The organism is Rhodospirillaceae bacterium, from assembly GCA_028819475.1.
GTDB lineage: Bacteria > Pseudomonadota > Alphaproteobacteria > Bin65 > Bin65 > Bin65.
Map to the genome: position 1 here is coordinate 113944 of JAPPLJ010000050.1, position 114896 is coordinate 228839.

Annotated in this window: 101 protein-coding genes, 1 tRNA gene and 1 pseudogene (1 of these 103 running past the window's edge); 56 read left to right on the forward strand and 47 right to left on the reverse strand. The window is 66.4% G+C overall.

Annotation, left to right across the window (positions count from 1 at the left end; all coding sequences use genetic code 11):
• Window positions 1–128: 128 nt before the first annotated feature.
• Together OXM58_14990 and OXM58_14995 are read left to right on the forward strand one after the other, a co-directional pair.
• A complete protein-coding gene (locus tag OXM58_14990) occupies window positions 129–368 on the forward strand; it encodes a DUF2283 domain-containing protein (GenBank protein ID MDE0149676.1) in 240 nt (79 codons plus the stop codon).
• 88 nt (window positions 369–456) lie between these two features.
• Window positions 457–606: a BrnA antitoxin family protein gene (locus tag OXM58_14995; GenBank protein ID MDE0149677.1), complete on the forward strand. Its 150-nt coding sequence runs from the start codon at window positions 457–459 to the stop codon at window positions 604–606.
• A 29-nt stretch (window positions 607–635) separates the two neighbouring features.
• Here OXM58_14995 and OXM58_15000 read toward each other — a convergent pair whose 3' ends face one another.
• Window positions 636–1724, reverse strand: a complete 1089-nt coding sequence (locus OXM58_15000) for an aromatic ring-hydroxylating dioxygenase subunit alpha (protein MDE0149678.1) — start codon at window positions 1722–1724, stop codon at window positions 636–638.
• Window positions 1725–1968: 244 nt separating this feature from the next.
• Between OXM58_15000 and OXM58_15005 the strand changes: the two genes are divergently transcribed.
• The 5 genes from OXM58_15005 to OXM58_15025 are packed head-to-tail and all read left to right on the forward strand — an operon-like array spanning window position 1969 to window position 11465.
• Complete coding sequence (locus OXM58_15005; protein MDE0149679.1) at window positions 1969–3576, forward strand: trimethylamine methyltransferase family protein; 1608 nt, start codon at window positions 1969–1971, stop codon at window positions 3574–3576.
• Between the two features lie 39 nt (window positions 3577–3615).
• Entirely contained in the window at window positions 3616–4920 is a 1305-nt protein-coding gene (locus tag OXM58_15010; GenBank protein ID MDE0149680.1) for an FAD-dependent oxidoreductase, read from the forward strand.
• A gap of 18 nt (window positions 4921–4938) precedes the next feature.
• A complete protein-coding gene (locus OXM58_15015) occupies window positions 4939–7386 on the forward strand; it encodes an FAD-dependent oxidoreductase (GenBank protein ID MDE0149681.1) in 2448 nt (815 codons plus the stop codon).
• A gap of 3 nt (window positions 7387–7389) precedes the next feature.
• Window positions 7390–9852, forward strand: a complete 2463-nt coding sequence (locus OXM58_15020) for an FAD-dependent oxidoreductase (protein ID MDE0149682.1) — start codon at window positions 7390–7392, stop codon at window positions 9850–9852.
• A gap of 35 nt (window positions 9853–9887) precedes the next feature.
• Window positions 9888–11465 (forward strand): trimethylamine methyltransferase family protein, encoded by a 1578-nt coding sequence (locus OXM58_15025; protein ID MDE0149683.1) that lies wholly within the window; start codon window positions 9888–9890, stop codon window positions 11463–11465.
• Window positions 11466–11476: 11 nt separating this feature from the next.
• Here the strand turns inward: OXM58_15025 and OXM58_15030 are convergent, their stop codons facing one another.
• Entirely contained in the window at window positions 11477–11812 is a 336-nt protein-coding gene (locus OXM58_15030) for a hypothetical protein (protein MDE0149684.1), read from the reverse strand.
• A 122-nt stretch (window positions 11813–11934) separates the two neighbouring features.
• On the opposite strand from OXM58_15030, the gene selA reads away from it, so the two are divergent.
• The 4 genes from selA (at window position 11935) to selD (ending at window position 17749) form a co-directional block, all read left to right on the forward strand.
• Window positions 11935–13380 (forward strand): L-seryl-tRNA(Sec) selenium transferase, encoded by a 1446-nt coding sequence (selA, locus tag OXM58_15035; GenBank protein MDE0149685.1) that lies wholly within the window; start codon window positions 11935–11937, stop codon window positions 13378–13380.
• On the forward strand, window positions 13362–15323 hold the full coding sequence (selB, locus tag OXM58_15040) for a selenocysteine-specific translation elongation factor (protein MDE0149686.1): 1962 nt from the start codon (window positions 13362–13364) through the stop codon (window positions 15321–15323). The genes selA and selB overlap by 19 nt, the downstream gene beginning before the upstream one ends.
• A gap of 80 nt (window positions 15324–15403) precedes the next feature.
• Window positions 15404–15500 (forward strand) — tRNA-Sec (locus tag OXM58_15045).
• A gap of 32 nt (window positions 15501–15532) precedes the next feature.
• The gene (gene selD / locus OXM58_15050) at window positions 15533–17749 is read left to right on the forward strand and encodes a selenide, water dikinase SelD (protein ID MDE0149687.1); all 2217 of its coding nucleotides are present in this window, start codon (window positions 15533–15535) and stop codon (window positions 17747–17749) included.
• A gap of 52 nt (window positions 17750–17801) precedes the next feature.
• On the opposite strand, the gene OXM58_15055 is transcribed toward selD, so the two are convergent.
• The gene (locus tag OXM58_15055) at window positions 17802–18932 is read right to left on the reverse strand and encodes an alkylhydroperoxidase-related (seleno)protein (GenBank protein MDE0149688.1); all 1131 of its coding nucleotides are present in this window, start codon (window positions 18930–18932) and stop codon (window positions 17802–17804) included.
• Window positions 18933–19124: 192 nt separating this feature from the next.
• On the opposite strand from OXM58_15055, the gene OXM58_15060 reads away from it, so the two are divergent.
• The 10 genes from OXM58_15060 to OXM58_15105 all read left to right on the forward strand — a co-directional run bounded on the left by OXM58_15060 (window position 19125) and on the right by OXM58_15105 (window position 30456).
• The gene (locus tag OXM58_15060; GenBank protein MDE0149689.1) at window positions 19125–20675 is read left to right on the forward strand and encodes a trimethylamine methyltransferase family protein; all 1551 of its coding nucleotides are present in this window, start codon (window positions 19125–19127) and stop codon (window positions 20673–20675) included.
• Window positions 20676–20722: 47 nt separating this feature from the next.
• The gene (locus OXM58_15065) at window positions 20723–23152 is read left to right on the forward strand and encodes an FAD-dependent oxidoreductase (protein ID MDE0149690.1); all 2430 of its coding nucleotides are present in this window, start codon (window positions 20723–20725) and stop codon (window positions 23150–23152) included.
• 133 nt (window positions 23153–23285) lie between these two features.
• On the forward strand, window positions 23286–23516 hold the full coding sequence (gene ccmD, locus OXM58_15070) for a heme exporter protein CcmD (protein MDE0149691.1): 231 nt from the start codon (window positions 23286–23288) through the stop codon (window positions 23514–23516).
• Window positions 23517–23526: 10 nt separating this feature from the next.
• Window positions 23527–23976, forward strand: a complete 450-nt coding sequence (gene ccmE / locus OXM58_15075; GenBank protein ID MDE0149692.1) for a cytochrome c maturation protein CcmE — start codon at window positions 23527–23529, stop codon at window positions 23974–23976.
• 16 nt (window positions 23977–23992) lie between these two features.
• Entirely contained in the window at window positions 23993–25978 is a 1986-nt protein-coding gene (locus OXM58_15080; GenBank protein ID MDE0149693.1) for a heme lyase CcmF/NrfE family subunit, read from the forward strand.
• 6 nt (window positions 25979–25984) lie between these two features.
• Window positions 25985–26539: a DsbE family thiol:disulfide interchange protein gene (locus tag OXM58_15085; protein MDE0149694.1), complete on the forward strand. Its 555-nt coding sequence runs from the start codon at window positions 25985–25987 to the stop codon at window positions 26537–26539.
• A complete protein-coding gene (locus OXM58_15090) occupies window positions 26536–27021 on the forward strand; it encodes a cytochrome c-type biogenesis protein CcmH (GenBank protein MDE0149695.1) in 486 nt (161 codons plus the stop codon). The genes OXM58_15085 and OXM58_15090 overlap by 4 nt, the downstream gene beginning before the upstream one ends.
• Window positions 27018–27908, forward strand: coding sequence for a c-type cytochrome biogenesis protein CcmI (ccmI, locus tag OXM58_15095; GenBank protein ID MDE0149696.1), 891 nt, complete (start codon window positions 27018–27020; stop codon window positions 27906–27908). The genes OXM58_15090 and ccmI overlap by 4 nt, the downstream gene beginning before the upstream one ends.
• A 91-nt stretch (window positions 27909–27999) precedes the next feature.
• Window positions 28000–29514 carry an AMP-binding protein gene (locus OXM58_15100; GenBank protein MDE0149697.1) on the forward strand — a complete coding sequence of 505 codons (1515 nt, stop codon included), beginning with the start codon at window positions 28000–28002 and terminating at the stop codon, window positions 29512–29514.
• A 78-nt stretch (window positions 29515–29592) separates the two neighbouring features.
• Window positions 29593–30456: a 6-chlorohydroxyquinol-1,2-dioxygenase gene (locus OXM58_15105; protein MDE0149698.1), complete on the forward strand. Its 864-nt coding sequence runs from the start codon at window positions 29593–29595 to the stop codon at window positions 30454–30456.
• A gap of 25 nt (window positions 30457–30481) precedes the next feature.
• Here OXM58_15105 and OXM58_15110 read toward each other — a convergent pair whose 3' ends face one another.
• The 9 genes from OXM58_15110 to OXM58_15150 form a co-directional block, all read right to left on the reverse strand.
• Complete coding sequence (locus tag OXM58_15110) at window positions 30482–32119, reverse strand: molybdopterin-binding/glycosyltransferase family 2 protein (protein MDE0149699.1); 1638 nt, start codon at window positions 32117–32119, stop codon at window positions 30482–30484.
• A gap of 8 nt (window positions 32120–32127) precedes the next feature.
• Window positions 32128–32838 carry an XdhC family protein gene (locus OXM58_15115; GenBank protein MDE0149700.1) on the reverse strand — a complete coding sequence of 237 codons (711 nt, stop codon included), beginning with the start codon at window positions 32836–32838 and terminating at the stop codon, window positions 32128–32130.
• Window positions 32839–33183 carry an XdhC family protein gene (locus OXM58_15120; GenBank protein ID MDE0149701.1) on the reverse strand — a complete coding sequence of 115 codons (345 nt, stop codon included), beginning with the start codon at window positions 33181–33183 and terminating at the stop codon, window positions 32839–32841.
• Window positions 33159–34418: a VWA domain-containing protein gene (locus tag OXM58_15125; protein MDE0149702.1), complete on the reverse strand. Its 1260-nt coding sequence runs from the start codon at window positions 34416–34418 to the stop codon at window positions 33159–33161. Before OXM58_15125 ends, OXM58_15120 begins: the two co-directional genes overlap by 25 nt.
• A gap of 27 nt (window positions 34419–34445) precedes the next feature.
• Window positions 34446–35393, reverse strand: coding sequence for a MoxR family ATPase (locus OXM58_15130; protein MDE0149703.1), 948 nt, complete (start codon window positions 35391–35393; stop codon window positions 34446–34448).
• A 288-nt stretch (window positions 35394–35681) separates the two neighbouring features.
• Complete coding sequence (locus tag OXM58_15135; protein ID MDE0149704.1) at window positions 35682–36476, reverse strand: xanthine dehydrogenase family protein subunit M; 795 nt, start codon at window positions 36474–36476, stop codon at window positions 35682–35684.
• Window positions 36477–36563: 87 nt separating this feature from the next.
• Window positions 36564–38921, reverse strand: a complete 2358-nt coding sequence (locus OXM58_15140; GenBank protein MDE0149705.1) for a xanthine dehydrogenase family protein molybdopterin-binding subunit — start codon at window positions 38919–38921, stop codon at window positions 36564–36566.
• 87 nt (window positions 38922–39008) lie between these two features.
• Window positions 39009–39479 carry a (2Fe-2S)-binding protein gene (locus OXM58_15145; GenBank protein MDE0149706.1) on the reverse strand — a complete coding sequence of 157 codons (471 nt, stop codon included), beginning with the start codon at window positions 39477–39479 and terminating at the stop codon, window positions 39009–39011.
• Window positions 39480–39649: 170 nt separating this feature from the next.
• A complete protein-coding gene (locus tag OXM58_15150; GenBank protein MDE0149707.1) occupies window positions 39650–39808 on the reverse strand; it encodes a hypothetical protein in 159 nt (52 codons plus the stop codon).
• A gap of 187 nt (window positions 39809–39995) precedes the next feature.
• On the opposite strand from OXM58_15150, the gene OXM58_15155 reads away from it, so the two are divergent.
• The 3 genes from OXM58_15155 to OXM58_15165 all read left to right on the forward strand — a co-directional run bounded on the left by OXM58_15155 (window position 39996) and on the right by OXM58_15165 (window position 45169).
• Entirely contained in the window at window positions 39996–41567 is a 1572-nt protein-coding gene (locus OXM58_15155; protein ID MDE0149708.1) for an NAD(P)H-hydrate dehydratase, read from the forward strand.
• A 386-nt stretch (window positions 41568–41953) separates the two neighbouring features.
• Window positions 41954–44431: a transketolase gene (locus OXM58_15160; GenBank protein MDE0149709.1), complete on the forward strand. Its 2478-nt coding sequence runs from the start codon at window positions 41954–41956 to the stop codon at window positions 44429–44431.
• A gap of 63 nt (window positions 44432–44494) precedes the next feature.
• Window positions 44495–45169, forward strand: a complete 675-nt coding sequence (locus OXM58_15165; GenBank protein ID MDE0149710.1) for an HAD-IA family hydrolase — start codon at window positions 44495–44497, stop codon at window positions 45167–45169.
• Between the two features lie 294 nt (window positions 45170–45463).
• Here OXM58_15165 and OXM58_15170 read toward each other — a convergent pair whose 3' ends face one another.
• Window positions 45464–46678, reverse strand: a complete 1215-nt coding sequence (locus tag OXM58_15170) for a terminase small subunit (protein ID MDE0149711.1) — start codon at window positions 46676–46678, stop codon at window positions 45464–45466.
• 843 nt (window positions 46679–47521) lie between these two features.
• Here OXM58_15170 and OXM58_15175 point away from each other — a divergent pair.
• Entirely contained in the window at window positions 47522–48565 is a 1044-nt protein-coding gene (locus OXM58_15175; GenBank protein ID MDE0149712.1) for an outer membrane beta-barrel protein, read from the forward strand.
• A gap of 44 nt (window positions 48566–48609) precedes the next feature.
• Here OXM58_15175 and OXM58_15180 read toward each other — a convergent pair whose 3' ends face one another.
• The 3 genes from OXM58_15180 to OXM58_15190 are packed head-to-tail and all read right to left on the reverse strand — an operon-like array spanning window position 48610 to window position 51853.
• A complete protein-coding gene (locus OXM58_15180; protein ID MDE0149713.1) occupies window positions 48610–50064 on the reverse strand; it encodes a DNA methyltransferase in 1455 nt (484 codons plus the stop codon).
• Entirely contained in the window at window positions 50061–50966 is a 906-nt protein-coding gene (locus tag OXM58_15185; protein MDE0149714.1) for a P63C domain-containing protein, read from the reverse strand. Before OXM58_15185 ends, OXM58_15180 begins: the two co-directional genes overlap by 4 nt.
• Window positions 50963–51853, reverse strand: a complete 891-nt coding sequence (locus tag OXM58_15190; GenBank protein ID MDE0149715.1) for an IS1595 family transposase — start codon at window positions 51851–51853, stop codon at window positions 50963–50965. Before OXM58_15190 ends, OXM58_15185 begins: the two co-directional genes overlap by 4 nt.
• A gap of 139 nt (window positions 51854–51992) precedes the next feature.
• Between OXM58_15190 and OXM58_15195 the strand changes: the two genes are divergently transcribed.
• Entirely contained in the window at window positions 51993–52139 is a 147-nt protein-coding gene (locus OXM58_15195) for a hypothetical protein (protein MDE0149716.1), read from the forward strand.
• A gap of 234 nt (window positions 52140–52373) precedes the next feature.
• On the opposite strand, the gene OXM58_15200 is transcribed toward OXM58_15195, so the two are convergent.
• The 3 genes from OXM58_15200 to metC all read right to left on the reverse strand — a co-directional run bounded on the left by OXM58_15200 (window position 52374) and on the right by metC (window position 55292).
• The gene (locus OXM58_15200; protein ID MDE0149717.1) at window positions 52374–53597 is read right to left on the reverse strand and encodes an acyl-CoA dehydrogenase; all 1224 of its coding nucleotides are present in this window, start codon (window positions 53595–53597) and stop codon (window positions 52374–52376) included.
• A gap of 176 nt (window positions 53598–53773) precedes the next feature.
• Window positions 53774–54064 carry a hypothetical protein gene (locus tag OXM58_15205; GenBank protein ID MDE0149718.1) on the reverse strand — a complete coding sequence of 97 codons (291 nt, stop codon included), beginning with the start codon at window positions 54062–54064 and terminating at the stop codon, window positions 53774–53776.
• Window positions 54065–54125: 61 nt separating this feature from the next.
• Window positions 54126–55292, reverse strand: a complete 1167-nt coding sequence (metC, locus tag OXM58_15210) for a cystathionine beta-lyase (GenBank protein ID MDE0149719.1) — start codon at window positions 55290–55292, stop codon at window positions 54126–54128.
• 257 nt (window positions 55293–55549) lie between these two features.
• Between metC and OXM58_15215 the strand changes: the two genes are divergently transcribed.
• The 4 genes from OXM58_15215 (at window position 55550) to OXM58_15230 (ending at window position 59783) form a co-directional block, all read left to right on the forward strand.
• The gene (locus tag OXM58_15215) at window positions 55550–56572 is read left to right on the forward strand and encodes an amino acid ABC transporter substrate-binding protein (GenBank protein ID MDE0149720.1); all 1023 of its coding nucleotides are present in this window, start codon (window positions 55550–55552) and stop codon (window positions 56570–56572) included.
• A gap of 101 nt (window positions 56573–56673) precedes the next feature.
• Window positions 56674–57864, forward strand: coding sequence for an amino acid ABC transporter permease (locus tag OXM58_15220; protein ID MDE0149721.1), 1191 nt, complete (start codon window positions 56674–56676; stop codon window positions 57862–57864).
• Window positions 57861–58973 carry an amino acid ABC transporter permease gene (locus OXM58_15225; protein MDE0149722.1) on the forward strand — a complete coding sequence of 371 codons (1113 nt, stop codon included), beginning with the start codon at window positions 57861–57863 and terminating at the stop codon, window positions 58971–58973. The genes OXM58_15220 and OXM58_15225 overlap by 4 nt, the downstream gene beginning before the upstream one ends.
• An 81-nt stretch (window positions 58974–59054) precedes the next feature.
• Window positions 59055–59783 carry an amino acid ABC transporter ATP-binding protein gene (locus OXM58_15230; protein MDE0149723.1) on the forward strand — a complete coding sequence of 243 codons (729 nt, stop codon included), beginning with the start codon at window positions 59055–59057 and terminating at the stop codon, window positions 59781–59783.
• Between the two features lie 33 nt (window positions 59784–59816).
• Here OXM58_15230 and OXM58_15235 read toward each other — a convergent pair whose 3' ends face one another.
• The 3 genes from OXM58_15235 to OXM58_15245 are packed head-to-tail and all read right to left on the reverse strand — an operon-like array spanning window position 59817 to window position 63980.
• Window positions 59817–62063, reverse strand: coding sequence for an alpha-ketoglutarate-dependent dioxygenase AlkB (locus OXM58_15235; GenBank protein MDE0149724.1), 2247 nt, complete (start codon window positions 62061–62063; stop codon window positions 59817–59819).
• Entirely contained in the window at window positions 62060–63163 is a 1104-nt protein-coding gene (locus OXM58_15240; protein MDE0149725.1) for an AAA family ATPase, read from the reverse strand. The genes OXM58_15235 and OXM58_15240 overlap by 4 nt, the downstream gene beginning before the upstream one ends.
• Entirely contained in the window at window positions 63156–63980 is an 825-nt protein-coding gene (locus OXM58_15245; GenBank protein ID MDE0149726.1) for a hypothetical protein, read from the reverse strand. Before OXM58_15245 ends, OXM58_15240 begins: the two co-directional genes overlap by 8 nt.
• Before the next feature lie 149 nt (window positions 63981–64129).
• Between OXM58_15245 and OXM58_15250 the strand changes: the two are divergent.
• Window positions 64130–64375 (forward strand): annotated as a pseudogene (locus tag OXM58_15250) (amino acid ABC transporter ATP-binding protein).
• Window positions 64376–64396: 21 nt separating this feature from the next.
• On the opposite strand, the gene OXM58_15255 reads toward OXM58_15250, so the two are convergent.
• The 5 genes from OXM58_15255 to OXM58_15275 form a co-directional block, all read right to left on the reverse strand.
• Window positions 64397–65149, reverse strand: coding sequence for a hypothetical protein (locus OXM58_15255; GenBank protein MDE0149727.1), 753 nt, complete (start codon window positions 65147–65149; stop codon window positions 64397–64399).
• Between the two features lie 7 nt (window positions 65150–65156).
• Window positions 65157–66464: a TRAP transporter large permease subunit gene (locus tag OXM58_15260; GenBank protein ID MDE0149728.1), complete on the reverse strand. Its 1308-nt coding sequence runs from the start codon at window positions 66462–66464 to the stop codon at window positions 65157–65159.
• 3 nt (window positions 66465–66467) lie between these two features.
• Window positions 66468–66992, reverse strand: coding sequence for a TRAP transporter small permease subunit (locus OXM58_15265; protein MDE0149729.1), 525 nt, complete (start codon window positions 66990–66992; stop codon window positions 66468–66470).
• A 65-nt stretch (window positions 66993–67057) separates the two neighbouring features.
• Entirely contained in the window at window positions 67058–68050 is a 993-nt protein-coding gene (locus OXM58_15270; GenBank protein MDE0149730.1) for a TRAP transporter substrate-binding protein, read from the reverse strand.
• Between the two features lie 28 nt (window positions 68051–68078).
• Window positions 68079–69266: a Xaa-Pro peptidase family protein gene (locus OXM58_15275; GenBank protein ID MDE0149731.1), complete on the reverse strand. Its 1188-nt coding sequence runs from the start codon at window positions 69264–69266 to the stop codon at window positions 68079–68081.
• A gap of 127 nt (window positions 69267–69393) precedes the next feature.
• On the opposite strand from OXM58_15275, the gene OXM58_15280 reads away from it, so the two are divergent.
• Both OXM58_15280 and OXM58_15285 read left to right on the forward strand, forming a co-directional pair.
• Complete coding sequence (locus OXM58_15280; protein MDE0149732.1) at window positions 69394–70317, forward strand: LysR substrate-binding domain-containing protein; 924 nt, start codon at window positions 69394–69396, stop codon at window positions 70315–70317.
• Between the two features lie 421 nt (window positions 70318–70738).
• A complete protein-coding gene (locus tag OXM58_15285) occupies window positions 70739–71473 on the forward strand; it encodes a hypothetical protein (GenBank protein ID MDE0149733.1) in 735 nt (244 codons plus the stop codon).
• A 55-nt stretch (window positions 71474–71528) separates the two neighbouring features.
• Here the strand turns inward: OXM58_15285 and OXM58_15290 are convergent, their stop codons facing one another.
• The 5 genes from OXM58_15290 to OXM58_15310 form a co-directional block, all read right to left on the reverse strand.
• Window positions 71529–72692, reverse strand: a complete 1164-nt coding sequence (locus OXM58_15290; GenBank protein ID MDE0149734.1) for a LuxR C-terminal-related transcriptional regulator — start codon at window positions 72690–72692, stop codon at window positions 71529–71531.
• Between the two features lie 263 nt (window positions 72693–72955).
• Window positions 72956–74002 (reverse strand): GNAT family acetyltransferase, encoded by a 1047-nt coding sequence (locus tag OXM58_15295; GenBank protein MDE0149735.1) that lies wholly within the window; start codon window positions 74000–74002, stop codon window positions 72956–72958.
• A gap of 32 nt (window positions 74003–74034) precedes the next feature.
• The gene (gene sseA, locus OXM58_15300) at window positions 74035–74916 is read right to left on the reverse strand and encodes a 3-mercaptopyruvate sulfurtransferase (protein MDE0149736.1); all 882 of its coding nucleotides are present in this window, start codon (window positions 74914–74916) and stop codon (window positions 74035–74037) included.
• A complete protein-coding gene (locus OXM58_15305; GenBank protein ID MDE0149737.1) occupies window positions 74901–75905 on the reverse strand; it encodes a cysteine synthase A in 1005 nt (334 codons plus the stop codon). The genes sseA and OXM58_15305 overlap by 16 nt, the downstream gene beginning before the upstream one ends.
• A gap of 239 nt (window positions 75906–76144) precedes the next feature.
• Window positions 76145–76777, reverse strand: a complete 633-nt coding sequence (locus tag OXM58_15310; GenBank protein MDE0149738.1) for an NUDIX domain-containing protein — start codon at window positions 76775–76777, stop codon at window positions 76145–76147.
• Between the two features lie 93 nt (window positions 76778–76870).
• Between OXM58_15310 and OXM58_15315 the strand changes: the two genes are divergently transcribed.
• Window positions 76871–78139, forward strand: coding sequence for an alpha/beta fold hydrolase (locus OXM58_15315; GenBank protein ID MDE0149739.1), 1269 nt, complete (start codon window positions 76871–76873; stop codon window positions 78137–78139).
• A gap of 215 nt (window positions 78140–78354) precedes the next feature.
• On the opposite strand, the gene OXM58_15320 is transcribed toward OXM58_15315, so the two are convergent.
• Together OXM58_15320 and pncA are read right to left on the reverse strand one after the other, a co-directional pair.
• Window positions 78355–79584 (reverse strand): acyl-CoA dehydrogenase family protein, encoded by a 1230-nt coding sequence (locus OXM58_15320; GenBank protein ID MDE0149740.1) that lies wholly within the window; start codon window positions 79582–79584, stop codon window positions 78355–78357.
• 8 nt (window positions 79585–79592) lie between these two features.
• Window positions 79593–80231, reverse strand: a complete 639-nt coding sequence (pncA, locus tag OXM58_15325) for a bifunctional nicotinamidase/pyrazinamidase (GenBank protein ID MDE0149741.1) — start codon at window positions 80229–80231, stop codon at window positions 79593–79595.
• A gap of 53 nt (window positions 80232–80284) precedes the next feature.
• Here pncA and OXM58_15330 point away from each other — a divergent pair, with 53 nt between their 5' ends.
• The 8 genes from OXM58_15330 (at window position 80285) to OXM58_15365 (ending at window position 89165) form a co-directional block, all read left to right on the forward strand.
• Window positions 80285–80467: a hypothetical protein gene (locus OXM58_15330; protein MDE0149742.1), complete on the forward strand. Its 183-nt coding sequence runs from the start codon at window positions 80285–80287 to the stop codon at window positions 80465–80467.
• Between the two features lie 111 nt (window positions 80468–80578).
• Window positions 80579–84619, forward strand: a complete 4041-nt coding sequence (locus tag OXM58_15335; protein ID MDE0149743.1) for an ATP-binding protein — start codon at window positions 80579–80581, stop codon at window positions 84617–84619.
• Between the two features lie 140 nt (window positions 84620–84759).
• Window positions 84760–85584 (forward strand): 3-oxoadipate enol-lactonase, encoded by an 825-nt coding sequence (pcaD, locus tag OXM58_15340; protein ID MDE0149744.1) that lies wholly within the window; start codon window positions 84760–84762, stop codon window positions 85582–85584.
• Window positions 85577–85978 carry a 4-carboxymuconolactone decarboxylase gene (pcaC, locus tag OXM58_15345; GenBank protein MDE0149745.1) on the forward strand — a complete coding sequence of 134 codons (402 nt, stop codon included), beginning with the start codon at window positions 85577–85579 and terminating at the stop codon, window positions 85976–85978. Before pcaD ends, pcaC begins: the two co-directional genes overlap by 8 nt.
• Complete coding sequence (gene pcaH / locus OXM58_15350; protein MDE0149746.1) at window positions 85978–86688, forward strand: protocatechuate 3,4-dioxygenase subunit beta; 711 nt, start codon at window positions 85978–85980, stop codon at window positions 86686–86688. Before pcaC ends, pcaH begins: the two co-directional genes overlap by 1 nt.
• An 11-nt stretch (window positions 86689–86699) precedes the next feature.
• On the forward strand, window positions 86700–87305 hold the full coding sequence (gene pcaG, locus OXM58_15355) for a protocatechuate 3,4-dioxygenase subunit alpha (protein MDE0149747.1): 606 nt from the start codon (window positions 86700–86702) through the stop codon (window positions 87303–87305).
• A gap of 24 nt (window positions 87306–87329) precedes the next feature.
• Window positions 87330–88649 carry a 3-carboxy-cis,cis-muconate cycloisomerase gene (gene pcaB, locus OXM58_15360; GenBank protein ID MDE0149748.1) on the forward strand — a complete coding sequence of 440 codons (1320 nt, stop codon included), beginning with the start codon at window positions 87330–87332 and terminating at the stop codon, window positions 88647–88649.
• A 312-nt stretch (window positions 88650–88961) separates the two neighbouring features.
• Window positions 88962–89165, forward strand: a complete 204-nt coding sequence (locus OXM58_15365; protein MDE0149749.1) for a cold-shock protein — start codon at window positions 88962–88964, stop codon at window positions 89163–89165.
• Window positions 89166–89257: 92 nt separating this feature from the next.
• Here OXM58_15365 and OXM58_15370 read toward each other — a convergent pair whose 3' ends face one another.
• The 4 genes from OXM58_15370 to OXM58_15385 all read right to left on the reverse strand — a co-directional run bounded on the left by OXM58_15370 (window position 89258) and on the right by OXM58_15385 (window position 92407).
• Window positions 89258–89791: a DUF4189 domain-containing protein gene (locus OXM58_15370; protein MDE0149750.1), complete on the reverse strand. Its 534-nt coding sequence runs from the start codon at window positions 89789–89791 to the stop codon at window positions 89258–89260.
• A gap of 1 nt (window position 89792) precedes the next feature.
• Window positions 89793–90434: a class I SAM-dependent methyltransferase gene (locus tag OXM58_15375; GenBank protein ID MDE0149751.1), complete on the reverse strand. Its 642-nt coding sequence runs from the start codon at window positions 90432–90434 to the stop codon at window positions 89793–89795.
• 9 nt (window positions 90435–90443) lie between these two features.
• On the reverse strand, window positions 90444–91286 hold the full coding sequence (locus tag OXM58_15380; GenBank protein MDE0149752.1) for a hypothetical protein: 843 nt from the start codon (window positions 91284–91286) through the stop codon (window positions 90444–90446).
• 236 nt (window positions 91287–91522) lie between these two features.
• Window positions 91523–92407 (reverse strand): RNA polymerase factor sigma-32, encoded by an 885-nt coding sequence (locus OXM58_15385; protein ID MDE0149753.1) that lies wholly within the window; start codon window positions 92405–92407, stop codon window positions 91523–91525.
• Window positions 92408–92539: 132 nt separating this feature from the next.
• Here OXM58_15385 and OXM58_15390 point away from each other — a divergent pair, with 132 nt between their 5' ends.
• On the forward strand, window positions 92540–93214 hold the full coding sequence (locus OXM58_15390; GenBank protein ID MDE0149754.1) for a MarR family winged helix-turn-helix transcriptional regulator: 675 nt from the start codon (window positions 92540–92542) through the stop codon (window positions 93212–93214).
• 31 nt (window positions 93215–93245) lie between these two features.
• Here OXM58_15390 and OXM58_15395 read toward each other — a convergent pair whose 3' ends face one another.
• Window positions 93246–94397: a PQQ-dependent sugar dehydrogenase gene (locus OXM58_15395; GenBank protein ID MDE0149755.1), complete on the reverse strand. Its 1152-nt coding sequence runs from the start codon at window positions 94395–94397 to the stop codon at window positions 93246–93248.
• Window positions 94398–95005: 608 nt separating this feature from the next.
• Here OXM58_15395 and OXM58_15400 point away from each other — a divergent pair.
• From OXM58_15400 to mltG, 3 genes are all read left to right on the forward strand, one after another.
• Complete coding sequence (locus tag OXM58_15400; protein MDE0149756.1) at window positions 95006–95242, forward strand: acyl carrier protein; 237 nt, start codon at window positions 95006–95008, stop codon at window positions 95240–95242.
• Window positions 95243–95403: 161 nt separating this feature from the next.
• Entirely contained in the window at window positions 95404–96693 is a 1290-nt protein-coding gene (gene fabF / locus OXM58_15405) for a beta-ketoacyl-ACP synthase II (GenBank protein MDE0149757.1), read from the forward strand.
• A 42-nt stretch (window positions 96694–96735) separates the two neighbouring features.
• Window positions 96736–97731 (forward strand): endolytic transglycosylase MltG, encoded by a 996-nt coding sequence (gene mltG, locus OXM58_15410; protein MDE0149758.1) that lies wholly within the window; start codon window positions 96736–96738, stop codon window positions 97729–97731.
• Between the two features lie 126 nt (window positions 97732–97857).
• Here the strand turns inward: mltG and OXM58_15415 are convergent, their stop codons facing one another.
• Window positions 97858–99102, reverse strand: coding sequence for an FAD-binding oxidoreductase (locus OXM58_15415; protein ID MDE0149759.1), 1245 nt, complete (start codon window positions 99100–99102; stop codon window positions 97858–97860).
• Window positions 99103–99388: 286 nt separating this feature from the next.
• Here OXM58_15415 and OXM58_15420 point away from each other — a divergent pair, with 286 nt between their 5' ends.
• Window positions 99389–100582, forward strand: a complete 1194-nt coding sequence (locus OXM58_15420) for a diaminopropionate ammonia-lyase (GenBank protein ID MDE0149760.1) — start codon at window positions 99389–99391, stop codon at window positions 100580–100582.
• On the forward strand, window positions 100572–101741 hold the full coding sequence (locus OXM58_15425; GenBank protein ID MDE0149761.1) for a Xaa-Pro peptidase family protein: 1170 nt from the start codon (window positions 100572–100574) through the stop codon (window positions 101739–101741). Before OXM58_15420 ends, OXM58_15425 begins: the two co-directional genes overlap by 11 nt.
• 50 nt (window positions 101742–101791) lie before the next feature.
• Here the strand turns inward: OXM58_15425 and OXM58_15430 are convergent, their stop codons facing one another.
• The 4 genes from OXM58_15430 to OXM58_15445 form a co-directional block, all read right to left on the reverse strand.
• Window positions 101792–103156 (reverse strand): hypothetical protein, encoded by a 1365-nt coding sequence (locus tag OXM58_15430; protein ID MDE0149762.1) that lies wholly within the window; start codon window positions 103154–103156, stop codon window positions 101792–101794.
• Between the two features lie 94 nt (window positions 103157–103250).
• The gene (locus OXM58_15435; GenBank protein MDE0149763.1) at window positions 103251–103862 is read right to left on the reverse strand and encodes a DsbA family protein; all 612 of its coding nucleotides are present in this window, start codon (window positions 103860–103862) and stop codon (window positions 103251–103253) included.
• A 34-nt stretch (window positions 103863–103896) separates the two neighbouring features.
• Entirely contained in the window at window positions 103897–104766 is an 870-nt protein-coding gene (locus OXM58_15440) for an amidohydrolase family protein (protein ID MDE0149764.1), read from the reverse strand.
• A gap of 42 nt (window positions 104767–104808) precedes the next feature.
• Window positions 104809–105096, reverse strand: coding sequence for a HigA family addiction module antitoxin (locus OXM58_15445; protein ID MDE0149765.1), 288 nt, complete (start codon window positions 105094–105096; stop codon window positions 104809–104811).
• A 531-nt stretch (window positions 105097–105627) separates the two neighbouring features.
• Here OXM58_15445 and OXM58_15450 point away from each other — a divergent pair.
• The 3 genes from OXM58_15450 (at window position 105628) to ndk (ending at window position 108187) form a co-directional block, all read left to right on the forward strand.
• Window positions 105628–107118, forward strand: a complete 1491-nt coding sequence (locus OXM58_15450) for a leucyl aminopeptidase (protein MDE0149766.1) — start codon at window positions 105628–105630, stop codon at window positions 107116–107118.
• A 75-nt stretch (window positions 107119–107193) separates the two neighbouring features.
• The gene (locus tag OXM58_15455; protein ID MDE0149767.1) at window positions 107194–107652 is read left to right on the forward strand and encodes a DNA polymerase III subunit chi; all 459 of its coding nucleotides are present in this window, start codon (window positions 107194–107196) and stop codon (window positions 107650–107652) included.
• Window positions 107653–107764: 112 nt separating this feature from the next.
• Window positions 107765–108187, forward strand: a complete 423-nt coding sequence (ndk, locus tag OXM58_15460) for a nucleoside-diphosphate kinase (GenBank protein MDE0149768.1) — start codon at window positions 107765–107767, stop codon at window positions 108185–108187.
• Window positions 108188–108388: 201 nt separating this feature from the next.
• Here the strand turns inward: ndk and OXM58_15465 are convergent, their stop codons facing one another.
• From OXM58_15465 to purM, 3 genes are all read right to left on the reverse strand, one after another.
• A complete protein-coding gene (locus OXM58_15465) occupies window positions 108389–108526 on the reverse strand; it encodes a hypothetical protein (GenBank protein ID MDE0149769.1) in 138 nt (45 codons plus the stop codon).
• Between the two features lie 123 nt (window positions 108527–108649).
• A complete protein-coding gene (gene purN / locus OXM58_15470) occupies window positions 108650–109303 on the reverse strand; it encodes a phosphoribosylglycinamide formyltransferase (protein ID MDE0149770.1) in 654 nt (217 codons plus the stop codon).
• A complete protein-coding gene (purM, locus tag OXM58_15475) occupies window positions 109300–110397 on the reverse strand; it encodes a phosphoribosylformylglycinamidine cyclo-ligase (protein MDE0149771.1) in 1098 nt (365 codons plus the stop codon). The genes purN and purM overlap by 4 nt, the downstream gene beginning before the upstream one ends.
• A 116-nt stretch (window positions 110398–110513) precedes the next feature.
• On the opposite strand from purM, the gene OXM58_15480 reads away from it, so the two are divergent.
• From OXM58_15480 to OXM58_15500, 5 genes are all read left to right on the forward strand, one after another.
• Complete coding sequence (locus OXM58_15480) at window positions 110514–111812, forward strand: DUF2066 domain-containing protein (protein ID MDE0149772.1); 1299 nt, start codon at window positions 110514–110516, stop codon at window positions 111810–111812.
• Window positions 111809–112600 carry a DNA replication protein gene (locus OXM58_15485; GenBank protein ID MDE0149773.1) on the forward strand — a complete coding sequence of 264 codons (792 nt, stop codon included), beginning with the start codon at window positions 111809–111811 and terminating at the stop codon, window positions 112598–112600. The genes OXM58_15480 and OXM58_15485 overlap by 4 nt, the downstream gene beginning before the upstream one ends.
• Window positions 112584–113363: an SDR family oxidoreductase gene (locus OXM58_15490; GenBank protein ID MDE0149774.1), complete on the forward strand. Its 780-nt coding sequence runs from the start codon at window positions 112584–112586 to the stop codon at window positions 113361–113363. Before OXM58_15485 ends, OXM58_15490 begins: the two co-directional genes overlap by 17 nt.
• 339 nt (window positions 113364–113702) lie before the next feature.
• Entirely contained in the window at window positions 113703–114341 is a 639-nt protein-coding gene (locus OXM58_15495) for a hypothetical protein (GenBank protein MDE0149775.1), read from the forward strand.
• Window positions 114342–114405: 64 nt separating this feature from the next.
• On the forward strand, window positions 114406–114896 hold the 5' portion of the coding sequence (locus tag OXM58_15500) for a hypothetical protein (GenBank protein MDE0149776.1). 31 nt of this gene lie beyond the right edge of the window; the window shows 491 of its 522 coding nt (coding positions 1–491); its start codon is at window positions 114406–114408; its stop codon lies beyond the right edge, outside the window.

Here is a 114896-nt window from a genome sequence, read left to right on the forward strand (position 1 = left end):
CCCCGGATGAATCCGGGGCTCCGGTCGAAATGACGGACAGGGGATCGATTCCGGCCGATACGAAAAGTCAAACTGAGACACTATCTAAAATACTATTAGATGAACCGAATCGACCGGCTATCGCCGCCATGAAGCTCAGCTACGATGCCCGGCGCAATATCGCCTATATCCGTCTGCGGCCCGAGACTGCCGGCGTGGAGACGGTTCGCGTGAGCGACGAGTTAGCCGTCGATATGACGCCGGACGGCAGCGTGTACGGAATCGAGCTGCTGAACGCCAACGAACAGTTGCGCGCCACCGAAGATGGGCGGTTTGTTCTGGAACTGGCAGGCAAAGCAGCAGGCACGCTGGACTTGAGCGCTGCCTGACTTTGTCGGCGGCCGGGACTGCCGGTCGTCCCGTAAGGCAGACGACCCGAAACTGGACGACAACATTTCGGCCAAGGCTCGTGTCGTCATGCCCGAGCAGCGCAACAAAACCCGGATCACCGCCAAATTCGACGCCGATATGGTGGCGTGGTTCAAGGCGCAGGGCCGGGGCTACCAGGCGCGCATGAACGCCGTGCTGCGGTCCTATTACGAAGCGGCGCGGCGGACCGGCACTTAAATTCGCACCTGCGGGAGGCTCTCGGACGGCTATTCGGCGGCGATTGCAGGCGCCGAACGCTTTCTCTCTGTCCGTCTTACAAACGCCGCCAGCGCCCGGTGGGCGCCGGAGACGCCGGCGTCGTGCTCGCGCAGGGCCAGAGGCCGGTCCGGATCGCGCAGGATCGACTGCTGCTGCGCCTCCAGGACCACCTTGTCCTCCAGGAAGGTCGGGTAGATGTCGTCGTAGAGATCCTGCGCCGCCTGCGGATCGTGCTGGCGGTAGCCGTTCGCCACCGACCAGAAATAGTGGCAGCGCGTCTCGGTTGCCGGCGTCGCGTGATGGAACAGGCGGAAGCGGAAGGTCCCCGGCTGGTCCGGGTTCTCGACCGCGCCGCGGCCGACGTCCATCGCGGTCGTGAACTGGCGGACGGAGGCCGGCGCGACATAGTCGAACTCGGCGATCCGGTCGATGTTGCCCGTGAACGCCATACCCTTGGTGAAGGTCGGCGGCGGCGGATGATCCAGGACATGGCGGACGATCTTGACGCCGTTATCCGTGCGGGTCGTGATCTGGCCGGCGGCGTTGTGGAACTCCGGCGTGCCGCCGATCGTCTTCGCGTGGACATAGCCGAGATGGGTCTGGTCCATCAGGGCGTCCATGACGAGCATGAAGTTGCAGTCCAGCTCGAACCGCTCGTAGCGGAACGGCCATTCGTCCGCCAGATCGTGCCACGGATAGTCGACGATCTCCGACGGATCGGCGCGCGCCGGATCGCCCGGCCAGATCCACACCATCTGCTGCCGCTCCACCACCGTAAAACTCCTGACCGCGTGGCCGGCCGGGTCTTCGCCCGGATTGACGGTGCATGCGCCGTCCGCGCCGAAGGTCATGCCGTGGTAGCCGCATTGCAGGCCCTCGTTCACGACCTGCCCGAGCCGCAGCGGTGCGGCCCGGTGGCAGCACCGGTCCTCCAGGGCCGCGGCACCGCCGCCGGCATCACGGAACAGCACGAGCGGCTGGTTCAGGATCGTGCGGGCGATCGGCTGGCGGCCGGGCTCGAAATCCGGCAATTCCACCGACCAGGCCGCGAGATACCAGGCATTCGCCACCAGGGGTTCTATTGCCGGATTTGCCATGCCGCGCCTTCTCTGCATCGCCTGCTCGCAGGCAATCTGCCGCCCCGGTTTCGCAACGGCCGGATTTCTATAGCCAATAATTCCGGAAACGGCGATTCCCGAAGCTGCGGGGCGCATGCAGCCGCCTCTGCCCTGCCGCGCGGCATCTGCCGAAATCCGCCTTGCGTTGCCGCCGCCATAGGGTTAGGGACGCCCGGCAAATTCGACCGCGGAATTTTCAAGGTGAGGCGACCCGGCGGGCGGCATGGCGGACCTGACTTCTTCAACAGACCGGTCGCCGCGGACCGAATTGAGTGCCGGAACGCGCGAACGCCGCCGCCGGGGCCGTGCCAGAGACCGTTCCATGGCGGAAGCGGCTCGTCCCGAACGCAAGGTCGATTACCGCCGGCTGGTCAATCCGTTCGAGCCGGTCCGGGTCTATTCCGACGACCGGATTGCCGCGATCCACGATACGGCGCTCAAGGTGCTGGAAGAGCTGGGCATGCGCCTGCTGCTGCCGGCGGCGCTCGACCTGCTGCGCGCCAAAGGGCGAGACGGCGTCTCGATAGACGACGGGGCGCGTCACTGCCGGTTCGATCGCGGACTGGTGGCCGAAGCGATCGCGACAGCGCCGTCTGAATGGACCCTGCATGGCGGCGCGCCGGAAACCTCGTCCGTTTGGGGCGGGCGGCATGTGGTCTGGTGCGCGGTCGGCGGCGCGCCGCATATCTCGGACCTTGACGGCGGAAAACGGCCCGGGACGATGGAAGACAGCCGCAACATCATGCGGCTGTGCGAGCACTACGATGTCATGCACGTCCAGGGCCCGAACGTCGAAGCGCAGGATATCGACACCGCGTTCCGCCATCTTGAGGTCACCCGCGCGCAACTCGTCCTCTCGGCCAAGGCGCCGTTCGTCTACTGCCGCGGCAAGGGACAGGTCGCCGACGGCATGAAAATGGTGCAAATCGCCCGCGGCCTGTCGGAAGAGGCGTTTCGGGCGGCGCCCTACGTTTACACCGTCATCAACACCAACTCGCCGCTGGTGCTCGACCGGCCGATGCTGCAGGGCATCATGGATTACGCCGAGCATGGCCAACCGATCCTCCTGACGCCGTTCACGCTTTCCGGCGCGATGGCGCCGGTCACCATCCCCGGCGCGCTTGTCCAGCAGCATGCCGAATTTCTCGCCGGCCTCGTCATCAGCCAGCTGACCCGCCCCGGGGCGCCGGTCTGCTACGGCGGCTTCACCTCCAACGTCGCCATGCGCAGCGGGGCGCCGGCTTTCGGGACGCCGGAGAATGTCCGGGCGGCGTTCGCCAGCGGCCAGCTCGCGCGGCTGGTCGGCGTGCCGTGGCGCTCCTCGGGGTCGTGCACGGCCAACTGCGTCGACGCCCAGGCGGTCTATGAGACCCAGATGGCATTGTGGGGTGCGACGCTCGGCGGCGCGAATTTCGTCGCCCACGCCGCAGGCTGGATGGAGGGCGGCCTGACCGGCTCGATGGAAAAATTCATCGTCGATATCGAGATGCTGCAGCAGATGGCGGAACTGATGCAGCCCGTTGCTTTCGACGAAGACGATCTTGCCTTCGAGGCGATGCGCGATGTCGGCAGCGGCGGCCATTTCTTCGGCACGCCGCACACGATGGAACGTTACGAAACGGCGTTCTACGAACCTTTCCTTTCCGACTGGAGCAACTTCAACCAGTGGACGGAGAATGGTGCGGTCCAGACGCCGGAACGTGCGAACGCGATCTGGAAGAAAGTGCTAAACGAATTCGAACCACCGGAAATGGACGTGGCGGTCCGGGAGGCCCTCGACGACTTCGTTGCACGCCGCACGGCGGAGGGCGGCGCGCCGCCGCTGACCTGACCCGCTGTCAAACGATAGATTCGAAGGAGCAAGAGCAACGTGGCAGAGACAGCTGACGCAATCGTCATAGGCGCTGGAATCATCGGCGCTGCGACTACGTTCGAACTCGCCAAGGCCAGGTACAACGTGCAGTCGGTCGACGCCAACGGCGACGCCGGTATGGGCTCGACCGCCGGCTCCTGCGCCATTATCCGGGTGCATTATTCGACGCTGGACGGGACCGCCTTTGCCTATGAGGGCTATTTCTACTGGCGCGACTGGGCGGACTATCTCGAAGTCCCCGATGAAGCCGGCCTGGCGCGTTTCGTCCAGTGCGGCGCCCTGGTCATGGCCGTTGAAGCGAACGATTTTCTTCATAAACACAAAAAATACTGCGACGAACTTCATATTCCGTATGAAGATTGGGACGCCGAGGCAATTCTTCGCCGGCTGCCGCAATTCGACCTCTCCTGCCATGCACCGGCCAAGCGCATGGACGATGACGGCTTCGGCGAACCGACCGGCGGCGCGGTCAAGGCGGCGGTGTTCTGGCCGACCGCCGGCTACATCACCGATCCGCAGCTCGCGTCGCATAACCTGCGCCGCGCGGCGGAAGCGAAAGGCGCACGCTTCCGGTTCAACGCCCGCGTGGCGGAAATCCTGCAACAGGCCGGCCGGGTTGCCGGCGTCCGGCTGGCGGATGGCACGGAAATCCATGCGCCGGTGGTGGTCAATGTCGGCGGGCCGGCGTCATACAAGCTGAACGAAATGGCCGGCGTGACCGGCGACATGACGATCAGGACCCGGGCGCTGAAACAGGAAGTCGTGCACGTCCCGGCCCCGGAGGGGATGGATTTCGAGACCGACGGTTTCGTCATGTCGGACAGCGACATCAGCGTCTATTCGCGGCCCGAGCACGGCAACCACATCCTGATCGGCAGCGAGGATCCGGAATGCGATCCGCGCGACTGGGTCGATCCCGACGACTACGACACGAACTTCACCGACCAGTGGACGCATCAGGCCTACCGCTACGCCCAACGATTGCCGACCCTGGGCATTCCCAGCCGGATGAGGGGCGTCGTGGACCTGTACGACGTGTCGGACGACTGGATTCCGATCTACGACAAGTCCGCGCTGCCCGGCTTCTACATGGCGTGCGGATCGAGCGGGAACCAGTTCAAGAACGCGGCGATCGCCGGCAAGATGATGGCTGCGCTGATCGACTATTGCGAAGCCGGTAACGATCACGATACCAGCCCGCTGCAATTCACCCTGCCCTATATCGGGCGGGCGTTGGATGTGGGATTCTTCTCCCGCAGGCGCGAGATCAACCCCGAGAGCAGCTTCTCCGTGCTCGGCTAGGAAACAGGAGCGCACTTCATGGCCGATCTGCCAGCGACAGCCCGGGTCGTCGTTATCGGCGGCGGCGCCGTCGGCGCTTCCAGCCTGTACCATCTGGCGCGCAAGGGCTGGACCGATTGCGTCCTGCTGGAGAAGAACGAGCTGACCTCGGGCTCGACCTGGCACGCCGCCGGCAACGTGCCGACCTTCTCGGCAAGCTGGTCGGTGATGAACATGCAGCGCTATTCGACCGAGCTGTATCGCGACCTGGGCGCGCGCGTCGACTATCCGATGAACTACCACGTCACCGGCTCGCTGCGCCTGGCCCATTCACGCAACCGCATGATGGAGTTCGAACGGGTCGTCGGGATGGGCCGCTACCAGGGCATGGACGTTTCCATGGTCTCGGTCAGCGATCTGAAAGACCGTTATCCGTTTCTGGAAACCCACGACCTGGCCGGCGGCCTGTACGATCCCTACGACGGCGATATCGATCCGGCCCAGCTGACCCAGGCGCTGGCCAAGGGCGCGCGCGATCTCGGCGCAAGGATCGTCCGTTTCTGCCCGGCCACCGGCGTGCGCCGCGACGGCGGCGAGTGGATCGTCGGGACGCCCCAGGGCGAAATCCGCTGCGAATTCGTCGTCAACGCCGCCGGCTATCGGGCGCAGGAGATCGGCGCGATGTTCGGCCGCTTTGTGCCGATGGTCAGCATGTCCCACCAGTACATGCTGACCGACCCGATCCCGGAGCTCGAGGAGTGGAGCGCCGAACGGGGCCGCAAGCTGCCGCTGCTGCGCGATGTCGACAGTTCCTATTACCTGCGCCAGGAGAAGTTCGGCCTCAATCTCGGCCCCTACGAGCGTAACTGCCGGGCGCACTGGACGACGCCGGACGATCCGATGCCGGAGGATTTCTCCTTCCAGCTCTACCCGGACGATCTCGACCGGCTCGAATGGTATATCGAGGACGCCATGGAACGGGTGCCGATCCTGGGTTCGGCCGGCGTCAACAAGGTGATCAACGGGCCGATTCCCTACACGCCGGACGGCAATCCGCTGATCGGGCCGATGCCCGGCGTGCCCAACGCGTTCGAGGCCTGCGTCTTCACATTCGGAATCGCGCAGGCCGGCGGCGCCGGGAAGGTGCTGGCTGAATGGGTCGCCGAAGGCGGTACGGAATGGGACATGTGGAGCTGCGACCCGCGCCGCTTCACGAGCTTTGCCGACCAGGACCACACCAACAAGAAAGGCATGGAGGTCTACGGCCACGAATACGCCATGCACTTCCCGCAGCACGAGTGGCCGGCCGGCCGCGACAAGCGGCTGTCGCCGATCCACGACCGGCTCAAGGCGTTCGGCGCCCGGTTCGGCGCCTACGGCGGCTGGGAGCGCGCCAACTGGTTCGCGCAGCCGGGCGACGACATTTCGGAAGCGGCGACCCAGACCTGGGAACGGGAAGGGCCCTGGTTCCCGCGCATCCGCGAGGAATGCGAAGCGGTGCGGGATGCGGCCGGCATCCTCAACCTGTGCGGCTTCTCCCGCTATCTCGTAACCGGTGCGGGCGCCGCGGAATGGCTCGACGGCCTGATCGCCGGAAGGATTCCGTCGGTTGGGCGCATCGGCCTCGGCTACTTCCCGGACGAACGGGGCCGCATCGTCACCGAGATGTCGCTGATTCGCCTCGCCGAAGACAGGGTGCTGCTTATCACAGCGGCCGCCGCCGAATGGCACGATCTGGAGTGGCTGAGGAAGCATTTGCCCGACGGATCGGACATCGCGATCGAGAACCGGACCGAGGAATTCGATTGCCAGATTCTGACGGGTCCGAAGACGAGAGACATCCTGGCCGGCTTGTGCGATGCGGACCTGAGCCTGCCTTGGCTGAGCTGGCAGAGGACGAATGTTGCCGGCAAGCCGGTTCTTTTGCTGCGGGTGTCATATGCCGGCGAACTGGGATGGGAAGTCCATACGCATACCGAAGACACCGGCACCGTGTTCGACGCGGTCTGGCAGGCCGGACAGACCTTCGGACTGAAACCGTTCGGCATGTACGCCCTGAACAGCCTCCGGCTGGAAAAGGGCTACCGGGCCTGGAAGGGCGACCTGTCGACCGATTACACCGTTCTTGAGGGCGGGCTCGACCGCTTCGTGCGCTGGAGCAAGGAAAGCTTCGTCGGCAAGACGGCGATGGAGATCGAGCGCCAGGCCGGCCCGGCCAAACGCTTCGTCACTCTTGTCGTCGACGCCGGCGCCTGCGACGCTCCCTATATGTCGACCCTGTGGCACGGCGACGAGAAGGTCGGTGAGACCACCTCCGGCGGCTGGGGTCACAGGATCGGCAAATCGATCGCGCTCGGCATGGCGCGCGCCGATCTGGCGGTCGAGGGCACGGAACTGGATGTCGAGATTTTCGGCGAACGTCGCCGCGCCGAAGTCCAGGCCGACCGGCCGCTCTACGATCCTGACAACGCCCGGATGAGGGCCTAGGCGATGGCGGCGCTGCCGCGGCACGCCCGGGCCGTCATTATCGGCGGCGGCGTTTCCGGCTGTTCGGTCGCCTACCATCTTGCGAAGCTGGGCTGGAAGGACGTGGTCCTGCTGGAGCGCAGGCAGCTGACCTGCGGCACGACCTGGCACGCCGCCGGCCTGATCGGCCAGCTTCGGGCCAGCCTGAACCTGACGCGGCTGGCGAAATATTCCGCCGATCTCTATGTCCGGCTCGAAGAAGAAACCGGAATCGCGACCGGGATGCGCCAGAACGGCTCGATCACCGTGGCGCTGACCGACGAACGCAAGGAGGAAATCTATCGCCAGGCCTCCCTGGCCCGCGCCTTCGACGTCGACGTGATGGAAATCACGCCTTCGGAAACCAGGGCGCTCTATCCCCATCTGAACGTGTCGGACATGACCGGCGCCGTTCACCTGCCGCTCGACGGCCAGTGCGATCCGGCGAACATCGCGCTCGCGCTCGCCAGGGGCGCCCGCCAGAACGGTGCCCTGCTGGCCGAGGGCGTAAAGGTCACCGGCGTTTCGCAGGCGAACGGCCGCGTCTCCGGCGTGTCGTGGGAACGCGACGGCGAAGACGGAAAGGAACGGGGCGAGATTGCCAGCGACATCGTGATCAACTGCGCCGGCATGTGGGCGCGCGAACTGGGCGCGATGAGCGGGGTGACGATCCCGCTGCACGCCTGCGAGCATTTCTACATCGTGACCGAGCCGATCCCGGACCTCGGCGCCCTGCCGGTGCTGCGCGTGCCGGACGAATGCGCCTACTACAAGGAGGATGCCGGAAAGATGCTGCTCGGCGCCTTCGAGCCGGTCGCCAAGCCCTGGGGCATGGAGGGCATTCCCGAAGATTTCTGTTTCGACCAGTTGCCCGAGGATTTCGATCATTTCGAACCGATCCTCGAACAGGCGGTCGCGCGCATGCCGCTGCTCGGCGAGGCCGGCATCCACACCTTCTTCAACGGTCCGGAGAGCTTCACGCCCGACGACCGCTACTATCTGGGCGAAGCACCGGAACTGCGCGGCTACTGGGTTGCGGCGGGCTACAACTCCATCGGCATCGTTTCGTCGGGCGGTGCCGGGATGGCGCTGGCCCAGTGGATTGATGACGGGGAAGCGCCGTTCGACCTGTGGGAGGTCGATATCCGGCGGGTCCAGCCGTTCCAGAAAAACCGTCACTATCTAAGGCACCGGGTGAGCGAGACCCTCGGCCTGCTCTATGCCGACCATTTTCCCTACCGCCAGCCGGCCAGCGCCCGCGGTGTCCGTCGCTCGCCGATTCACGAACATCTGAAGGCGCGCGGCGCCTGTTTCGGCGAAACGGCAGGATGGGAGCGCGCCAACTGGTTCGCGCCGGAGGGCGTTACGCCGGAATACCGCTACAGCTGGCGGCGCCAGAACTGGTTCGAGCATTCGCGCGCCGAGCATATGGCGGCCCGCGAAGGCGTCGGCCTGTTCGACATGACTTCCTTCGGCAAGCTCCGGGTCGAGGGCCGGGACGCCGAGGCGGCGCTCAACCGGATTTGCAGCAACGATGTTGCGGTCGAACCGGGCCGGCTGGTCTACACCCAGTGGCTCAACGACCGCGGCGGCATCGAGGCGGATCTGACGGTCGCGCGCCTGTCCGAAACCGCCTTCCTGGTCGTTACGCCGGGGGCGACCGTGCAGCGCGATCTCGCTTGGCTGCGCCGCCACACGCCGGACGGTGCCCATGTCGTCGTCACCGACGTGACGGCGGGTGAGGCGGTATTGTGCGTGATGGGGCCGAAATCCCGCGACGTTCTGGACGCCTGCTCGCCGGCCGACCTGTCGAACGGGGCTTTTCCTTTCGGATCGGTGCGGGAGATCGAGATCGGCATGGGTCTCGCCCGGGCGCACCGGGTCTCCTATGTCGGCGAACTGGGCTGGGAGCTCTACGTTTCGGCCGATATGGCCGCCCATGTCTTCGAAACGCTGGAAGAGGCAGGGGCGCCTCATGGCCTCAAACTGTGCGGCCTGCACATGATGGACAGCTGCCGGATCGAGAAGGCCTTCCGCCATTTCGGCCACGACATCACCGACGAGGATCATGTGCTGGAGGCCGGCCTCGGCTTCGCTGTGCGCACCCGCAAGCCGGACTTTCTCGGCCGGGACGCGGTCCTGCGCAAACGCGACGAGGGCCTGTCGCGGCGCCTGCTCCAATTCCGCCTGCGCGATCCGGAGCCCCTGCTGTTCCATAACGAGCCGATCGTGCGCGACGGCGAGATGGTCGGCTACCTGACGTCCGGCAACTACGGCCACGCGCTGGGCGGCGCGGTCGGCCTGGGCTATGTGCCGTGCCCGGACGGCGAAAGCGCCGAGGCACAGCTTGCGTCCGGTTATGAAATCGAGATTGCCGGCGCGCGCGTTGCCGCCGATGTTTCACTCAGGCCGATGTACGATCCAAAAGCCGAGCGGGTGCGCATGTGAGCGGCGCCGGCCGCCAAGCTGCGGGGAGGCAAACCATGTCTCGCGATCGGAACGCGAAAGAGCGGGCAGGGCGCCGGGCCGGCGGCCGGGAAGCCCGGCGGGCCCTGCGGGCCGCCCCGCTGGCGGAAGATATCCGGCCGGTCCGGGCGGGTCTCGAGGGCGGGCGCTACAAGGCGCTGACCGAAGCCGAGGTCGAACGGATCCACCGGGCGGCGCTGCACATCCTCGAGGAGATCGGCCTCGCCGATGCGCCGGAGAGCGGCGTCGAAATGATGACGTCGGCCGGCGCCGTTCAGGGCGACGACGGGCGGCTGCGTTTCCCGCCGGCGCTGGTCGAGGACATGCTGGCGAAGGCGGCGCGGGACATCACCTTGCACGGCCAGGACCCGAAGCACGATATCCGGCCCGGCGGCAGCCGCGTCCACTACGGCACCGCGGGCGCGGCGGTCCATGTCTACGACGTCGAGAACCGGGTGAACCGCGATCCGACGGTGCAGGATCTTTTCGACGCCGCCCGCATGGTCGAGGTGCTGGACAACATCCACTTCTTCCAGCGGCCGCTGACGACCCGGGACACCGAGGACCCGACCGATCTGGACGTCAACACGCTCTACGCCTCGGTCGCCGGGACGACCAAGCATATCGGCACGTCCTTCACCTCGCCGGAACGGACGCAGATGGGGCTGGACATGCTCCACATGGTCGCCGGGTCGGAAGCGGCCTGGCGGGCGCGGCCCTTCGTTTCCAACAGCAACTGCTTCGTCGTCCCGCCGCTGAAATTCGCCACGGAATCCTGCCGGGTCATGGAGACCGTGATCGGGGGCGGGATGCCGGTCCTGTTGCTCTCCGCAGGACAGGCCGGGGCGACGGCGCCGGCGGCGCTCGCCGGTGCGGTGACCCAGGCGGTCGCCGAATGCCTGGCAGGTCTGATCTACGTCAACGCGATGAAGCCGGGCCACACGGCGATTTTCGGGACCTGGCCCTTCGTCTCGGATCTGCGCACCGGCGCCATGTCCGGCGGCTCGGGCGAACAGGCGCTGCTCACCGCCGCCTGCGGGCAGATGGCGCGATTCTACGACCTGCCCGGCGGATCGGCCTGCGCCATGTCCGACAGCAAGGCGCCGGACATGCAGGCCGGCTACGAGCGCGGCGTCGCCAACGTGATGGCAGGGCTGTCCGGCCTCAACCTGGTCTACGAGAGCGTCGGCATGCACGCCTCGCTGCTGAGCTTTTGTCACGAGAGCCTGCTGATCGACAACGACATGATCGGCCAGTGCCTGCGCTGCGTGCGCGGCATCGAGGTCACCGACGAGACACTGTCGCTCGATGCGATCGCCAGCGTCTGCCTGGAGGGGCCGGGCCACTATCTCGGCCATCCGCAGACCCTGTCGCTGATGCAGTCCGAATATGTCTATCCCGAGGTCGGCGATCGCAGCAGCCCGAAGGAATGGATCGAACAAGGCAAGCCGGACCTGGTCGAAAAGGCGCTCGCCGAAAAGCGGCGCATCCTCGCCACCGTGTTCCCGGACCACATCCCGGAGCCGATCGACGCGGCGATCCGCGAGCGGTTCAATATCGTCCTGCCGCGCCGCAGCATGAAAGCGGCGGCCTGAAGCAGACTCGCCTACGCCATCGGTTTCGCGCAGCGTTTCCAGACCTGCTCGACGGCTTTCGCGGAGTCGGGGCCGGTGCGCAGGATCACGGTATACTCGTCGATCAGCTGCATGGTGATGCGCTTGCCGGCGCCCGGCTCGCCCGGCGGGATGACATAGACGAAACCGTGCCGGTCGTAGTCGCCGGTCATCGCCGTGCCGCCGGGCGTCACGATGGCCGGCCCGTCGATGGTCATCCGGCGCCCGTCCTCGTGGCACCAGTGCCCGTCGATGGCGTCGGCGAGCGCCGTTGCCGGAAGCAGCAGCGCGAGCATTGCGCAGGAAATGGCCAGCACGGAACGCGGCACGGTTCGCTCACCGCAGAAAAAGACAGAACCACCTTAGCATGCCGGAAATACCGCCGGTAGCGCGCACTGGTTGTCCCGATCCATCTGCCTATCGCCGGAAAACCGTGCTAAAGCCGCCGCTCATGACGCAGACCGACTCCAGAGCCGATCCGATTACCGTGCCCGCCGGCCTGCCGGGCGTGGACCGGCTGCTGCAGGACGTGCGGCTCGCGGACCTGCCCGACCGGGTCGGCCGCAGTTGCGTGGTCGAAGCGGCGCGCACGGTGCTCGAGGAGGCGCGAAGCCGCCTGCTCGCCGGTGGCCGCATCGATGCGGACGGGCTGGCGGACCGTGTTGTTGCCCATGTCGCTGCCGCAACGGCCCCGTCGCTCAGGCCGGTGCTGAACCTGACCGGCACGGTCGTCCACACCAATCTCGGCCGTTCGGCGCTGCCGGAATCGGCGGTCGAGGCGATGACCCGGGCGGCGCGGCGGCCGGTCGATCTGGAATACGATCTGGCGGCCGGGAAGCGCGGCGACCGCGGCGGCCGCCTCGAAGCGCGCATCCGCTCCCTGACCGGCGCCGAGGCGGCGACGGCGGTCAACAACAACGCCGCCGCCGTCATGCTGGTGCTGAATACGCTGGCGAACCGCCGCGCGGTGCCGGTCTCGCGCGGTGAACTGGTCGAGATCGGCGGGTCCTTCCGCCTGCCGGACGTCATGCGCCGCGCCGGCGCCCGGCTGGTCGAGGTCGGCGCGACCAACCGGACCCATCTGAAGGACTACGAAGAGGCGATGGCGGCCCGTCCGGCGCTCGTCCTGAAGGCGCATACCAGCAATTACACCGTGATCGGCTTCACGAAGGCGGTGCCGGAAAGGGAACTGGCCGCCCTGTGCCGGCGCCGCGGCATACCCTTCTGCATCGATCTGGGCAGCGGCACGCTGGTCGATCTCGAACGTTTCGGGTTGCCCCACGAACCCACGGTGCAGGAGGCGCTCGCCAGCTGCGCCGATCTGGTGACCTTCAGCGGCGACAAGCTGCTCGGCGGGCCCCAGGCCGGGGTGATCGCCGGCCGCGCGGACCTGGTCGCCAGGATCAAGAAAAACCCGATGCACCGGGCATTCCGGCTCGACAAGCTGAGGATTGCAGCGCTCGACGCGACTCTCGCCCTTTACCACCAGCCCGAAAGCCTTGCGGAGACCGTGCCGACGTTGCGCTGGCTCGCCCGGCCGCTGCCGGACATCCGCGCCGTCGCCGAACGGGTCGCGGCCGGCCTGGAACCGTCGGCCCCGGAAGGCTGGCGGGTCGAGGCCGCCGACTGTTTCAGCCAGATCGGCAGCGGCGCCCTGCCGGCTGAGGCGTTGCCCAGCGTCGCCGTGCGCCTGACACCCTTGGCCCGGAGCGGGACAACGGGCCGCCGCGTCGCCAGCCGGATGCTCCGCGACCTCGCAGCCGCGTTCCGCGCGCTGCCGGTGCCGGCGATAGGCCGGGTCGGGGAGGGCGCCTTCTGGCTCGACATGCGCTGCCTGGAGAGGCCGGAGACGCTGCTGGGGCAGATCGACAGCCTCGCATGGCCGTGCCCGCCATGATTATCGCGACCGCCGGCCATGTGGATCATGGCAAGACCAGCCTGCTGAAACGCCTCACCGGAATCGATACCGACCGCCTGCCGGAGGAGAAACGGCGCGGTCTGACCATCGATCTCGGTTTTGCCTACACCGATGCGCTGCGGCCCGGCGAGACGACCGGCTTCGTCGATGTGCCCGGCCACGAGAAGTTCATCCGCAACATGCTGGCCGGTGTGACCGCGATCGACGCGGCCCTGCTGGTCGTCGCCGCCGACGACGGGCCGATGCCCCAGACCCGGGAACATCTGGCTATTCTCGATCTGGTCGGCGTGCGCACCGGCATCGTTGCGATCACGAAGACGGACCTTGTTGAAGCCGATTGGCTGGTCGAGGTGATTGCCGAGACGCGCGCCCTGTTGGAGCCGACCGGCCTGGCCGAAGCGCCGGTCGTGGCTGTGTCCTCGACGACCGGAGCGGGATTCGACCGCCTTGCAGAGGCGATCGGGACTCTCCGGGCTGTCGAGAAACCGGCATGCGGCGGCTTCCGCATGGCTATCGACCGCAGCTTCATCGTCGGCGGAGCCGGTCTGGTCGTGACCGGCCTGGTGCAGTCGGGGATCCTCAAGGCAGGCGACCGGCTGGCGGTCAGTCCGGCCGGCCCGAAGGGAATCGGAGTGCGGGTGCGCGGCCTCAAGGTGCAGGATGCGCCGGCCGCCGAGGCCCGGGCCGGCGACCGCTGCGCGGTCAACCTGGCCGGTGCGGACGTCGACCGGGCTGCGATCGGCCGCGGACAATGGCTGGTGGCGCCCGTCCTGCGATCGGTCAGCCGCCGGCTCGACATCGACCTGCGGCTGCTCGCTTCGGAAGCCCGGCCTCTGCGCCACTGGACGTCGGTTCATGTCCATGCCGGCACGGCCGACATTCCAGGCCGGGTCGCGCTGCTCGAAGCGGGTAAACTGGCGCCGGGCGAGCGGGCGCTGGCGCAGCTCGTGCTCGACCGCGGGATCTGCGTCTGCCGCGGAGACGCCGTCATCCTGCGCGACCAGTCGGCGAAACGCACGATAGGCGGCGGGATGGTGCTGGACTGCGACGGCCCACAGCGTGGCCGGGGCACGCCGCAGCGCCTCGCTCTCGTCAGGGCGCAGCGTCGACCGAAGCATGCTGAGGCCCTCGCCGCGCAACTGGAGGTTGCCAATGGCGGCGTCGACCTGCGGGCCTTCGCCCGCAACCGGAACCTGATCGAAACGGAACTGGCCGGCCTCGAGGCGCCCGGACTAGTGCCGGGGCTGGTGCGGGCCGGCGGCGGCGGCGGGCAGGCCGCTATCCTCGACCGCCATCTCGCCGGACTCGCCGAAGCGATCCGGTCGTCGCTGGCCGGACGTACGGAGGGGCGGAACAGCGTCTCCGGCCTGCCCGCGGCGGCGCTGCCGCGCATGCTCCCCGGCCGGCCGCTCGCCGCGTGCGTCGATGCGGCGCTCGACCGGCTTATGCGCGACGGCACTGTGGAGCGGCGCGGCGAGCGGATCGTCCTCGCCGGACGGCGGGTCGAACTCGAACCGCGCGACGCAAGCCTCTGGGCCCGGATCGAACCGGCGCTCACGGCGTCGGGCCGGCCGCGCACGGTGTGGGAGGTCTCGGAAGCGCTCGGTATCGTCCAAAGCGAGGCGGCACGCTTCTTCAAGCGGGCCCAGGCTGCCGGGCTGGTCATGCAGGTCTCGAAAAACCGCTTTCTGACTCCGGAAACGCTGGAATCTCTGGCAAATGCGGCCGAAACGGGGCTCGCCTCGTCGGGCGGTGACCGGTTCACCGTGGCCGATTTCCGCGACTGGTCCGGGCTGGGCCGCAACCTGAGCGTCGAGATGCTGGAATATTTCGACCGGGCGGGCTTCACCCGGCGGGCGGGCAACGAGCGCGTGATCCGCCGGCCGGCCGCCGAGACTTTCGGGACCGCGGCGCGTGGCTGAGCGGCAGAAGGGATCGGCGGAGGGCGTTTCCGGCGGCAACCGATCCGTGCTAGCACTGTCCGACCCATTGGCGGACCGGCGGAGGAGGATCGGCGCCCGGTGGGCCGCGCGGGCTTCAAACCCGTTGAGACGCGCCAGCGCGTGTCTGGTGGGTTCGACTCCCACCCTCTTCCGCCACTCTTTCCCACCCGAAACCGCAGTCTGAAGCGGTGCTTCCGTCGTCCCCGATCGAAACCGACATCGTGCTGGTCGGCGGCGGCCACGCCCATGTCGAGGTCGTGCGCCGGTTCGGCATGAAACCGGAGCCCGGCGTGCGCCTGACCCTGGTCTCGACGCCGGTCGATACGCCCTATTCGGGAATGCTGCCGGGCTATCTGGCCGGGCATTACGGCTTCGACGACTGCATGATCGATCTGCGCCGCCTGTGCCGCTTCGCCGGCGCCCGGCTGGTCGTCGGCCGGGCAAGCGGCATCGACCGCACGGCGCGGCAGGTATCGCTCGCGGGCCGGCCGCCGCTGCCCTACGACCTGCTGAGCATCGACATCGGCTCGGTTCCCGAAACCGGCGGGATTGCGGGCGCGGAACACGCCGTTCCGCTGAAGCCCATACCCGCGTTCCTGGAGCGGTGGGCGAAAGTCGAAGCACTGGCGGAGGCGCGGAACGGGGCGGTCCGGATCGTCGTCATCGGCGCCGGCACCGGCGGCGTCGAAGCGGCGATGGCATTGCACAGCCGAATGAACGCACGGTTTCAACAGTCTGAAAGAAAAGAACAAAGCACTACCGGACGACCGCGATTCACGATCCTGTCGATGACGCCGGAAATCATGCCGGGGCACGCCGCAGGGGTCCGCCGCCGCGTGCTGTCGGCGCTGCGCCGCAATGGCTTCGCGGTCGAAACCGGTGAGACGGCTGCGGCGATCGAACCCGGCCGGGTCTTGTGCAAGTCCGGACGCGCTTTCGAACACGATGCGGCAATCCTCGTTACCCAGGGTGGCGCCGCACCGTGGCTGCGTGAGACCGGCCTTGACGTCGATCCCCGCGGCTTCGTGAAGGTCGGCCCAACGCTGCAATCCGTGTCCGACGGTACGGTCTTCGCCGCCGGCGACTGCGCCGCATTCAATTCGACCGCGCTGCCGAAATCCGGCGTCTACGCCGTCCGCCAGGGCCCCGTGCTGGCCGAAAATCTGCGCCGCGCCGTCCGGGGCGGGGCGTTGCAGCCCTTCCGGCCGCAGCGCCGCGTGCTCTCGCTGATCTCGCTGGGGGGAAAACGCGCCGTCGCCTCGAAGGCCGTCTTTGCGGCCGAAGGCGATTGGGTCTGGCGCTGGAAGGACCGGATCGACCGGCGCTGGATGGCGCGCTACGGCGCGGACCTGCCTGTCATGACCCGAGTACCGACGGCAAACGCGGCGGAAGACGCCATGCGCTGCGGCGGCTGCGGCGCCAAGGTGCCCCAGGCGATCCTCAATGCGGTGCTCGGCCGCCTGCGCGCCGACCCGGCGACCGCACCGGCGCTGGCGCTCGACAGCCCGGACGATGCCGCGCCGCTCGCCCCGCCGGCGGACGGAACCCTGTACCAGACCGTCGACCAGTTCCGTGCCTTTATCGACGACCCGTATCTGTTCGGCCGCATCGCCGCGAACCATTGCATGGGCGATATCCATGCCATGGGCGGCGCGCCGGTCTCCGCGCTGGTCTCGGTCACGCTGCCCTTCGCCGCGCCGGGCATCGTCGAACGCGAACTGGAGCAACTCCTGCGCGGCGTGCTGCGCGGTCTGAACGACGCCGGTGCGGTCCTGATCGGCGGCCATACCGCCGAAGGCGCGGAAATGGCGGCAGGGTTGACGATCAACGGGACGGTCGGCGCCGGCGAACCGTGGCGCAAGGGCGGCGCGAGGCCGGGCGACCGCCTGATCCTCACAAAGGCGCTGGGGACCGGCGTTTTGTTGGCGGCTGAAATGGCGCGCGCCGCCAGAGGGCGAGATGTCCAAACGGCGCTCAGGAGCATGTTGGCAAGTAATGGTGCCGCGGTCGCCGTCTTGCGGCAGCACGGCGCGAGGGCTTGCACCGACGTAACCGGGTTCGGCCTGGGCGGACACCTGTTGGAAATGCTCGAAGCGTCGGATTGCGGCGCCGTGCTTCACGAGGCTGCGCTGCCCCTGCTGCCCGGCGCCTCGGGTCTGCTGTCCGCAGGGCATGCGAGCACGCTTCATCCGGCCAACCGGGCGGTCCTGATTGCGGCATGCGAAGGCGTTGTGCCGGAAATTCTCGCCGATCCGCAGACAGCCGGTGGTCTGCTCGCAGCCGTGCCGGCGGACGGTGCGGGAGCCTGTGTCGAGGCGCTGCGGCAGGCCGGATATCCGGATGCCGCGGTTATCGGTGAGATAACCGGTGCATCGCCCGGCGAGGGCCGAATCCGGTTCGGGTAGAACCGTCCTGCACGACGCCGCGGTTTTATCGGAACGGCGGAGTCGGAGCGACTTACTCCGCCGCTGCCGGCAGGCTCGCCCGCCCGAAATCGTCGATCCCGAGTTCAGCGCGGAAACCGGCCGAAATCGCAGCCTTCTCTTCCTCGAGCGGAATGCCGATCGCGTCGGCGACCCGGTCGATGGCGTTGAAGTTGGCCGCGATGGCCGCGGCATCGACCAGGGCGGCTTCGCCCATCCGTTCGATCACGGCCTCGCGGGCCGCTGCCGTCGCTTCGTCGTCAAATTCGATTGCCGTTTCGGCCAGTTGGATCAGGACGTCAGCGTGCGGAATGCCGGTGTCCTCGACCGAATCGCCCAGAACCGCGCTGAGATCGTAGTCGTCGCCGGTGAATTCGCCGCTCGCACGGAGCAGGGCCACATGGCTGGTGGTTCAGTAGACGCACTGGTTGATGGCCGAAACCCGGCCGGCAACCAGCTCGATCTGGGCGTGGGTGATGGCGCGGTACTCGGTCGAGAAATCGCGCATCTGCAACCCGTTCATGTAGAGCACGTTGGCGATGCGCCAGAAATCCCGCTGGGTATCGGGCACGGAGGAAAGGGCCCGCCGGATATGCGCGGCGGTCGGCGGGCCGGCCGGGAAGAACTCCTTCTGGAGCGGACCGTCGACGAACGGGTCCAGGGTCGGTGCAAAGGCGAGTCCGCGGTTGAGGTGTTCCTCGCCCACCGTTTCGTGCGAGGGCGCGCCATCCTGCGGTTCCGGCAAGGGCGGCGGCGCCATGCCGATTCCGCGGCAGAAGGTGTCGATGGCGACGGTGCAGGCGATCACGCCGACGATCTCGACATATTCGGTCTCGGGCAGGCCGCCATCCTTCAGCGCCTCGAACCAGTGAGCGGCGATGCGCGCCGGATCGGTCATCATCCGGTGGACAAGTTCGACCTTGTCGTCGGGCAGTTCGCCGAGAGAATCGTGTTCGCCTTGCACGGCATAGGGCGAAAGCGCGTCCTTCCGCTCGGCGCACAGCCGGCAATACCGTGCGTTGCGGCTTTCCGCAGCCACGGCGACCCGTTCCCGCGCGGTCAGCCAGGTCCCCGGTTGGGCGATCCGGGCCCAAACCTGCGGCAGAGCCTCCGCAATATCGTCCCGGACGGGCAGGGGCGCGGCGTCGAAATTCAGGCTGCTCATCGGCAACCCTCCCCGTTGTGGCTGCGTTTGCGGCCAAGGTAACGGGACGCCGAACCGCCGGCAAGCGACAAGCCGCCGGTCAAACATCGGCGCGCACCGGCACTTTCGGCATGACCGCAACGCCGTTTTGGTCTAATCCGGCGCGCCACCGGTCGTTCGGCCGGTCGGGCGACGGAAAACGAAAGGAAACCGATGCCTCCCGAGAGACGCGGCCGCAGCGGCCGGCGCCGCCGCGGCGTACCGGACGCCGCAGCGAAAAGTCCGGAAGCTGCGATCCGGCCGCAACCGCGCCGGCTGTTCGATCCGGTGCCTGCGGTCTCGGACGACGAACTCGAGGCGATCCACCGGACTGCGCTGACTGTGCTCCAGGAAATCGGCATCGACCTCCTGCACGACGAGGCGAAGGCGATCCTCAAGGACGCAGGCGCGGATGTGGCGCCGGACGGCAACCGCGTCCGCTTCCCGTCCGATCTTGTCGAGGCGCAGATCGGCAAACCGCCGGAGACATTCAAATTTTATTGCCGCAACCCGGAGCGCACCCTCACCTTCGGCGGCGACCGGCTGGTTTTCGGCGCAGTGAGCAGCACACCCAACGCGGCCGACTTCGAGGGTGGGCGCCGGGTCGGCAATTTCGAGGATTACAAGCAGTTCCTGCGCCTGGGGCAGGTGCTGCCGGCTATCCACATGTGGGGCGGCTATCCGGTCGAGCCGACGGACATCCACCCCAGCGTGCGCCATCTCGATGCACTGCACGCCGCACTCACCATGACCGACAAGCCGATCCACGCCTACAGCCTGGGCCGGGAGCGGGTGCTGGACGGCATCGAGCTGTCGCGCATTGCGCGCGGCGTCGACCACACGACGCTGGAGCGCGAGCCGTCGGTCATCACGGTGATCAATTCCAGTTCGCCGCTGCGCCTCGACCTGCCGATGGTCGAAGGCATCCTGCGCATGGGCGACCGCGGCCAGCCGGTCGTGATGACGCCCTTCACCCTGGCCGGCGCCATGGCGCCGGTGACTCTGGCCGGCGCCGTGGCCCAGCAGAATGCCGAATTCCTCGCCGGCCTGACGATCCACCAGCTGAACAGTCCCGGCGCGCCGTTCCTGTATGGCGGCTTCACCTCGAACGTCGACATGCGCAGCGGCGCGCCTGCCTTCGGCACGCCGGAATATATGAAATCCGCGCTGGTCGGCGGCCAGTTCGCCCGGCGCTACCGGGTGCCGTACCGCTCGTCCAACGTCAACGCGGCCAACGCGGTCGACGCCCAGGCGGCCTATGAGAGTGTGTTTTCGCTCTGGGGCGCGGTCATGGGCGGCGCCCATCTGTTCAAGCACGCCGCCGGCTGGATGGAAGGCGGCCTCCAGGCCTCGTTCGAGAAGATGGTGCTGGATGCCGACCTGCTGGACATGGTGGCGGCCTTCCTCGAGCCGTTCCGGGTCGACGAGGCCGAACTGGCATTGGACGCGATGCGCGAAGTCGGGCCCGGCGGCCACTATTTCGGCGCCGAGCACACCCAATCGCGCTACAAGACCGCCTTCTTCGCACCGATGGTCTCCGACTGGCGCAACTACGAGGCCTGGTCCGGCGCCGGCTCGCCGACCGCGGCTGACCATCTGCACCGGCTCTACAAGGAAAAGCTGGCGCTGTACGAAGCGCCGCCGATGGACCCGGCGGTCCGCGAGGAACTCGATGCCTTCGTCGCCCGGCGCAAGGACGAAGGCGGCGTGCCGACCGACTTTTAGCAGAAACCGCCGCCCGGCCGGCGCCGGCGGCAAACCGGAGCGAACGGATGAAATCGCATGTGCAGGCGGCAGTAATCGGCGGCGGCGTGGTCGGCGCCAGCGTGCTTTACCATCTGACCAAAGCCGGCTGGAAAGACGTCGCCCTGTTCGAACGTTCCGAGCTGACCAGCGGCTCGACCTGGCACGCCGCCGGCGGCATGCACACGCTGAACGGCGATCCGGACGTCTCCGCGCTCCAGCGCTACACGATCGACCTGTACCGGGAGATCGAGGAAATCTCCGGCCAGTCCTGCGGCGTCCACCTGACCGGCGGCGTCATACTGGCCGACACGCCCGATCGCATGGACTGGCTAAAAACCGCCCGCGCGATCGGCCGCTACATGAAGCTCGATACTGAACTGGTGACGCCGCAGGAAGCCCGTGAGCTGTTTCCGCTGATCGATCCCGCCTGCTTCGTCGGCGGCCTGTACGATCCCGTGGAAGGCCATGTCGATCCGTCGGGCGTGACTCAGGCCTACGCGAAATCGGCGCGGATCGGCGGGGCGGAGATCTATCTTCAAACCAAGGTCGAGGATTTGCAGCCGAGACCGGACGGCAGCTGGGACGTCGTGACCGAGAAGGGCACGGTCCATGCCGAGCACGTCGTCAATGCCGGCGGCCTGTGGGCGCGCGAGGTCGGCCGCATGGTGGGCCTGGAACTGCCGGTGCTCGCCATGGAGCACATGTATCTGCTGACCGACGAAATTCCGGAAGTCACGGAATTCAACGCGTCGACGGGACGGCAGATGATGCACGCCCTCGACTTCGGCGGTGAGATCTACACGCGCCAGGAAGGCAAGGGCATGCTAATCGGCACCTACGAGCGCGCCGGCAAGCCCTGGTCGCCGAAGACGACGCCCTGGGACTTCGGCCACGAACTGCTGGCGCCCGACCTCGACCGGATCACGCCGTCGCTGGAAATCGGCTTCAAGCATTTTCCGCCCTACGGCCGCGCGGGAATCAAGCAGATCGTCAACGGCCCTTTCACCTTCGCGCCGGACGGCAACCCGCTGGTCGGGCCGGTTCGCGGCCTGAAGAATTACTGGTGCGCCTGCGCCGTGATGGCCGGATTCAGCCAGGGCGGCGGGGTCGGGCTGACCCTCGCCAACTGGATGACGGAGGGCGATCCTGGCTTCGACGTGTTCGGCATGGACGTCGCGCGCTTCGGCGACTGGGCGACGCTCGCCTATACCAACGCCAAGGTGCGGGAAAACTACAGCCGCCGCTTTAACGTGCCGTTTCCGAACGAGGAACTGCCGGCCGGCCGGCCCCTGCGCACCACGCCGCTCTACGACCGCTTCAAGGCGCGGGGCGCCGTTTTCGGCGCCGCCTACGGCCTGGAATACCCGCTCTGGTTCGCCGATGAGGGCGAACTGGCGGAAGATATCGTCAGCTTCCGGCGTTCCAACGATTTCGCCAATGTCGGGCGCGAGGCGGCGGCGGTTCGCAACGGAGTCGGCGTCTACGAGTCGTCCGGCTTCGCAAAATATTCGGTGACAGGGCCAGGCGCGGAAATCTGGCTATCCCGGATTCTTGCCAACCGGACGCCGCGGCCGGGGCGGGTCGTCCTGAGCCCGATGCTGAATCCGAATGGCAAGCTGATCGGCGACTTCACCGTAGCCAAGACGGGCGACGAGAAGTTCTACGTCGTCGGCTCCGGCCCGGCGGAAAAGTACCATATGCGCTGGTTCGAAGCGCATCTGCCGGACGACGGTTCGGTCGCCGTGCGCGCGCTCGGCCTTGATCTTGTCGGCCTGATGATTGCGGGGCCGGCGGCGCGTGACCTGCTGCAGGCCGTGACGGATGCCGACGTATCGGCCGAGGCCTTCCGCTTTCTCGATATCCGAGCCATGGATATCGGACCGGCGCCTGCGCTGGTCGGCCGGATCTCCTATACCGGCGACCTGGGCTACGAAATCTGGATGGCGCCGGAATACCAGGTTGCGGTGTACGACCTGCTGATGGAAGCGGGCGCGCCGCTCGGCCTCAAGCCCTTCGGTCTCCGCGCGCTGGACAGCCTGAGGCTGGAAAAGAGTTTCGGCGCCTGGGCGTTCGAATACCGACCGATCTACGGTCCTTACGAAGCCGGCCTCGGCCGCTTCGTCGATCTGGCGAAGAACGATTTCATCGGCCGCGACGCGGCGCTCAGGGAAAAGGAAGAGGGCGGCGAACGGCGGCTCGTCGCCATGGCGGTCGACGTTTCGGACGCCGATTCGTTCCGCGACGAACCGATCTGGCACGACGGCGCCGTTGTCGGCCGGGTGACGTCAGGCGGCTATGCCCATGTGGCGCAGCAATCGGTAGCGCTCGGCTATCTGCCGCGGGGTGTGGCGGAAAATCCCGGCCGCCTGGAAGTCGAAATCCTCGGCGAGCGGTGCGCCGCCCGGATTCTCGAAGAACCGCTGTTCGACCCGGCCGGCGCACGCATGCGCGGTTAGCTGTGTGCGCGACCGCCCGTTATGCGGTGATTGGCGCGCTGCCGCGAAATCGTCCTGTTGTTATCTCCATCGTCAGCCCAATAAGGGGGCGCCGGTGCTGCGCAGTGCCGGATAGCGATGCCGGAGGCAATGGGTGGACAAGATCGCCGAATTCTTCGCCATGGGTGGCTATGCAGCCTATGTCTGGCCGGCGCTCATCCTGACTGCGGCGGTCATGGTCGGGTTGGCCTGGCATGCCTCGCGGAGCTTGCGGCGCGAGGAAGCCGCGGCGGCGGCGCTTGAGCAGCGTTCGGCTTCACCCGAAGGCGTAGTGGAGGACGGCGAACCGGAGGAAGGCGAACCGGAGGCCGGGATTGCGACCTAAGCGGCGGCGCATGGCTTTTCTTTCTGTCGGCCTCGCCCTGCTCGGTGTCGCGGTCGCGCTGGTTCTGGTCGCCCTCGACGACGGCGTTACCTTTTTCTACACACCGTCCCGGGTCGAAGCGAAAAATGTGCCGGCAGGACAGCAGTTTCGCCTGGGCGGGCTCGTCGAGGCAGGCAGCCGCAAGACGCTGGAAGACGGTGTGAGCGTCACTTTCCGGGTCACCGACTGCCTCCACAGCCTCCCGGTCGTCTACAAGGGCGTACTGCCCGACCTGTTCCGGGAAGGGCAGGGGGTCGTGGCGATCGGCCGGCTCGAAAAAAGCGGAGTTTTCCGGGCCGATACGATCCTCGCCAAGCATGACGAAAACTACATGCCGAAAGACCTTGCCGATCAACTGAAGGAACAGGGGCAATGGCACGCCGACGGCGGCGGCAAACCGTGCGCCGAAGCCAAATCCTGACCGGGAGGCCGGCATCATGAGCGCGGAGATCGGCCATTTCGCCCTGATCGTCGCCGCAATCCTGGCGCTCGGCCAGTCCGTCTTGCCGATGGCCGGCGCGAGCCGACGCCACAGCCCGCTGATGGCGCTCGGCGGCACGCTGGCGACCGGCCAGTTCGTTTTCGTCCTGATCGCCTTCTGCGCGTTGACCTGGGCCTTCGTGACGTCCGATTTCTCGGTCGCCAACGTGATGCAGAACTCCCACAGCGCCAAGCCGCTGCTCTACAAAATCACCGGCGTCTGGGGGAATCACGAAGGCTCGATGGTGCTCTGGTGCCTGATCCTCAGCCTGTTCGGCGCCTGTGTCGCCTGGTTCGGAAGCAATATCGCACCCGGCCTGCGCGCCCGGGTGATCGCCGTCCAGGGCATGATCGGCCTGGCCTTTCTCGCCTTCGTCCTGCTGACCTCGAACCCGTTCGACAGGGTGAATCCGATGCCGCCGGACGGGCGGGGCCTGAATCCGATCCTGCAGGATCCGGGCCTCGCCTTCCATCCGCCGCTGCTCTACCTGGGCTATGTCGGTTTCTCCGTCACCTTCGCCTTTGCCGTGGCCGCCTTGCTGGAGGGCAGGGTGGATGCCGCCTGGGGCCGGTGGGTGCGGCCGTGGGCGCTCGCCGCCTGGAGCTTTCTCACACTCGGCATCGCGCTCGGCAGCTGGTGGGCCTATTACGAACTGGGCTGGGGCGGGTTCTGGTTCTGGGACCCGGTGGAGAACGCGTCCTTCATGCCCTGGCTGGTCGGCACCGCCCTGCTGCACAGCGCCGTCGTCGCCGAAAAGCGGGATGCCTTAAAAAGCTGGTCTATCCTGCTGGCGATCCTCACCTTTTCACTCAGCCTGCTGGGGACTTTCCTGGTCCGCTCCGGCGTGCTCACCTCGGTCCACACCTTCGCGACCGACCCCGAACGCGGCCTGTTCATTCTCGCCATCCTGGCCGTCACCATCGGCGGCGCGCTCCTGCTCTACGCCTGGCGCGCGCCGGCGCTCAGGGCCGGCGGCCTGTTCCGGCCGATCTCCCGCGAGGGCGCGCTGATCGTCAACAATCTGCTGATGACTGTGGCGGCGCTGACGGTCCTGTTCGGCACGCTTTATCCGCTGATCGTCGATGCGCTCGGCCTCGGCAAGATCAGCGTCGGGCCGCCCTATTTCAACGCCACCTTCGTCCCCTTGATGGCGCCCTTGATCCTGGCGATGGGAATCGCGCCGTTCCTGCCATGGAAACGGGCCGATCTGGCCGGTGCGCTGGACCGGCTGAAACTGATCGTCGCCGTCACGATCGGTGCGGCGGCCGTCGTCGTTTTCCTGGAAGACCGGCACAGCTTTGCGGCGGCGCTGGGCATCGGCCTGGCTGTCTGGGCGATCGGCGCATCCGTCCTCGAGCTTGCCGGCCGGGTTCGCCTGTTCCGCGCGCCGTTCGGCGAAAGCCTGCGCCGCGCCGCAGCCATGCCGCGCTCGGCCTGGGGCATGACGCTCGCCCACGCCGCCGCCGGCGTGGTCGTCGCCGGAATCACGGCATCGAGCGTCTGGCAGACCGAGATCGTCCGGGTCATGAAACCGGGCGACAGCGCTGAGGTGGCCGGCTACGCCATCGCATTCGCAGGCGTCCGCGAGGTCAGGGTCGGCAACTATCTGGCCCGCCGGGGGCAGTTCACCGTATCCGAGGGCGGTGTCGCTATCGCAACGCTATCGCCCGAAAAGCGGGTCTACCTGCCGCAGCGCACGCCGACCACCGAAGCCGCCATCCGCACGACCTGGTTCGCCGACCTCTACATCGTCCTCGGCGATCCCGACGAAAAGGGCGGGCATGCCGTGCGGCTCTATCACAATCCGTTGGTGCCCTGGATATGGATCGGCGCCGTGCTGATGTTCCTCGGCGGCATGGTTTCGCTGACCGACCGGCGCCACCGGGTCGGCGCACCGCGGCGCTCGGCCCGGCCGCCTGCAGCGCGTCCGGCGGAAGCCTGAACCGCCATGCGATCCCGCCGGCTGCTGTATCTGGCGCCGCTTGCGGTGTTCGCCGCCATTGCCGCCGCCGCCGCCTTCTATCTGCAGAGCGGGCGCGACCCGAGCCTCCTGCCGTCGGCGCTGATCGACAAACCGGCGCCGGCATTCTCCGCGCGCAGCCTCGAACATGACGGCAGGATCATCCGGCAGGGCGTTGAAAGCGCGTCGTTCAAGGGGCGCATCACTGTCCTGAACTTCTTTGCCAGCTGGTGCGCGCCCTGCCTGATCGAGCACCCCCAGATTACCGCCTTGTCGAAAGTGCCCGGCGTGATCCTTGCCGGCATCAACTACAAGGACAAACCGGCGGACGCCGCGCGCTGGCTGGACCGGCACGGCAATCCCTACGCGCGCATCGGCGTCGATCGCGACGGGGAGATCGCGCCGGAATTCGGCCTTTACGGCGTGCCGGAAACCTATCTGATCGATCGTGCAGGCCGAATCCGGTTCAAGCAGGTCGGTCCGATAACGAAGCAGGTGCTGGAAGAGAGTATCCTGCCGGCGATCGAGGCATTGAGGAAATGAGGCGGTACGCTGCCCCGATTCTGCTCGCGCTGTTCGTTGCGATCGCCGCTCCGATAGCGCCCGCGCCGGCCATCGGGCCGGGCGAGGCGCTGGAGGATGCGAAGCTGGAAGGCCGCGCCCGGGACATCGGCCGCGAGCTGCGCTGCCTGGTCTGCCAGAACCAGTCGATCGACGATTCGGATGCGCCGCTGGCCCGCGACCTGCGCCGGCTGGTGCGCAAGCGGTTGACGGCGGGAGACAGCGACCGCGAAGTCATCGCCTATGTCCATGCACGCTACGGCGATTTCGTCCTGCTGCGCCCGCCGGTCGACGAGCGGACCTGGCTGCTTTGGTTCGGGCCGGCGGTGGCGCTTCTGGCCGCGCTCCTGTTCCTGCTCTGGCGATTGCGCCGGCCGCGACCGGCGACGGAAGCCGCGGGCCTCCCGGCGGAAGAGGCCGCCCGCGCAGATGCGCTGCTCCAGGACCGCGGAGATGAGAAATGATCTGGCTGGTCGCTGCGATTCTGGGCATCGCGGCCGGCGCTGCCATCCTGTGGCGCCTCTATCCGCGCGGCGGGTCTGAAGCTGCGCCGGTCGCCGGCGCGGCGGAATACGACCTTGAGGTCTATCGCGATCAGCTTCGCGAACTCGACCGGGACCTGGCGCGCGGCACGATCGAGGCGGCGGAGGCCGAGGCGGCGCGCAATGAAATCCGCCGGCGCGCGCTGGCCGCCGAGGGCCGGGGGGAAGCGGAAGGTTCCGGTACGACGCAAACCCTGTCGCGCCCGACCGTCCTGCTGCTGGCGGCGGCGGTGCCGGCGCTGAGCCTGGCGCTCTACGCCGTGCTCGGCCGTCCCGAGCTCGCCGACCGCAGCATGCTGACGGTGCAGGAGAGGCCGCGCGGCCCGAGCGCCGAAGACGTGCGCGCCGCCGAGCGGATGACCCCGGAGGAGCGGCAGGAGATGATCCGCGGCATGGTTGCCGGGCTGGCCGCACGACTCGAAGAGAATCCCGGCGATCTTGCCGGCTGGCTGCGCCTCGGCCGGGCCCTCAGTGTGCTCGGCGAGCTGGACAAGTCCGCCGATGCCTACGGCAGGGCCGTCGCGCTGGCGCCGGACAATGTCCGCGTCCTGACGCTCTACACGATGGCTGTGCTCCGCCTGCGCAGTCCGGACGATCCGGTCGATCCGCAATTGCTTCAACTCTTCGAACGCCTGCATGCCCTGGAGCCGCGCCACCCGCTTGCGCTGTACTATCTTGGCCGCCACGCCTTCGATCTGGGACGCGAAGCTGAGGGTAAGGATTACTGGCGCAAACTGCTGCCGCTGGTTGCCGACCGGCCCGATTTTGCGGCCCGTATCCGGCAGCGTCTGGAAGGGAAGGGGGAATGACGGCGGCGGGCGGGACGGGCGATTTGCCCGCTTGAGCGGACCGCTGCGGCAGGACTGTATGCGTGAAATGCCAGGCCGCCTTCGGAAAGACATGTCCGACAATCTCTACGCGCTGATCGCGGCGCAGTTTCCGGCAGATCCTGCCGCCGTGTTTCTGGACGTCGAGGGCGGGGCGCCGGTCCTGTATCGCGAAATCGACGGGCGGGCGGCCCGGATTGCCACGGCGCTCGCCGCACATGGCGCGATGGCGGGCGACCGCGTCGTTGCCCAGGTCGACAAGTCGCCGGACGCCGTGATGCTCTACCTGGCCTGCCTGCGCGCCGGGCTGGTCTTCGTGCCGCTGAACACGGCCTATACCGCGCCGGAAATCGCCTTTTTCCTTTCGGATGCCGAACCCGCCGTCTTCGTGTGCCGGGAATCGGATCGCGGGACGGCCGAAGCGCTGGCGCGCAAGGCCGGTGTAGGCGCCGTCCTGACTCTGGGCGACGGTTCGGGCACCCTTCACGAAGCCGCCGAAAGGGCGCGGCCCGCCGGACCGGCGGCGGTGCGCCGTGCCGACGATCTCGCGGCGATCCTCTACACCTCCGGCACGACCGGCCGGCCCAAGGGCGCGATGCTGACCCACGGCAACCTGGCGTCCAATGCCCTGGTTCTGCGGGACTATTGGGGCTTCACGGGCGGCGATGTGCTGCTGCACGCCCTGCCGATCTATCACGTACACGGCCTTTTCGTGGCGCTGCACTGCGCGTTGCTGAGCGGAGCACGGGTCATTTTCCAGAACGGATTCGCTGCGGAAAGTGCGATTGCCCGGTTGCCCGATGCAACGGTCATGATGGGCGTGCCGACCTACTATACCCGCCTGCTCGATACGCCCGAATTCACCGCAGAGGCCGCCCGCAACGTCCGCCTGTTCATTTCCGGCTCGGCGCCCCTGCTGGAGGAGACTTTCGCCGGCTTCGAGAGCCGGACCGGCAAGCGGATTCTGGAGCGCTACGGCATGACGGAAGTCGGCATGGCGTGCAGCAATCCGCTCGACGGAGAGCGCGTCGCCGGCACGGTCGGCTTTGCGCTTCCGGGCGTGTCCGTCCGCATCGCCGACGAGGCCGGCCGCGAAGTGCCGCGGGGCGGCGTCGGCGTGCTGGAGATGACCGGCCCGAACGTGTTTTCCGGTTACTGGCGCCTGCCGGACAGGACCGCGGAGGAGTTCCGGCCCGACGGATTTTTCGTTTCCGGCGACATGGCGACGATGGACGAAACCGGCCGGGTCGCCATCGTCGGCCGGGCGAAGGACCTGATAATTTCCGGCGGTTTGAACGTCTATCCCAAAGAGGTCGAGCAATGCCTTGATGCGCTTCCGGGCGTTCGCGAGTCCGCGGTGTTCGGCATCGCCCATCCGGATTTCGGCGAGGGCGTGACCGGAGCGGTGGTGCCCGACGGGTCGGCCGACCTGGATCCGGAAGCGCTCCTTGCCGGCCTGGCGGACACGCTGGCCAGGTTCAAGCAGCCGAAGCGGCTTTTCATCGTCGACGAACTGCCGCGCAACGCCATGGGCAAGGTCCAGAAGAATGCCCTGCGCGACCGGTATACGAACATCTACACCGGATAACCGGACCGGGCATTGACGGCCCGCGGTCGTCGCGTCTCTATAGGCCGAACGAGGAAACGCAAGGGCAGGGAAAGACCGATGCGCAATCTGCAGGAAGACAACATCACCGAAGCCGTGCTCCAGACCATGGAGGGGACCGAGGACCCGCGGCTCAAGGAGATCATGACCAGCCTGGTCAAGCATATGCACGCCTTTGCCCGGGAAGTGGGCTTGCAGCAGGACGAGTGGATGCGGGGCATCCAGTATCTTTACGATGCCGGCAAGATTTCGACGCCGGAGCGCAACGAGTTCATTCTGACTTCCGATATTCTCGGCCTGTCGTCGCTGGTCGACATGATCAAGGGCCGCGGCGTGACCAGCGGGACGGAATACAGCGCGCTCGGCCCGTTCTTCGTCGGCGGCGCGCCGGAAGTCCCGCTCAAAGGCAATCTCGCCGGCGACGACCCCGGCACGGAGGTTGTGCTGACCGGCCGCGTGCTCAACGAACAGTCCGAACCGGTCGAAGGCGCGCGCCTCGATTTCTGGCAGACCCAGTCGAACGGCCTGTACGACGTGCAGGAGAGCCATGAGGGGGCGGTGCCCAACCTGCGCTGCCACCAGTTCACCGGAGCGGACGGCCGATACGGCGTGCGCACGGTGAAACCGGTGTCCTACACCGTGCCGGACGACGGACCGGCCGGCGAGATCCTGCGCGCGACCTCGCGCACCGCCTGGCGGCCGGCGCACTATCATATCTGGATCAACGCCGACGGCTATCTCCCGCTGGTGACGGAACTGTTCCCCGGCGAAGACGACTGGATCGACCGCGACGCCGTGTTCGCCGTGCGCGATTCCCTGCGGGTGGATTTCGACGAGACCGCCGATGCGGAGGAGGCGAGCGCCTACGGCGTGACCGCGCCTTACCAGAAGGTCGAATACGACTTCGTGCTGGTTGCCAATTGAGTTTCGGTATTGCGGCCCGAGCGGCTCAGCCGGCCGGATCGCCGCCCGTTCTGTCCCGGTAGGCGTCGAACGCTTCCGGCGTGTCGAGGTCGCGTAGCACGGCGTCGTCGTCCATTTCCACGGTCACGACCTGGCCGGCATGCTCCTGCAGGATGTCCCGCCCGCCGGTGTCGCCGCCCAGGCTCGCCAGGTCGTCGGCGAAGCGCCGGTCCCACAGCACCGGATTCCCGCGTTGCCCGCCGCTGGCGGCGGCAACGATGGTGCGGCCGGCCTGCGGATCGTAGTTGGCGATAAGGGCATCCAGCATGGCCGGCGCGATGTCCGGCATGTCGCCAAGACAAACGATGGCGGCGTCCGGCGGGTCCGGCGTTTCGAATACCGCCCGCGCGCCTGCGGCGACCGACGAGCCCATGCCTGACGGATAGTCCGGATTGTCGGCGAAGGCGCAATCCAGGCCCGAGAGCGCATCGCGCACCCGGCCGGCTTCGTGGCCGGTCACGACGATCAGGCGGCGGGTTGCGGCGCTGCGGACCGCTGCCGCCACCCGCCGGATCATCGGCTCGCCGCCGACCGGCTCCAGCAGCTTGTTGCGTGCGCCCATCCGCGTCGATTGCCCGGCCGCCAGCAGGATGGCGTCGACGACCGGTTCGGGTTTCTGCGCGCCCGGCGGCTCGCGGTCGCGCAGCATGGGCCGGGAGCGGATTTCCTTGAGCAGGCCGCCGACGCCGAAACCGGCGATGGTCTCCGCATCGACCCGAAGGCCGGCGGCGAGCCGTTCGAGCAGCCAGTCGGAGCCCTGTTCCCGGGGCGAGCGCGCCGAGCCCGGCATGGCTACGACGGTCGCTTCGCCAATCCGCGCCAGCAGGGTGAGATTGCCGGGATCGACCGGCAGACCGAAATGCTCGACGGTTCCGCCGGCTGCGACGATGGCTGCGGGGACGACGTCGCGCCGGTCCGCGATGGCCGATGCGCCGATCACGGCAATCAGGTCGGCAGCCGCGGCCACCTGTGCCAGAGCATCGGCAAGAGCGTCTTCGCGGTGTTCCGTCGTTCGGACATGGGTCACGGCCGCGCCGACCCGGGCGAGGCGTTCGCGGGTCGAACGCTCGGTCTTTGCCAGCAGCCCGGCGGTCGTGTGGGGCAATCGTGTCTGGATCAGCGCTGCGGTCTGCGGGCGGTATGCGGCAACCGATACCGTACCCGCGGCGGCGCCGGCGACCCGTTCGACGCTTGCGGCCGGCGCGCCGAAGGTGATGATCTTGACGGTCGCGATGAGCTGGTCGCGAACCACCGGCGATAATGCCGGCAGAGTCGCCAGGGTGAGCGATTCCGCGATCCGGTTGGCTGCACTGACGCCGGCGGCATCGATCAGGGCCAGGCCGGCATGCCGGGCATAGAGGTTGCAGCGGCCGTTCGCGGCCGGCCCGGCGCGCAAACTGTCGGACGCGAGAGCGGCGGCGATGCGCGCGGCGGCATCGTTTTCGTCCAGATCGTCCGGGTCCAGGCGGGCAACCGCAATTCTGTCGAAGCCGGCGCCTGCAATGGCGGCGAGGTCGTCTTTCGTCAGCCTCCGACCCTTGGCGAGGCGGCCGGCAGCCGTCCTGACGGCGTGGGCGAGAATGGCGCCTTCGGCCTCCTGTATCGGAACGGAACCGAATTCCATCGTTCCGGTCAGGCGGCTTTCGCCTGCGGTCTGCGGAGCGTTGCCGTGATTTCGCCCATGATCGCGAGCGCAATTTCGGCCGGCGACGTTGCGCCGATGTCGAGGCCGATCGGCCCGCGAATGCGGGCGATCTCATCGCTGCCGAAACCCGCCTGCTGCAGCCGCTGGACCCGCGAGGCATGGGTCCGGCGCGAACCCAGGGAGCCGATATAGAAACAATGGGAACGCAAGGCGCTGTGCAGGGCCGGATCGTCGAGTTTCGGGTCGTGGGTGAGGGTAACAATCGCGGTGCGCGCGTCGGGCTTCAGCGCCGCCAGGGCCTCGTCGGGCCAGTCGTCGGTCAGGACGACACCCGGAAACCGGTCTGCGGTGGCGAATGAACCCCGGGGATCGATGACCGTCACGGCATAGCCGGCAAGCGCGGCAATCGGCGCCAGCGACTGCGCGATATGGACGGCGCCGACGATCAGGAGCCGCAGCGGCGGGTTGAAGACATGCAGAAACAGGCGGCGGCCGTCGTTTGTCTCGATCGTCCGGCTCCTGTCGTCGCGCTGCGCGGTGTCGGCGGCGGCGAGCAGGGTTTCGTCGACGCGCACCGGCCCGGCGGCGGATCCGCCCTCGATCCAGGTCTTTTCGCCGGACGCCAGATCCGTCGCAACGACAACCGGGCGGTGCCCGGCCTTCGCGGCCGCGAGCCTGTCGATCAGGTTCCGGTCCATCTAGTCGAGCCGTTCGACAAACACTTCGACCCGGCCGCCGCAGGCTAGGCCGACCGCCCAGGCGTCCTCGTCCGCAACGCCGAATTCGAGCAGCCGGGGCGCGCCGCTGCGGATGACGTCCTGAGCCTCGGCGACCACCGCGCCTTCGATGCAGCCGCCCGAAACGGAGCCGATCATTTCCTGCGCGCCGCTGACCGCGAGCTGGCTGCCGACCGGACGGGGCGACGATCCCCAGGTGTTGACGACCGTGGCTATGGCCACGTCCTTGCCGGCATCCCGCCACGCCGCCGCCCGGCGCAACACCTCGTCGCTCGACAGCGTCAGGGTCTCAGCATCGGCAGCCATCGGGTCACGCTCCTGTCCTGCCGGGCTCCGGGCTGGGCAAACGCCGCGCTCAACTGCTCCAGGCTCTCCAGATTGTGCACGGTACGGAAGTCGTCAACATGGGGCAACATGGCCCGGATGCCGGCCGACTTGGGCTCGAACCCCTCGTAACGCAGCAGGGGATTGAGCCAGATCAGCCGGCGGCAACTGCGGTGCAGCCGGTCCATTTCCCGCTCCAGCCCGGCGCCGCCATCCCGGTCCAGCCCGTCCGTAATCAGGAGCGCCATGGCGCCCTGACCGAGGGTCCGGCGCGACCACAGTCGATTGAATTCGCCGAGTGTCTGGCCGATGCGCGTGCCGCCGTCCCAGTCCTCGGCGACCTGGCCGATCTTGTCGAGCGCTTCGTCGACATCCTTGTAGCGCAGATACCGCGTGACGTTTGTCAACCTCGTGCCGAACAGGAATGTGTGCACGCGGTCCCGGTCGTTGGTGACGGCGTGCAGGAAGTGCAACAGCATGCGCGAATAGCGGCTCATCGAACCGGAGATATCGCACAGGACCACGAGCGGCGGCCGCCGTGTCTTGCGCCGCCTGCGCGCGAGCAGGATTGTGTCTCCGCCGCTGCGCACGCTGCGCCGCAATATCCGGCGCATGTCGATACGCGGACCGGCCGGGTCGGACCGGTAGCGCCGCGTCGCCACCCGCTCCACCGGCAGGCGCATCCGGGCCAGCGCCCGTTTCGCGGCATCGATTTCGGCTTGCGACATCTTCTCGAAATCGCGGCTCTTCAGGACCTCGCGGTCGGTCCAGGTCATCACGGCGTCCAGTTCGACCCGCTCCTGCTCCGGCGCTTGTCCCGCCGCTTCCGCGAGACCCTTCAGCGCTTCCGCGAGCCGCCGCGACATCTCCTCCCGTTCCTCGTCCGCCGGCGCTTCCGTTGTCGGCAGGATGACGGACATCAACCGCTCCAGCAGCCGCGGATTGCGCCAGAAGACGTGGAAGGCCTGGTCGAACAGGTCGCGCTGGTCGCGGCGGTTCACGAAGACCGCGTGGAGCGTCCAGTAGAAGTCGTCGCGGGTGCCGATACCGACCGCCTCGGCCGCCTCGACCGCCCGGATCACCTGGCCGGGGCCGACCGGCAGGCCGGCGGCGCGCAGCACCCGGGCGAAGTGCATGATATTTTCCGGCAGGCGGCCGCCGCCCGGGTCGCCGCCGCGGCGGGACCGTTCCGGGTCGGGCGGGGTATCGAACGGCATGGCGGCGTCCGGTCCGGTCTCGCTGCCCTAGGACCCGCGCACCCGGTTGAGGGAGGCCTCGGTGCGAATCTCGTCGAGGATTCGCATGGCTTCGCTGCCGCGGATGCGTTCGATATCGTCCTGGTACTTGAGCAGCGTGCCGAGCGTGGCGTTGAGCGTATCCGGCTCCAGGGCGACGACGTCGAGCTGGGCCAAGGCCTGGGCCCAGTCGATGGATTCGGCGACGCCGGGCAGCTTGAAAAGGTCGACATCGCGCAATTTCTGAATGAAGGCGACGACATCGCGGCGCAGCGCCTCGCCGGCTTCCGGGGCCTTCTTGCCGAGGATTTCCAGTTCGCGCTCGGCGTTGGGGTAGTCGACCCAATAGTAGAAGCAGCGTCGCTTCAGGGCGTCGTGGATTTCCCGCGTCCGGTTCGAGGTAATGACGACGACGGGCGGCGTATCGGCGCCGAAGACGCCGATTTCCGGCACGGTGATCTGGAAGTCCGACAGCACCTCCAGCAGGAAGGCCTCGAAGGGTTCGTCGGTCCGGTCCAGCTCGTCGATCAGCAGCACTGGCGGACCGCTCTCTCGCGGCTCCAACGCCTGGAGCAGGGGGCGCTTGATCAGGAATTCCTCGGAAAACACGTCCCGGGTGAGGGCCGCCCGCCCGGTCCGGCCGCCGGCATCGCCGGTTGCTTCGGCCAGCCGGATCTCGATCATCTGCCGGGCATAGTTCCACTCGTAGACCGCGCTCGAAACGTCCAGCCCCTCGTAACATTGCAACCGGATCAGGTCGCGGCCGAGGCACCCTGCCAGCACCTTGGCGATTTCCGTCTTGCCGACGCCGGCCTCGCCCTCCAGGAACAGCGGCCGGCCGAGCTTCAGCGCCAGATAGAGGGCCGTCGCCAGCGACCGGTCGGCGACATAGGCGCCGGCGGCGAGCAATTTCTCGGTTGCGTCGACGGAATCGGGCAGGGCGGTTATTTTTGACATGCTCATTCCAGAACGGAACACGGTCGGCAGCCCGTCTTGCTGCCACGAAATTTGAGCATTCGTTCGGGAGAGACGGGAGATGTTCGGGTGGCGCACACTTCGGCGCGGAGGTTTCGACTCCCGCCTCCCCCGGTAACGAGCCTGTCTCCGGCACTTGAGCCGCCGATCAAGGTCCGTACCGTTCGGTCAACGCATGCCCGATACGGTGTTTTCTCCCGAAAAACAAGAAGTAAGAGCAGCCGTTTCACCCTCCCCGTGAATGGGGAGGGTGCTGCGGGCAAAGGCAGGCTACCCCGCCTTCGCCACGGCGCGCTTGGCCATCACCGTGACGAGATGGGCGCGGTATTCGGCGCTGGCGTGGATGTCCTCGTTGAGGCCGTCGGCGGAGATGCCGATGCCCGCCACCGCGTCGGCCGACCAGTTCGCGGCGAGGGCGGCTTCCATCTCCGCAACCCGGAACACGCACGGGCCGGCGCCGGTCACCGCAACCCGGACGCCGTCTGCCGCCTGGGCGACAAACACGCCGACGATGGCGTAGCGCGAGGCCGGGTTCGGGAATTTCATGTAGGCGGCCTTGCCGGCCCTCGGGAACGATACCGACGTGACGATCTCGTCCTGCCCCAGCGCCGTCTCGAACAGGCTGGTGAAGAAGTCGTCCGCCGCGATGTTCCGCTTGTTGGTCTGCACGGTGGCACCGAGGCCGACAAGAGCGGCCGGATAATCCGCGGCCGGATCGTTGTTGGCGATCGAGCCGCCGATCGTCCCGCGGTTGCGCACCTGCGGGTCGCCGATGTGGCTCGCCAGGTCGGCCAGGGCCGGGATGGCCGCCGCGACGTCCGCGGATGCGGCGACCGCGGCGTGCCGGGCCAGGGCGCCGACGGTCACGCCGTTACCGTCGACCGCAATGCCGTCCAGGCCGCCGACGCCGTTCAGGTCGACGACGGTCGTCGGTGCGGCGAGCCTCTGCTTGAGCGTCGGGATATACGTCATCCCGCCGGCGAGCAGCTTTGCCTCGTCGTCTGCGCCGACAATGCCGGCGGCTTCATCGACGCTGCCGGCCTTCTTGTACTCGAAATTGTACATGGATTGGTTCCTTCCTGCCCGGGTGAGGGCCCGATGCGTTCCGAATTTTCCGTTCCGATTCGATGAATTCAGCCTGTCCCGCCGCGTCTATGCCGCTGCGTCCTGAATCGCCTGCCAGACGCGCAACGGGGTTGCCGGCATTTCGATATGGCCGACGCCGACATCGCGCAGCGCGTCGTGTACCGCGTTCATGACCGCCGCCGGCGCCGCGATGGCCCCGGCCTCGCCGCAGCCCTTCACGCCAAGGGGGTTGAGCGGGGACGGTACGCCGTTGAAGCCGACGTCGTAGTTCGGCACGTCGTCGGCGCGGGGCATGGTGTAGTCCATGTAGGAACCGCTGATCAGCTGGCCGGCACTGTCGTAGACCGCATGCTCCAGCACGGCCTGGCCGATTCCCTGGCCGATCCCGCCATGGACCTGGCCCTCGACGATCAGCGGGTTGATCACCACGCCGAAATCGTCGACGGCAGCGTATTTGTCGATCGCGACCGAGCCGGTTTCCGGATCGATCTCGACTTCGCAGATATGCGTGCCGGCCGGGAAGGAGAAGTTGAGGGGATCGTAGAACGCCGATTCTTCCAGCCCCGGCTCGAGGCCCTCCGGATAGTTGTGCGGCACATAGGCGGTGAAGGCGACCTCAGCGATGTTCATCGCCTTGTCGGTGCCCTTGACCGTGAAGTTGCCGCCGGCGAACTCGATATCGTCCTCCGACGCCTCTAGGGCGTGGGCGGCGATCTTCCGTCCTTTCTCGATGATCTTGTCCGCGGCCTTCACAATGGCCGAACCGCCGACGGCGGCCGAACGGGAACCGTAGGTGCCCATGCCGAACGGTGTTTTGGCGGTATCGCCGTGAATGACGTCAACCTGGTCGTAGGGCACGCCGAGCTTGTCGGCGACGATCTGGGCATAGGCCGTTTCATGGCCCTGACCGTGGGTGTGGCAGCCTGTGAGCAACTGGACGTTACCCGTTGGATTAAAACGGATACTTGCCGATTCCCAGAGACCCACACCGGCGCCCAGAGAGCCGACCGCCGCCGATGGCGCAACGCCGCACGCCTCGATGTAGGAGGAGAAGCCGACGCCGCGCAGCTTGCCGTTGGCCTTCGATTCCGCCTTGCGGGCCTGGAAACCGCCGTAGCCGGCAAGATCCAGCGCCTGGTCCATTGAACCGGCGAAATCGCCGCAATCGTACTGCATGATGACCGGCGTCTCGTAGGGGAAGGCGTCGCCGGGCACGAAGTTGATCCGGCGCAGTTCGGCCGGATCCCGGCCGGTCTCGTTCGCCGCCGTCTCGACCAGACGCTCGACGACATAGGCGGCTTCCGGCCGCCCGGCGCCGCGATAGGCATCGACCGGCGCGGTGTTGGTAAAGACCGTCTTGACGTTGCAGTAGATGCCGCCGGTCGTGTACTGGCCGGCCAGCAGCGTGCCGTAGAGATAGCTCGGCACCGCCGAGGAGAAGGTCGAGAGATAGGCCCCCATATTGGCGATGGTTTCGACCCGCATGGCGAGGAACTTGCCGCCGGAGTCGAGCGCCAGCTCCGCCTTCGTGACATGGTCGCGGCCATGGGCGTCCGCGATGAAGCTTTCGCTGCGTTCCGCCGTCCACTTGATCGGCCTGCCGATCCGGGCGGAAGCCCAGGTTGCCACGACTTCTTCGGCGTAGATGAAGATCTTGGAGCCGAAGCCGCCGCCGACGTCGGGCGCCACCACGCGCAGCTTGTGCTCCGGGGCGAGGCCGTGGAACGCCGACATCACCAGCCGGTGGACATGCGGGTTCTGGGACGCGATGAAGAGGGTGTATTCGCCGGTGCCGTCGTCGTATTCGGCCACGCAGGCCCGCGGCTCCATGGCGTTGGGCACAAGGCGGTTGTTGGCGAATTCCAGCGACGTCACATGGGCCGCACCGTCGAACGCGGCATCGATGGCCGCCTTGTCGCCGAGCGCCCATTCGTAGCAGAGGTTGTCCGGCGCCTCATCATGGATCTGCGGCTGGCCGGCGGCCATGGACCGGGCCGGATCGGCCACGGCGTCCAGGATGCCATAGTCGACTTCGACGGCCGCGCCGGCATCCTTGGCCTGCTCCAGGGTATCGGCGATCACGACGGCGACGGCGTCGCCGACATAGTTCACCTTGCCGACGGCCAGCGCCGGGTGGGGCGGCGCCTTGTGCGGCTCGCCGTTCACATCGGTGATGGCCCAGCCGCAGATCAGCGGCCCGACATCGGCCATGTCTTCGCCGACGAAGATGCCGCGCACGCCGGGCATCGCCCGGGCGGCATCGGTGTTGACGCCGTTGAGCGTCGCATGGGCATGGGGCGAACGCACGAAATAGGCGTGGGTCTGCCCCCTGCGGTTGATATCGTCGGTATAGTGACCCTGACCGGTCACGAAACGGCGATCTTCGCGGCGCGCGACTGCAGCGCCGATGCCTTGCTCGGTCATGAATTCCTCACTGCGCTCGAATTGGTCCTGTCCATTCTGGGACGATCCGGATTGCGTCGGTTCGCGTCTGGAACGATCCGGCGGGCGCTAGCCGCGCATCGCCCGGGCGCCGGCGTCGATGGACTTGACGATATTGTGGTAGCCGGTACAGCGGCACAGATTGCCTTCCAGCCACTCGCGGATATCCCGTTCGCTGGGATCCGGGTTGTTCTTCACCAGGTCGAGCGCGCTCATGATCATGCCCGGCGTGCAGAAACCGCACTGCAAGCCGTGATTTTCGTGGAACGCCTGCTGCATCGGGTGCAGCGTGTCGCCGTCGGCAACGCCCTCGATCGTCTTGACCTCCGCGCCTTCGGCCTGGACCGCCAGCAACGTGCAGGCCTTGACCGATTCGCCGTCGACATGGACGACGCAAGCGCCGCACTGGCTGGTGTCGCAGCCGACATGGGTGCCGGTGAGACCCAGCTGTTCGCGCAGCATCTGCACCAGCAGGGTGCGCGGCTCGACGTCGGCGGAAACGGCCTCGCCGTTAACCGTCAACGAGACAGATACAGTCATGAAGCGCTTCTCCCAGAAACACGTTTCACAGATTTCACCGCGGGGTGCGGACAGGCGCTTTCCGGCGCCTGCCCCGTCGGCCGCCGTGGACCACTGGCATTAGTCTATTGCGGGGGCGGGTAGCGTCAAGCCGCGAATGGCGGGAAACGCCGCGGCAAAGCTTGCCCCTTTCAAAAAGAGACCGGCGCCCGGTCGACGGCCAGAAGGAGGAGCACGAGGGCGGCGCCGAGCAGGGGAATCCAGATCCGGCCGGACAGGCCGGGCCGGGCCGGGAAATCGGGGTCGGGAGGTTCGGCGCCACCGGATGCGGGCGGAGGTTCGTCGGGCATGGTTGCGGCTGCTGTATTCCGGGCGGGTCCCCGGCCCCGACGATGTGTGGGGCGAATTGCGGGGCGATTTGCGGATTGTGCCGGGCCACCGTAGGCGCTTTTCTGCCGGTCGGGAACGGGCGGAGGCGCGCGACTCCGGCAACCCCGGAATCGTGCGATTCACGCCCCTGTCGCGAAGATGCGGACGATGACAGCAAACGCCAAGGCAGCTAACGCCAGGCACGCCCATTGCCTGCTCACGACGGTGGAGATGGCCGCTGCCGACCGCGCGGCGATTGCAGCCGGCACGCCGGGCATCGACCTGATGGAGGCGGCCGGGGCGGCAGTGGCGCGCGAAATCCGCCTGCGCTGGCGGCCCCGGCCGGCCGCAATCCTGTGCGGGCCGGGCAACAACGGCGGTGACGGCTTTGTAATTGCACGCCTTTTGCTCGAAGCGGGATGGCCCGTCTCGGTGTTTCACGCGCCACGCCCGGAACGGCTGGGCGGCGACGCCCGGACCGCTTTCGAGCGATGGATAGAGGCGGCCGGGGCCGGCGGGACATCTGCCGAAACCTCCGAATGGGCGGCGGAAGGCCTCGAAGGCCTCGACCGGGCCGGGCTGATCGTCGATGCCCTGTTCGGCGCCGGCCTGACCCGGCCGGTATCCGGGACGCCGGCCGACTTGCTCGTCCGGACGGCAGAACGGCGCCGGAGCGGTGGCGTGCCGGTCGTTGCCGTCGATGTGCCGAGCGGCGTGGACGGCGACAGCGGCGCCTGCCGCGGGCCGGTCGCGCCGGCCGACCTGACGGTCACCTTCTTCCGCGCCAAACCGGGCCATTTTCTGCTGCCGGGCCGGGAGATGTGCGGCGCCCTGGCTGTCCGCGACATCGGCATTGCAGAGAGCGTGCTGGACGCGATCGCGCCGAATACCGTCGTCAATGCGCCAGCCCTGTGGCGAAACGCTGTGCGGCCGCCGTCGCCCGGGGACCACAAATACACCCGCGGCCATGTCCTGGTCGTCGCCGGGGACATGCCCGGAGCGTCGGCGCTGGCGGCGCGCGCCGCCGCGCGGTCCGGCGCCGGCATCGTGACGGTCGGCTGGTTTTCCGACGACGATGCGGCGGTCCGGCCATTCTTCGACGCGCAGCTTCCGGCAGCCTTTCTGCGGCGGAAACTGGGGGGAATCGACGATCTGGAGCAATTCTGCCGCGATCGGAAGGTGCAAGTAATACTTGCCGGTCAGGGGTTCGGCCGCACTGCCGGACGGCAGCGAAAACTGGTCGAGATCGCCCGGTTGCCGGTGGATTGTATACTGGATGCCGATGCAATATCCGCCGTTGTATCCACTATGGGCGGCGAATCCGGACCGGCAGGCACCGGAACGGTCCTGACGCCCCATAGCGGCGAATTTGCCCGGATCGCCGGGCCGGACGATGCCGGCGCCGGCAAGGTGGAGCGGACGCGCCGCGTCGCCGAAAGAGCCGGTGCGACGGTCGTCCACAAGGGCTACGACACGGTGATCGCCGCACCGGACGGACGGGTTGCGATCAACGCCAACGCCTTGCCGAGCCTCGCAACGGCGGGGACCGGCGACGTCCTGGCCGGCGTCGTCGCGGGCCTGCGCGCCCAGGCGATGCCGCCGTTCGAGGCGGCCTGCGCCGCGGTGTGGTGCCATGCCGAGGCCGCCCGGCTGTGCGGGACGGGTCTTCTGGCCGACGATCTTCCGGACCGGCTGTCGGAAGCCGCGTCCGCCGCATTCGGCCGGGAACGGTCCCGATAGGGCGCAGCGCCGCAAGCCGCCGCGCCGGTCCGCGGGTCCAACAGCCTTGTCGGCGGTATATTGTATGCAAAACAGCGAAATACAGGTTTAAGTCCTTCCACGGACTTGACTTCTCCAGGTTTCGGAATCGGTACCCGCGCTCCATTTAATTTTTCCAAACGGGGTACTTCGTTTTTCAGCATTCTTGGCACCGTCTTCAGCATTATTTGGCTCTTGCTTGAATTTGAATGTTCATTTCAAGGAGCAGGACTTGCACGAGCAGGCGTATCGGCACGGCGTTGGCGCCGGCGGGCGCGCCAACGCGATTTCTTTCCGCAGTCCGGCCCAAATCGGCATAAACTGGCCGCCGTCCGGAATCCGTACCGTTCGGGGAACGGAGCATTGCGATGGTGTCTGCACCCGATCCGATGCCGGCGGAAACGGCCGCGCCCGACCGGCTGCGCCTGCTGCGCGCGCTCGAGCGCAAGGTGTTGTGGCTGTCGAGCTGGACGATCCACCACGCGAACCACATCCGCCCGAACCGGGACGGGTTGAAGGTCGGCGGCCACCAGGCCTCCAGCGCGTCGGTCGCGACCATCCTGACCGCGCTCTATTTCGACATTCTCCGGCCGGAGGACCGGGTCGCGGTCAAGCCGCACGCCAGCCCGGTCTTTCACGCCATCCAGTATCTGCTGGGCCGCCAGAGTCTCGAAAACCTCAAGAATTTCAGGGCATTGGGCGGCGCGCAATCCTATCCTTCGCGGACCAAGGACGCCGACGACGTCGACTTTTCGACCGGTTCGGTCGGTCTCGGCGCGGCGATGACGAGCTTCGCCGCCCTGGTCCAGGACTATCTGCACGTCAAGAACCGCCTGCCCGACGGGCAGCCGCGCGGGCGCATGGTCTCGGTCGTCGGCGACGCCGAACTGGACGAGGGCAATGTCTACGAGGCGCTGCTGGAGGGCTGGAAACACGATATCCGCAACGTCTGGTGGGTGATCGATTACAACCGCCAGAGCCTCGATTCGACCATTACCGACCAGCTCTACAGCCGGTTCGACCAGCTGTTCGAAGCGATGGGCTGGCGCGTCGTAACGGCGAAATACGGTTCGCTGCTGGAAGCGGCATTCCGGCGGCCCGGCGGCGGCGCGCTGCGCGCGTGGATCGACAGCTGCCCCAACTCGCTCTACGCGGCGCTGTGCTACAAGGGCGGCGCGCTGGCCCGCGGCGCGCCGGACGACGGGCGCACGAAGGGCTGGCGCGAGCATCTGCTGGCCGACCTGGGCGACGAGCGCGGCATCCGGGCGTTGCTCGGCGAACTGGACGACGCCGGCCTGCAACGGCTGATGACCAACCTGGCCGGCCACGACATGGCGACTGTGCGGTCGATGTTCCGCGCCATCGATGACGACCGGCCGACCTGCTTCATCGCCTACACCATCAAGGGCTTCGGCCTGCCGTTCGAAGGCCACAAGGACAACCATGCCGGGTTGATGAACGAGGCGCAAATCTTTGGATTCAGGGAAGAATCCGGTATCGCACCGGGCGAGGAATGGGACCGGGTCGCCGGGCTCGACGTCGATCCCGAAGACCTGCGCGCCTTTCTCGATTCGGTTCCGTTCGCCGTCCGCTACCCGCGGCGCACGTCGGCGCCGCCGGTCCCCGTCCCGGCGATCGCGACGCCGGGGCCGGCCGGGCAGGGCGGGGCGCTCTCGACCCAGGCGGCGTTCGGCCGGATCCTCGACGGCCTGGCGCGGGGCGACGAACCGCTCGCCGACTGCATCGTCACGACCTCGCCGGACGTGACGGTCTCGACCAATCTCGGCGCCTGGGTGAACCGGCGCGGCATCTTCGACCGGCGCGACCGGGGCGACACGTTCCGGGACGAGAAGGTCGTCAGCGCCCAGCAATGGCGCCAGTCGACCGAAGGCCAGCATATCGAGCTTGGCATTGCCGAAAACAACCTGTTCATCCTGCTCGCCGCGCTCGGCCTGTCCCACGAGACCTTCGGGGCGCGCCTGCTGCCGATCGGGACGCTCTACGATCCCTTCATCCAGCGCGGCCTCGATGCGCTGAACTACGCCTGCTACCAGGGCGCCCGTTTCCTGCTGGTCGCGACGCCGTCCGGGGTGACGCTGGCGCCCGAAGGCGGGGCTCATCAATCCGTCGGCACGCCGCTGATCGGCATGGCCCAGGACGGTCTGGCGGCCTTCGAGCCGGCATTCGCCGACGAACTGGCGGTTTTGATGGCCTGGTCCTTCGATTATCTGCAACGGGACGGTTCGGTCGACCGCGGCCGGCGCTGGCTGCGCGACGCCCAGGGCGGCAGCGTCTACCTGCGGCTTTCGACCCGGGACCTGGCCCAGCCGGACCGGGCGGTCGGCGACGCGCTGCGGCGGAATATCGTCGACGGCGCCTATTGGCTGAAAGCGCCGGCCGCCGGGGCGGAGCTGGCGCTCGTCTACACCGGCGCGGTCGCCCCGGAGGCCATGGCCGCCTGGGAGGCGCTCGCCGAGGACATCCCCGGCGCCGGCCTGCTGGCGGTCACGTCGGCCGACCGGCTGAACGCCGGCTGGGCCGCGGCCCAGCGCGCGCGCCAGTCCGCCGCGCCGATCGCCGGAAGTTCGCCGCCTAACGCCCTGTCCCATATCGAGAATCTGCTCGCGCCTCTGGCCCCGGACGCCGGGCTGGTCACGGTGATCGACGGCCATCCGGCGACCCTGAGCTGGCTCGGCGCGGTCTACGGCCACCGCACCCACAGCCTGGGCGTCGAGCATTTCGGGCAATCGGCGGACATCCCCGATCTCTACCGCGCCCACCGCATCGATACCGACGCCATCCTCGACGCCTGCGCCAAAATCGGTCTGGAACGGCTGGCCGGCTGACGCTACGCCTCCCTGCGTTCCGGCGATTGGGCTTGCAACGGGCCGGCGGCAGGGAAGGGGTCCATGGCCATTCAGGCGGTGATCTGGGATTTCGGCGGGGTGCTGACCGACAGCCCGTTCACCGCCTTCAACCGCTTCGAGGCGGAACGCGGCCTGCCGCGGGATTTTTTGCGAACGGTCAACGCACAAAACCATCTGGACAACGCCTGGGCCCGGTTCGAGCGCAGCGCCATCGGCCTGGACGAATTCGACGCCGCCTTTCGCGCCGAAAGCGCCGCGCTCGGCCATCCGGTCGGCGGGCGGGAGGTCATTGCCCTGCTGGCCAGGCGGTTGCGCCCCGAAATGGTGGCCGCGCTCAAGGCCTGCAAGGCGCGGCTCAGGGTCGGCTGCATCACCAACAACGTCGCCGCCGGCGAAGGCCCGACCATGGTGCTCGGCGACGGGGATGACGGGGACGGCGGGGGCGGCGCCGCGCTCGCCGCCGAGGTCGCCAGGGTCTTCGCCCTGTTCGATCATGTGATCGAGAGCAGCAAGGCCGGCCTGCGCAAGCCCGATCCGCGCATCTACCGGATGGCCTGCGACGCGCTTGGGGTCGTGCCGAGAAACGCAGTTTATCTCGATGATTTGGGCGTCAATCTTAAACCTGCGCGCGAGCTGGGCATGACCACGATCAAGGTCGCCGATCCCGATACCGCACTGGCCGAACTGGAAGCCGCGGTGGGCTTCCCGCTGCGCTGAGGCTCGGGGCGCCCGCTTCATCATTCTTGTACGACCGTTCAACCCGGAAACTCCGGATGCCGGTCTTTTCGTTGCCGCCCCAATACCCCGATAACCCCCCGATAACCCCCCGATAACCAATGATGCCGCCCCGGACCCCGATCCGGGGCCCAGAGTCGCCCGGCACGGCCTCGACTGGTGGCCCCTTCGACATGCTCAGGGCAGGCCCTGGGCCCCGGATCGTCGCTGCGCTCCGTCCGGGGCGGCAATCGAGGGTTGGGCAACAAGACGGCCATCAGGAATTGTCAGGATTCGTCATGGTCCGTCATGGTCCGGTTCCTCTCCGCGGCAGGGGCGCACCCAGTCGAATTCGGCGAGATACATTCCGGCGGTCCGGTTTTCCAGCGGCGGACGGGTGCGGGCGAGCTCTTTGAGATAGTCCTGCTCCTCTTCGGCGGCGCGGCGCTCGATCGGGCAGGGCTCGCCGGCAGGCGGCAGGATGCCAACGGCGCCCGGCATGTCCCTGGTCCAGCGTTCTTCGGGATCCGCGTCCCGGTCCTGCCGCTCGGCCGCCGCGGCCGCCCTGGCCTCCTCGGCGCTGTCGCCGCCGTCGTCCCTGTCCGCGTCAGTGAAGAACGGGAAGAACGGCCTGTCCGGCGCGATGGGTACGCCGGCCGGTCCGCGGGCGCGGTCCTCCGCCTCCGTCGGCAGCAAGCCGGCCCGGTGTAAGGATATGTCAGGATTTGTCGGGGCCGGGGCGCCCGGCGCGCTGTCCGGCATCGGCGCGTCCGCGGCGGGATGTGCGGACCCCTGTAAGGCCCCGTGTAAGGAAATGTCAGGATTCGTCATGGCGGGCGCGGGCCTGCGGTCCATCCGAACCGGACGGCGGGGCCGGCGCTCCTCGACGGTGGCGTGCAGGCGCTGGGCCGTCGCCAGCCAGGCCGCCTCGTCGAAATCCTTGCGCCGCTCCAGGGCCCTGCGGCTCGCCCGGTGGGCGGCGAGCGCCCGCTCGGTCCGGTGCCGGCCCCGGCGCACCGCCTCGGCCAACGGGCCGGCGGCACCGGATTCTCCTGCGTCGGGTCGTGCGTCCTCTCCCGGCACGTCTATGGGCAGGGGCCACAGGCCGGCGCGCCGGTGGGCGCTGCGCCGGTCGAGGCCGGACAGGTCGGCCTGCAACCTGATGACCCGGAGCATGAGCGACGCCGAGCCCTTCTCGACCGCGGCGTCCCAGGCCTGCTCGAGCCGGCCGAGCAGGATCTGCGCCTCCTCGCGCTCGACCGTCCGCCACGCCGCCCGGATCGCCCGCACCCGCGCGGCGACCGCCGGCCGCTCCAGCAGCTCGTGCCCGGTCTGGCGCGCCGAGCCTGCGGCATAGCCGGCGTCCCGCGCCGCCCCGGCGGCGTTGCCCGTGGCGGCGTAATGGCGGCAGAACTCCTCCTGCCGCTGGGTGAGGGGCGGGGCCGGCAGGGGCGCAGCGGGCGAAGCCTCCGAGGCGGTTTCGGCCGGGTTGTCGGACAAGGGCCGGGACATGACGGGTTTCCTCATGTTTGATAAATGTTCCTTTTGAAGATATAGGAAAAAAACATGATAATCAACAATTTTTCCTCTGCCCCGACAAACCCCATCCGTCATTCCGACCGGAGCGGACGCCAGTCCGCGAAGTAGCCTGCCCTGAGCGAAGTCGAAGGGGAAGAATCCCGTCGCCGGACTCCGGGATCCGTTCGTCGGGTTCGAGCCGGGATCCCTCCGCTCGCTCCGCTCGGTCGGGATGACGGTGAGGGGACGGCCGGTCCGAACGACGGGCGGGCAGTACGGTTCTGCGGGCGCTTCCCCTTGCCGCCCCGGACGCCCCGCAGGGGCGATCCGGGGACCAGAGCCGACCCGAAAGTCCTCTGCCTGTGGCCCTGGGCCCCGGATCGTCGCTCCGCTCCGTCCGGGGAAGCAATAGGGGGCGGTTGGCGGGCCAGCGTCCCTTCCGCAAAGGAATCCCGAGGGGAGGGGGACCGCCCGGCATTCCTGCAGCTCTCCGCAGCGGAAATTGCAGGGGAAGGCGCTCCGGGCGGACAGGCACCAAACCGCCGTCGCCGGCTCGCACCGTTCCGTCACCGCGTACGAAATGGCAGGCCGCTGCCGCGAAAAAATATACAAACGATATGAATACTGTTCCGAACAATACGCAAATTTTATGGAAGATTTGCTAGCTAATGGCCTTTGCATCCTGCAGCCGTTGAGGTCGGCACAATCGAAGCAGTGCATCGTCCCGGCGATTTCGACGCCGAACAACTGACGCCGGCGGCCGTCTTCGTGACGTCCGGCCGCCGCGCGGGTCGGCGTCAACCCGTTCTTTCGATCTCCCGTTCAGGAGGGGTCATAGTGAGTTTCCGGCTCTCCCTCGGCGTTCTGCTCGCCCTGCTGCTGTTCTGCGCGCCGGCCCAGGCCCAATACTGGTATCTGGGCGGCGGCATCAATTCGCTGCATTCGGAACGGGAAGATAATGGTCGCCTCTCCACGCGGTTGGGTTTTTTCGGCCCGCGCATCTATGGCGGCTACCGGTTCAACGACTGGTTCGCCCTCGAGGCCGAGGTCGGGAAATCCGGGTTTCGGGGCCAGTTGTGGACCGATCTCTTCGACGCCAAGCTGGACATGTGGAACGTCGCGCTTTCCGGGCTGGTCTATCTGCCGCTCGACGGCCCGATCCAGCCGTTCGTCTATGCGGGCGCCGGCCGGAGCTACTGGACCATCGACGCGGAATTCCTGCGCAATAACCCGAATTACAGACGTTCCAGGAAATCGTCTTCCGACTTTTACTGGCATATCGGATTTGGGGCGGAAGCCAGGGTCGGCGAAAATCTGAAGATCCGGATCGGCTACCGCTCCTGGACGGCCAGGATAGAACCGCCCGAGAACTGGCCCCATATCCCGAACGAATACCGCTGGCGCCGCCAGTCCCTGGATGTTGCGGTTCACTGGGCCTTCGGGGCGGCCGGCAAGCGGCCGTCGTCGGCCGGGCAGAGCGGCGGCCGCCCTGCCGCAGATTCCGGGCGATGGTATCTGGGCGGCGGCATCAACACACTGCATTCGGAACGGGAGGACAACAACATCCTCTCGGCCGAACTGGATTTTTCCGGCCCGCGCATCTATGGCGGCTACCGGTTCAACGAGTGGTTCGCCCTCGAGGCCGAGGTCGGGAAAATCTCGTCTCGAGGCTTTGTGTGGAACGCTATCTTCAACGTCGAGCTGGACATGTGGAACGTCGCGCTTTCCGGGCTGTTCTACCTGCCGCTCGACGGCCCGGTGCAGCCGTTCGCCTATGCGGGCGCCGGCCGGAGCTACTGGACGATCGACGCGGAATATAATCGCGGTTACCAGGGCCACAGGTTTGTCAGGGATTCGTCTTCCGACTTCGGAATTTCCTAGTTTAAGGTCTTGTTTTTGGTTATCCTGAAGGGGACAGGCCAGCGTTACCGCGAGGGATGGGGCTGCTTCGCCCGCTCTTCGTTCAAGAACAGTCCCCATGCCTTCCGGCCCTTGCGGCTGTTGCAGTTTCCGCAGAGCGCGATTCGGTTTGCCTGGTCATCCTCCCCGCCGCGTACATGCGGGATGCGATGATCGAGGTCGAGATCGACGGCCCGCAAGCCCTCGGAATCGCAGTAGGGGTTGACGCATTGCCGCCCCTGTCGGTTCCACAGGATTTGGCGCAGCTTGGCGTCCGAGATCGACGGGATGTCCTTGCGCTTGAGTGATTTCCGCACGCGGACCGGAGCAACGTGGCCCTCCAGGTCCAAGCCCGCCGCCTCTTGCAAACGTTTGTCGGTTTCAGTTTCAGCAACGGGGTCTATATCGACACCGACCCATTGGCGTTTCGGTTCCATAAATTCTGCGGCCGCCGCAGTCGTTCCGCAGCCACAGAACGGATCGAACACAATATCGCCCCCATCGGTGGCGCACGCGATCAGCCGTTGGTACAGCGCGATCGGCTTGCGGGTTGACCATTCGGAGTCGCTGCTTTCCGGCTGCATAACGTCCAGCCATACATCATCGCGTGGCTTGCCCGGCTGTTCATCGAGATACCGCTTGAAGCGCGGAACGCTGCGCGGCGTCTTTTGGACTACGCGCCCCGCCGCATAGGCGGCTTCCATGCGCTCGCGGGTCCAACGCCAAACCCGCGTGACCCCGAGAAACTCATAGGTGAGATTCGGACGGTCGCGGTTCGGGTTCACCAAGTTGTCATAGGTGACGAGTCTTCCGGTGCCCGGTTCTGGCTTGTATGCCTTGAGGGTCTTTTCATCTAAATCGTTGAGGTCGTAGGGATCGTGCGACGGATGCCACTTCCATTTTGCCGTCTTGCCATAGGCGAAGATCGTGCCGTGATTGCGGGGCAGGCGCCGGCTGGCCAAGCCCTTCGAGGGATGACTTTTCCACGCGATCTCGTTGATGATCTTGTCGCGCCCGAACACGGCATCCAGTACCAGCCGAAGGTAAGAGTCGGCTTCCCAATTGCACTGCATGAACAGCACGCCCGTCGGCTTCAAGACCCGCCGCATTTCGACGATCCGCGGGGCCATGTAGGCGAGATAGGCGGCGATGGAGTTCTTTACCCGCCCGGTACTGATCTTCCCGGTGCGATGGTCGATTGAACCGCCCTCTATGACGGCGGCGGCTTCGATGATCTCCTTGATCGCCGGATGATCGGACGCGATCAAATCCTGCCATTCGTCCGTCACTTCGTCCCAACGCCAGCGATCATCGAACCGTTGATCGGCGGAGCGTGAGCCGAGCGGAGCGTTGAACAGCCGCTTTGCGTTGAACGGCGGATCGGTCGCGATGCAGTCCACCGACTCCGAGTTCATGCCCCGGAGAATGTGGATATTGTCGGCGACGAACAGCGTGCGGTTCTTCCAATTTGGAGCGCTCATTCGTCGTCACCGAGCGCCAGCGGCACATTCTCGTGCCGCTTCTTGTAGGAGCGCACAAGCGCTCGTTTGAAGGCATCCCAATTCGGAGCCGCCCGCATCAGCGCCATAACGCCGATCAGGTGCTCGCGAAGCGCCGGATGCCCGACATCTCCCGTCAGCCATTGATGGTGCCTGTTGCGGCGTTGGCCGGGCTTCACGGTGGGGTTCTTCCGCCGCAATTCATCCAACACGCCGTCCGGCAAGCGGTCGTACACGATGTCGTTTGTGTACCTCCCGATAACGGACGGGCGCTTGACTCCATCCGGGCCAGGCCACTTTTTGAGACTGAAAATCAGCTCATAGAACTCCGGCGGGAAGGTCCGAGTCCATGGTCGCCATTCCTTGGCGATGTACTTCTCCAGAATGGCCGCAAGGACACGATCATCTCGGATTTTTTGGTAGCCGGTCGCTTCGTCGACAAGGCCGATGATGCCCAATAGCCCAAGTCCGTCCCGGAGTATTTCGGCGCGCTCTGCGATGTGAATTTGCGACGGCAAGAGCGCGCCGGCCCGTCGCGCCTCCACATAGACTTTGCATACCGCTGGCAGTATCTCGGCTCGGAATCCGTAAGCTACGGGACCGCGTGAAGGCGCCTGAAAAGCAATCGGAGTTGACGCCGTCACTAAGTCTTTGGGAATAAAGGGATTTAGATTCGCAGCCGCTAGAAAAGCGGGCAAGTTGACTACGTCATCCGATTGATGCTTGCGTGATGTTCGATGCCGACCCAAGGCGGCTTGGAATCCGCCGCGGCTTAAAACGCGGGTTTCATCCTCCAAGACATAGCACTCGATTTCTATTCCCCCGATAACGAGGGGATGATTCTGTGCGTCCGCGATGACTTTCAGCGGCTTATTCTTGCTCATCGGGCAACTCCCAATCCGCGGTTGATGGTCAGGTCGAAGGCCGCCAGCGGGTCCGCTTTCCGCAGGTTGTAGCGGTAGCAGAACTCATCGATGTAGCGCTGCAAGTGGCGGCGGCTGACGCTGTGGAACTGGCCGAACATCCCGCGCTTCAGGAGCGCCCAGAAGCCTTCGATGGTGTTGGTGTGAATGTCGCCGTCAACGTACCAGTCGGAATGCTTGATCACGGCGTGCGGCAGGACTTTCGCCATGCCCTTGTAGCCGGTGTATTCGTCGGTAATCAGGGCGGCTTTGCCAGTATCGACGCGTTCCCGGACGAAGGCCCGAAGGTGCTTACCCTTCATCTTGTCCTTGCGGGTTGCCTTGGCGGTCACGCTGCCGTCACGCTCGACCGCGCCGATCACCGGAGCCTTCTTGGTCCCGCGGCCGCGGGTGTGCGTCCCGTCCGGCCCGTCGCCCTTGGTTCCCTTGCGCGGCTTCCCGCCGATGTACGTTTCGTCCATTTCAACGATGCCGGTGAGCAAGTCGCGATGCCCGGCCTGCGACATGGCCTTGCGAATCTGCATCGTGATCCGCCATGCCGTGTTCTTGTTGACCTGAAGATCGCGGGAAAGCTGAAGGGCGGACAGCCCCTTCTTGGCGTTCAGCATCAGCGTGATCGCCAGAAACCATTTCTGAAGCGGCAGGTGCGTCCGGTGAAAGATCGTGCCGACCGTGACGCTGAATCCGGTCTTGCAGTCGTAGCAGCGGTGACGGTGTTCGCTCTTGGCGGTGTTGCGCGATCCGCAGTAGGGGCAGGTCGGCTTGCCGTCGCGCCAGCGGGCGGCTTCCAAATGGGCGATGCAGCTTTCCTGGGTGGGAAACCGCTCGAAAATCTGTATGATGTTCATGGCATTCCGTCCGGTGTGCGGGCTGTTTCAATCTCTCGACAAGACTGATATAGCCACTACCGGGCGGAATGTCAAGACCTTAAACTAGGAAATTCCGTCCGACTTTTACTGGCACCTGGGCTTCGGGGCCGAGGCCAGGGTGGATGAAAACCTGAGAATCCGGATCGGTTACCGCTCCTGGACGGCCAGGATGAAACCGACCCGCGCATTGGCTATCACTATTGACCCGAAAAAATACCGCTACCGCCGCCAGGCCCTGGACGTTGCGGTGCATTGGGCCTTCTGAGACGGCCGGCAGCCGGAAGCCGGCGAAAACCGCAAACGCCGCTCGTTCGTCGGTCTCTCGAAAACCAAATTTGCCGCCCCGGACTTGATCCGGGGCCCAGGAGCGACCCGATGGCCCTGTCCTGTGGCCCCTGGGCCCCGGATCGTCGCTGCGCTCCGTCCGGGGCGGCAATAGCGGGACAGTTGGAGAGCGGCCCCGGCCGACGGCCCCGGCCGCGCTGTCGGACGAAGCGCCCTACGAAAACGCCTGGATGCCCGTCTGCGCCCGGCCGAGGATGAGGGCGTGGACGTCGTGGGTGCCTTCGTAGGTGTTGACCGTCTCCAGGTTCATCACATGGCGGATGACGCCGAACTCGTCGGCGATGCCGTTGGCGCCGTGCATGTCGCGGGCGGTGCGGGCGATGTCCAGCGCCTTGCCGCAATTGTTGCGCTTGACCAGCGAGATCGCCTCCGGCGACAGGCTGCCCTCGTCGAACATGCGGCCGACGCGCAGGGCGGCCTGCAGGCCGATGGCGATCTCGGTCTGCATGTCGGCGAGCTTCTTCTGGACCAGCTGGGTGGCGGCGAGCGGCCGGCCGAACTGCTTGCGGTCGAGCGTGTACTGCCGGGCGGCGTGCCAGCAGAACTCCGCCGCGCCCATGGCGCCCCAGGCGATGCCGTAGCGCGCCCGGTTGAGGCAGCCGAACGGGCCGGCGAGGCCGGCGACGTTGGGCAGCAGGTTCTCTCGCGGCACCTCGACATCGTCCATGACGATCTCGCCGGTCAGCGAGGCGCGCAAAGAGAACTTGCCCTCGATCTTCGGCGCCGACAGGCCCGCCATGCCCTTTTCCAGAATGAAGCCGCGGATCGCCCCGTCGTCGGTCTTGGCCCAGACGACGAAGACGTCGGCGATGGGGGAGTTGGTGATCCACATCTTGGAGCCGGTGACGCGCCAGCCGTCCGCCGTCTCGACCGCGCGGGTCTTCATCGAGCCGGGGTCCGAGCCGTGGTCCGGCTCGGTCAGGCCGAAACAGCCGACCCATTCGCCGGTCGCCAGCTTCGGCAGGTATTTCATGCGCTGCTCTTCGGTGCCGTAGGCGTGGATAGGGTGCATGACCAGCGAGGACTGGACGCTCATCGCCGAGCGGTAGCCGCTGTCGACCCGCTCGACCTCGCGCGCGACCAGGCCGTAGACGACATAGCTCATGCCGGCGCAGCCGTAGCGCTCCGGCAGGGTGGCGCCGAGCAGGCCGAGTGCGCCGAACTCGGTCATGATCTCGCGGTCGAAGCGCTCGTGGCGGAACGCTTCCAGCACCCGTGGCTGGAGCTTTTCCCGGCAATACTGCCGCGCCGTCTGCTGCACCATCCGCTCGTCTTCGTTGAGCTGGCTGTCGAGCAGGAAGGGATCGTCCCACTGGAACGGCGGATGGGTGTTCTGCGGGACCTTGGCGATCTGGCGCGGCGGCAGGGCGATGTTCATGGCGGACTCGGCTTCGTGAGGGCGGGCCGGAGGGACGGCGCCCGATCGGGGCGGCGCAACCGGCTCGGTGCGCGGAGAGTTTAGGTTCGCCCGGCCGGCCGGAAAAGGGGCCGGGCGGCGCAGGTCCGGCGGAGACGTTCCAACGATGCGTTGCAGTGCCGCGCCGCCGGGCCGGTTCAGGCGGCCTCGGACTTGTCCGGTGTGCCGGATGGGGGCGGTTCGGGCAGGGGCGTCAGGTCGCGGCGCATGAACATGGCTTCCAGCAGGCCCTCGATGCGCGCCACCCGTTCGCGCAGTTCGCCCACCTCGTCGCGCAGGGCGTCGATCTTGCCGTTCATCTCCTCGCGCAGGGCGTCGATCTTGCCGTTCATCTCGTCGCGCAGGGCACGGATGTCCTGCCGCAGCCAGGCGAACAGGCCGAGGATCAATGCCCCGAGAGCGATGAAACCGGCAAAATCGGCATCCATGAACGCAATCCTAATGGGGACGCGCCACACTGTCCACACGCAGCTACGGGGCGGCCCGGACCTACCCGGCCGCGCGTAGCCTGGCGAATCCCGCCTCCAGGTCGGCGATCAGGTCATCGGGGTTTTCCAGCCCGATGTGGAAGCGCAGGCAGGGGCCGGCGGCGCGCCATTCGGTAACGGTGCGGTAGCCCGTCGGGTCGAAAGGCAGGACAAGGCTTTCGTAGCCGCCCCAGCTCGCGCCCAGCCCGAAATGCTCCAGATGGTCGACCATGGCGGCAATCTGGGCTTCGCTCGCCGGTTCGAGGATCACCGAGAACAGGCCGGACGCGCCGGAAAAATCGCGCTTCCAGAGGGCATGGCCCGGATCGTCCGGCAGGGCCGGGTAGAGCACGCGGTTCACCTCGGGCCGGCCCTGGAACCATTGCGCGACCCGCAGGGCGTTCGCTTCGTGCTGCTTCAGGCGCACCGCCAGGGTGCGCAGGCCCCGAAGGCCGAGATAGCACTCCTCGGACCCCGGGCAGCTGCCTACGGAATTGGCGGTGATCTTCACCTTCTCGAACAGCTCGGCGCGCATGGAGACGACGCCCAGCATGGCGTCCGAATGGCCGACCAGATATTTGGTCGCCGCATTGACTGAAAGATCGACGCCGTAATCCAGGGGTTTGAAAAAGAAGGGCGTCGCCCAGGTATTGTCGATGCCTGTCCGGATGCCGCGCTCCCGGGCGACCGCGGTGATCGCGGGAATATCCTGCATCTCCATGGTCTGGGAGCCCGGCGCCTCGAGCCAGATCAGGCTGGTGTCGTCGCGGATCAGGTCGGCGATGCCGGCGCCGATCGCCGGGTCGTAGTAGGTCGTCTCGACACCGAAGGGCTTGAGGAAATTTTCGGCCAGCTTGCGCACGGGCTGGTAGGCGTTGTCCGGTACCAGCATATGGTCGCCGCCCTTGACGACCGAGAGGATGGCGGCGGCGCAGGCGGCCATGCCGGACGACACGGCGACCGCCCGGTCGGCATTCTCCAGCGCGGCGACCGCCTCCTCGAACGCCTTGGTGGTCGGCGTGCCGAAGCGGCCGTAGACCACATCGTCGAAGATGCGGTTACGGACGTCCCGCCATTCGGCCAGCGACCGGCGGACGATGGTGGACGCGCGGTAGACCGGCGGGTTGACCGCGCCGAAATGCTGCTCCGGATGGCGGCCGGCGCTGATGATTCTGGTTTCTGTCTTCATGGCCGACCCCATTGGAACCGCATAGTTAAACCTTTGATATAAATCAACATTGTAACGAAATCGCGATGGCAGCCCGCTTGCAAAGAGGGCCGAGGCATGTTCTATAGGTAATTCACGTCCGGGTGCGCGTCGGCATTTGGCCGCGTGGCGGTAAAGTGTGAGGTGCAAATCCGGGCCGGTTAGGGCAAACTCGGCCCACAGGTTCGAAGCGAAACGCAAGCCGCTCGATCCGCCATCAGCAAACCCAGGGAGCTACGATGAAAACAATTCTCAAAACCGCCGTTTCCGCAGCAGCGGCATGTCTCATCGCGGGCGCGGCCCAGGCTGCGACTCTCGACGACATCAAGAAAGCCGGCGTGCTCAAATGCGGCATCAACACCGGCCTGCCCGGTTTCGCCTACACCGATGACAAGGGCAAGTGGACCGGCTTCGACGTCGCCTACTGCCGCGCCCTGTCGGCGGCCGTCTTCGGCGATCCCGACAAGGTGAAATACGTCAACCTGACCGGCAAGAACCGGTTCCCCGCGCTTGCCGCCGGGGAAATCGACGTGCTGTCGCGCAACACGACGTGGACCTTCTCGCGCGACGTCGATCTCGGCTTCACCTTCCTCGGCGTCAGCTACTATGACGGTCAGGGCTTTATCGGCCGCAAGGCGCTGGGCGTGAAGTCGGCCAAGGAACTCGACGGCGCTTCGGTCTGCATCCAGACCGGCACGACGACCGAGCTCAACCTCGCGGACTTCTTCCGCGTCAACAAGATCAAGTACGAGCCGGTTCCGATCGAGACCAACGAGGAAGCCCGCAAGGCCTATGTCGCCGAGCGGTGCGACGTCTACACGACGGACGCCTCGGGCCTGGCCGCGACCAAGACCACGTTCGCGAAGCCGAGCGACCACATGGTGTTCCCCGAGATCATCTCGAAGGAGCCGCTGGGGCCGCTGGTGCGCCAGGGCGACGACCAGTGGGCCGACATCGCGCGCTGGACGCTCAACGCGCTGATCAACGCCGAGGAATACGGCGTCACCTCGGCCAACGTCGACAAGCTGGCCGCCAAAGCCACCGACAATCCCGAGGTCAACCGGATGCTCGGGACCGAGGGCTCGCTCGGCGCCATGCTCGGTCTGCGCAAGACCTGGGCGGTCGACGTGATCAAGGCGGAAGGCAACTACGCCGAGATCTTCGAGCGCTACCTCGGCACCAAGACGCCGCTCGGGCTCGCACGGGGCCTGAACGCGCTCTATACGAACGGCGGAATCCTCTACGCACCGCCGATGCGCTGATTCGCTGAAATCAGCCGGGGTGTCCGGGCCGGCCGCGCGGCCCGGACACCCCGTTTTCTTCCGTCCCCCGATCCCGCGGCGCAAAGGCACCGGCAGCTGACATGGCCCAGAACGCATCCGCCCGGCTGACCGGCCGTCCCGGATGGCAGCGCCTTTGGTCCGACGAGCGTACGCGCGGCCTGATCTACCAGTTGCTGGTCGTCCTCGGCCTGGCGCTGGTCATCGCCTTCATCGTTTCCAACACGATCGCCAACCTGCAGCGCGCCGGGCTCGCCTCGGGGTTCGGCTTCCTGTTCGACCAGGCCTTCTTCGACATCAATCAGCGCCTGATCGAATACAGCTCGACCTCGACCTTTGGCCGCGCGCTGATCGTCGGCATGCTCAACACCGTGCTGGTCTCGGCGATGGGAATCGTCGCGGCGACGGGGATCGGCTTCATCGCCGGGATCCTGCGCCTGTCGCCCAATTTCCTGCTGAGCCGGATGGTCGGCGCCTATGTCGAGATTACCCGCAACGTGCCGCTGCTGCTGCAGATCATCTTCTGGTGGGTCCTGCTCAGCGGCCTGCCCAAGGTGCGGGAGAGCCTGTCGATCGGCGATTCCGTCTTTCTCAGCAACCGCGGCGTGCGCCTGCCGGCGCCGCTGTTCGAACCCGGCTTCGAATGGGTCGCCGGGGCCGCCCTGGCCGGGGTCGCCGCGGCGGTTTTCGTCGCGCGCTGGGCGCGGCGGCGCCAGGAAATGTCGGGTCAGCGCTTTCCCGTCGGCTGGGCCGGGCTGGTGCTGATCGCCGGCCTGCCGATCCTGGTCTACCTGTCCGCCGGCTCGCCGCTCGCCTGGGACGTGCCCAAGCCGACCCGGTTCAATTTCCGCGGCGGCTTCAACGTGACGCCGGAACTGGTCGCGCTGTGGATCGCCCTGTCGACCTACACCGGCGCCTTCATCTCGGAAATCGTGCGCGCCGGAATCCTGTCGGTCAGCAAGGGCCAGACGGAAGCGGCGGGCGCGCTGGGGCTGCGGCCCGGCCAGACCATGCGGCTGGTCGTGATCCCGCAGGCGCTCAGGGTCATCATCCCGCCGCTGACCAGCCAGTATCTCAATCTCACCAAGAATTCCTCGCTGGCGATCGCGATCGGCTACCAGGACCTGGTGTCGATCGGCGGCACGATCCTCAACCAGTCGGGGCAGGCGCTCGAGGTCGTGGGCATCTGGATGGTGGTCTATCTCGGCCTGAGCCTGCTCACCTCGATGTTCATGAACTGGTACAACAAAAAGATTGCGCTGGTTGAGCGATGACGGTGCAGCCCTTCCATCGCAGCCAGGCCGACATGCTGCCCGAGCGCGCGGCGCCGGTGACGACCGTCGGCGTCATCGGATGGCTGCGCACCAACCTGTTCTCGAGCTGGATCAACGCCGCGTTCACGCTGATCGCGCTCTATCTGCTGTGGCTGATCGTTCCGGCCCTGATCGACTGGGCGTTCGTCAACGCCGATATCGCCGGCGACAACCGTTTCGCCTGCAAGAGCAGCGGCGCGTGCTGGGCCTGGGTCGACCAGCGCATCGACCAGTTTCTCTACGGTTTCTACACCGCCGAACAGACCTGGCGGGTCGATGTCGCCGTTCTCCTGCTGATCCCCGCGCTGGCGCCATTGCTGTTCGAGGGCGTGCCCTTCGCGCGCCAGCTGCGCTGGTTCTCGCTCGCCTATCCGGTGGTCGCGACCTTCCTGCTGGTCGGCGGCATCGGGCTCGAAGGCGTGCCGACCGACCAGTTCGGCGGCTTCATGCTGAACCTGACGGTCGGGCTGGCGGGCATCGTGCTGTCGCTGCCGATCGGCATCCTGCTGGCGCTCGGCCGCCGCTCGCGCCTGCCGATCATCCGCATGCTGTGCATCGGCTTCATCGAGATCGTGCGCGGCGTGCCGCTGATCACGCTGCTCTTCGTCTCGAACATCATCCTGCCGATCTTCCTGCCGCCCGACGTGACGGTCGATTCGCTGATCCGGGTCATCGTGATGGTGACCGCCTTCGCCTCTGCCTACATGGCCGAGGTGATCCGCGGCGGGCTGCAAGCCATTCCGCGCGGCCAGTACGAAGCGGCCCAGGCGCTCGGGCTGCGTTACTGGCAGTCCATGGGGCTGATCGTCCTGCCCCAGGCGCTCAAAATCTCGATTCCTGGCATCGTCAACACCTTCATCGGCCTGTTCAAGGACACCACGCTGGTCATCATCATCGGCCTGTTCGATATCCTCGGCATCGGCAACGCGATGGTGGCGCACCCCGACTGGCAGGGCCTGTCGACCGAGACCTACGTCTTCATCGCCCTGTTCTTCTTCGTCGCCTGTTTCTCCATGTCGCGCTATTCGATCCATCTGGAAAAGCGCCTCGACACCGAACGGAGGTACTGACGCATGGCCGACGCGACCCCCGACGCGACCCCCGACGCAGCACCCGCCGCGGCCGGCGATCCGACGCAGGAATACAAGCGGATCATCACGATCGAAGGGCTCAACAAGTGGTTCGGCTCGTTCCATGTGCTGCGCGATATCGACCTGATCGTCGAGCGCCAGGAAAAGATCGTCATCTGCGGGCCGTCGGGTTCCGGCAAGTCGACCCTGATCCGCTGCATCAACCGGCTGGAGGACCATCAGGAGGGCCGGATCGTCATCGACGGCACGGAGCTGACCCACGACCTCAAGAATATCGACACCATCCGGCGCGAGGTCGGCATGGTGTTCCAGCAGTTCAACCTGTTCCCGCACCTCACCGTGCTGGAAAACCTGTGCATCGCGCCGATCTGGGTGCGCAAGACGCCGCGCGACGAGGCCGAGGCGCTGGCGCACCGCTATCTCGAACGGGTCAAGATTCCCGAGCAGGCCGACAAGTATCCCGGCCAGCTCTCCGGCGGCCAGCAGCAGCGCGTGGCGATCGCCCGGTCGCTGTGCATGCAGCCCAACATCATGCTGTTCGACGAGCCGACCTCGGCCCTCGACCCGGAAATGATCAAGGAAGTGCTCGACGTGATGGTCGATCTCGCCGAATCCGGCATGACGATGCTGGTCGTCACCCACGAGATGGGCTTCGCCTCCCAGGTCGCCGACCGGGTGATCTTCATGGACCAGGGCCAGATCGTCGAGCAGAACACCCCGTCCGAATTCTTCAACAACCCGCAATCCGACCGCACCAGGCTGTTCCTCAGCCAGATACTCGACAAGTAGCGGGTCGCAGGTTTCAGGCAGCTATACGGCTGTTCAGTGCAAACGCGTCTTACGGAAGGTTAACGAAATCCGTCTAGACCGCTTCGTCCATTTGCGCTTGCCCTGCCTATTCATGGACGGTTCATTATCCCGCTTAGGGATTTCATGGTCCCACAGATATCTCGCGTCGCCCGTGAGGACCGCAACGCTGCGGCGTTCAAGACGTTTTTCGACCTTTTCCTTACTACTGCGGCATCGAAACACCATGCCCCATGTCTCGAGCAGGCTGACAGTCGCTATCTGTCCGGTGAAACTGTCCCGAGCATCGATGTGAGGTGTAATGCCTTGTTTTCCTATATATTCGTTGACGATCAACTGGTCCGGCAGTTCTTCCATCAACCCTTCGTTCACAAGTCTCCGAGCTAATTCCATTGCCCACTCAGGCAATTCGCCGAGTTGCATGGAGGCATCGATCCGGCGCTTCTTGTAGTCGTACCGCCAGCCATAATGCTGCACACGGCGTTGAAGTTCCGTGCTCCACGCGCCTCGGTCTATGTAATCCATCAGCCTTAATTCTTCTTCTTCGGTTGTGAAATCAGGTCTGTAAATCAAACCCGGAGGCTTGCTTTCCAACTGGTCAGAAACAGTTTCCGGCGAATCGGTGCCGATATCGGACTCGATATCCGGTCGGCGAAGAGAACTCTCCGGCGGGTCGGGAAGGTCCCCGGCCTCGGTAGCCAACCGAATACGAAATTCTTCGAGATCGATTTGCTCTTCGACATCGGCGCCTGCTGGCAGTCGAAGGCTCTTTTCCCCTTCGATGACAAGAGCATCGCCATCGACGGACAAGCGTCCGCCGCCAAGAGTGTCGACGCGCCCTTCCGGCAGGAAAAGCCGCCGCTCGATGCAAGGCCATTCCAATCGACTGGCAAGAGTCAAAGCCGCTTCGCCCGCGGCATTGTCAGTCAGGTCGGAGGCGTACCACTTGGCGCGGGATTTCCACGGCTTGCGTATGACAGATTGGCCACGCCAGGTCAGGGTAAAACACCCGTCCTCATGTGCCTGTTCGAGGGGCGTTTGTTGGGACGGAAGCAGCGCTTCCAGGTCGCTGCCCGGCCGGGACGCTTCCAGAGCGCAGATCGCGACGAACTCCTGCAGATTGGCGTCACCTCGAAATTCCTTGTCGAGATCACGATAACCGTGACGCCATCCGCACAGGGTAGCGGCGGCCCACCACACCCCCGGCGGTACACCCGACATGCCCCGGTTCCATGACTTGAATCTCACCGGGTCGGGCCGCAGTAAAGCGAGCTGAATGGCAAGACCGGCAGCATTCTGCCGCCAACCGGCACAAACAATCGTCTCGTCCGCCGCAATTATACGCAGTGTCCGGTCAAGCCAGGTATCGACTGTCCGATTCGTGTCGTTGCCGCACGCAGCCTCGGCGATCTTCTCGGCAAGTGCGCCGGGAGCGTCATTTCCGGCGGTCGGCCACCGCATACAACGCAACGCTGCCCGCCAGAGCCTCTCTTGATCGTCCGTTGCGTCACGAGCGGACCCTGTTACATGCTCAAATAGCCAAGGGTGCTCCAACCATTGCGCATCGAGTTTTCCGATCCTTTCCGCGACACCAGCTGCATCCCCACCCAAGGCCTTTCGAAGCACCTCGATCCAGGGTCCGACTCGGGGTACGGCCCATATCGCCATCATCATCGCACCCTGGATTGCATTCAGGCTTTCGGGCAATTCAAGCGGTTGGGTTTCCGGGAAGGTAAAATCGCCAGCCGGCCGATGTTCCCGCGCGAAGCCGGTGGTGGCGATTGTCGTATCGGGTAGTGAGACGTTGGAGAATTGACCCGCCATCGCGAGAAGGTGCGTCTTCATTTCGGAGGAGGGGACTTCGACGGCCCTAACCGCATAGAGGGGAAGCGGCGCGCACCAGGGAACGACCCGGGGCTCGTCTCCATCTTCATTCCCCGCCACGATAAGCTCCAGGCCCTTCCGCGCATCCGGGAAAGCGAGCTTGTCCACATCGAACGCGAGCCGGACCGGAATGAGGTTCGGTCCACCGGAATACTCCTCCGATACGAAGCTCTCTTCACCTAGGACAAAGCAGGAACCGGAGGGTGGGCGCAGCCAGCCGTCCTGGCTGGCGTCGAATAGTCTTCGATGGTTGGTCTCCAGGCCGAGCCACCTTGGCAACGCGGCACTGGTATCCTGGCTTAGCGGAATTTGTTCCGCGGCGGGCTTGGTATGCCCGTCCGGCGGGTCCATGAAGTTGAAAATGGTCTGTCCACTCATGGCCGCTCTAGGATATCAGCGCCCGGCAATCGTTCAAGAAGAGCGGCGGGCAAGTGATCGCCCTCGTGCATCAGGAAGAGATTATCCCGCGCCCGGGCGCAAAGCATGTACATCTTGCGATTGTTCACTTCGCTGGCCCGACGAAGAAGCACGCCGATCTCCATGACGAAGACGGTGTCGAACTCCTGACCTTTGATCGAATTTACATTCAGGATCGTGATTCCCGGTGCCAGCAGGTCGATCTCGTTCTCGTTTTTCCTTTCGTTCGTGTAAGATTGAACGCGTTGCCCGGCGAGTCGAGCCCGTAATCTGGAATACAGATCCTTGCCGGTCGGGTTTCGCACCACAGCAACGCCGACACGGCCGCCTCGCGTACTGTACCAGTTGGCGATTAACTCGGTCGCGCTCCCCATGCGGTAGGCCACCAGCCGGGGCAGTTCGCCCGATGGACGGCGCTTGACTTCGGGAACGGGGGCATCGCCTGCATGAAAGAATTCGGCGACGCGCGCGATCTCGGGTGTGTTGCGATGGTTGGCGGTGAGCAGGATCGGATCGCCGAAACGCCCCGCAACCTTGATGTCGCGGAGCGTGGAACGGTCGGCGCGGAGCGCTTGGTCCTCATCGGCGAAAACCGTGACGGTGTTCGCGACGAAATCCCGGAGGTACCGGAAAAATGAACGGGGAAGGTCCTGAGCTTCGTCCACGATTGTGTGAACCGGTCCCGGCGTGACGCCGCGCTCCTGCAGCTTTGAAAACATCCCGTCCCAGATGTAGTCGTAGTCGTCGCCTTTTCTGGACGGCACCGGGGAGGCCGTCTGTCTGCGGTAGTGGCGGCTCACGAATCTGTGCATGGTGCGCGCGTTGACCCGTCCTTCTGTCAGCTGGGCGATAAGGCGGCGGAGCATCCGGTTGAAAGTTATCAGCACCGCCGAATTGCCGGCGTCGGCTAGCATTTGGGCACGCTGAACCGCGAGCACCGTCTTGCCGGAGCCCGGCGGTCCCACCACAAACAGCGACTCTTTGAACGGCGTCTCTAGGACACCAAGTTGTCTCTCGTCGCGCGCGATCTCTTCGTAGGTGGGCAGTTGCACTTCATTCACCGAGGCGCAGAACCTGCCGCGGCGGCCGGTGGAAGAGGGCGTAGTAAAGTTTGCGATTTTGTATACGGCCCCGCCGCTCAACAAAAATCTCGCCCTGGTCTTCGGCACGCAGCTCAAAACCGGCCGCTTCCAGCAACTTCCGAAACTCCGTGTACCGGCGGTTGAACTCTTGCCGGGTAGAGTTGGTGTAGAGCAGCGTCACGGCGCCGCGGCCGAGCCGGTCGAGCAGGCCTTCCAGATCGCCGAACATAGCTTCGACATTCAAGGTGGGGCTCGCGAACAGGTAGGACACGATCACGATCACGTCCCGCCATCCGGGGCGGTGCGGCCAATCCACGGAGCCGGGGTCGGGAGCCCAATGCGTCGTCACCTTTCCGGGTATGAGATCCGAACCTGCCAAATTGGCGCCGAGCCGCCGCATCGAATCGGCGCGGTCGACGCCGATGTAGTCGAAGCACGGGTCCGCCCCGAGCGTCGCCGCCAGCGCGAGCCCGCCAGTGAAGGGGCCGCAGCCCACATCCACAACGATGGGATTGGGAGGCCTTTCGCCGGCGAGAAGCTGGCCGAACGCCGCGACGAGTTCCTCAAGGTGTCCCTTCTGGTTCAAATACGCATAGAGCAAGGCCAAGTCATTCGGGGACAGGTCTCCGTATGGCGCATCGAAATCGGCTTGACCGCCGCCGACGGCGTCGAATGCCCGGTCCCTATCCATACCGAAGAACGAGTCGCCTTGTGACCGGGGATCGTCGCGGACAGGGCCGACGACTTCGTCTCTCCGCAATCGATTGAGCCAATCCGGTAACTCTACGGGGTCCAAGGCCACCCTCCGTTATCTGCAAGATGTTGCAAGCAGTGCAGTCCGGGCGACACATTGAGAATTGCGACTTGGTGTGCGGCCCTGCGGTGAACACCATAAACGGTAGTGGTATCAATCTGCGAGTATGCCTCAGTCAAACCCAAGGGACGCCGACCTCGGCGCTCGATCCGGAGATGATCAAGGAGGTGCTCGACGTGATGGTCGATCTCGCCGAATCCGGCATGACCATGCTGGTCGTGACCCACGAGATGGGCTTCGCCTCCCAGGTCGCCGACCGGGTGATCTTCATGGACCAGGGCCAGATCGTCGAACAGAACACCCCGTCCGAGTTCTTCAACAACCCCCAATCCGACCGCACCAGGCTGTTCCTCAGCCGAATTCCGGCATCCGGATGATCGGTTCGATCCGCCTCTTCCTCATACCTCCAACAGTTTGCCGAATCCCGTAACCTTGTCCTTGATGCCGATCAGGCGGAGGCAATGCCAGAAGCTGGCTTGATTGCTTCCCACGACAGGTTTTCCGATCCGCCGCTCCGCGTCCTCAATGATATCGAGCGAGCGCAGCGCGCCGCAACTGAGGAAAACCGCGTCGGCGTCCGGACGGTCCAGGCCGACGGCGAAGTCGAGGAGATAGGCGGGGCTCACCAGGTTCATCTCGACATCGGTCGTGAGCGACAGGCCCTCGGCCGCAACGACCTCGAAGCCCTGCTGCTCGAAATAGGCTTTCTCCAGCGCATCGATATCCGGTGTGTACGCCGTGCCGATGCTCAATCTTCGTACGCCGAGCGCCTGTAAGGCCGCGACAACGCCGGAAAGCAGCGTGGTCCCGATGACGCCGTTTCGCCCGGCCTCCAGCTTGCGACGGATGACCTCTTCGCCGATGACGAAACTGCCGGAGGTGCAATTGTAACACAGTACATCCAGGTCGTTTCGCGCCGGCAGGAACCCGGCCAGCGCCTCGTCCAGGTCATGCTCCATCTGTGCAAGGTTCTCGACTGTGCATTCCTTCTGCATGCGCATATGGGTGAAGCTGAGGCCTACGCCGTCAGGCCGCATCCGGAACATGTCTCCCTCAGTCAGCCCGGCATTGGCGACACAGACGAAGCCGAGGCGTGCCCGCGGATAGGGGCCTTTATCGAACCGGACCCTACCTGTTTCGACTTTTTCCATAGCAGGCTCAATTGCGTGACATCATGGCCGACGGCAGCCAGGTCGCCAGCTCCGGCACGAGGACGAGAATTACCACTCCCAAAAGCATCAGGAGAAACATCGGCAGCGCTGCGCGCGAGATATAGCCGATGCCCCGCCCCGTCATACTCTCGACGAGGAACAGGTTGAAGCCGATGGGCGGCGTGATGAGCGCCATCTCGCCGACCAGCACGACAAAGACGCCGAACCAGATCATGTCGATCCCGGCGGTACGGACCAGCGGCTCGATCACCGCCATGGTCAGAACTATCATCGAGATGCCGTCCAGAAAGCAGCCAAGCCCGATGTAGAACAGGGTCAGGATCGCGATGAGCAGTGCCGGCGACAGCCCGAGCGTCCCGATCCATTCGGCGAGCGTCCTGGGTAAGCCCGTAAAGGCCATCGCCTGGGTCAGAAGGGCGGACCCGGCAAGGAGCAGCATGATCATCGAGGTGGTCTTGACGGTTCCCGCAAGCGCCGCCCTCAGACTCGCTACACTCAGAGTCCGCTGAAGCGCCGACAGGGCGAGCGCACCGATCACGCCGATAGTCGCTGCCTCGGTCGGCGAGGCGATTCCGAGATAGATCGATCCGATCACAAGAGCGATCAGCAGCACGATCGGCGTAAGCCTGCCCAATCCGATCAGCTTTTCGCCAAAAGTCGCCGGCGCTTCCCGCCGCGCCCGACCTTCCTGCGTGACGATACCCCAGATGAAAATATAGAGCAGAAACAGACCGGCCAGCATCAGGCCCGGAAGAATCCCGGCGATGAACAACCGGCCGATCGATTCCTGCACGGTCACGCCATAGATGATCATCGTGATCGAAGGAGGAATCAGCAGCCCGAGCGTGCCCGCTCCGGCAAGCGTGCCGGCGCTCAGGGAGTCCGGATAGCCACGACTGCGCAATTCCGGCAGCGTCATCTTGCCGACCGTCATGAGCGTCGCCGCGCTGGAGCCCGAAATGGCCGCAAAGGTCGAACAGCCAACGATATTGACATGCAGGAGGCCGCCGGGGAGCCGCCGCATCAACGGAGACAATCCGGCAAACAGCGTTTCCGACAACTTCGATCGGAACAGGATCTCACCCATCAGGATGAACAAAGGGAGCGCCGATAGACCCCACAGCGAGGTGTGCGACCAGATCGTCGTCGCCATTGCGTCGCCGATCGGCCGATCGGTGAACAGGATCATCGCCGCAACGCCGGTGCCCAACAGGGCCATCCCGATCCAGACGCCCGGCGCAAGCAGGAAGACCAGAACCAGGAGGAGCAGCCCTGTGGCGCCAAGTCCGTCCATGATCTAGGCGTCCGGGACCGTCTCGGCCGGGTTCTCGAGCCCGCCGACGGCCACGGCCTTGACGACCGCGTGGACAAGCGCGATCGCGAAGACGCTGAAGCCGACTGCCATCGGGAGTTGCGGTATCCAGATCAACAGGTCGTCGGAACCGTCGCTGCGCTCTTCGTAGAGATAGGAAACCCAGACCATCCGGCTCACGTAGAACGCCAGGTAACAGGCCAGCCCTGTCGAGATGGCGAGGGTCAGAAGTTCAAATGCAAACCTCCGCCGGCCGCGGAAACGGTTGATGAGCATCGTCACGCGGATGTGGCCGCGCTCGGCGAAGGTGTAGGTCAATCCGAGCGCCCCGGCCGCCGCCATGCAGTATCCGGCGGACTCGGTCAGTCCCGGAACAAAGGCGCCGGCGATCCGGCTGCCGATATTGACGAGGACCAGCCCCGCGATCAGGACGATGAACAGGGCGGCGAGAACGCCGCAGGTGCGATAGAAGGCGTGAAGCCAGCGATCCAGGACATGCAGCAGACGCACAGGCGTTGCTCTTCTGCGTCGCGTCAGGCAGCGGCCGGCACGCCCGGCCGCCGCCCGCTTCTATCCTATTTCCGGTAGGCCTCAATCAATTTCTGGCCATCTGTCCCGGCAGCCTTTGCCCAATCGCCGCCAAGCACCTGGCCGATCTTCTTGAACTGGGACTGTAGCTCCGCGCTCGGTTGGACGACCTCCATGCCGTTCTTCGCCATCGTCTTCTTGTAAAAATCGTTGGTCGGCTTCATGGCCTCCCACACCGCCTTTTCGGTCCTGGCGGCTTCGGCCAGGACGACCTGTCTGGTCTTGCCGTCCAACTTGTCCCAGGCGGCCTTGTTGACGACTACGGCGCTCTTCGGCAGCCAGGCGTTCACTTCGTAGAAGTATTTTGTGTAGTCCCACATTTTGCGGAACACGCCGATTGCGCCGGACGCGATCATGCTCTCGGCAATTCCGGTTGAAAAAGCCTGGCCGATCTCCGTGGCTTCCGTCTTGGTCGGAATTGCACCCATGAGCCGCGCCAGTTTCGCCGTCGTCGCGTCGTAGGCCCGGAATTTGACGCCTTTCATGTCGGCGATGGTGTTGATCGGCTTCTTCGTGAACAGCCCCTGGGGCGGCCAGACGGCGGTGAACAGAAGTTTCATGCCGCGCTTCTCCAAAGCGGCTTCCAGCGCCGGCTTCGACACCTGATACAGCTTCCACGCCTCTGCCGCGTTTGTGGCAAGGAATGGCACGGTATCGACACCGAAGATCGGGTCTTCCTTGGAATGGGCGCCCATGTAGCGGGCGCCGATCGGTACCTGGCCGGACCGGACCGCGCGGAGGATCTTCGACGCTTTGTAAAGCGACCCTGATGGATGAACGACGATGGTGAGCTTGCCGCCGGAATTCCCGGTCACCGCCTCGGCGAAGGCGATGTAGCTCTTGGTGATGAAATTCTTTGCGGAATAGCCCGCCGGCATGTCCCATTTTTCGGCGGCAGCGGCGGAAGTGGCGACAGCGGCCGCGGTCGTCAAGGCAAGGGCGCCGACGGGCAAGAGGCGAACGAGGGATTTCGGGGTCATGGTTTGCTCCATCACGATGGTTCTGCGGTTAGGGTTCGATGACAAAGAGGTCTCGCGGGAACTGAGTCAGCAGTTCACAGCCGTCCTCAGTCACCCGCACGCTGTCGCTGAAGCACATCCCGAAATCGTCCAGGAAAAGAGTCGGGATGACATGAAAGGTCATGTTGGGTTCCAGCACCAGCGGATCGTCCGGCCGGATAGCGTAGATGTGCCCTTCCGACCAATTCGGCGGAAAACCGATGCCGATGCCGTAGGCAGCCCGGTGCTTGAAGTAGCGTCCCAGCCCTTGCCGCTCGACGACTTGCCGGCATTGCTCATCGACCTCGCCCGACGTGCGGCCGGGCCGAATGCTCTCGACAGCCGCCTCGAGCACACCCCGCAAGGCGTCTGCAGCCTCGCGATGACGCGCTTGCGGCTCTCCCACCACGACCGGGCGGGACAGCATCGCGTGATAGCGATCGATGCAGCCTGCCGTTTCCAACAGCACCACGTCGCCGGCCTCGACCGTCCGCCGACGCCACATGGCAAAGCAAAGCGCTGTCGTCTCTCCGGTCACGACCAGGGGCGGATGGCCCAGATACTCGCTGCCCGCCGCAATACTCGCTTCAAACATTGCGGCGGCGATGTCGTTCTCGGTCTTGCCCGGTGCAACCGCCTTTATGGCGGCGTCGAGACCGGCCTCGGCGGCACGGGCGGCCCGGCGCATGCGCTCGATCTCGGCGTCGTCTTTGGCGGGGCGCGAGGCTTCGATGACCCCTGTCCAGTCAGCGAAAGGCCCTGCGTCCGAGGCCATCAGGCGCGTGTAGTCCTGCGCGGTGAGATACCAGGATGTCGTCTCGATCCCGAGGGGCGCGCGGCCGCCATCCTTGAGAAAAGCGATCAGGCGCCCGATCGGGTCATCCGTGTCCGTAACGGCCGCGACATCTCCGATCGTGGGATGGGCCAATGCCAGGTCGCGGTTGACGAACCGGGACACCAGAGTCGGCAAGCCCGTCGCGCTGACATAGAGCGCCTGAAAGGTGAAATAGCCGATCGTCTGATAGCCGGTCAGCCAGTAGATGTTCTCGGGGTCGAACAGAAGGCAACCGGCGAGTCCTTTATTTGCCAGATCCGATTGCACGGAGGCGAGCCGCGCCCGATAGGTTTCGATCGGGAACGCGAGAAGGTTCCATCGATCGCGGGTTTGCGGTGGGGCGCTGGTCCCACTGTCGAGCATGGCGCGGATACTCGGTAGGGCGATTGCCGGGTTTCCCCACCATAGCCGCAATCATTTCATAGCTAAAAATTCATCTTTTTCGCTATATACGAAAAAAAAGTTATAATCTTGAGCGGGAGGATCGGCCATGGATCTGAATATTCGCCAGGTCGAGGCGTTCAAGGCCACGATGGAAGCCGGCTCCGTGACTGCGGCGGCGCGCCGCCTGAATGTGAGTCAACCCTCGGTAACCAAACATCTGCGCCGGCTTGAGGACCATCTGGGCGTGGCGCTGTTCGACAGGGTCGGCAACCGGCTCCAGCCGACCGCGGCGGCACAGTCCTTCTTCGACCAGATCGAGCGGACGTATCTCGGGCTCGATCATCTGTCGCGTTACGCCGATGACCTGAAAAACGACCGCCACGGCGAGATCGTCATGGCGGCAATGCCGCTTATCGCCCACAGCTGGCTGCCGGACATTACGGCGACATTCCTGAGCGACAATCCGAATGTCTCGATGTCGATGCCGGTGCGAAGCTCGCGATGGATCATGGAATGGGTCGCGGCAGGCCGGGTCGAGTTCGGGATCGGACTTTCGAGCGGCAGCGACAACGGTGTGTCGAAGGACTTGTTGATGTCGGTCCCATTGGTCTGTGTGTATCCCGCGGCTCATGCGTTTCAGGGTCTCCCGGTCGTCGACTCCACGCACCTGGATCGACAGACCCTGATTTCGCTTTCGAACTTCGATCACCGGCGCCTCGCGGTCGAAACGGCGCTCGATGATCGCAGCATCCGGCCCGGCCGCCGGATTGAGACATTCACCGCCTATTCCGCCTGCGAACTCGTTTCCGGAGGGGTCGGTATCGCGATCGTTGATGTGCTGACCGCCCTGAAATATGAAGGGCCGGCCCTTAAATGGGCCACTTTCCGGCCGACGTCGACATTCGAAATATTCCTCATGAGGCCGCGGTACTGGCGCGCTCCGACGCTGACGCAGAATCTTATCGATTTGATCCGCGACCATGCTGAAGCGACGAATGAGAAACTTCGCTCCTTGTGCCCGGGCGGGTAGGGCACCGACCGTCCACCGATGACTGTAATGGGTCGATATTCTCGATAGAGTCGGTTGAGGTTTTCGGGCTGACGCGATTCGGTTTTGCAGGTTTGTACGACCCGGAGCCGTATTGACGATGGGACGCCAGGAGACCCCGTCCAGTAGCGGCAGGCGGCCGCGCTGGGCCGCGACTCCGGCGATGCCGACGGGCGCGGCCGGCTCCGCCGGTTCGACGCAAATCGACCCGGCTGCCCGGCTCCGGTAGGTCGGCAACGCGGCTTTCGGCCGCCGCCGGCTCGCACTTCAAACCGAACCGCGACTCAACGAAGGAGACAATCCGGCCGGGAAAATTTCGGCCGGAACCGCCCATTTGGGTGGGGACAGGAAACGCGGCAGTCCGGATAAGGCGCCTTCACCGCCAGAACACCGGAGTCGCGCCATGCCAAACCGAACGACCGCGGCCCTCGCCGCCTGTGCCGCTTTCCTGTTCGCCGCTTCAGTCCAGCCTGCCGCAGTCAGGGCGCAGGACGGTTCGATCGTCGCCGGGGCTCACGGGAGCACGCTGGGCGCCGGAATTTCGCTCGGATACGACATCTCTCCCGCCTTCTCGGCCCGGGCCGTGGCCAACTATTTCAGTTTCGACAGAAAAGAATCCAGCGCCGGCAACCAGTATTCCGTCGACGTGCAACTTCTTTCTTTCGGATTGCTGGGCGACTGGCATCCGTTCGAGAACGGTTTCAGGGTCACGGCCGGCGTCCTGTACAACGGGAACAAGTTTACGTTCGCCTCCCGTACAAGCGAATTCGGCGCCGGCGATACCGACGACTACGACGGCAACTTGAAAGCGGAATTGGGCTTCAATGCGGTGGCGCCCTATCTCGGCATCGGATGGACGAGCGGACGGGCGGACGGATCCGGTTTCTCCTTCTTCGCCGATGCCGGCGCGATCTACCAGGGCGCGCCCAGGCTTTCGGTTTCGGGCCGCGCGGAGGTTGGCGGTTCTTCGTGCAGTTTCAGCGTTTCCGAAAGCGGCCGGGCAACGGTTCGGGGGGATTGCAGCGACCAGGCTACTCTGAGCGCCGATCTCGAAAAGGAGCACGCGGACCTCAAGGGGCAGTTGGACAATTTCAAGTTTTATCCCGTGGTGATGCTGGGCGTTACCTACCGGTTTTGAGCGCGCCGCGACGGAACCCCGCCCGCCGCCGCCAGTCTGAGCAACCCGGCCGGGCCTACCTGCCCCGATCGCCCGGCGGCAACTGAAGCAGGAGCCGGACCAGATCGGCCTGGCGGGCCGAATTCGTCTTCGAGAGGACGTTCTTCAAGGTCCAGCGCACCGTATTCTCCGAGCGGCCGAGTTCGCGCGCGATATCGCGAACGCTCCTGCCCGTCCCCAGGAGGACGGCAACGCGGCTCTCGGCAGGTGTCAGGCCGAGCGCGTCGCCGACCGTTTGCGGGTCGAGCCGTCCGGCGTCCGGATCGCGGATCAGCACCAGCGCCGCCACACGTTCCGCGCCGAAATCGGCACGGCCGGGCGTTACGGGATGGACATGGAGGATGAGCGGCAACCCCACCGGACGCTGCGCCGACATGGTCCCGCCGGCCGGAATGCCCCCGATCCGCGGCAGGGCTCCGGACACCAGTCTCCGGAGCCGTGCATCGTCGCGCGGCGCGGCGGCGCGCAATTCGCCCCGCCATTCGTGGATGCCGTCCCGATCGCGCAGCATCCGCTGTGCCGTGCGGTTGGCCGAGACGACGTTTCCCCGGCGGTCCAGAAAAACCGCGCCCGGCGCAGCGTTCTCCAGCAACGCGGTCGCATCGGCGTAGGCATGGGACTCTGACGTCGCCAGTTCCCGGCGGACCCGGACCGCCTGGCGGATATGGGGCAGCAGGGCGCGGATCCGCTTCAGCTTGTCCGGCTCCCAGCCAGCCTCGCCGTTCGCCATGGTCCAGAACAGGCAGCCGTCTTCGGGGCGGCCTTCGGATTTCCGGTCCACCACCACCGCCATCTGGTCCCGGCAGTCGTATTTCGGCTGGAACTCGTTGTACATGAGGGACGACTGTTTCTCGGCCGGCGTGAACAACTCCTCGTTGTGGGTCAGCCGCCAGGCCGGCAGCCTGCCGATCCGCGGCACGTTCTCGCTGAACGGCGCGTAGTTGGCGGCCCAGTCCGCGACGATTTCCTGGTGCGGGTCGCCGTCGATATAGCACGCCGCGAACACCGCCTCCGGGTCGCCGTCGCCGTTTGCTGCCAGGGCCGTGAACTGGCCGCCGTTGAGCGCGCACAGCCGGTCGATCGCCCGGAAGGCGTCGCCCCAGCGCGCGTCGTCGAAAGCGGCGTCCAGAAGCGTTTCGACCGTCCGTTCGAACGGTTCGTCTGTCCGGCCGGCCGTCACCCCGGCCCCGTCTCCGGGACGAGTCCGTTCCCTGTCGCAGTCGTATGTGGGCCGGCCCTCCCGGCGCATTCAAAGCGCATCACCAATTTGCGACCCCGTTCAGGAGCGGCAGGCGGCCGCCTTGGGGGGAGAACCCCGGCAGCATTGCCGCAAGCATCCGAAGATAGACGCCCTCATTGACGAGGCGCTTCCCCAGCATTGGGGAGATTCGGAAACGATTCCCGGAAGTTTTCGGGGAAACCGGCGCGCCCGGCTCCGTCGGATTAATCCAAATCGGCCCGGCTGCCGGCCGGGTACGGAATCAGCCCCGCCGCCCGCGGGTCGGGGATCGTTTGCGTCTCCTGTTTGTAGGGGACGAAGCCGGCGCGCTGGTAGAGGGGCAGGGCGCGGGGGTGGTCGTGGGTGCAGGTGTTCAGCCAGAGCCGCTCCGGCTCGTGGGACCAGGCGATGTCGATGATCTCGTGCAGCAGCCAGACGCCGAGGCCCCGGCCGATCGCCTCCGGCACCAGGCCGAAATAGGCCAGCTCGATCTCGCCGTCCCGCCGCCGGTCCAGCTCCGCGAAGCCGGCCGGCGCGCCGCTCCGGTAGAGCACGTAGAGGTCGACCCGCTCGTCGGAGACGATGGCGTCGAGCGCCGCGTCGTCCAGCTTGCGTCGGGCGTACCACAGCCAATCCGCGCCGACCCGGTCGTAGAGATAGCGGTAGAAGGCGACGCCCGGATCGCCCGCGCGCATGAGCGCGACGCCCTTTGGCCGCGCGAAGGACGGGCGGGTCGGCCGCGCCGTCATCTCCAGCCAGGTGATGGTGACGTCGAGGGTCGCTTCGGCCGCTTCGGCGCCGGGGCCGCTTTGGGCGGCCGCCTTCTTCGCCGCCGCGTCATCGTCGAACCATTTCTCGAACGTCGCGACTCCGGATTCGGCGTAGCCGAGGGCGTCGTAGAAGGCGCGGACCGGCGCATTGTCCGTGCGCACCATAAGTTGGACCTTCGGCGCGCCGGCCCGTTTCAGCCATGTCTCGGCCCGGCGCATCAGGCGGCGGCCGAGGCCGTTGCGCTGCACCTCCGGATCGACCGCGAGATAATAGACCCAGCCCCGGTGCCCGTCATGGCCGGCCATGACGCTGCCGACGATGGTATCGCCGAGTTCGGCGACGAAGAGTTCCGCGGTCGGCGTTTCTCGGCAGCGTTTGAAGTCGCCGGCGGGGTCGTTCCACGGCCGGGTCAGCCCCGCCTTGTCCCACAGGGCGGCGATGGCGTCGAAATCGCGGTCGGTGCAGGGCCGGATGCGGGCGAGGACGAGCGCGTCGGCCATCGTCGGCGGATCAAATGCCGATCGGGGGCCGGTCAGGGGCCGATGGCGACCGGTGCGTCCGGCTGGGCCGCCCATTCGCTCCACGATCCGTCATAGACCGCGACGTCCCGGTGGCCGAGCAGATGCAGGCCGAGCGCCAGCGTGCAGGCCGAAACGCCCGAACCGCAGGTCGCGACGACCGGCTGCGCGAGATCGATCCCGGCATCATCGAACGCCGCCTTCAGCCCGTCGGCCGGCAACATCGTGCCGCTCTCGGCGTCCTGCAATTTCTGGAACGGCAGGCTCAGGCTGCCGGGGATATGGCCGGAGGGCAGGCCCGGCCGCGGCTCCTTCGCCTCGCCGGTGTAGCGGTCGTAGGAGCGGGCGTCGGCGACCTGGCGGCGGCCTTCGGCCACGATCTTGCGCATCCGGGGCAGGTCCCGCGCCATCGTGTGGTCGACGCGCGGCGTGAAATGCCGTTCCTGGGGCATCGGCGGCAGGGCCTCGGTCGGCCGGCCCTCCTTCAGCCATTTCGGGAAGCCGCCGTCGAGCACGGCGACGTCGCCATGGCCGAAGCGGCGGAACATCCACCAGACCCGCGGCGCGCTGAAAATCCCGGCGCCGTCGTAAACCACGATCCGGTTGCCGTCGCCGAGGCCCAGCTTGCGCACCCGCGAGGAGAATTTCTCCGGGCTCGGCAGCGTGTGGGGGTAGGGCGAGTCGGTGTCCGCAATCTCGTCGATATCGAAATAGACCGCGCCGGGAATATGGGCGTTGGCGTATTCGGCCTTCGCGTCCCGGTTCATCGCCGGCAGGTACCAGGAGGCGTCGACGACGCGTACGTCCGGCGCATCCAGATGCGCGGCGAGCCAGTCCGTCGAGACGAGGGCGGTGGGATTGGCGTAGGTCATGCGCGTGTCTATCCCTCCAGCCATGCCGGCACGGGCAGGTCCTTTTCGCGCAGGAAGGCCGGGTTGAACATCTTGCTCTGGTAACGGTTGCCGTAGTCGCACAGCACTGTGACGATGGTGTGGCCCGGCCCCATCTCCTCGGCGAGGCGCACCGCGCCGGCGACGTTGATGCCGCTGCTGCCGCCAAGGCACAGGCCCTCCTGCTGCAACAGGTCGAAGCAGTAGGGCAGGGCCTCGCGGTCGTCGATCCGGTAGGCGTGGTCGATCTCCAGCCCCTCGATATTGGCGGTGATCCGGCCCTGGCCGATGCCCTCGGTGATCGAGTCGCCCTCGGCCTTCAACTCGCCGTGGACGTAATAGTGCCACAGGGCCGCGCCCATCGGGTCGGCCAGGCCGATCTGGACGTGCTTCCGGCGCTCGCGCAGCGCCATCGCCACGCCGGCCAGCGTCCCGCCGGAGCCGATGGCGCAGATGAAGCCGTCGACCGTGCCATCGGTCTGGTCCCAGATTTCCGGTCCGGTCGTCCGGTAGTGGCCGTCGCGGTTGGCGACATTGTCGAACTGGTTGGCCCAGATCGCGCCGTTCGGCTCTGTCTCCGCGAGCTTCTCCGCCATCCGGCCCGACACCTTCACATAATTGTTCGGATCCCGGTAGGGCGCCGGCGGCACCTCGACCAGTTCCGCGCCGCACAGGCGCAGCATGTCCTTCTTCTCCTGGGACTGGTTGTCCGGAATGACGATGACCGTCCGGTAGCCCCGCGCGTTGCCGACCAGGGCGAGGCCGATGCCGGTATTGCCGGCCGTGCCCTCGACGATCGTGCCGCCGGGCCTGAGCGCCCCGGAGCGCTCGGCGTCCTCGATGATGGCGAGGGCGGCGCGGTCCTTGACGGACTGGCCGGGATTGAGGAACTCGGCCTTGCCAAGGATGGTACAGCCGGTCGCTTCCGACGGCCCCTTCAGTCTGATGAGCGGCGTGTTGCCGATGGTGCCGACAAAGCCGTCGTTGATGGTCATTGCGCGGGCACACTCCCGAAGGTCCGAAGAATGCGGCACCCTAGCCCGGATTTCTCGCGCCTGTCACGGGCGCCGTCGCGAAAGGCATTCGATTTGCCGGCAGTTTTGCACGCCAGCGCGGCACCCTCGACGGAACGCAACGGCACTCGGCCTATTTTGTAGGGGAGGGTTTCAAACCCTCCCCTACGGCCGCCGGAACGGAGAGGCCACGGGCGCGAGGGCACTGCGCCCGGATCGCGCTAGCGGTCCAGCCACGCCGCGCGCAGGCGCGCGCGGTTCAGGCACAGCCATTGCAGGGCGACGACGGTGATGGCGTTGCGGATCGCGCGGCCGTCCAGCGCTGCGCGAATCTCGTCCATGCTGCACGGAAAGGCGCGGATGTCCTCGTCCTCGCCGGCAAGGCCGAAGATGCCGCCCGCGCCGGCGAGGTCGCAGCGGCCGCAGAACAGGGCGATCCGCTCGGTGCACGCGCCGGGGGTCGTGTAGATGTCGGCGATCGGTTCGAGTGCGCCGATTTCGATCCCGGCTTCCTCAGTCGCCTCGCGCCGCACCACGTCTTCCGCGCTCTCGCCCGCCTTGTCGATCATGCCGGCGACGATCTCGATCTGCCACGGATCGGGGTCGCCGGCGGCGAGCGGGCCGGGCCGGAACTGCTCGATCAGGAGAACCTCGTCGCGCGCGGGATCGTAGGGCAGCACGCCCGCCGCATGGCCGCGCTCGAACATCTCGCGCTCCAGCGCCGGGCTCATCGAGCCGTCGTGGCGGGTATGGCGCAGGGTCAGCAGGTCGAGGCGGAAATAGCCGTGCCAGCCGGTTTCCCGCGCCAGCAGCTCGGCTTTCCGGCCGGGCCGGATGTGTCGTCCTGACAGCAATGTGAAACCCTGCTTGGGAAAAATCTGCGGCGATCGCCGGGCGGGCAACCATATGCCGTCTATCGGCAGCGGCAAGGCGCAAGGTGTCAGACCATGACGGACGAAACCGGGGCAGGCAGGACCGGTGCAGGCAGGACCGAACGGATCGAGTTCGAAGGCTCGCAGAACGCCAGGCTGGCGGCGCGGCTCGACCTGCCGGAGGGCGAACCGCGGGCCCATGCGCTGTTCGCGCACTGCTTCACCTGTTCGAAGGATGTCTTCGCGGCCGCGCGGATCAGCGCCGGCCTCGCCGAACGCGGGTTCGCCGTCCTCCGGTTCGATTTCACCGGCCTCGGCGCGAGCGGCGGCGATTTCGCCAACACCAACTTCTCGTCCAACGTGCAGGACCTGGTCCGTGCGGCGGACTGGCTGCGCGCCAACCGGCGGGCGCCGGACCTGCTGGTCGGCCATTCCCTCGGCGGGGCGGCGGTGCTGGCGGCGGCGGGGGACATCCCCGAAGCCCGGGCGGTCGCCACGGTCGGCGCGCCCGCCGACCCGGCCCATGTCGCGCACAATTTCCGGGCGGACATCGAGAGGATCGAGGCGGACGGGGAGGCCGAGGTCCGGCTGGCCGGCCGCACCTTCACGATCCGCCGGCAGTTTCTGGAGGATATCGCGGGCCAGCGGCTGGCGGAGCGCATCGCTGCCCTGAAGAAGGCGCTGATCGTGTTCCACGCGCCGCTCGATGCAACCGTCGGCATCGGGAATGCCGGCGCGATCTTCCAGGCCGCGAAGCATCCCAAGAGCTTCGTATCGCTCGACGACGCCGACCATCTGCTGACCCGGCGCGCCGACGCGGCCTATGTCGCTGACGTGCTGGCGTCCTGGGCGGCCCGCTACCTGCCGAGGCCAGAGGCGGCGGAACGGCGGCGCCTGCGGCCCGAACCGGGCGAACTGATCGTCTACGAGGCGGGGACCGGCAAGTTCGCCCAGATCGTCGATAACGGCGCGCACCGCCTGCTGGCGGACGAGCCGGAGTCCTTCGGCGGCACCGATACCGGGCCGACGCCCTACGGCTATCTCGCCGCCGCGCTCGGCGCCTGCACGACCATGACGCTCCGGATGTACGCCGACCGCAAGGGCTGGCCGGTCGAGCGGATCGCGACCCGCGTCCGCCACGACAAGATCCACGCCAAAGACTGCGCGGACTGCGAGACCCGGACCGGCAAGATCGACCGGCTCGGCCGCTCCATCGAGGTCCGGGGCGATATCGACGAAGAACAGCGCGCCCGCCTGGGCGAAATCGCCGACAAGTGCCCGGTCCACCAGACCCTCGAGCGCAGGAACCTGATCGAGACGGAAATCCGGCAGATGACGGAGTAGGGGCAGGGCGCAAAAATCGGTTGGCGGACGCGAGTGACGACCGCACATCGAGAACGCTCACGAATTCTCAATCTTGCCGCCCCGGATTTAATCCGGGGCCCAGGGCCGTAGGGTAGGGCCGTGCCGGGCGACTCTGGGCCCCGGATCAAGTCCGGGGCGACAGCGAGGTGTAGAGAATCATATCGGCCAGCGGGACGGGGGCACGGCGCAATGAACTACTCCGCGGCTTCCCTCGCTTCCGCTTCGGCGAGCCTCAGATACCCGTCGCGGGTCTGGGGCAGCTTGCGGCCGAGGATGCGCGAGGCGACCAGCGTGCGCAGGATCTGCGCCGTGCCGCCGGCGATGGCGAACATGCGCGCGTCGCGGACGTAGCGCTCCATCGGATTGTTGCGCGAATAGCCGGCCGCGCCCCACAGCTGCAGGGCGTTGTTGGTGACCTCGATCGCCAGGTCGGCGGCCATGACCTTGGACTGGGCCGCGGCCGTCGGGTCCGGGAAGCCGGTGCCGCTGGTCTCCGCGCTGGCGGCGGCGCGCCACAGCATGAGCCGGGCGGCGTCGAGCCGGATGCTCATGTCGGCGAGCATCCATTGCAGGCCCTGGAACTCGGCGATCGGCCGGCCGAACTGTTCGCGGCGCTGGACGTAGTCGAGCCCCCGGTTATAGGCGCCGGCCGCGAGGCCGAGCGCGACCGTCCCGGCGCCGACCCGCTGGCTGTTGTAGGCGTTCATCAGGTCGGCGAAGCCCTTGCGCAGGCCGCGCGGCGGGATCACCATCCTGTCCGGCGCGATCTCCATGTCCTCGAAATGGACCTCGGTCTCGGGAATGCCGCGCAGGCCCATCGCCGGTTCGCGCCGGCCGGTGCGCAGGCCCGGCGTCTCGTCGCGGATCGCGATGAAGCCGCCGATGCCCTGGTCCTCGCCTTCGGCGTCGAACACCCGGGCGAAGATCAGGTGCAGGCGCGAGACGCCGCCGCCGGTGATCCAGTGCTTCATGCCGTTGACGACATAGCGGTTGCCCCTGAGCTCCGCCCGCGTCGTCATGTCGGTCGCCGCGCTGCCGGCCTCCGGTTCGGTGATGCAGATCGCCGGCTTGTCGCCGTCCAGCACCAGGCCGGCGGCCAGCTTCTTCTGGTCCTCGCTGCCATAGGCCATGATCGCGCCGATCGCGCCCATGTTGGCCTCGACGGCGATCCGGCCCGACGGGCCGCAGACCTTCGCCATCTCCTCGATGACGAGCACGGTATCGAGGTAGCTGCGCCCGCCGCCGCCATAGGCCTCGGGGATCGTCATGCCGAAAAAGCCGGCCTCGGTCATGTCGCGGACGTTGTTCCACGGATAGGCTTCGGTCCGGTCGATCTCCGCAGCGCGGCCGGCGAAGACGCCTTCGGCGAGTTCGCGGGCCTTTGCCTGGAGCGCGAGCTGGTCGCGGGAGAGCGAGAAATCCATGTCGGGGCCTACCGGATCGCGGCGCTGGGCAGCAGGGCGACGCCCTGCATGGCCATCTGTTTCACGGCGGCGTCGAGCGAACCGTCACGGTCGATGGCGGCGCAGGCGTCCTCGACGACGACGGTATCGAAGCCCTGGGCTTGGCTGTCGAGCGCCGAGTAGGCGACGCAGACGTCCGTCGCGATGCCGGCGAAGAACAGCCGGCTCAGGCCGCGCTCGCGCAGATAGCCGGTCAGGCCCGTCGGTGTCTTCCTGTCATTCTCGAAGAACGCCGAATAACTGTCTATTTCGCTTCGGAAACCCTTGCGGATGATCAACTCGGCCCGCGCGACGTCCAGATGGCCGTGAAACTCGGCGCCGCGGGTGCCCTGGACGCAGTGGTCGGGCCACAGGGTCTGGGCGCCGTAGGGCATCTCCACCGTGTCGAAGGGCGCGCCGCCGCGATGGTTGCTGGCGAAGCTCTTGTGGTCGCGCGGATGCCAGTCCTGGGTCAGCAGGACATGGGCGAAGCGGGCGGACAGGGCGTTGATGACGGGCACGATCGCATCGCCCCGGTCGACCGCGAGCGCGCCGCCCGGGCAGAAATCCTTCTGCACGTCGACGACGATCAGGGCATCGCTGTGCCGGTCGATCACCGGATCGCTCATGGCCGGCTCTCTGCTCCAGATGGGTCGGCGAAACGATCTGCATTGTCCGCCCGATGGCCGCACTGTTCAAGGCCAAGCGAGGGCGCATTGCAGCAGGGGCTTCCCCGGCGGGCCGCATCCGCTATGTTCGCGCAATGAGCGAAGCAGGCAATCCAGTGACTTCCATCAGCGACGGCACTGAAAAGGTTGGAGCCATCATCGCCCGATGGGAAAACCCGGCGGCTCGAAACGAGTGAGCCTTCAGATGTTTGTCGATGAGCTGCGCGACTTGCACGACGTCGAGGCCTTTGGTCGAGCAGGCGTTGAGTATATGTATACTTACTTTGCGGAACTGTAAGTCAATGTCGATGGAAGAACAGTTTCAACCAATCCTTTTGGAAGACCACAGTCTAGAAGAAATCGTTCAGTTTCTGATGGCAGGAGCCCCGGTTTACCGGACAAGGGAAGAAGACTTTTGTCTAGACACCGACGACAAGCGCAAGGTCTTTGCATTCTATTACCGCAATCGTCAACTTTGGCCTAGCAAGAAAAATGTTCAGTCTACGGAAGTCGAGAGCCTCCTTCAGGCGCTTGAAGATAACCTACCAACGACCATTGCTCAGCCACAGGCTGCGGCGGCTGAAAAGCCAGTCTGGCATCTTGAACGGGTCGCGATACATCGATTCGGCGGATTGCATCGGCATATAGGACCGAATGGCGAAGACCCCGAGGATTTCATTTTTGATCTGACCAAAGAGATTACGCTGGTAAGCGGCTTCAATGGCGCTGGGAAATCAGCCTTATTGAGCGCAATCGTTTGGTGCCTGACTGGGAAGGCGCTCCGCTCTCAACACATGCCACGCGAGGTACATCAACCGATACCCGTTGATTGGTCGACTGAAGATGAAGAAACCTACGAAGGAGGTGATGCGCATCCTGATATTGCAATACCGCCTATTGTTCCCGTGCCAACGGCCGAAGACCTCTCGTTGCTCGGCGACATGCCCAAACTCGATACGCGTGTTCAGCTTGATTTTAGGCGAGAGAATTCCGGCGAGGTGTGCCGTGTCTCCCGCCGGCTAGAGCGCTCGGGAAAGAAATTTTCGGTGCCGGTCGAGGGTCTCGATTTTCTCGGTCTGCCTTCCCTCGCAATAGAAGCTGGAACGCTTATGCCAGGTGTAGCCGCGCACATGCGTTTCGACGAAAAAACAGATCTTGCGCAAGCTGTTTCACAGCTCACCGGTCTCAAGCCGTTGCAAGAACTCGGTCTCCGTACCGAACGGCTGCTAAACCGCCTCCGCGATAAGGAAAAACAAGCAAAGGAAAAAGCGCGCGACGAAAAATTCGACCGATTCAAGATTCAACATAAGACGCTCAAAGAAGGTTGGGAGGAGCATTCTGACCTTGGAGAATTTCCGAAAATCCTGCTTCCTGGCGAAGTGATCGAGGTTAGTGAAGATCAAAGCGCTTCCGAAAGTATGGCCGATTGCCAGTCGACACTAGCGGCGGCGCGGACGCGGTTGAAGGAAATGAAGTTACTTATGTCTCATGATATAGAGACAATTCTTGGACAAAAGATTGAATTTTCGACGCAGCGCGAAGTCGACTCGATGGTCAGCGCACTCGACAACGCGGCGGTCCAGATCAGTGGCAAAGCTCTACAGCAGTTACCGAGCATAGGTACTCTTTCCGGTATCGGTCAAATTTCTGACGAAGACGCAGCCATTGCCGCGAATGCCATTCAAGATGTTTGTGGTCGCGCCCAAGCGCTTTCCAGTAGACTGGAAGATGAGCGGCAGGCCGTACGCTGGCGTCTCTATGCTCGTGTCGCATCGTGGCATCGGGAAAGTCACCCGGATGAAGATTTCTCGAACTGTCCTATATGCGGCTCCGATCTCGAAAACGTCCCCGATGATGCCCTTCTTGATATCTCTGTGAAAGCAGCGCTTGACCAATGTCGTCGAACTGATAGCGACGTTGCGAAAACTTCTAAGGAATGGGAACGAGACGAATCGGCTGCTTTCTTGGATGCGCTTCCTGTAAGTGTTCGCGGTTATGCGGATATGGCACTACCTGGTACGTTGCTAGCCTTATGCCACAAGGGCTATGTTGAAGAACTGCTCGGACAGGAGGCATTTTCAGGTAGACTACGGCCATTGCAGGAAAAAGGAAGTGCCCTTTGGGCACTGGTTACTAGCGAGGTCCAACTGCCCGTTGTTCCTAGATCGGTGGAAAGCAATTTGCCGACCCTCCTGGCGGGAGGAAAGTTGCAAAAAAGGGTTACTGCGATTGCCCGTGTTCTCATGATGCGTGCGCATCGAGAAAACGCTAGCGATGCTTTTAAATTGCTCTTGTCCAAGTATATCGGTACCGTGAAGATTGCGGATGATGTAGCCGAACGATCGACTGAAGATGTAGCGCTGCAATTTGACAAGAAGGAAAGGGAGCTGGAACAAGCGCCGCGTAGGGAACAAATTAAGGCTTTACGGCGTGCCGCTCAAAATACGCTGCCGATCATTTCTTTGATCCGGCAAATTGAAGATCTGGAAACCGTGCGAGTGGAGTGGAATACGCACGAGTATCGACTGTCGCTATTACGTCGCGCCGCAGATGCGGTCGAGCCCTACCTGATATTTCCGGAACTCGTTTACGAACGCGTTTCCGGTCTCATCGAAATGCTTGACCGTGATACAGGCAATTGGCTAGGCAAAATTTATCGACCACATTATCTGGGAGGACCATCCTATGGGGGATTTGAACCGGACGACGACGGTAAGTTCGGTCTGCGTGCCGGTATCGGCAACATGCGGGTACCTGCACACCAAATAATGAATGCATCGCTCCTTCGGGCCTGTATCTGGGCGTTCCTCTTCGCCTTCTGGGAACACGTTCGTAAGCATTCGGGATGTATCAGCAGCTTCCTGCTCGACGACCCACAAACACACTTCGATCCAATAAACAGCGAAAATCTAGCAGCTGTATTTCCACAGATGCCACAACGCGGCATGCGCCCGCTGATTGCTTCAAACGATGTACGTTTCGTTGCGTCCGTGCAAGATAAACTGCCTTCTTCTGCGTCAGATAGCCTGACATGGACGGCGCAACGGCTCGACCCAATTTCGTCGTCGAAACTTACAGCATCTCTTAGCCCCTCGGTAGAAGAGATTCGCGAGAAACGAGACCGTTGGCGAGAAGACGAAAACAATGTTCCCAAAGCACAAGATTTTGTCGAATGCGTCAGGGTAGATATAGAGAATCGGCTTTGGAATCTTCTTGCAACTGATCCGCTTGTATTGCATTCTCCGACGCTTGCAGATTTGCTGGGACAGCTTCGCCATGCGCGCAACGGGGGCGAACGCCCGTTCGAGGAGCCTCCGTTTGAGAAGCTACTCTCGCACCAAGCGCTACGCCACTCACACATATTTTACAAGATCATTAACAAAGCCCATCACCAACTGGTAAATATCACGCCGCAAGACGCGGCGGACGTTCACAGAGAATACGAAAGTGTTCATAGCATACTACGCAGCTGTACAGCCGCTTATGCGCGGTTCCTTGGCCGATTGACCAACGAAGATCGCAGCCATATGCTCGCTGATGCACCTGTTGCCCCGGCGCCTGCGATTGTGCCTAATTTGGAACTTCCGGTACTCGGCGAATTGGCTGCGCGCAGTAATTCCGATATTCTTGCAATCGAGAGAGATCAGGAGCAGTTTCAATTAAGCTCTCTAGGCGACATTGCATTATATGTGATTCGCGGCTCTACATTCGGTACTTTAGCACTTCCGGGCCAGATTGCAATTGTTTCACTAGAAAGGGAAGCTGAAGAGGGAGAGACTGCCATTGCGTTGTATCAAGGAAAGGCATTTGCGCGGCGCATTCACCGAGACCGCAAAGATCTTTCCCGGACTCTACTTGTCTCGGACCTCTCTGGATCGGAGAACGTACCTCCTTCAATGTTAGTTCCTACAACCGCAACTCGCGCAATGCCAATTATAGGTGTGCTGTACGATACGCGGACAGTTGTGGGTCGTGATGAAGCTGTAGTTGTAGAGTCCAGTGATACACTTACTCGAAACTTAGCGGTAGCGCGTATTGTTGAGGACAGCGCGTACCCTGTAATTCGAAATGGTGATTTGGTTCTCATAGAAGAAATTGGGAATATCTCGAGATCAGAGATGGATAAGCTTGAAGAGAGAATTGTTGCCGTTACCGCACGTAGTGATGGCGAGAGTTTTGGCTACCTTAAGCGTCTTGGACAAGAGATTGGAAACGGCGTACGCATTTACGAGAATATAGGTCTTAATGGGCAAGCCGTTCCGATCGCCGAGAGCGAATTACTAAGTGGAGGTAGAATACACTGCCTTGAGCGGCTTTGGCGAGTTCACGGTTTTCTGAGGGGTAATTGAACCCGGCCCTTAGGAGGCCGACGGATTTCCAACGGTCTGATCGTATACTGACCCGCGACATGCGGGCCGAGTTGAAGGGGCCGGGGCTATCCCGCTATGGTGGCGCCGGAAACGGAAGCAGGTAGGGAGGCCGCAAACGCATGACAGGTAAAGGCATGACGGGCGGATTGCAGTTCGCCAAAATCGACGACATCGTCGTCCATTACCGGGTCGACGGGCCGGCCGACGGGCCCAAGCTGGTGTTTTCCAACTCGCTCGGCACCGACTTCCGGACCTGGGACGCCGTGACCGCCCGCCTGTCCGGCCGCTACCGCATCCTGCGCTACGATACCCGCGGCCACGGGCTGACATCCTGCCCCGAGGGGGGCTATGCCATCGAGCGGCTGGGCGACGACCTCGCCGGGGTCATGAACGCCGCCGGCTTCGACCGCGCCACGATCTGCGGGCTTTCGGTCGGCGGGGTGACGGCGCAGCAGCTCCACAAGGCCCATCCGGGCAAGGTCCGGGCGCTGATCCTGTGCGACACGGCGGCGAAGATCGGCGACGACGCCATGTGGCAGGCGCGGATCGACAACGCCCTCGGCCCGGACGGCATTGCGGGCATGGCCGAAGCCATTCTGCAACGCTGGTTCTCCGACGGGTTCCCGAAGACGGACCCGGTCGCCTTCGCCGGCTGGCGCACCATGCTGGTCCACACGCCGGCGGCCGGCTACGCCGGGGTCTCCCACGCGCTCAAGGACGGCGACCTGCGCAGCCATTGCGCGAAGATCGACGTACCGACCCTGGTGATCTGCGGCGCCGAGGACGGCGCGACCACACCGGCCATGAACAGGGAACTGGCCGGCGCCATTCCCGGCGCGCGCTATCTGGAAATCCCGCAATCCGGCCATCTGCCCTGCATCGAGCAGCCGGCGGCCCTGGCCGATGCGATCGCCGGCTATATGCAGGAGCATGGCGGTGGCTGAACCGGGCGGCGACGCTTTCGAAAAGGGCATGGCGACCCGCCGCGCCGTGCTCGGCGACGCCCATGTCGACCGCGCCTCGGCCGGCGCCACGCCGTTCGACGCCGGCTTCCAGCGCCACATCACCGCGCGCGCCTGGGGCGACGTCTGGAGCGATCCGCAGCTCGACCGGCGGACGCGCAGCCTGCTCACCCTCGCGCTGCTCGGCGCGCTCGGCCATCACGAGGAGCTGGCGATGCATGTCCGCGCGACCCGCAACACCGGCGCGACGCCGGAAGACATCCGCGAGGCGCTGATGCATGTCGCCGTCTATGCCGGCGTGCCGGCGGCCAACCGGGCCTTCGCCGTCGCCAAGCGGACGCTCGCCGAGATGGCAGAAGAAGAGGGAGACCGATGATGGCCGATCCCGCGCCCTACCGCGCCCGCGACTGGGACGTGCATCCCGCCTACGACTACCCGGCCTACGCGTCGACCGAATTCCGCGCGCCGAAGCAACCGCTCGTGCCGATCCCGCACACCCTGTCCGAAGTGACCGGGCCGTCCTTCGGGCGCGAAGCTGCGCCGGAGGGCGAGGCCGACCTGACGGTCAACGCCCGGGTCAACGGCGAGCCGATGGGCGAGCGCATCATCGTCACCGGCCGGGTGCTCGACGAGAACGGCCGGGCGGTGCCGGACACGATGGTCGAGATCTGGCAGTCCAACGCCGCCGGGCGCTACATCCACGAGGTCGACCAGCACGATGCGCCGCTCGATCCGAACTTCATCGGCGCCGGCCGCACCGTGACCGACGCCGACGGGCGCTACCGCTTCGTCACCGTCAGGCCCGGCGCCTATCCCTGGGGCAACCACCATAACGCCTGGCGGCCGGCCCATATCCACTTCTCCCTGTTCGGGCCCGGCTTTGCGACCCGGCTGGTCTCCCAGATGTATTTTCCCGGCGACCCGCTGCTCGAATTCGACCCGATCTTCAACGGCTCGCCGAGCCCGGAGGCGATGCAGGCCCTGGTCGCGGACTTCTCGATGGAGGTCACCCGGCCGGAATGGGCGCTCGGCTACGAATGGGACATCGTCCTGCGCGGCCGCGACGCGACTCCGATGGAAGGGTAGGGCAACACCGCATGGCAAAGCAGACCGCATCCCAGACCGTCGGCCCCTTCTTCCTCTACGGCCTGACGCCGGAGCTTGCCGACGGCATCCGCTATACCGGCTACACGGCCAACGTGCTGGCGACGGAGGATACGGCCGGCGAGCATATCGTCGTCGAAGGCCGGGTGCTGGACGGGGAGGGCGACCCGGTGCCCGATTCCATGGTCGAAATCTGGCAGGCCAACGCCGCCGGCCGCTACCGCCACGCCGAGGACGACCGGGCGGACGCGCCGCTCGACGACAGCTTCCTCGGCTTCGGCCGCACGGGCACGGACAGGGACGGCGCGTTCCGGTTCCACACGGTCAAGCCCGGCCCGGTGCCCGGCCTGGGCAATGCCTGGCAGGCGCCGCACATCGTCGTCTGCGTGTTTGCCCGCGGCATGCTCTCCCACGCCTATACAAGGCTCTACTTCTCCGACGAAGCCGAGGCGAACTCGGCCGATCCGGTGCTCGGCGCGGTCGACGCCGCGCGCCGGCCGACGCTGATCGCCGAACGGGCGCAGAGCCGTGGCCGGACCGTCTACCGCTTCGTCATCCGCCTCCAGGGCGACGGCGAGACGGTGTTCTTCGATGTCTGACGCGCCGCCGCGCTGCCCGGTTCCGTGACGGTCGGCCCCTTTGCCTCGCGCCTGATCGGGCCGCTGCTTTCGGACCCGGCGGTCAACGCCGCGCTCACCGACGCGGCGGCCCTGACGGCCATGGTGCGGGTCGAGGCGGCGCTGGCGGCGGTGCAGGGGCGGCTCGGGATCATTCCGCCGGACGCGGCCGCGCGGATCTGCGAGGCTCTCGAAGACTTCAGCGCCGATTTCGATGCCATCGGCGCCGATGCCGCCGTCACCGGCGTCCCGACCGTGGAATTCGTCGCGCAACTGCGCCGCCATGTCGGCGGCGAGGCGGCGACTTACGTCCATTGGGGCGCGACCAGCCAGGACATTATCGACACCGGCTTCCTGCTCCAGGCCCGGGCGGTGCTGGAGATCGCCGACCGGCGGCTCGCGAGCATCGTCGCGAAACTGAAAGAGCTTACCGACGCCCACCGGGCGACCCCGATGGCCGGCCGGACCCGGTCGCAGCAGGCCCTGCCGATCAGCTTCGGCCTCAAGGCGGCGCGCTGGGCGCAGCCGCTGATCGCGCATCGCGCGCGGCTCGAACAGATGCGCCCGCGGGTCCTCCAGGTCCAGTTCGGCGGCGCGGCGGGCAATCTCTCGGCGCTCGGTCCGGACGGGTTCGCCGTCGCCGACGCGCTGGCGGACGAACTCGGCCTCGCGCCGGCGCCGGCGAACAGCCATGTCGCGCGCGACGGCATCGGCGAACTGGCGTCCTGGCTCGCCCTCGTCGCCGGCAGCCTGGGCAAGATCGGCCGCGACGTGTCCCTGATGGCGATGACCGAGGTCGGCGAACTGGCCGACAGCGCCGGCGGCGGCTCGAGCACCCTGCCGCAGAAGGCCAACCCGATCGCCGCGGAAACCCTGATGACGCTGGCGGCTTACACTGCAACGCAACTGGCGGGCGTTTTCCAGGCCGCGCCCCAGGAACACGAACGCGGCGGGCCGGGCTGGACCGCGGAGTGGATGCTCCTGCCGCCCATGCTGGCCGCGACGGGCGGCGCGCTGCGCACCGCCGACACCATGCTCGACCGGCTGGTCGTCCGGCCCGAACGGATGCGCGCCAACCTGGAGGCGTCGAACGGGCTGCTGCTCGCGGAAGCGGCCAGCTATGCGCTCTCCGCCCACATGCCGCGCGCCGAGGCCCAGGCCCTCGTCAAGGCGGCGTGCCGGGAGGCGGCGGACAGCGGCGAACACCTGATCGACCTGCTCCGGCGCACGACCGATGCGCCCTGCGACTGGGACGGGCTGCGCGATCCGGCGAACTGCCTGAAGGCCGACGGTGTGGCGATCGACCGGATTTTCGCGGGATCGTAAGCACGCCGCCGATGCACGGCGGGGAGAAAAGGTGCTTGCCCTCGGCGGAAAAGCATCCCATTTCCGGGCCGACGGCATACGACAGCCTGCTGGTCGACTTTTTTACCGACGGTTCGGGCGTGCATTCCGGCCACCCGTATCGTTCCGTTCGAAGGCCTTCCGGAAGATTGACCGAGTCGTTCCTGCCCTTCGACGGCCCGTCCGGTCACAAACCTGAACCGACCGGGCCTATGGAAGGGATCGTTCCGCCGCAGCGGCGGATCCGGCGGCCGGCACGTCCGGCCGCCACAACAACGAAGTGAGTACGCAAGAATGCAAACCGGTACCGTGAAGTTCTTCAACACCACCAAAGGCTACGGCTTCATCCAGCCCGACGGCGGCGGCAAGGACGTGTTCGTCCACATCACCGCCGTGGAGCGCGCCGGCCTCGGCCAGCTTTCGGAAGGGCAAAAGATCCAGTTCGAAACCCAGCAGGACACGCGCGGCCCGAAAGCCGTAAACCTGCAGCAGGCCTGAATTTTCAGCCTTGCCGTTCCGGGAAACCGGAGCGGCGTTACAGCCATCGCCCGCCGGTGAAAGCCAGCGGGCGATTTCGTTTCGGAATTGCGCTAGAGCTTCAGTTCTTCGACCTGCGCGGGCGGCGGTTTTTTGGGTGCGACGAGCGGGCGCCGTTCGTCCTGTTTGCGGTCTTTTTCGATGGCCCGGCGTTTCAGTTCCTCGAAATCCGCCGTGCACCGGGCGATGCGGAACAGGCATTTGGCGTGTTTGGCCCGGCAATTCCGGCGGGACGCGGCGGTCGCCTTGTCCGCCGTCGGGCCGTCCGCGATGGCGTAGCGGCCCTTCGGCGTCACGAACAGGGCCAGGCAGCCGTTCTTCACCGTCACGACGTTCGTACAGCGCTTCTCGCACATCAGCCATGCGCGGCTGCGCGCCGAGATCCTGTCCGGGTGGTTCATCGAATAGACCCAGTATCCGGTCAGCCGGCTGAACGCGACGGCGCCCCAGCATCCGCCCTTCCGGCATTTTGCGAGAGCCGGTTCCGCGGCGGCGACGCCCACCAGGCCCATCAGGAAAGCGAGCGGCAGGACGAGGCGCCACATGGCCCGGCCGTCGCGCTCGTTTCGGATCGGCGCCGGACGCATGTCAGGCCGGCTTGCGGGCGACGATGTGGAAAACATGCCAGTGCTTGGCCTCGCCCCTGGGCGTGATCGAATCGGTCTCCTCTTCGTCGATCAGCAGCACGTCCCAGCCGGCGAACCGCGCGTCGACATCGCTGCGGGCGTGGATCGTCAGGCCGTCGCCGCGCCGCGCCCAGCTGTCGTTCGGACCGTAGAGATGGCCGGCGAACAGCCCGCCGGGGACGACGGCCCGCGCAATCTGCACCCACAGGCCATCGAAGCGGTCCGGCGGGCACAGCGGCAGGCAGAAGCTGGCGTTGACGAGGCCGGACGGCGGCAGACCCAGGTCCGCGGCCGACAGATCGGCCCGGCGAAAGGTCAGTTGCCCCCGGCTCCAGGCCGCCGGAAAACGGGCCTGCAGCGCCGCGCCCGCCTCCGGCGCCTTGTCGAGGGCCAGCACCGTGAGCCCGGCGTCCAGCAGCGCAGCGGTATCGCGGCCGCCGCCGCAGCCGAGGTCGACCGCGAGCGCGGAATCCGGGCCGGACCCGCCGCGGCGTGCGGCGAGCGCCGTCAGCGTTGTCCGGCGCGGCGGACGATCGGCGGTGGCCGCATAGTAGCCCGGCCAGTCCGGGCGGGTTTCAGCCGCCGCCCGGCCGGAAGCGGGCATGGCCCGATCCTAGTTCTGCGCCGGCGCCTTCAGCTTGTCTTCGGCCGCGGCGAGGCGCGCCGCCAGCGCGTCGATCTGCTGTTTCAGATCGGCGGCGGATTGCGCCGCACCGGCCGCAGCGTCCCGGGCCGCCTGGGCGGCGCGGTTCTCGGCCTCGGCCAGCTGGCCGGCCATCGTCTTCAGGGCATCGTCGACGCTCTTCGCCCGCGCCTGCCGCTGCGCCGCTGCTTTCTTCGCTTCGGCCATGGCGCTGTCGCCGACGCTGCCGACCTGGGCCTGGATCTTTTCGAGCGCCGCATTCAGGGAATTCGTCGCCTTTCCGACCGCTGCGACCTGGGCTTCGACCTTCCCGACGGCGGCGGCCAGGGATTTGGCGGCGCCATCGACCGCGCCGACCCCGGCCTCGTTCTTTTCGACCGCCGCGCCCAGCGACTTGACCGCCGCCGTGAGCGCGCCGACCTCGGCCGATACCTTGTCGACCGAGGCGCCAAGGGCCTTGCTCGAAGCGCCGAGCTGGGCCTTGACCTCGTCGAGCCCGGTGCCGAGCGCCTTCGTGGCATCGTCGAGCGCGCCCGCCCTGCCGGCATTGGCGGCGGCCGCGGCGGCGTTGGCCGCAGCCGCAGTGGCTGCCTTGTCCGCCTTGCCCGTGGCGGCAGCGATCTTGGCGTCGAGGTTCGCCATGCCCGTCTTGAGCCGGTCTCCCAGGCCCTTGGTGGCCGCGGCGATCTCGCCCTTCGTCGCCTCGATCTTGCTGGCCAGCTTGTCCAGCGCCTCCTTGTTGTCGCAGGCGCTCAGCAGACCGCCGGCGATTACCAGTGCGAGGACCGGCGCGACGCGCTTGAATCGTCTCATTTCCATTCTCCGAATACGCAGGCCATCAAGATATAGCGATAGCCTTAAGGCAGGCAACAAGATCGGGTATTTGCGCCGTCCCGTCAATCCCGCGCGTTTACCGGTGACCTACGAGGTTATGTGTCAATGGTGGAAGGGGGAGGGGAGGCGGAACGGGGCGCACCGCCGCCGCAAGGCCGGCGACAGCGCCCGCCCCGCCGGGCGCCGTGCGGCAGCCGGCAGGGCGGGACTGGCGTTCAGCTGTCGAACAGGTCTTTCGGCGAGCCGCCCATCTGGGCCAGCGAGGCGTGCATCTTCTGCAGCGCCCGGCTCTCGATCTGGCGGATCCGTTCCTTGCTCACGCCGAACTCGACGCCGATCTCGGCAAGGGTGCTCTTGTCCTCTTCGAGAAAGCGGCGGACGATGATGCGCCGCTCGCGCGGCGTCAGCTTGTCGAGCGCGCTTTCCAGCCACCTCTTCCGCGTGCGCCGGCCGCTGGCGTTGGCGGCGAGCTCTTCCGGGCCGGGGCCGGTGTCCTCGAGCAGATCCTGGAACTGGGCGCCGTCATCCTCCAGGCCGATCACCGCGTTGAGCGACTGGTCCGGGCGGGTGAGGTGCAGTTCCATCCGCTCGACGTCGGCCACCGTGACGTCCAGCTTGTCGGCGATGATCTGCCTCTCGTCGGTCGTCAACTGGCCGTCGAAGCCGGTGCTGAGCTGGGCGCGCAGCCGGCGCAGGTTGAAGAACAGCCGGCGCTGCTTCGGCGTCGTCGCCGCGCGCACTATCGAGGAATTGCGCAGGATGTAGTTCTGGATCGACGCGACGATCCACCAGGAGGCATAGGTCGAGAAGCGCACCTCGCGCTCGTGGTCAAAGCGCTCGACCGCCTCCATCAGGCCGATATTGCCTTCCTGCATGAGGTCGGCCATCGGCAGGCCGCTGGACCGGAAGCCGGCGGCGATCCGCACGACGAGGCGGGCGTGCGCCTCGACGATCTCGTGCATGGCCCGCTCGTCGCGCTCGTCGTTCCAGCGCCGGGCGAGCTCCACTTCGTATTCCCGCTCCAGAACGGGCGCATCCATCGCCGCCGAGATATAGCGCCGATTGCTCCGTTCCGTTGCCGCAGAGTCTGCGTAAGCCATGGGGCTACCGCAACCTTTCCCATTTCCCGGGTTTTCAGGTGATTTCGACTCGACAATATATTATGCGCAATAAAATTACAAGCCCAAAATTATCGACTCGACATTGAATTGCCGGTTCCTAGTTTCGGACCCATGACCGGCATGCCGTCTGCCCAGGCTTCCCACCGATCTGCGCCGGCCTCCAACGGAGGCGCCGCCAACGGCTGCGATCCTTGTACGGACGGCGACGGCAAACCCGGCGGCGATCCATCCGTCGACCGCATGACGAGCCTGGTCGACCGGCTCGGCCGGGCGGTCCATTGCCTGCAATTCTCCGACGGCCTCAACCCGGCGCAATGGGCGGTTCTGCGCTATCTCGGGCGCGCCAACCGCTATTCGCGCACACCCACGGCAATCAGCGATTATCTCGGCACCACGCGCGGGACGATGTCGCAGACCATCAAGGCGCTTGAAGCCAAGGGGATGATCGGCCGCGCAACCAACGGCCGCGACAGGCGGGCGGTCCTGCTCGAACTGACCGGCGAAGGCAATGCGGCGCTGGAGAACGATCCGCTGCATTGCGTCGCATCGGTTGCCGGCGCGCTCGGCGACGAGCTGGACGAGGCCAGCCGGTTCCTGGACCGCGTCGTCGATTGCCTTCAGGCCAAGAGCGGCGGTCTCGATTACGGCGTATGCACCGATTGCACGCATTTCTGCCGCAACAGCTTCGCACCGGACGTTCACCGCTGCGGCCTGACGGGCGATCCGCTTTCCGTTGCGGACAGCACGAAAATCTGCGTGAACTACAGCGAGCCGGCTGCGCCGTAGCCGGCCTGCAATGCGCCTGGCCGACGTGTTCTCAGCGCGCCGGCTCCAGCCGGAGCACCCGGCCGTCGTCGCTGTCCGTCAGCAGCCAGATATAGCCGCGCGGGCCGATCCGGACATCGCGGATCCGTTCGTCGAGTTCTTCGAGAAGCCGTTCCTCGCGCACCAGGCGCGTGCCGTCGAAACGGAGCCGGACTAGCATCCGGAAGCTGAGCGCGCCGACCAGCATGTCGCCGCGCCACGACTCGAACACCGGGCCGGTGACGAAAGCGAGGCCGGACGGCGCGATCGACGGGTCCCAGTAGTGGACCGGCTGTTCGAGCCCGGGCTTGTGGGTGCCCTCGCCGATCCTGGTGCCCCAGTAGTGGCGGCCGTAGGCGATGACCGGCCAGCCGTAGTTGCGGCCGGGCTCCGGCACGTTCACCTCGTCGCCGCCGCGCGCGCCATGCTCGTGAATCCAGAGCCGGCCGGTCGCCGGATGGAGCGCCGCGCCCTGCGGATTGCGATGGCCGTAGGACCAGATCTCCGGGCGGAACCCCGTGCGGCCGACGAAGGGATTGTCCCGCGGGACCGATCCGTCCTTGCCGATGCGGATCACCTGGCCGCGGTGGATGCTGGTGTCCTGGGTGCGCCGCCGTTCGCCGCGCTCGCCCAGGGTGACGAAGAGGGTGCCGTCACGCGCGATGACGATGCGCGAGCCGAAATGCCGGCCGCCGCCCGATTTCGGCACCATGCGGAAGATGACTTTCAGATCGGCGAGCCGGTTGCCGTCGAGCCGGGCGCGCGCCACGGCGGTCCCGGCGCCGCCGGCGCCCGGTTCGGAATAGGAGAGGAAGATCGTCCGGTTGCGGGCGAAATCCGTATCGGTCACGACGTCGAGCAGTCCGCCCTGGCCGCGCGCCACGACCCGGGGCACGCCGCGGACCGGCGCCCCGAGCCCGCCGTTGCGCGTGACGATGCGCAGCCGCCCGGGCCGTTCGGTGACCAGCATCCGGCCGGAGGGCAGGAAGGCCAGCGACCAGGGATGCTCCAGGCCGCGGGCGACGGTCACGACCCTGAGCGGGCCCACGCTGGAGTCGAAGGATTGGGCCAGCGCCGGTGCGGCCCCCAGAAACGGTAAGGCGAGGAACGGCGCGGCCAGGGCGGCGAGCAGCAGGCGGGAGGCGGTTCGGATCGGACGGCTCATGCGGGAAATCCGGAGGCGGGTCTCGAAAACGGATATGGGTATTGCGGTCCCGGCGCCAAGGACCGGCAGTGTCTCGGCCGCCGGTTCGGCGGAGAATCGCGGCGGTTCGGGCAAGAAAAAGCCCCGCCGGCGTTCCGGCGGGGCCCCGAGTCTTCGGTGTCAGACACACTGTTGGGGGAGATGACGGAGGTCATATGCAATGTGTCTGGCCACCCTTTGTAGCAGAATTTCGGCGAAATTGTGTGATTTTTGCCACATACAAATATTTTTTTTGGCATGGACTTATTGTCACATGGATTTTGGATCGATTTCGATTCCGGCACGCGAGCCGGCCGCCCTGCAAGCCCCCGGCGCCGCATCATGGGGCCGCTGGTCAACGCCGCCGCCCTGTGATAACGGACTGTGATAACGGATTGCCGGAACGAGCCGGATGGCTGGTCGGCCGCCGGTTCGGAACGGCTGCAATTTCCGCGTCAAAAGGCGCGTGGCGGGCGGTTGCCCCAACGCGCATTTCCGGGCGCGCATGTCGGAGCCTTCCGGTCCGGGCGCCCGTTGCACAGGTTCCGCCCGGCACCGGGCAATCGGAAACGTTTCAAGGAAAGAGTCCCATGAGCGACGTTGCGGATCGCGTGAAGAGTATCGTTGTCGAACATCTGGGCGTCGACGAGGCCAAGGTGTCCGAGGATGCAAGCTTCATCGACGATCTCGGCGCGGACAGCCTCGACACGGTCGAACTCGTCATGGCGTTCGAAGAAGAGTTCGACATCGAAATTCCCGACGATGCCGCCGAGAAGATCACGACCGTCAAGGACGCCATCGACTTCATTGCCGAAATGAAGTCCTGATCCGGGCCCGATCCGGAAATGAAACCCTGCGCCGCCCCCCGATGCGCCGAAGGGGCCCGGCGGATGCCCGTCAAACTTCGGAAAAATCCCGCTCCCGCCGCTCCGGCGCCGGGCGCGTTTACGTGTTCCGACCGGGCCTGCCGTTCCGGGAGATTCGGTAAATGAGGCGCGTCGTCGTCACCGGCATCGGCCTGACCACGCCGCTCGGCGTGACGGTCGCGGAGACTTGGGACAATCTCGTCAGCGGCCGCTCCGGCATCCGGGCGGTCACGCGCTTCGACGTGTCCGACCTGCCGTGCCGGGTCGCCGGCCAGGTGCCGCGCCCGGACCTCGGCGAGGCGCCGGGCAGCGGCCCGGACTATGTGACGCCCTTCGCCGCCGAAGACACGATTCCGCGCAAGGACCTCAGAAAGATCGACAATTTTATCGTCTACGCCATCGCAGCGGCGGAACAGGCGATCGCCGATGCCGGATGGACCGCCGAGACCGAGGAGGACCGCGACCGCGCCGGCGTCCTCATCGGCTCGGGCATCGGCGGGCTCGAGACGATCTACGACGGTTCGATCGTGCTGCACGAGCGCGGACCGCGGCGCATTTCGCCCTTTTTCATCCCCTCGGCGCTGATCAACGAGGCCTCGGGCCACGTTTCGATCAAATACGGCTTCAAGGGGCCGAACCATTCCGTGGTCACGGCCTGCTCGACCGGGGCGCATGCAATCGGCGATGCGGCGCGGCTGATCATGCTCGACGACGCCGACGTGATGGTCGCCGGCGGCACCGAGGCCGCCGTGTGCCGCCTGGGCATGGCCGGGTTCTGCGCCGCCCGGGCCATGTCGACCGGCTTCAACGACGAGCCCGTGCGCGCCTCGCGGCCGTGGGACCGGGACCGCGACGGCTTTGTGATGGGCGAGGGCGCCGGCATTGTCCTCCTCGAGGAATACGAGCATGCGCGGCGGCGCGGCGCCGACATCCATGCCGAAATCGTCGGCTACGGCCTGTCGGGCGACGCCTATCACATCACGGCGCCGGCCGAGGACGGCGACGGCGGCTTCCGGTCCATGCGCAACGCCGTGCGCCGGGCAAAGCTGAACCTGGACGATATCGACTATGTCAACGCCCACGGCACCTCGACGCCGCTCGGCGACGAGATCGAGCTGGGCGCGGTCAAGCGGCTGTTCGGCGACCATTCCTACGCGCTGACCATGTCGTCGACCAAGTCGGCGATCGGCCATCTGCTGGGCGCCGCCGGCAGCGTCGAGGCGATCTTTTCCGTCCTGGCCCTGAAGCACCAGGTGGCCCCGCCGACGCTCAATCTCGACAATCCGTCCGACGGCTGCGATATCGACCTGGCGGCCCATGAGGCGAAGGAGCGGCCGATCCGCCACGCCCTGTCGAACTCCTTCGGCTTCGGCGGCACCAACGCGTCCCTGCTCTTCGCCGCCGCACCCTAGTTTCGGAGGTCCCGGGAGCGAACAGCCGCCAGGCGGGAAGGCATGGAGCGCTACCTGAAATGGGCTGTTGCCATCCTCGCGCTGTCGATCCTTCTGGCGGCGGCGGCGGTCGGCTACGCCTTCCATGCCTTCACGCGCGACGGTCCGCTGCCGGCGGCGGCGTCCATCGACGTGCCGAAGGGCGTCGGCCTGGACCATGTGATCCGCGAGATGACGCAGGCCGGCGTGATCCGCGACCCTGCCCTGTTCCGGATCTGGGCGCAGATCCTTGGCGCCGACCGGCGGATCAAGGCGGGCGAATACCGCTTTCCGCCCCGGGTCAGCCAGCGCGTGGCGCTGGGCATCGTCATCGCCGGGCGGACGGTGCTGCGCCGCCTGACGATTCCCGAAGGCCTGACGACCTGGCAGACTTTGGAGCGCATCCGCCGGACGGCGGACCTGACCGGCCCGATCACGCTGAAGCCCGCCGAAGGCGCCCTGATGCCGGACACCTACCTGTTCGCCAGGGGCGAGGCGCGCGACGCGATCGTCCTGCGCATGCAGGCGGCGATGACCGAGGCGCTGGACCGGGCCTGGGCGGAGCGTGCCCCGAACCTGCCGCTGCGCTGGAAGGGCGAAGCCCTGGTCCTGGCGTCGATCGTGGAGAAGGAGACCGGCAAGCCGGGCGAGCGGGCGCGCATCGCCGGCGTCTTTGTCAACCGGCTGCGCCGGGGCATGAGGCTGGAGACCGACCCGACGGTGATCTACGGCCTGACCGGGGGCAAGACGTCGCTCGGCCGCCGGCTGCTGCGCAAGGACCTGAAGACGCCGCATCGGTGGAACACCTATGTCCATTTCGGCCTGCCGCCGACGCCGATCGCCAATCCTGGCCGCAAGGCGATCGAGGCCGCGGTCCGGCCGATGGCCCATGACGAGCTCTACTTCGTCGCCGACGGCACCGGCGGCCATGTCTTCTCGAAGACCTACCGGCAGCACCGCCGGGCGCTGCGCAAATGGCGCCAGATCCGCCGCAAGCTGGAGCGCGAGGGCAAGCGGTAGGCGGCGGGCGCCGGTTTCCGGCCCGCCGGCACGGCGGGAGGATATCGCCGAAACCGGATGTCGCGCAGGGTCTCTGTAGGGGAGGGTTTCAAACCCTCCCCTACGGCGCCGGGCCGATGCTGCGCCCTAGATCACCGCGCTTTCGACGAACGGGCGGCCTTCGGGAATGCGGCGGTAGAGGAAGGGGCCGAGGTCGAGGGCGCGGAATTCGCCGTAGAGGATCCATTCCGCCGTGCCCCGGCCCATCGCCGGCGACTGCTGGAAGCCGTGGCCGGTAAAGCCGTTGGCGAAGATGAAATTGGCGACCTCGGTGTGCGGCCCGAGAATCGCGTTGTGGTCGAAGGTGTTGTACGCGTAGTGGCCGGCCCATGAGTTGAGCAGCCGCAGCGCGTCGAACTGCGGGATCCGGGCCATCAGCGCCGGCCAGACCTTGCGTTCCCACAGGGAATGGTCCTGGACGAAGTCGTCCGGATCGACCGGCGGATCGGCGTCGGGGTCCGGCGCGCAGCCGGCGAGATAGTTGGCGCCGTCCGAGCGGACATGCACGCCGGACGGGTTGATGGTCAGCGGCATCGGCCGGTCGACGGGCTTTTCCGCGGCGAAGACGTAGCTGTAGCGCTTGCGCGGCTCGACCGGCAGGTCTGCGATCCCGGCCATGCGGGCAGTCCGCGCCGCCCGCGGTCCTGAGGCGTTGACCACCGTGCCGCAGGCGATCTCCTCGCCGGATTTCAGCGTCACGCTGTCGACCGCCGTGCCGGCCGGGTTCAGCGTCATGGCGACGACCTCGTTGGCGACATAGTCCGCGCCGCGTTCGCGCGCAGTGCGCCGCCACCATTCGAACAGGGTCGCACCCTCGAAGAACCCTTCGTCGACCGGGTTGTGGTTGGCGGCGACGATGTCGTCGAGATTGTAGAACGGGTATTCGGCGGCGATCTCCGCCCGGGTCATGTGCCGGGTGCCGGCGCCGCTGGCCGCCTGGATCTTTTGCGCCTCGCGCAGCGCCGCCGCGAAGCTCTCGTTGTCGGCCAGATACAGATAGCCGGTACTGACGATAGCGACGTCGGGCACCCGCGGATCGTCGTCCATCCAGTGGCGGAAATTCTTCACGAACTCGGCCGCAAACTGGGAAACGCGGATGTTTGCCGCGCTGGAAAACTGCTGCCGCATGCAGGAGTTGGTATGCGCCGTTGATGTAAACTCGTAAGTCGGGTTGCGCTCCACGACGAGGACGGAACCGTCGAAATCCGGGTTGCGCACGAGCCACCAGGCGATCGACGAGCCATACATCGCGCCGCCGACGATCACGACGTCGTACCGGCGCTGCGGCGGCGCTTCGGCCGGCAGGGCGCTGGCGGGCGGCGCGTAGGTCATAGCAGGCAGGTCACGGCAGGCAGGTCACGGCAGGCAGGTCACGGCAGGCAGGTCAGGGGGCGGTGTTCGGAACCGGGAATGCGGCCTCGTGGCGGCGGCGATCCCGGCGACGCATACGGGATCGTCCGTCGGCGGGCCAGTATTTTCGGCCGTCCGGGGTTCGGGCGGGGCAGTCCGATGTCCCATGCGTCCGCCATTCGGACGGGAATTCGCCGTATGCCGCCGGGGTTTATCGAGTTATAGGCGGAGTTGTTTGCGATCGCCTCGCTTTGTAACGGGCAATCCGATGTTCGAATCCTTTCCGACCGCCGGCCTCGGGCACATCGCCTCGAGGATGTGCGGTGGCGATACCGCCCGGCGGGTCCTGACAGCACGGGATTTCGCGATGGCCCGGGCGGAGATCGCCGGGTGGGAAGGCTACTTGCCGACACCCCTGGTCCGGTTTCCCGAACTCGCGGGGCGACTCGGGGTAAGCGCAGTCATCTACAAGGATGAAGGACCCCGTTTCGGGCTGGGCAGTTTCAAGGCCCTGGGCGGGGCCTACGCGGCCCAACGTCTTCTGCAGCGCGAAATCTCCTCCAGGACCGGCCGTGACGTGACCCTTTCGGACATCCGGGCCGGGAAATACGCGACCGAATGCGCAGGAATGAAGCTGGTCGCGGCCACCGACGGCAATCATGGCAGGGCCCTGGCCTGGGGTTGCCGACGCTTCGGCGCGTCCTGCCGAATCTACATCCATGCGGGGGTGAGCGAAGGCCGGGCTGCAGCGATACGCGATTTCGGAGCCGACGTAATCCGCATAAGGGGCGACTACGACGCATCGGTGGCGCTGGCCAGACAGGAGGCCGCCAAAAACGGCTGGTTTGTCGTCTCGGATACGTCCTGGTCCGGCTATTCCGGGCCGCCGCGGGACGTAATGTCAGGCTATGGCGTGATGGCTCAGGAGATTTGCGATGCGCTCGACGAGGCGCCGACCCACATGTTCCTTCAGGGCGGCGTTGGCGGGTTTGCTGCCGGCGTTATCGCGGCGCTACGCCAGCACTGGGGCGATCGTGCGCCCCGGTCGATAATCGTGGAGCCGGCATTGGCCGCCTGCCTGTTCGAAAGCGCCCGCGCCGGCAGGGCGACCTCCGTTGCGATTGCCAGGGAAACAGTCATGGCGGGCCTGTCCTGCGGCGAACCGTCCGCGCTTGCCTGGGAGATTCTGGCCGAAGAGGCTTCGGACTTCCTGACGATTCCGGATTCGGTCGTCGCTCCGGCCGTTCGTCTCCTGGCGAAACCCTTCGCAGGCGATCCGATGGTGGAGGCCGGCGAAAGCGCAGTCGCCGGACTCGCCGCGCTGATCGTCGCGAGGCAGGACCCTGATTTCTCAGAGAAGCTGGGACTGGACGGGTGCTCGCGAGTGCTGCTGATCGGTACGGAAGGCGTCACCGACCGGGCAGTATTCGACAGGATGATGGGGGAGCGGGATGGAGACTGAGGCGCCCGAACGCGGTTTCCCGGAAAGCGAATTCGCAGGCCGCACCGGCAAGGCACAGGTGTTGATGGCCGGGCAGGGACTGGGAGGGCTGTTGCTGACGACCGAAGCGGAGATCCGCTACTTCAGCGGATTCCAGACGCAGTTCTGGCAAAGCCCGACACGGCCATGGTTCCTGTTCGTGCCCGCGAAGGGCAAACCGATCGCCATCGTCCCGGAAATCGGCGCGATCCTGATGCGGAAAACCTGGATAGAGGATATCCGGACCTGGAGCGCCCCGAATCCCGAAGACGACGGCATTGGCCTGCTGCTCGATCTGCTGTGTCCCCTGGCCTCGGGAAAGGAGCGGATCGGGGTGCCGAAGGGGCCTGAAACATCGCTCAGGATGCCGCTGGGCGATTGGGAGCGGCTGATCGCAGCCCTTCCCGGGCTTGAGATCGTCGACGCGACCGGGATCGTCCGCGCTCTGCGCATGGTGAAGTCGCCTGCAGAAATCGAGAAGCTCGCGCATGTTTGCGCCATCGGGTCGGCCACCTTTGCAAGTGTTCCCGACTTCGCCCGAAACGGGCGTGAACTGGCGGAAGTCTTCCGGTCCTTCAAGCGCAAAGCGCTTGCGCTCGGGGCCGACGATGTGCCGTACCTGGTCGGTTCGGCCGGGCAGGGCGGTTATCGGGACATCATTTCCCCGCCGTCCCGATGTCCGCTCCGGACCGGCGATATCCTGATGCTGGATACCGGATCGACGTGGGACGGCTATTACTGCGACTTCGACCGGAATTTTGCCATCGGCCGAAGCGATGACCTGTCGCGCCGCGCCTATGACACCTTGTGGCGTGCAACGGAAGCCGGGATCGAGACCGTCCGGCCGGGCCGGACCTGTCGCGATATCTACAACGCCATGCGGTCGGTGATCGCCGAAATGGACGACGGGGCCGGGGATGTCGGGCGTCTCGGACACGGCCTGGGAATGCAACTGACCGAATGGCCCTCCCACGCCGCGTTCGACGATACCGCGATAGAGGAAAACATGGTGCTTACTCTGGAGCCTTCGCTCGGCTACGGCGACGGGCTCATGATGGTGCACGAGGAAAACGTCGTCGTGCGGTCCGGAGGCGCAGAATTGCTTACCGTTCGCGCCGCACCCGAATTGCCCGTTATCTGAACCCGTCCGAAAGACCTGCGGCAGGCAACGGCAATCGCGGTTCCTGCCGGCTAGGCCCGGTAGTCCGTCCGAGCGGTCAGGGAGATCGGGCAGGGCTCGACCGTGGCGCGGACCTCGGTCTGGATGTGGCGCTCGACGGTCGGCTTGGCGGTGCCGCCGTCGGGCTCGCCCCACAGCACCGATACCTCCGTGCCGGGCTGCGCTGCGCTTTCGTCGAGCAGCGCCAGCGAGATCCAGTCGCGCACGTTGGAGCTGTAGACCGGGTAGTGGGAAATGCCGGCGGGCCGCCCCTCGTGGGTCACCAGATCGTAGGGCAGGGTGGCGTAGTGCGAGGCCGGGATATCCAGATACTTGAACCGGTCGCCTTCGTTGAACAGGCTGGCGAAGACGCGCACCACGTCGTCCTTGTTCCAGCGCAGCGTCATCTTGCGCTTGTGGGGGCGGTCCTGCATCGCCTCCAACGCGCTGCGGCCGACATAGTCGTGGTCGAACTTCACGATATGGCCGTATCCGAGGTCGTACGGCGTCAGGTAGTAGTCCTCGATATTTGCGCTGACGAGGCTGCCGCCGAGCGAGATCGAGGCCTCGAAACCGTCGGCCGGCAGCCATTCCCGGTAAGGCTTGAGATCGTCGCCGGAATAGATCGCCGGCATCGGCGAGGGGAACCAGCCGCTTTCGTGCGCGACGGTCGAGTAGGTCCGCGATCCGGCCGGCAGCAGCCCGAATTCCTGCCCCGCTTCCAGCAGCGTGTCCCGGACGAGGCCGTGGTCGTCGAACGGGCCGAACAGCTCCAGCCCGGCCTCGCCGGCCATGCCGTGGCGCAGCGCGCGGACCGGGCGCCCTGCAATATTGATCTCGCCCATGCGGAAGAACTTGATGCCTTCGATCGGGCCGCCGTTGACCTTTTCGAGGAGTGCCCAGGCGTTCGGGCCCTGCACCTCGAAGCGGTAGCCCAGCCGGCGGCCCCGGTTGTCGAGCGCCCGGTCGTCGGTGGTCATCTCGACGTCGAACCCGCCCTGTTCCGCATGATAGACGACCCAGTTGCGCGTGATCGGCTTGTTCACGATGTTGACCCGGTCCTCCTCGAGGATGAACAGGATCGCGTCGCCGACGAAATAGCCGCTCGGCGTGCAGGCGACGAACTGCTTGGCGACGTTGCGGCGCCAGTTGGTCGCCGCGTTGGCGGTGATGTGCTCGACCAGCCGGCGGGTATCGGGCCCCTCGACGTAGAGATCCGTCATGTGGAACGACTGGTCGAACAGGACGGCGGTCCGGCGCCAGGCCTCCTGCTCGTCGCGCCAGTTGGAAAACTCGGACTGGATCGGAAACTGGTACGGGCCCGCGGCGGCGTTGCGCAGCATGTCGACCGGGTTGCCGATCGACCGGATCTTGTCTTCGAGCGACCGGACGGTCATCTGGCGTTTCCTCCCTTTTCGTTGCGCCCCGGCCGGGCCGTGGCGCGCCTTCCATAGAGCAGGCGCCGCCGCGCGGGCAAGCCTTGCAAGGCACCTACGCCGCCAGCGTCTCCTCGATCCGCGCGCGCAGCATGTCGAGGCGCTCGCTGCCCCAGAACAGCTCGTCCCGGAACACGAAGGTCGGCACGCCGAACACGCCGAGCGCCTCGGCCTCCCGGCACAGCGCGTCGTGGCGCCGGCGGCCCTCGCCCTGCGCCCATTCGGCGAAGCCGGCCGACGGCACGCCGGCTTCCTCCAGCACCCCGGCGACCGCGGCCGGCTCCTCGATCTCCAGTTCGCGCTTCCAGAAGCGCAGGAACACGCGGTCTATGTAGGGATCGAAGCGGCCGTGGTCCTGGGCGCGCAGCATGCCGATATGGACGACGGAACTGTCGAAGATTTTCTGCGGGCCGTAAACGGTCAGCCCGCGCGTGTTGGCGATCCGCCTGACGTCCATGTAGGCGTAGCGGACCCTGCGCCACTGATGGTCGTTGCGGGTCCTAACCGCGCCCAGGAAATCCGGGATTTCCAGCGTGTAGGGCTTCCAGACCGGCTCGATGCCGAAGTCCGCCGCCAGCGCCCGGGTCGGCTCCATGGCGAGATAGGCATAGGGGCTCTTGACGTCGATATAGACGGTGAGTTCGGGGAGGTCGGGCACTGCCGTCATGGCTCCGGTTGTCCGTTGTCGTCGCGTGCGCCGCCTAAATCCCCAGAACCTTCCGCGCATTCTCTTTCAAAATCAGCGGCTTAACTTCCGGCTTTATGTTCAGGGTTTCGAAATCCGCAAGCCAGCGGTCCGGCGTGATGGCCGGCCAGTCGGAGCCGAACAGCACCTTGTGGCGCAGGAGCGAATTGGCGTAGCGCACCAGGATCGGCGGAAAATATTTCGGCGACCAGCCCGAGAGATCGATATAGACGTTGGGCTTGTGGGTCGCGACGGAGAGCGCCTCCTCCTGCCACGGGAAGGAGGGATGGGCGAGGACGATGGTCATCTCCGGGAAATCCGCCGCGACATCGTCCAGATACATCGGGTTGGAGTATTTCAGCTTCATGCCCATGCCGCCCGGCATGCCGGCGCCGACCCCGGTCTGCCCGGTATGGAACAGCGCCGGTACGCCGGCCTCGGCGATCGCCTCGTAGAGCACATAGGCGCTGCGGTCGTTCGGGTAGAAGCCCTGCATGGTCGGGTGGAACTTGAAGCCGCGCATGCCGAAATGCTCGACCAGCCGGCGCGCCTCGCGGGCGCCCAGTTTGCCCTTGGCCGGGTCGATGCTGGCGAAGGGGATCAGGATATCCGAATGCTTTGCGGCCTCCTCCGCGATCTGCTCGTTGTCGTAGCGCCGGAAACCGGTCTCGCGCTCGCAATCGACGGCGAAGATCACCGCGCCGATGTTGCGTTCGCGGAAATAGGCCGCGGTCTCGTCGATCGCCGGCGGCCATTCGCGCCCGGTCCGGAAATACTTTTGCATCCCTGCCTGGAACTCGGCGTAGCCGTCGTCCGCATGGGTGCCGCACGGCTCTTCGGCATGGGTGTGGATGTCGATGGCGGCGACGGCGTCGGGATCGAACATGGCACGCGAACTCCCTGTTGCGGGCCCGGAAGGTAGCGGCAGTCAGGCCGCCGTCACAAGCGGTTCGATACCCTCGACGTCGGTCGAATTTCTGGCCACGTCCAGATCGTACATCCGTTGGAGATTGAGCCAGAATTCGGGAGACGTGCCGAGCGCCTTGCCGACGCGCAGCGCCGTATCCGCCGTCACGCCGCGGCGGCCGTGAACGATCTCGTTGATCCGGCGCGGCGGCACCCGGATCGCCGTCGCGAGGCGGTACTGGCTGATCCCGAGTTCTTCGAGAAATTCCGCCAGATGTTCGCCCGGATGGATGGGTTCGGCTTTGGGCATCGGATTCCCCGGTATCGCCTCTTGGTATGTAGCCCAACCCAATATCGCGCCAACACACCGTTGTGTCACCCCGGCCGGCCGTAGGCCGAGCCGGGGTCCAGAGCCTGTCCTGAGCTTGTCGAAGGGGCCGACCCGAAGGTCCGCGCCGGTGGCTCTGGGCCTCGGATCTCCGCTGCGCTTCGTCCGGGGCGACAGTGTGGGCAACAACCGGTAGTGAGTCAGTTTGACTTACGGCGCCGGACTAAACCCATACTTTCCCTGTCATTTCGACCGGAGCGCCGCCAGGCGCGTAGTGGAGAAATCTTTCCGGTACGGCGCTTCGGACCCGGCTCCGCGCGTGAAAGATTTCTCCGCTCCGCCCCGGATGAATCCGGGGCTCCGGTCGAAATGACGGACAGGGGATCGACTCCGGCCGACACGAAAAGTCAAGCTGACTCACAACCCGGGCAACCCCGTCGATTGCGCAGCGGCGACGGGCCGATTAAGTAAGGAGCGGCCGGCCCCACATTTCGCTTTGACAGGTTTACGCGCATGAAAATCCGTTTCAGCAAGCTCGATTTGCCGAAGGATGGTTCCCTGGTCGTCTTCGCCCTGAAGGACAAGACGCTGTCCGCCTCGGCCGCAGCCGCGGACAAGGCGCTGGACGGCGCCGTCTCGCGCGCCGTGGCGGCCAGCCGCTTCAAGGGCGGCGGCGGCGATGCGCTGGTCCTGCCCAGCCCCGGCGACGGCCGCTGGGACCGGGTGGTCGTGCTCGGCCTGGGCAAGGCAGCGGAATTCGACGGCCTGGCGGCGCAGAATGCCGGCGGGCGCGCGGTCGCGGCCCTGAACGGCGCCGGTGCGAAATCCGCGGTCCTGCTGCTCGATCCGGTCGAGGGCGGCAAGATCGGCGGCGCCGAAGCGGCGGCGCGGGCCGGCTTCGGCGCCCGGCTGCGCAGCTACCGCTTCGACCGCTACCGCACCAAGGAGAAGGCCGAGCAGAAACCGACGCTCTCCGGCCTGACCGTCGGCGGGCCCGACGCCGCGGCGGCGCGCAAGGCGTTCAAGCCGCTGGACAGGCTGGCCGACGGCGTGTTCCTGACCCGCGACCTGGTTTCGGAGCCGCCCAACGTCATGTACCCGGAAACCCTGGCGGCCCAGGGCGAGGCCCTGCGCGATCTCGGCGTCGAGGTCGAGGTGCTGGGCGAGGACGCCATGCGCGACCTCGGCATGGGCTCGCTGCTCGGCGTCGGCCAGGGCAGCGTGCGCGAATCCAAGCTGCTGGTCATGCAGTGGAAAGGCGGCGGCGAGAAGGACCAGCCGGTCGCCTTCGTCGGCAAGGGCGTCACCTTCGATACCGGCGGCATCTCGATCAAGCCAGCCGCCGGCATGGAAGACATGAAGTGGGACATGGGCGGCTCCGGCGTCGTCATCGGCCTGATGAAGGCGCTGGCCGGGCGCAAGGCGAAGTGCAACGCCGTCGGCGTCGCCGGGCTGGTCGAGAACATGCCCTCCGGCGCGGCCCAGCGGCCCGGCGACATCGTGACCTCCATGTCGGGCCAGACCGTCGAGGTGCTCAACACCGACGCCGAGGGCCGGCTCGTGCTGGCCGATGCGCTCTGGTACACCCAGGACCGCTTCAAGCCGAAATTCATGATTGACCTGGCGACGCTGACCGGCGCGATCATCATCGCGCTGGGCAACGAGAATTGCGGCCTGTTCGCCAACAACGACGAGCTGGCCGACCGGATCGCGGCGGCCGGCAAGGCGGCCGGCGAGCCGGCCTGGCGCATGCCGCTGGGCGAGGCCTACGACAAGCTGCTGACCAGCGACGCCGCGGACGTGAAGAATATCGGCGGGCGCGGCGCCGGCAGCATCACGGCGGCGCAGTTCCTGCAGCGCTTCGTCAACGACGTGCCCTGGGCCCATCTCGACATCGCCGGCGTGACCTGGAGCAAGAAGGACAGGCCGACCGTGCCCAAGGGCGGCACCGGCTTCGGCGTGCAGTTGCTCGACCGCCTGGTGGCGGAGCATTACGAGGGGTAGGGCAGCACTACGTGGTGTAGGGGAGGGTTTCAAACCCTCCCCTACAGAGACGCGCAGGGGAGCGGCGCCGGACATATGACCGAAATCGGCTTCTACCATCTGCTGCGCACGCCGCTGGAGGCCGCGCTGCCGCAACTGCTGGTCAAGACGCTGGAGCGCGGCGAGCGGGCGGTGGTGAAGGCCGGGTCGGAAGAACGGGTGAAGCATCTCGATGACGCCCTGTGGCGCTGGGGGCCGTCCAACCGCAACGACAGCTTCCTGCCCCACGGCACGGCGGCCGACGGCAACGCGGAGAAGCAGCCGGTCTGGCTCACCGTCGGCGACGACAACCCCAACGGCGCGGCCTTCCTGTTCCTGACCGACGGTGCGGAGTCCGGCGCGCTCGGCGACTACGCCCGCTGCTTCGCCCTGTTCGACGGCCGCGACGAGGCCGCCGTCGCCCACGCCCGAACGCAATGGACGGCCTGGAAGGACGCCGGCCACACCCTCACCTACTGGCAGCAGGCCGAGCGCGGCTGGGAGAAGAAGGGGTAGGGCCCCGCCGCCATCCCGTCGCATGGACGCAGGCGCGGGCGATTCCTATACCCGGCGGCACTTTTCCCGACCGTCCCCCTTCCCCAATCTCAATCGACGGAGCAGCCGCGCCATGGCCCTCGAACGGACCTTCTCGATCGTCAAGCCCGACGCCACGGCGCGCAACCTGACCGGCGCCATCAACGCGATGATCGAGGAGGCCGGCCTGCGCATCGTCGCCCAGCGCCGCATCCGCATGACCGAAGAGCAGGCGAAGGGCTTCTACGCCGTTCACGCCGAACGGCCCTTCTACACCGACCTGGTCGCCTTCATGACCTCCGGGCCGGTCGTCGTCCAGGTGCTGGAGGGCGCGGACGCGATCGCGCGCTACCGCGACGTCATGGGCGCGACCAACCCGGCCGAGGCCGCCGACGGCACGATCCGCAAATCGTTCGCCGAGAATATCGAGCGCAACTCCGTCCACGGCTCCGACGCGCCGGAAACAGCGGCGACGGAAATCCGCTTCTTCTTCAGCGACGTCGAGATCGTCGGCTAAAGTACGTTGAATCAGCGGTAGGGGAGGGTTTGAAACCCTCCCCTACAATGCCTGCCGGATGCTGTTACGCTCGTTCGCAAACCGACTTAGATAGGTCTGAAGATTTTGGGCCAGCGCCCTGTCTCGAAACGAAAAAGGCCGCCTCTCCGGGCGGCCTTGGCGTTACGGACCTGCGCCGGCCCGCCGCCCGTTCCGGCGCATTCAGGCTTCGAGCCAGAAGGCGAGGGCGGTGGCGATGGCGCTCAGGATGACGATGCGCAGGCCCCATTTCGTGAAGTAGCCCCACGCCTTGCGGTGCTCTTCGTAGAATGCCGTGCCTTCGCCGAAGTTGTCAGCCATGCCGCATGCCTCCCCGCACGTCCCGCATATCGGGAATTCCCTTCGGAAGCGCTCTATACACAAGCATCGGCCGGTCTGCCAACCCCCGGTCGGGCGCCGTTCGCTGCACGATACTGTATTCGCTCAGGGCAGGGGCGGATTGACCAGCTGTCCTTCGCAACGCCAGCCGGCGCGCCAGACGATCCGTTCGCCGTCGACCGCCGCGGCGCGTTCGGCCACCAGGCGCAGGGCGGCCGGATAGATGCGGTGTTCCTGTTCGAGCACGCGGGCCGCCAGGCTTTCCGCCGTATCGCCGGGCAGCACCGGGACCGCCGCCTGCATGACGATCGGCCCGTCGTCCAGGTCGGGCCGCACGAAATGGACCGTGCAGCCGTGCAGCAGGACGCCCGCCGCCAGCGCGCGTTCGTGGGTGTCCAGCCCCCGGAACGCCGGCAGCAGCGACGGGTGGATGTTGAGCAGCCGGTCGCGCCACCGCTCGACGAAGCCGGCGGTGAGCAAGCGCATGAAACCGGCAAGACAGACGAATTCGGCTCCGGCGGCCTCGAGCCGGGCCGTGAGGGCGGCGTCGAAGGCGGCGCGGTCCGGGAAGGCGCGGTGGTCGACGGCCGCCGCCGGGATGCCGATGTCCCGCGCCCGGCCGAGGCCCGCCGCGCCCGGTTCGTTGGACAGGACGAGCACGATTTCCGCCGGAAAGCCGGGGTCGGCGCAGGCTTCGGCGAGCGCCGCCATGTTGGAGCCGCGGCCGGAAATCAGCACGCCGGTCTTCAGGCGCGTCATTCGTCCTCCCACCCGGCGATCCGCACCGCCGGCGCGGCCGGGTCGCGCGCCACGACCGTACCGACCCGCATCGCCGTTTCGCCGTGGCTGTGGAGCACCGCCTCGGCCCCGGCAGCCGCGTCCGGCGCGACGATCGCGATCATGCCGAGGCCGCAGTTGAAGGTCTGCGCCATCTCGGCCGGATCGAGCCGGCCGGCCTCCCGGAGCCAGCCGAACACCGGGGGGACGGTCCAGGCGCCGCCGTCGAGGTCGACGCCCAGGCCGGGCGGCAGGACGCGCGGGATGTTCCCGGTCAGCCCGCCGCCGGTGATGTGCGCCAGCGCCTTCACGCCGCCGCCCGCTCCGGAGTCCCGGGCCGCGGCCAGGCAGCTGCGGACGTAGATCCGGGTCGGCGTCAGCAGCGCGTCCCCGAGCGGGCGGGACAAATCGAACGGCGCCGGATCGCTCCAGCCGAGGCCGGCTTCGGCGCACAGCATCCGGACCAGCGAGAAGCCGTTGGCATGGATTCCGTCCGACACCAGGCCGAGCACGATGTCGCCCGGCGCGACCGATTCGCCGGTCAGCAATCGTTCGCGCTCCACGGCGCCGACCGCGAAGCCGGCCAGATCGTAGTCGCCGCGGGCGTAGAGGCCGGGCAGTTCCGCGGTCTCGCCGCCGATCAGGCCGCACCCGGCCAGCCGGCATCCCTCGGCGATCCCGGCGACGACTTCGGCGGCAACCTCGGGCTCCAGTTTCCCGGCGCCGAAATAGTCCAGGAAGAACAGCGGCTCGGCGCCGCTGACGACCAGGTCGTTGACGCACATGGCGACGAGGTCGATGCCGATCGTGGCGTGGCGGCCGGTCTCGATGGCGATGCGCAGCTTGGTGCCGACGCCGTCGGTCGCCGCGACCAGGACCGGATCGCGATAGCCGGCTTCGGCGAGATCGAACAGGCCGCCGAAGCCGCCGATCCCGCCCATCGTGCCGCGCCGCGCGGTCGCTTGGGCCAGCGGCGCGATCCGTTCGACCAGCCGGTCGCCGGCCGCGACGTCGACTCCGGCCTCCCCGTATCGGTTCGCGGGGTATCGATTTTCGGGGTATCGATTTGCAGCGATGACGGCGGTTTCCCCGGTTTCGATTTCAGCTTAGGTTTAGGCGGGCTCGCCGGCCCAGATCAATCCCGCTTCTCAATCCCGCTTCCGGGCAATCCCGTTTTCCGAGTCCGCCGCCGATGAACCCGTCCCGCCCGTCCGTGCGCCTGTTCCGCACCGCCGCCCTTGCGGCGGCCGCCGTCCTGCTCGCGACCGCTCCGGTTGCGGGACCGGCGGCCGCGGAAGAATCCATCTTCTGGGTCCGCGACGTGCCGGCAAAAGGCAAGGGCAAAACCGCCGGGGACGCCCGGCGCGACGCGGCGCTGAACAGCGCGCCGGCGGCGCTCGACCGGCTGCTGCGCCGGCTGACCTCGGCCCGGGACCACGAATTCCTTCCCCCGGTGCCGCCGGAGCAAGCGCGCGCGATGGTCCGCGGCCTGGAAGTCGTGCGCGCAAAGCGGCGGAAAATAAAAGACGGGCGCTCTTTCGACGGCGCGCTCAGCTACCTCTTCCGGCCCGGGACGGTCGGCGCGTTCCTGAAGAGCGAGGGAATCGCCTGGTCGTCGCGGCGCAGCGATCCGGTGCTTGTCCTGCCGGTCTGGCGCGACGAGAGCGGCGCAATCCTGTGGGACGATCCGAACCCGTGGCGCGACGCCTGGCTGTCGGCCGAACGGGAGCCCGGCCTGGTTCCGGTCGTCCTGCCCGAAGGCAACCTGAAGGACCTGCAGACGATCGACGCCGCCCATGCAAGCGAACGGGACGCGGAACGCTTGACGGCGATTGCCGGCGCCTACGGGGCGAAGCAGGTTCTGATCGCCGTCGCCGCTGCCGGCAGCGCGGACGCCGGAGAGGGCGCCCCGGAAGTGGCCCCGGAGGACGGCGAAGAAGGCACTGAGGAACGCGCAGGGGAGAGCGGCGAAGCGGGCGCGGGGGAGCAGGCCGAAGAGGGCGGTGAGAAGCAGATCGAAGACGGCGGGCTGACGGTCGTGGCCGCCCTGTTCAACCTGCGCAGCGGCGACATCGAGGAACTGGAGCCGATTACCGCCGCCGGCGCGACGGCGATGACGGACGCGGCGGCTGCCCTCGACGCCTGGCTTCAGGAGCGCTGGAAGGACCGGGTCATCGTCCCGGACGGGCCGGTCGCGACCACACGGGTGGTGCTCCGGTTCGACGATCTCGCCGCCTGGGTCCGGGTGCGCGAAAACCTCGTTGCGGCACCCTCCGTGACCGGCCACCGGGTGATCGCGTTTTCCAGGGGCGAGGCGCGGCTGGCGCTGACGCACCGGGGCAATGCGGATGACCTGGCCGTCCGGCTGCCGGCGTTCGGCCTGCTGCTGCAGCAGGAGCGCGGGACGGGACGGAAAGCGAAGACCGTCTGGGTGCTGGGCGAACGGGTGCGGGACAGCGGCGGGACGCCCGACGGCGAAGGGGAACAATGAAAGCCCCGGATTCTGTCCGGGATGCCGGCCCGGACACCGCCCCGGCCATCTCAGGGCCGCGCCAGCTCACCCTCGACCTTCCGTTCCGGCCGGCGCTGGCGCGCGAGGATTTCGCCGTTGCCGAATGCAACGCGCTGGCCGTCGGCTGGGTCGACCGCTGGCCCGATTGGCCGGGTGCCGGGCTGATCCTGCACGGCCCCGAGGGCTGCGGAAAATCCCATCTCGCAGCGGTCTGGCGCGCGGCCAGCGGCGCCGCCGCGCCAGGCGACGGCGCGCTCGACCTGGAAGCGGGCCGGGAGCTGGCGGAGCGGGGCGGCGCCCTGCTGCTGGAGGATATCGACATGCGGCTGGCTGCGGTGCCGGCATGGCAGGAAGCCCTGCTCCATCTCTACAACGCCGTCCGCTTGGCCGGCGGCAGCCTTCTCATGACCGCGCGCGCCGTTCCGGGTGCGTGGCGCATCGGACTGCCGGACCTGCGCTCGCGCATCGCGGCGCTGCCGGCGGCCGGGATCGCGCTGCCGGACGACGGGCTGCTCGAAGCCGTCATGCGCAAGCAGTTCGGCGACCGCCAGCTCGCGGTCCAGCCCGAACTGGCGGGTTATGTCCTGCCGCGCATCGAACGGTCCTTCCCGGCCATCCGGTCCTTCGTCGACCGGATCGACCGGCTGGCGCTGGAACGGCGGCGCCGGATCGGCCGGGACCTGGCCGCGGAAGTGTTGAACCGGAGCGCCGGGGCCGGGCGGCCCGCGGCCTTCGACGGGGGAGAGAAGCATGGATCTGGGTCTTGAGGGCAGGACCGCGCTGGTCTGCGCGGCGAGCAAGGGGCTGGGCCGCGCCTGCGCCGAAGCGCTGGCCCGCGAGGGCGCCCGCGTAACGATCACCGCGCGCACCGCGGCCGATCTCGAACTCACCGCGGCAGAGATTTCCGCCGCGGCCGGCCAGGCGGTGACGCCGGCGCCGGGCGACATCGCGACCGAAGAGGGCAGGGCGGCGGCGCTCGCAGCCTGCCCGGAGCCGGACATCCTGATCAACAACGCCGGCGGCCCGCCGGCCGGCGATTTCCGCGAATGGGGCTATGGCGACTGGGCGGAGGCCTGCAACGCCAACATGATCGCGCCGATCCTGCTCATCCGGGCGGTCCTCGACCCGATGATCGAACGGCGCTTCGGCCGGATCCTCAACATCACCTCCTACGCCGTGAAGAAGCCCTTGCCCGGCCTCGGCCTGTCGAACGGCGCCCGGGCCGGCCTCACCGGCTTCATCGCCGGGCTGGCGCGCGAGACGGTGAAGCACAACGTCACGATCAACAACGTGCTGCCGGGGCCGTTCGATACCGACCGGCTGCGCGCGAACGTGGCGGCGATGGCCGAGCGCAAGGCGATCCCGTTCGACGAGGAGATGCAAGGCCGCTACGACGGCAATCCCTCCGGCCGGGTCGGCGATCCGGCGGAGTTCGGCGCCATGTGCGCCTTCCTCGCTTCGGTCCATGCCGGCTACGTCACCGGCCAGAATATCGTCGTCGACGGCGGCGAGGCGATGTCGACGCTGTAGAAGCGGCGATCGTGTCTCAGTTCGATTTACGGCGCCGGATTAAACCCGTTTCCTCCCCGTCATTTCGACTGGAGCGGCGCAGCCGCGGAATGGAGAAATCTTTCCAATACAATACTTTGGACCTTGCTCCGCCGATGAAAAATTTCTCCGCTCCGCCCCGGATGAATCCGGGGCTTCGGTCGAAATGACCGATAGGGGATCGACTCCGGCCGATACGAATAGTCAAACTAAGAAACTACCGAAACGGCGCGCCCGTTGGGCGGATTGGGCGAATCGGGTTAGTATTGCCGCAAAATCCCAGCCGGATTCGCGGAGGGGTGGCGACAGGACGAGGGCGACATGTCGGCGAATATGGTGCGGATCGGCGGGGTCATGGTCTTTTTCCTGATCGTCGCCGTTATGGTCATGGGCTTCGTCCTCGCCGGGACCATGGTGAAAATGGCCGGTCAGGAAAATCCGGACCCCGCGGCGTTCACGTCGACCTTCTCGATGGCGATCGTCCTTTATCTCGCCATCATGATCTTCGTCTACTGGACGACCAGGGGCCTGTTTCACGCCTTCGGCTACCGCCGGGCCGACACGCCGATCATGACCATCATGATCCTCATGGCCGTCAACCTGGTCCTGTTCCTGTTCGGCGGGGCGGGCGCGGCGCCGGGCGGCGGTGCCGGATCGTTCGACACGCTGTCGGCGATCACCGGCCTGGCGACCGTCATGGCCTGGATCTGGTTCGCTATCGCGGCGATCGGGTTCGGCAACCATGTCGGCTCGCGGCTCTGGAAGGCGATCGGCATCGTCTATCTCGCCGGCATGATCCTCGCCTTCGCCGGCAACGTGCTGTCGATGGGCGGAATCGCCGGGGCGACCGGCCTGTTCCTGCTGCTGGCCGGCGCGATCGTGCTGGGCGGCTGGGTCTGCCACGGCATCGGCCTGATCATCGGCTCGCGCGAGATGGCCCGGACATCAAAGGGGACATGAACGGGGACATCATCCGCGATTCGGCCCGGCCGGCGCAGCGGAACGGGAAGGCCGCCGCCGGTCCATGACCATTGCCATCGCCGCCGCGCTCGCCGCGCTCCTGACCCTGCTCGCCTTCCTGGCCCCGGACCTGTTCGGCTCCGCGCTGGCCCTGATGGTGGTCGCGACGGTCTGCCGGCTCGGCACGCTCCTGCTGATGCGCCGGTCGGCGGCCCGGGCAAATTTGGGGGACGATGCCGGTGGGAACGCCGCGGTTCTCGACGGACTGAGGCTGCTGTTCCTGGGCGAGGCGGTGTTCGCAGCGGCGACGGTCGCCGGCCTGCCCGCCGAGCCCCATCTCGAAGGCGGCGTATCGGGCTGGGCCGGGCTGGCGGTCTGGCTGGCCTATGGCGCGGCCGGCGCGTGGGGCGGCCTGAAGCTGCTCGCCGCGGCGGGCTGGCTGCGCGCCGGCGGCATCCTGATCGCGGTCGCGGCCGGCTTCTGGTTCACCGTGATCGGCCTCGTGCTCTGGCCCTTCGCGATCGCGGCGGGCTATGGCTGCTTTGCGGTTGTCGG

Excerpts from the sequence above, each read along its gene's own strand:
- OXM58_15140 (MDE0149705.1), bottom strand. The coding sequence starts at position 38,921 with ATGACCGAGCAAGGCATCGGCGCTGCAGTCGCGCGCCGCGAAGATCGC.
- OXM58_15135 (MDE0149704.1), bottom strand. The coding sequence starts at position 36,476 with ATGTACAATTTCGAGTACAAGAAGGCCGGCAGCGTCGATGAAGCCGCC.
- ndk (MDE0149768.1), top strand. The coding sequence starts at position 107,765 with ATGGCCCTCGAACGGACCTTCTCGATCGTCAAGCCCGACGCCACGGCG.
- OXM58_15430 (MDE0149762.1), bottom strand. The coding sequence starts at position 103,156 with ATGACCGTCCGGTCGCTCGAAGACAAGATCCGGTCGATCGGCAACCCG.
- OXM58_15000 (MDE0149678.1), bottom strand. The coding sequence starts at position 1,724 with ATGGCAAATCCGGCAATAGAACCCCTGGTGGCGAATGCCTGGTATCTC.
- OXM58_15370 (MDE0149750.1), bottom strand. The coding sequence starts at position 89,791 with ATGCGTCCGGCGCCGATCCGAAACGAGCGCGACGGCCGGGCCATGTGG.
- ccmI (MDE0149696.1), top strand. The coding sequence starts at position 27,018 with ATGATCTGGCTGGTCGCTGCGATTCTGGGCATCGCGGCCGGCGCTGCC.
- pcaH (MDE0149746.1), top strand. The coding sequence starts at position 85,978 with ATGGCCGATCCCGCGCCCTACCGCGCCCGCGACTGGGACGTGCATCCC.
- OXM58_15005 (MDE0149679.1), top strand. The coding sequence starts at position 1,969 with ATGGCGGACCTGACTTCTTCAACAGACCGGTCGCCGCGGACCGAATTG.
- OXM58_15445 (MDE0149765.1), bottom strand. The coding sequence starts at position 105,096 with ATGCCCAAAGCCGAACCCATCCATCCGGGCGAACATCTGGCGGAATTT.
- OXM58_15450 (MDE0149766.1), top strand. The coding sequence starts at position 105,628 with ATGAAAATCCGTTTCAGCAAGCTCGATTTGCCGAAGGATGGTTCCCTG.
- OXM58_15190 (MDE0149715.1), bottom strand. The coding sequence starts at position 51,853 with ATGAACATCATACAGATTTTCGAGCGGTTTCCCACCCAGGAAAGCTGC.
- OXM58_15165 (MDE0149710.1), top strand. The coding sequence starts at position 44,495 with ATGGCCATTCAGGCGGTGATCTGGGATTTCGGCGGGGTGCTGACCGAC.
- OXM58_15125 (MDE0149702.1), bottom strand. The coding sequence starts at position 34,418 with ATGCCGTTCGATACCCCGCCCGACCCGGAACGGTCCCGCCGCGGCGGC.
- OXM58_15085 (MDE0149694.1), top strand. The coding sequence starts at position 25,985 with ATGCGATCCCGCCGGCTGCTGTATCTGGCGCCGCTTGCGGTGTTCGCC.
- OXM58_15150 (MDE0149707.1), bottom strand. The coding sequence starts at position 39,808 with ATGCCCGACGAACCTCCGCCCGCATCCGGTGGCGCCGAACCTCCCGAC.
- pcaD (MDE0149744.1), top strand. The coding sequence starts at position 84,760 with ATGACAGGTAAAGGCATGACGGGCGGATTGCAGTTCGCCAAAATCGAC.
- OXM58_14995 (MDE0149677.1), top strand. The coding sequence starts at position 457 with ATGCCCGAGCAGCGCAACAAAACCCGGATCACCGCCAAATTCGACGCC.
- OXM58_15400 (MDE0149756.1), top strand. The coding sequence starts at position 95,006 with ATGAGCGACGTTGCGGATCGCGTGAAGAGTATCGTTGTCGAACATCTG.
- OXM58_15220 (MDE0149721.1), top strand. The coding sequence starts at position 56,674 with ATGGCCCAGAACGCATCCGCCCGGCTGACCGGCCGTCCCGGATGGCAG.
- OXM58_15490 (MDE0149774.1), top strand. The coding sequence starts at position 112,584 with ATGGATCTGGGTCTTGAGGGCAGGACCGCGCTGGTCTGCGCGGCGAGC.
- pncA (MDE0149741.1), bottom strand. The coding sequence starts at position 80,231 with ATGAGCGATCCGGTGATCGACCGGCACAGCGATGCCCTGATCGTCGTC.
- OXM58_15065 (MDE0149690.1), top strand. The coding sequence starts at position 20,723 with ATGAAATCGCATGTGCAGGCGGCAGTAATCGGCGGCGGCGTGGTCGGC.
- OXM58_15225 (MDE0149722.1), top strand. The coding sequence starts at position 57,861 with ATGACGGTGCAGCCCTTCCATCGCAGCCAGGCCGACATGCTGCCCGAG.
- OXM58_15380 (MDE0149752.1), bottom strand. The coding sequence starts at position 91,286 with ATGAGACGATTCAAGCGCGTCGCGCCGGTCCTCGCACTGGTAATCGCC.
- OXM58_15270 (MDE0149730.1), bottom strand. The coding sequence starts at position 68,050 with ATGACCCCGAAATCCCTCGTTCGCCTCTTGCCCGTCGGCGCCCTTGCC.
- OXM58_15315 (MDE0149739.1), top strand. The coding sequence starts at position 76,871 with ATGACGGACGAAACCGGGGCAGGCAGGACCGGTGCAGGCAGGACCGAA.
- OXM58_15145 (MDE0149706.1), bottom strand. The coding sequence starts at position 39,479 with ATGACTGTATCTGTCTCGTTGACGGTTAACGGCGAGGCCGTTTCCGCC.
- OXM58_15390 (MDE0149754.1), top strand. The coding sequence starts at position 92,540 with ATGACCGGCATGCCGTCTGCCCAGGCTTCCCACCGATCTGCGCCGGCC.
- OXM58_15025 (MDE0149683.1), top strand. The coding sequence starts at position 9,888 with ATGTCTCGCGATCGGAACGCGAAAGAGCGGGCAGGGCGCCGGGCCGGC.
- OXM58_15440 (MDE0149764.1), bottom strand. The coding sequence starts at position 104,766 with ATGTTCGATCCCGACGCCGTCGCCGCCATCGACATCCACACCCATGCC.
- ccmE (MDE0149692.1), top strand. The coding sequence starts at position 23,527 with ATGGCTTTTCTTTCTGTCGGCCTCGCCCTGCTCGGTGTCGCGGTCGCG.
- OXM58_15335 (MDE0149743.1), top strand. The coding sequence starts at position 80,579 with ATGGAAGAACAGTTTCAACCAATCCTTTTGGAAGACCACAGTCTAGAA.
- OXM58_15110 (MDE0149699.1), bottom strand. The coding sequence starts at position 32,119 with ATGGAATTCGGTTCCGTTCCGATACAGGAGGCCGAAGGCGCCATTCTC.
- OXM58_15090 (MDE0149695.1), top strand. The coding sequence starts at position 26,536 with ATGAGGCGGTACGCTGCCCCGATTCTGCTCGCGCTGTTCGTTGCGATC.
- OXM58_15385 (MDE0149753.1), bottom strand. The coding sequence starts at position 92,407 with ATGGCTTACGCAGACTCTGCGGCAACGGAACGGAGCAATCGGCGCTAT.
- fabF (MDE0149757.1), top strand. The coding sequence starts at position 95,404 with ATGAGGCGCGTCGTCGTCACCGGCATCGGCCTGACCACGCCGCTCGGC.
- OXM58_15275 (MDE0149731.1), bottom strand. The coding sequence starts at position 69,266 with ATGCTCGACAGTGGGACCAGCGCCCCACCGCAAACCCGCGATCGATGG.
- OXM58_15425 (MDE0149761.1), top strand. The coding sequence starts at position 100,572 with ATGGAGACTGAGGCGCCCGAACGCGGTTTCCCGGAAAGCGAATTCGCA.
- OXM58_15060 (MDE0149689.1), top strand. The coding sequence starts at position 19,125 with ATGCCTCCCGAGAGACGCGGCCGCAGCGGCCGGCGCCGCCGCGGCGTA.
- OXM58_15260 (MDE0149728.1), bottom strand. The coding sequence starts at position 66,464 with ATGGACGGACTTGGCGCCACAGGGCTGCTCCTCCTGGTTCTGGTCTTC.
- OXM58_15100 (MDE0149697.1), top strand. The coding sequence starts at position 28,000 with ATGTCCGACAATCTCTACGCGCTGATCGCGGCGCAGTTTCCGGCAGAT.
- OXM58_15235 (MDE0149724.1), bottom strand. The coding sequence starts at position 62,063 with ATGAGTGGACAGACCATTTTCAACTTCATGGACCCGCCGGACGGGCAT.
- OXM58_15435 (MDE0149763.1), bottom strand. The coding sequence starts at position 103,862 with ATGACGGCAGTGCCCGACCTCCCCGAACTCACCGTCTATATCGACGTC.
- OXM58_15205 (MDE0149718.1), bottom strand. The coding sequence starts at position 54,064 with ATGGATGCCGATTTTGCCGGTTTCATCGCTCTCGGGGCATTGATCCTC.
- OXM58_15080 (MDE0149693.1), top strand. The coding sequence starts at position 23,993 with ATGAGCGCGGAGATCGGCCATTTCGCCCTGATCGTCGCCGCAATCCTG.
- metC (MDE0149719.1), bottom strand. The coding sequence starts at position 55,292 with ATGAAGACAGAAACCAGAATCATCAGCGCCGGCCGCCATCCGGAGCAG.
- OXM58_15485 (MDE0149773.1), top strand. The coding sequence starts at position 111,809 with ATGAAAGCCCCGGATTCTGTCCGGGATGCCGGCCCGGACACCGCCCCG.
- OXM58_15180 (MDE0149713.1), bottom strand. The coding sequence starts at position 50,064 with ATGAGCGCTCCAAATTGGAAGAACCGCACGCTGTTCGTCGCCGACAAT.
- OXM58_15375 (MDE0149751.1), bottom strand. The coding sequence starts at position 90,434 with ATGCCCGCTTCCGGCCGGGCGGCGGCTGAAACCCGCCCGGACTGGCCG.
- OXM58_15320 (MDE0149740.1), bottom strand. The coding sequence starts at position 79,584 with ATGGATTTCTCGCTCTCCCGCGACCAGCTCGCGCTCCAGGCAAAGGCC.
- OXM58_15105 (MDE0149698.1), top strand. The coding sequence starts at position 29,593 with ATGCGCAATCTGCAGGAAGACAACATCACCGAAGCCGTGCTCCAGACC.
- OXM58_15160 (MDE0149709.1), top strand. The coding sequence starts at position 41,954 with ATGGTGTCTGCACCCGATCCGATGCCGGCGGAAACGGCCGCGCCCGAC.
- OXM58_15415 (MDE0149759.1), bottom strand. The coding sequence starts at position 99,102 with ATGACCTACGCGCCGCCCGCCAGCGCCCTGCCGGCCGAAGCGCCGCCG.
- OXM58_15285 (MDE0149733.1), top strand. The coding sequence starts at position 70,739 with ATGCCAAACCGAACGACCGCGGCCCTCGCCGCCTGTGCCGCTTTCCTG.
- OXM58_15120 (MDE0149701.1), bottom strand. The coding sequence starts at position 33,183 with ATGGCTGCCGATGCTGAGACCCTGACGCTGTCGAGCGACGAGGTGTTG.
- OXM58_15155 (MDE0149708.1), top strand. The coding sequence starts at position 39,996 with ATGACAGCAAACGCCAAGGCAGCTAACGCCAGGCACGCCCATTGCCTG.
- purN (MDE0149770.1), bottom strand. The coding sequence starts at position 109,303 with ATGACGCGCCTGAAGACCGGCGTGCTGATTTCCGGCCGCGGCTCCAAC.
- selA (MDE0149685.1), top strand. The coding sequence starts at position 11,935 with ATGACGCAGACCGACTCCAGAGCCGATCCGATTACCGTGCCCGCCGGC.
- OXM58_15495 (MDE0149775.1), top strand. The coding sequence starts at position 113,703 with ATGTCGGCGAATATGGTGCGGATCGGCGGGGTCATGGTCTTTTTCCTG.
- OXM58_15330 (MDE0149742.1), top strand. The coding sequence starts at position 80,285 with ATGGCCGCACTGTTCAAGGCCAAGCGAGGGCGCATTGCAGCAGGGGCT.
- OXM58_15015 (MDE0149681.1), top strand. The coding sequence starts at position 4,939 with ATGGCCGATCTGCCAGCGACAGCCCGGGTCGTCGTTATCGGCGGCGGC.
- mltG (MDE0149758.1), top strand. The coding sequence starts at position 96,736 with ATGGAGCGCTACCTGAAATGGGCTGTTGCCATCCTCGCGCTGTCGATC.
- OXM58_15255 (MDE0149727.1), bottom strand. The coding sequence starts at position 65,149 with ATGGAAAAAGTCGAAACAGGTAGGGTCCGGTTCGATAAAGGCCCCTAT.
- OXM58_15465 (MDE0149769.1), bottom strand. The coding sequence starts at position 108,526 with ATGGCTGACAACTTCGGCGAAGGCACGGCATTCTACGAAGAGCACCGC.
- OXM58_15115 (MDE0149700.1), bottom strand. The coding sequence starts at position 32,838 with ATGGACCGGAACCTGATCGACAGGCTCGCGGCCGCGAAGGCCGGGCAC.
- OXM58_15420 (MDE0149760.1), top strand. The coding sequence starts at position 99,389 with ATGTTCGAATCCTTTCCGACCGCCGGCCTCGGGCACATCGCCTCGAGG.
- OXM58_15185 (MDE0149714.1), bottom strand. The coding sequence starts at position 50,966 with ATGAGCAAGAATAAGCCGCTGAAAGTCATCGCGGACGCACAGAATCAT.
- OXM58_15455 (MDE0149767.1), top strand. The coding sequence starts at position 107,194 with ATGACCGAAATCGGCTTCTACCATCTGCTGCGCACGCCGCTGGAGGCC.
- OXM58_15280 (MDE0149732.1), top strand. The coding sequence starts at position 69,394 with ATGGATCTGAATATTCGCCAGGTCGAGGCGTTCAAGGCCACGATGGAA.
- OXM58_15480 (MDE0149772.1), top strand. The coding sequence starts at position 110,514 with ATGAACCCGTCCCGCCCGTCCGTGCGCCTGTTCCGCACCGCCGCCCTT.
- OXM58_15215 (MDE0149720.1), top strand. The coding sequence starts at position 55,550 with ATGAAAACAATTCTCAAAACCGCCGTTTCCGCAGCAGCGGCATGTCTC.
- selB (MDE0149686.1), top strand. The coding sequence starts at position 13,362 with ATGGCCGTGCCCGCCATGATTATCGCGACCGCCGGCCATGTGGATCAT.
- OXM58_15295 (MDE0149735.1), bottom strand. The coding sequence starts at position 74,002 with ATGGCCGACGCGCTCGTCCTCGCCCGCATCCGGCCCTGCACCGACCGC.
- OXM58_15200 (MDE0149717.1), bottom strand. The coding sequence starts at position 53,597 with ATGAACATCGCCCTGCCGCCGCGCCAGATCGCCAAGGTCCCGCAGAAC.
- pcaG (MDE0149747.1), top strand. The coding sequence starts at position 86,700 with ATGGCAAAGCAGACCGCATCCCAGACCGTCGGCCCCTTCTTCCTCTAC.
- OXM58_15020 (MDE0149682.1), top strand. The coding sequence starts at position 7,390 with ATGGCGGCGCTGCCGCGGCACGCCCGGGCCGTCATTATCGGCGGCGGC.
- OXM58_15170 (MDE0149711.1), bottom strand. The coding sequence starts at position 46,678 with ATGTCCCGGCCCTTGTCCGACAACCCGGCCGAAACCGCCTCGGAGGCT.
- OXM58_15365 (MDE0149749.1), top strand. The coding sequence starts at position 88,962 with ATGCAAACCGGTACCGTGAAGTTCTTCAACACCACCAAAGGCTACGGC.
- OXM58_15305 (MDE0149737.1), bottom strand. The coding sequence starts at position 75,905 with ATGACCATCAACGACGGCTTTGTCGGCACCATCGGCAACACGCCGCTC.
- sseA (MDE0149736.1), bottom strand. The coding sequence starts at position 74,916 with ATGGCTGGAGGGATAGACACGCGCATGACCTACGCCAATCCCACCGCC.
- OXM58_14990 (MDE0149676.1), top strand. The coding sequence starts at position 129 with ATGAAGCTCAGCTACGATGCCCGGCGCAATATCGCCTATATCCGTCTG.
- OXM58_15130 (MDE0149703.1), bottom strand. The coding sequence starts at position 35,393 with ATGTCAAAAATAACCGCCCTGCCCGATTCCGTCGACGCAACCGAGAAA.
- OXM58_15395 (MDE0149755.1), bottom strand. The coding sequence starts at position 94,397 with ATGAGCCGTCCGATCCGAACCGCCTCCCGCCTGCTGCTCGCCGCCCTG.